98 protein-coding genes and 5 pseudogenes (1 of these 103 running past the window's edge) are annotated in these 98,140 nt (G+C 63.1%); 59 read left to right on the forward strand and 44 right to left on the reverse strand.

What is annotated here, in order from left to right:
- The 5 genes from FDW83_RS07085 to FDW83_RS07105 form a co-directional block, all read right to left on the reverse strand.
- Positions 1 to 389 carry the 5' end (the start) of an LCP family protein gene (locus FDW83_RS07085; protein ID WP_138136922.1) on the reverse strand. Its footprint begins 733 nt before the window's first position, so 389 of the gene's 1,122 nt are visible here — the first part of the coding sequence; it begins with the start codon at positions 387 to 389; its stop codon lies beyond the left edge, outside the window.
- A gap of 136 nt (positions 390 to 525) precedes the next feature.
- Positions 526 to 1,182: a low molecular weight phosphatase family protein gene (locus FDW83_RS07090; protein ID WP_138136923.1), complete on the reverse strand. Its 657-nt coding sequence runs from the start codon at positions 1,180 to 1,182 to the stop codon at positions 526 to 528.
- 188 nt (positions 1,183 to 1,370) lie between these two features.
- The gene (locus tag FDW83_RS07095; RefSeq protein ID WP_138136924.1) at positions 1,371 to 1,994 is read right to left on the reverse strand and encodes a DUF305 domain-containing protein; all 624 of its coding nucleotides are present in this window, start codon (positions 1,992 to 1,994) and stop codon (positions 1,371 to 1,373) included.
- Positions 1,995 to 2,065: 71 nt separating this feature from the next.
- A complete protein-coding gene (locus tag FDW83_RS07100) occupies positions 2,066 to 2,578 on the reverse strand; it encodes a hypothetical protein (protein WP_138136925.1) in 513 nt (170 codons plus the stop codon).
- 52 nt (positions 2,579 to 2,630) lie between these two features.
- On the reverse strand, positions 2,631 to 4,781 hold the full coding sequence (locus FDW83_RS07105) for a heavy metal translocating P-type ATPase (RefSeq protein WP_138136926.1): 2,151 nt from the start codon (positions 4,779 to 4,781) through the stop codon (positions 2,631 to 2,633).
- A gap of 508 nt (positions 4,782 to 5,289) precedes the next feature.
- Here FDW83_RS07105 and FDW83_RS07110 point away from each other — a divergent pair.
- Together FDW83_RS07110 and nhaA are read left to right on the forward strand one after the other, a co-directional pair.
- Complete coding sequence (locus FDW83_RS07110) at positions 5,290 to 5,964, forward strand: PAS and ANTAR domain-containing protein (protein WP_240720883.1); 675 nt, start codon at positions 5,290 to 5,292, stop codon at positions 5,962 to 5,964.
- A 136-nt stretch (positions 5,965 to 6,100) separates the two neighbouring features.
- The gene (nhaA, locus tag FDW83_RS07115) at positions 6,101 to 7,438 is read left to right on the forward strand and encodes a Na+/H+ antiporter NhaA (RefSeq protein ID WP_138136928.1); all 1,338 of its coding nucleotides are present in this window, start codon (positions 6,101 to 6,103) and stop codon (positions 7,436 to 7,438) included.
- A gap of 77 nt (positions 7,439 to 7,515) precedes the next feature.
- Here the strand turns inward: nhaA and FDW83_RS07120 are convergent, their stop codons facing one another.
- From FDW83_RS07120 to FDW83_RS07140, 5 genes are all read right to left on the reverse strand, one after another.
- On the reverse strand, positions 7,516 to 7,779 hold the full coding sequence (locus FDW83_RS07120) for a GlsB/YeaQ/YmgE family stress response membrane protein (RefSeq protein ID WP_138136930.1): 264 nt from the start codon (positions 7,777 to 7,779) through the stop codon (positions 7,516 to 7,518).
- A 73-nt stretch (positions 7,780 to 7,852) separates the two neighbouring features.
- Positions 7,853 to 8,086: a hypothetical protein gene (locus FDW83_RS07125; RefSeq protein ID WP_138136932.1), complete on the reverse strand. Its 234-nt coding sequence runs from the start codon at positions 8,084 to 8,086 to the stop codon at positions 7,853 to 7,855.
- Between the two features lie 94 nt (positions 8,087 to 8,180).
- Complete coding sequence (trxB, locus tag FDW83_RS07130; protein ID WP_138136934.1) at positions 8,181 to 9,158, reverse strand: thioredoxin-disulfide reductase; 978 nt, start codon at positions 9,156 to 9,158, stop codon at positions 8,181 to 8,183.
- 18 nt (positions 9,159 to 9,176) lie between these two features.
- Positions 9,177 to 9,611 (reverse strand): arsenate reductase ArsC, encoded by a 435-nt coding sequence (locus FDW83_RS07135; protein ID WP_138136936.1) that lies wholly within the window; start codon positions 9,609 to 9,611, stop codon positions 9,177 to 9,179.
- 30 nt (positions 9,612 to 9,641) lie between these two features.
- Positions 9,642 to 10,316, reverse strand: a complete 675-nt coding sequence (locus FDW83_RS07140; RefSeq protein ID WP_138136938.1) for a metalloregulator ArsR/SmtB family transcription factor — start codon at positions 10,314 to 10,316, stop codon at positions 9,642 to 9,644.
- Positions 10,317 to 10,362: 46 nt separating this feature from the next.
- On the opposite strand from FDW83_RS07140, the gene FDW83_RS07145 reads away from it, so the two are divergent.
- Entirely contained in the window at positions 10,363 to 11,103 is a 741-nt protein-coding gene (locus tag FDW83_RS07145; RefSeq protein WP_138136940.1) for an MIP/aquaporin family protein, read from the forward strand.
- 72 nt (positions 11,104 to 11,175) lie between these two features.
- Positions 11,176 to 12,450, forward strand: a complete 1,275-nt coding sequence (chrA, locus tag FDW83_RS07150) for a chromate efflux transporter (protein WP_138136942.1) — start codon at positions 11,176 to 11,178, stop codon at positions 12,448 to 12,450.
- Positions 12,451 to 12,528: 78 nt separating this feature from the next.
- On the opposite strand, the gene FDW83_RS07155 is transcribed toward chrA, so the two are convergent.
- Both FDW83_RS07155 and FDW83_RS07160 read right to left on the reverse strand, forming a co-directional pair.
- Positions 12,529 to 13,107 (reverse strand): hypothetical protein, encoded by a 579-nt coding sequence (locus tag FDW83_RS07155; protein ID WP_138136944.1) that lies wholly within the window; start codon positions 13,105 to 13,107, stop codon positions 12,529 to 12,531.
- 27 nt (positions 13,108 to 13,134) lie between these two features.
- Complete coding sequence (locus FDW83_RS07160) at positions 13,135 to 14,274, reverse strand: zinc-dependent alcohol dehydrogenase (RefSeq protein WP_370281172.1); 1,140 nt, start codon at positions 14,272 to 14,274, stop codon at positions 13,135 to 13,137.
- 229 nt (positions 14,275 to 14,503) lie between these two features.
- On the opposite strand from FDW83_RS07160, the gene FDW83_RS07165 reads away from it, so the two are divergent.
- Positions 14,504 to 15,043 (forward strand): DUF2243 domain-containing protein, encoded by a 540-nt coding sequence (locus FDW83_RS07165; RefSeq protein WP_138136948.1) that lies wholly within the window; start codon positions 14,504 to 14,506, stop codon positions 15,041 to 15,043.
- 62 nt (positions 15,044 to 15,105) lie between these two features.
- On the forward strand, positions 15,106 to 15,990 hold the full coding sequence (locus FDW83_RS07170; RefSeq protein WP_138136950.1) for a manganese catalase family protein: 885 nt from the start codon (positions 15,106 to 15,108) through the stop codon (positions 15,988 to 15,990).
- A 155-nt stretch (positions 15,991 to 16,145) separates the two neighbouring features.
- On the opposite strand, the gene ctaD is transcribed toward FDW83_RS07170, so the two are convergent.
- From ctaD to FDW83_RS07200, 6 genes are all read right to left on the reverse strand, one after another.
- Entirely contained in the window at positions 16,146 to 17,897 is a 1,752-nt protein-coding gene (gene ctaD, locus FDW83_RS07175) for a cytochrome c oxidase subunit I (protein WP_138136952.1), read from the reverse strand.
- Positions 17,897 to 18,787 carry a cytochrome c oxidase subunit II gene (locus tag FDW83_RS07180; RefSeq protein ID WP_370281171.1) on the reverse strand — a complete coding sequence of 297 codons (891 nt, stop codon included), beginning with the start codon at positions 18,785 to 18,787 and terminating at the stop codon, positions 17,897 to 17,899. The genes ctaD and FDW83_RS07180 overlap by 1 nt, the downstream gene beginning before the upstream one ends.
- A 230-nt stretch (positions 18,788 to 19,017) precedes the next feature.
- On the reverse strand, positions 19,018 to 19,308 hold the full coding sequence (locus FDW83_RS07185) for a hypothetical protein (protein WP_138136954.1): 291 nt from the start codon (positions 19,306 to 19,308) through the stop codon (positions 19,018 to 19,020).
- A gap of 14 nt (positions 19,309 to 19,322) precedes the next feature.
- Positions 19,323 to 19,544, reverse strand: a complete 222-nt coding sequence (locus tag FDW83_RS07190; RefSeq protein WP_138136956.1) for a hypothetical protein — start codon at positions 19,542 to 19,544, stop codon at positions 19,323 to 19,325.
- Between the two features lie 8 nt (positions 19,545 to 19,552).
- On the reverse strand, positions 19,553 to 19,810 hold the full coding sequence (locus tag FDW83_RS07195; protein ID WP_138136958.1) for a hypothetical protein: 258 nt from the start codon (positions 19,808 to 19,810) through the stop codon (positions 19,553 to 19,555).
- A 296-nt stretch (positions 19,811 to 20,106) separates the two neighbouring features.
- Positions 20,107 to 20,391 (reverse strand): DUF1540 domain-containing protein, encoded by a 285-nt coding sequence (locus FDW83_RS07200; RefSeq protein ID WP_138136960.1) that lies wholly within the window; start codon positions 20,389 to 20,391, stop codon positions 20,107 to 20,109.
- Positions 20,392 to 20,659: 268 nt separating this feature from the next.
- Here FDW83_RS07200 and FDW83_RS07205 point away from each other — a divergent pair, with 268 nt between their 5' ends.
- The 11 genes from FDW83_RS07205 (at position 20,660) to FDW83_RS07255 (ending at position 31,493) form a co-directional block, all read left to right on the forward strand.
- Positions 20,660 to 21,592 carry a metallophosphoesterase gene (locus FDW83_RS07205; RefSeq protein WP_138136962.1) on the forward strand — a complete coding sequence of 311 codons (933 nt, stop codon included), beginning with the start codon at positions 20,660 to 20,662 and terminating at the stop codon, positions 21,590 to 21,592.
- A gap of 31 nt (positions 21,593 to 21,623) precedes the next feature.
- A complete protein-coding gene (locus FDW83_RS07210) occupies positions 21,624 to 23,096 on the forward strand; it encodes a bifunctional cytidylyltransferase/SDR family oxidoreductase (protein ID WP_138136964.1) in 1,473 nt (490 codons plus the stop codon).
- The gene (locus FDW83_RS07215) at positions 23,093 to 24,679 is read left to right on the forward strand and encodes a class I SAM-dependent methyltransferase (protein ID WP_138136966.1); all 1,587 of its coding nucleotides are present in this window, start codon (positions 23,093 to 23,095) and stop codon (positions 24,677 to 24,679) included. Before FDW83_RS07210 ends, FDW83_RS07215 begins: the two co-directional genes overlap by 4 nt.
- The gene (locus FDW83_RS07220; RefSeq protein ID WP_138136968.1) at positions 24,676 to 24,960 is read left to right on the forward strand and encodes a DUF6752 domain-containing protein; all 285 of its coding nucleotides are present in this window, start codon (positions 24,676 to 24,678) and stop codon (positions 24,958 to 24,960) included. The genes FDW83_RS07215 and FDW83_RS07220 overlap by 4 nt, the downstream gene beginning before the upstream one ends.
- Positions 24,957 to 26,303 (forward strand): family 1 glycosylhydrolase, encoded by a 1,347-nt coding sequence (locus tag FDW83_RS07225; protein WP_138136970.1) that lies wholly within the window; start codon positions 24,957 to 24,959, stop codon positions 26,301 to 26,303. The genes FDW83_RS07220 and FDW83_RS07225 overlap by 4 nt, the downstream gene beginning before the upstream one ends.
- Positions 26,293 to 27,420 carry a glycosyltransferase gene (locus tag FDW83_RS07230; RefSeq protein WP_138136972.1) on the forward strand — a complete coding sequence of 376 codons (1,128 nt, stop codon included), beginning with the start codon at positions 26,293 to 26,295 and terminating at the stop codon, positions 27,418 to 27,420. The genes FDW83_RS07225 and FDW83_RS07230 overlap by 11 nt, the downstream gene beginning before the upstream one ends.
- 119 nt (positions 27,421 to 27,539) lie before the next feature.
- Complete coding sequence (locus FDW83_RS07235; protein WP_138136974.1) at positions 27,540 to 27,944, forward strand: hypothetical protein; 405 nt, start codon at positions 27,540 to 27,542, stop codon at positions 27,942 to 27,944.
- Positions 27,945 to 27,994: 50 nt separating this feature from the next.
- Positions 27,995 to 28,402, forward strand: a complete 408-nt coding sequence (locus tag FDW83_RS07240; protein ID WP_138136976.1) for a four-helix bundle copper-binding protein — start codon at positions 27,995 to 27,997, stop codon at positions 28,400 to 28,402.
- 12 nt (positions 28,403 to 28,414) lie between these two features.
- Entirely contained in the window at positions 28,415 to 28,768 is a 354-nt protein-coding gene (locus FDW83_RS07245) for a hypothetical protein (protein WP_138136978.1), read from the forward strand.
- Positions 28,769 to 28,786: 18 nt separating this feature from the next.
- Positions 28,787 to 30,289 carry a M20/M25/M40 family metallo-hydrolase gene (locus tag FDW83_RS07250; protein WP_138136980.1) on the forward strand — a complete coding sequence of 501 codons (1,503 nt, stop codon included), beginning with the start codon at positions 28,787 to 28,789 and terminating at the stop codon, positions 30,287 to 30,289.
- A complete protein-coding gene (locus FDW83_RS07255; protein WP_138136982.1) occupies positions 30,270 to 31,493 on the forward strand; it encodes a glutamate--cysteine ligase in 1,224 nt (407 codons plus the stop codon). Before FDW83_RS07250 ends, FDW83_RS07255 begins: the two co-directional genes overlap by 20 nt.
- A gap of 14 nt (positions 31,494 to 31,507) precedes the next feature.
- Here the strand turns inward: FDW83_RS07255 and FDW83_RS07260 are convergent, their stop codons facing one another.
- The 3 genes from FDW83_RS07260 to FDW83_RS07270 all read right to left on the reverse strand — a co-directional run bounded on the left by FDW83_RS07260 (position 31,508) and on the right by FDW83_RS07270 (position 33,114).
- On the reverse strand, positions 31,508 to 32,254 hold the full coding sequence (locus FDW83_RS07260; RefSeq protein WP_138136984.1) for an ABC transporter permease: 747 nt from the start codon (positions 32,252 to 32,254) through the stop codon (positions 31,508 to 31,510).
- A 29-nt stretch (positions 32,255 to 32,283) separates the two neighbouring features.
- The gene (locus tag FDW83_RS07265; protein ID WP_171027474.1) at positions 32,284 to 32,649 is read right to left on the reverse strand and encodes an STAS/SEC14 domain-containing protein; all 366 of its coding nucleotides are present in this window, start codon (positions 32,647 to 32,649) and stop codon (positions 32,284 to 32,286) included.
- Between the two features lie 264 nt (positions 32,650 to 32,913).
- Complete coding sequence (locus tag FDW83_RS07270) at positions 32,914 to 33,114, reverse strand: DUF2795 domain-containing protein (protein WP_138136987.1); 201 nt, start codon at positions 33,112 to 33,114, stop codon at positions 32,914 to 32,916.
- A 262-nt stretch (positions 33,115 to 33,376) separates the two neighbouring features.
- Between FDW83_RS07270 and FDW83_RS07275 the strand changes: the two are divergent.
- Both FDW83_RS07275 and FDW83_RS07280 read left to right on the forward strand, forming a co-directional pair.
- Positions 33,377 to 34,316, forward strand: a pseudogene (locus FDW83_RS07275) (ATP-binding cassette domain-containing protein).
- Positions 34,316 to 35,935, forward strand: a complete 1,620-nt coding sequence (locus tag FDW83_RS07280; RefSeq protein ID WP_138136989.1) for an ABC transporter permease — start codon at positions 34,316 to 34,318, stop codon at positions 35,933 to 35,935. Before FDW83_RS07275 ends, FDW83_RS07280 begins: the two are co-directional and overlap by 1 nt.
- Before the next feature lie 41 nt (positions 35,936 to 35,976).
- Here the strand turns inward: FDW83_RS07280 and FDW83_RS07285 are convergent, their stop codons facing one another.
- From FDW83_RS07285 to FDW83_RS19090, 4 genes are all read right to left on the reverse strand, one after another.
- A complete protein-coding gene (locus FDW83_RS07285) occupies positions 35,977 to 36,474 on the reverse strand; it encodes a hypothetical protein (protein ID WP_138136991.1) in 498 nt (165 codons plus the stop codon).
- On the reverse strand, positions 36,471 to 37,736 hold the full coding sequence (locus tag FDW83_RS07290; RefSeq protein WP_171027475.1) for a serine/threonine-protein kinase: 1,266 nt from the start codon (positions 37,734 to 37,736) through the stop codon (positions 36,471 to 36,473). Before FDW83_RS07290 ends, FDW83_RS07285 begins: the two co-directional genes overlap by 4 nt.
- A gap of 85 nt (positions 37,737 to 37,821) precedes the next feature.
- Entirely contained in the window at positions 37,822 to 38,526 is a 705-nt protein-coding gene (locus tag FDW83_RS07295; RefSeq protein ID WP_138136994.1) for a haloacid dehalogenase type II, read from the reverse strand.
- On the reverse strand, positions 38,493 to 38,645 hold the full coding sequence (locus FDW83_RS19090) for a hypothetical protein (RefSeq protein WP_171027476.1): 153 nt from the start codon (positions 38,643 to 38,645) through the stop codon (positions 38,493 to 38,495). The genes FDW83_RS07295 and FDW83_RS19090 overlap by 34 nt, the downstream gene beginning before the upstream one ends.
- Positions 38,646 to 38,693: 48 nt before the next feature.
- On the opposite strand from FDW83_RS19090, the gene FDW83_RS07300 reads away from it, so the two are divergent.
- A complete protein-coding gene (locus FDW83_RS07300) occupies positions 38,694 to 39,512 on the forward strand; it encodes an alpha/beta fold hydrolase (RefSeq protein WP_138136996.1) in 819 nt (272 codons plus the stop codon).
- 21 nt (positions 39,513 to 39,533) lie between these two features.
- Here FDW83_RS07300 and FDW83_RS07305 read toward each other — a convergent pair whose 3' ends face one another.
- Positions 39,534 to 39,914: an STAS/SEC14 domain-containing protein gene (locus FDW83_RS07305; RefSeq protein ID WP_138136998.1), complete on the reverse strand. Its 381-nt coding sequence runs from the start codon at positions 39,912 to 39,914 to the stop codon at positions 39,534 to 39,536.
- A 109-nt stretch (positions 39,915 to 40,023) separates the two neighbouring features.
- Entirely contained in the window at positions 40,024 to 41,235 is a 1,212-nt protein-coding gene (locus FDW83_RS07310; RefSeq protein WP_138137000.1) for an alcohol dehydrogenase catalytic domain-containing protein, read from the reverse strand.
- A 370-nt stretch (positions 41,236 to 41,605) separates the two neighbouring features.
- Between FDW83_RS07310 and FDW83_RS07315 the strand changes: the two genes are divergently transcribed.
- The 4 genes and pseudogenes from FDW83_RS07315 to FDW83_RS07330 all read left to right on the forward strand — a co-directional run bounded on the left by FDW83_RS07315 (position 41,606) and on the right by FDW83_RS07330 (position 43,543).
- The gene (locus FDW83_RS07315) at positions 41,606 to 41,983 is read left to right on the forward strand and encodes a helix-turn-helix transcriptional regulator (protein ID WP_138137002.1); all 378 of its coding nucleotides are present in this window, start codon (positions 41,606 to 41,608) and stop codon (positions 41,981 to 41,983) included.
- A 44-nt stretch (positions 41,984 to 42,027) separates the two neighbouring features.
- Positions 42,028 to 42,267, forward strand: a pseudogene (locus FDW83_RS07320) (winged helix-turn-helix domain-containing protein); the annotation flags it as partial.
- A pseudogene (locus tag FDW83_RS07325) lies at positions 42,264 to 43,003 on the forward strand (cation diffusion facilitator family transporter). The pseudogenes FDW83_RS07320 and FDW83_RS07325, both read left to right, overlap by 4 nt.
- Positions 43,004 to 43,045: 42 nt before the next feature.
- Positions 43,046 to 43,543 carry a universal stress protein gene (locus FDW83_RS07330; RefSeq protein ID WP_138137004.1) on the forward strand — a complete coding sequence of 166 codons (498 nt, stop codon included), beginning with the start codon at positions 43,046 to 43,048 and terminating at the stop codon, positions 43,541 to 43,543.
- On the opposite strand, the gene FDW83_RS07335 is transcribed toward FDW83_RS07330, so the two are convergent.
- Together FDW83_RS07335 and FDW83_RS07340 are read right to left on the reverse strand one after the other, a co-directional pair.
- Complete coding sequence (locus FDW83_RS07335; RefSeq protein WP_138137007.1) at positions 43,537 to 44,103, reverse strand: hypothetical protein; 567 nt, start codon at positions 44,101 to 44,103, stop codon at positions 43,537 to 43,539. The two genes, FDW83_RS07330 and FDW83_RS07335, sit on opposite strands and share 7 nt — an antisense overlap.
- Positions 44,104 to 44,217: 114 nt before the next feature.
- Positions 44,218 to 44,724: a DUF4188 domain-containing protein gene (locus tag FDW83_RS07340; RefSeq protein ID WP_138137009.1), complete on the reverse strand. Its 507-nt coding sequence runs from the start codon at positions 44,722 to 44,724 to the stop codon at positions 44,218 to 44,220.
- Between the two features lie 80 nt (positions 44,725 to 44,804).
- On the opposite strand from FDW83_RS07340, the gene FDW83_RS07345 reads away from it, so the two are divergent.
- Together FDW83_RS07345 and FDW83_RS19730 are read left to right on the forward strand one after the other, a co-directional pair.
- Positions 44,805 to 45,383: a TetR-like C-terminal domain-containing protein gene (locus FDW83_RS07345; protein ID WP_240720885.1), complete on the forward strand. Its 579-nt coding sequence runs from the start codon at positions 44,805 to 44,807 to the stop codon at positions 45,381 to 45,383.
- A 196-nt stretch (positions 45,384 to 45,579) separates the two neighbouring features.
- A pseudogene (locus FDW83_RS19730) lies at positions 45,580 to 45,759 on the forward strand (DUF2382 domain-containing protein); the annotation flags it as partial.
- Between the two features lie 60 nt (positions 45,760 to 45,819).
- On the opposite strand, the gene FDW83_RS07355 reads toward FDW83_RS19730, so the two are convergent.
- Positions 45,820 to 46,230: an STAS/SEC14 domain-containing protein gene (locus FDW83_RS07355; RefSeq protein ID WP_240720886.1), complete on the reverse strand. Its 411-nt coding sequence runs from the start codon at positions 46,228 to 46,230 to the stop codon at positions 45,820 to 45,822.
- A gap of 142 nt (positions 46,231 to 46,372) precedes the next feature.
- On the opposite strand from FDW83_RS07355, the gene FDW83_RS07360 reads away from it, so the two are divergent.
- The 3 genes from FDW83_RS07360 to FDW83_RS07370 are packed head-to-tail and all read left to right on the forward strand — an operon-like array spanning position 46,373 to position 51,032.
- Positions 46,373 to 47,395 (forward strand): 3-oxoacyl-ACP synthase III, encoded by a 1,023-nt coding sequence (locus FDW83_RS07360; RefSeq protein WP_138137013.1) that lies wholly within the window; start codon positions 46,373 to 46,375, stop codon positions 47,393 to 47,395.
- Entirely contained in the window at positions 47,389 to 50,055 is a 2,667-nt protein-coding gene (locus tag FDW83_RS07365) for an alpha/beta fold hydrolase (protein ID WP_138137015.1), read from the forward strand. Before FDW83_RS07360 ends, FDW83_RS07365 begins: the two co-directional genes overlap by 7 nt.
- The gene (locus tag FDW83_RS07370) at positions 50,052 to 51,032 is read left to right on the forward strand and encodes an NAD(P)-dependent oxidoreductase (protein ID WP_138137017.1); all 981 of its coding nucleotides are present in this window, start codon (positions 50,052 to 50,054) and stop codon (positions 51,030 to 51,032) included. The genes FDW83_RS07365 and FDW83_RS07370 overlap by 4 nt, the downstream gene beginning before the upstream one ends.
- A 248-nt stretch (positions 51,033 to 51,280) precedes the next feature.
- On the opposite strand, the gene FDW83_RS07375 is transcribed toward FDW83_RS07370, so the two are convergent.
- Positions 51,281 to 52,096, reverse strand: coding sequence for a PrgI family protein (locus tag FDW83_RS07375; protein WP_138137019.1), 816 nt, complete (start codon positions 52,094 to 52,096; stop codon positions 51,281 to 51,283).
- A gap of 208 nt (positions 52,097 to 52,304) precedes the next feature.
- Between FDW83_RS07375 and paaA the strand changes: the two genes are divergently transcribed.
- The 6 genes from paaA to FDW83_RS07405 are packed head-to-tail and all read left to right on the forward strand — an operon-like array spanning position 52,305 to position 57,182.
- Positions 52,305 to 53,315 carry a 1,2-phenylacetyl-CoA epoxidase subunit PaaA gene (gene paaA / locus FDW83_RS07380; RefSeq protein WP_138137021.1) on the forward strand — a complete coding sequence of 337 codons (1,011 nt, stop codon included), beginning with the start codon at positions 52,305 to 52,307 and terminating at the stop codon, positions 53,313 to 53,315.
- Positions 53,312 to 53,752 (forward strand): 1,2-phenylacetyl-CoA epoxidase subunit PaaB, encoded by a 441-nt coding sequence (gene paaB / locus FDW83_RS07385; RefSeq protein WP_138137023.1) that lies wholly within the window; start codon positions 53,312 to 53,314, stop codon positions 53,750 to 53,752. The genes paaA and paaB overlap by 4 nt, the downstream gene beginning before the upstream one ends.
- Complete coding sequence (gene paaC / locus FDW83_RS07390) at positions 53,749 to 54,609, forward strand: 1,2-phenylacetyl-CoA epoxidase subunit PaaC (RefSeq protein ID WP_138137025.1); 861 nt, start codon at positions 53,749 to 53,751, stop codon at positions 54,607 to 54,609. The genes paaB and paaC overlap by 4 nt, the downstream gene beginning before the upstream one ends.
- On the forward strand, positions 54,606 to 55,133 hold the full coding sequence (gene paaD / locus FDW83_RS07395) for a 1,2-phenylacetyl-CoA epoxidase subunit PaaD (protein ID WP_138137027.1): 528 nt from the start codon (positions 54,606 to 54,608) through the stop codon (positions 55,131 to 55,133). The genes paaC and paaD overlap by 4 nt, the downstream gene beginning before the upstream one ends.
- 9 nt (positions 55,134 to 55,142) lie before the next feature.
- Positions 55,143 to 56,384 (forward strand): 1,2-phenylacetyl-CoA epoxidase subunit PaaE, encoded by a 1,242-nt coding sequence (gene paaE, locus FDW83_RS07400; protein WP_138137029.1) that lies wholly within the window; start codon positions 55,143 to 55,145, stop codon positions 56,382 to 56,384.
- 12 nt (positions 56,385 to 56,396) lie between these two features.
- The gene (locus tag FDW83_RS07405) at positions 56,397 to 57,182 is read left to right on the forward strand and encodes an enoyl-CoA hydratase/isomerase family protein (protein WP_138137031.1); all 786 of its coding nucleotides are present in this window, start codon (positions 56,397 to 56,399) and stop codon (positions 57,180 to 57,182) included.
- Between the two features lie 78 nt (positions 57,183 to 57,260).
- Here the strand turns inward: FDW83_RS07405 and FDW83_RS07410 are convergent, their stop codons facing one another.
- On the reverse strand, positions 57,261 to 57,587 hold the full coding sequence (locus FDW83_RS07410; RefSeq protein ID WP_138137033.1) for a hypothetical protein: 327 nt from the start codon (positions 57,585 to 57,587) through the stop codon (positions 57,261 to 57,263).
- A gap of 304 nt (positions 57,588 to 57,891) precedes the next feature.
- Between FDW83_RS07410 and FDW83_RS07415 the strand changes: the two genes are divergently transcribed.
- Both FDW83_RS07415 and galU read left to right on the forward strand, forming a co-directional pair.
- Complete coding sequence (locus FDW83_RS07415) at positions 57,892 to 58,914, forward strand: polysaccharide biosynthesis tyrosine autokinase (RefSeq protein ID WP_240720887.1); 1,023 nt, start codon at positions 57,892 to 57,894, stop codon at positions 58,912 to 58,914.
- Between the two features lie 704 nt (positions 58,915 to 59,618).
- Positions 59,619 to 60,515: a UTP--glucose-1-phosphate uridylyltransferase GalU gene (galU, locus tag FDW83_RS07425; protein ID WP_138137035.1), complete on the forward strand. Its 897-nt coding sequence runs from the start codon at positions 59,619 to 59,621 to the stop codon at positions 60,513 to 60,515.
- 8 nt (positions 60,516 to 60,523) lie between these two features.
- Here the strand turns inward: galU and FDW83_RS07430 are convergent, their stop codons facing one another.
- The 7 genes from FDW83_RS07430 to gmd all read right to left on the reverse strand — a co-directional run bounded on the left by FDW83_RS07430 (position 60,524) and on the right by gmd (position 68,587).
- Positions 60,524 to 60,973 carry a VanZ family protein gene (locus FDW83_RS07430; protein WP_240720888.1) on the reverse strand — a complete coding sequence of 150 codons (450 nt, stop codon included), beginning with the start codon at positions 60,971 to 60,973 and terminating at the stop codon, positions 60,524 to 60,526.
- A 105-nt stretch (positions 60,974 to 61,078) separates the two neighbouring features.
- A complete protein-coding gene (locus FDW83_RS07435) occupies positions 61,079 to 61,705 on the reverse strand; it encodes an LPXTG cell wall anchor domain-containing protein (RefSeq protein ID WP_138137037.1) in 627 nt (208 codons plus the stop codon).
- Between the two features lie 180 nt (positions 61,706 to 61,885).
- A complete protein-coding gene (locus FDW83_RS07440) occupies positions 61,886 to 63,484 on the reverse strand; it encodes a DUF4012 domain-containing protein (RefSeq protein ID WP_240720890.1) in 1,599 nt (532 codons plus the stop codon).
- Positions 63,485 to 63,757: 273 nt separating this feature from the next.
- A complete protein-coding gene (locus tag FDW83_RS07445) occupies positions 63,758 to 65,071 on the reverse strand; it encodes a UDP-glucose/GDP-mannose dehydrogenase family protein (RefSeq protein ID WP_138137041.1) in 1,314 nt (437 codons plus the stop codon).
- Between the two features lie 55 nt (positions 65,072 to 65,126).
- On the reverse strand, positions 65,127 to 66,563 hold the full coding sequence (locus FDW83_RS07450; protein ID WP_138137042.1) for a sugar transferase: 1,437 nt from the start codon (positions 66,561 to 66,563) through the stop codon (positions 65,127 to 65,129).
- Between the two features lie 21 nt (positions 66,564 to 66,584).
- Complete coding sequence (locus FDW83_RS07455) at positions 66,585 to 67,559, reverse strand: GDP-L-fucose synthase (protein ID WP_138137044.1); 975 nt, start codon at positions 67,557 to 67,559, stop codon at positions 66,585 to 66,587.
- A complete protein-coding gene (gmd, locus tag FDW83_RS07460) occupies positions 67,559 to 68,587 on the reverse strand; it encodes a GDP-mannose 4,6-dehydratase (protein WP_138137046.1) in 1,029 nt (342 codons plus the stop codon). The genes FDW83_RS07455 and gmd overlap by 1 nt, the downstream gene beginning before the upstream one ends.
- A gap of 408 nt (positions 68,588 to 68,995) precedes the next feature.
- Here gmd and FDW83_RS07465 point away from each other — a divergent pair, with 408 nt between their 5' ends.
- The 9 genes from FDW83_RS07465 to FDW83_RS07505 all read left to right on the forward strand — a co-directional run bounded on the left by FDW83_RS07465 (position 68,996) and on the right by FDW83_RS07505 (position 79,589).
- The gene (locus FDW83_RS07465; protein WP_171027477.1) at positions 68,996 to 69,757 is read left to right on the forward strand and encodes a WecB/TagA/CpsF family glycosyltransferase; all 762 of its coding nucleotides are present in this window, start codon (positions 68,996 to 68,998) and stop codon (positions 69,755 to 69,757) included.
- On the forward strand, positions 69,754 to 70,890 hold the full coding sequence (locus FDW83_RS07470) for a glycosyltransferase family 4 protein (RefSeq protein WP_171027478.1): 1,137 nt from the start codon (positions 69,754 to 69,756) through the stop codon (positions 70,888 to 70,890). The genes FDW83_RS07465 and FDW83_RS07470 overlap by 4 nt, the downstream gene beginning before the upstream one ends.
- Before the next feature lie 2 nt (positions 70,891 to 70,892).
- Complete coding sequence (locus tag FDW83_RS07475; protein ID WP_138137052.1) at positions 70,893 to 72,023, forward strand: glycosyltransferase family 4 protein; 1,131 nt, start codon at positions 70,893 to 70,895, stop codon at positions 72,021 to 72,023.
- A complete protein-coding gene (locus FDW83_RS07480) occupies positions 72,020 to 72,877 on the forward strand; it encodes a glycosyltransferase family 2 protein (RefSeq protein WP_138137054.1) in 858 nt (285 codons plus the stop codon). Before FDW83_RS07475 ends, FDW83_RS07480 begins: the two co-directional genes overlap by 4 nt.
- Positions 72,874 to 74,202 carry an O-antigen ligase gene (locus tag FDW83_RS07485; RefSeq protein WP_138137056.1) on the forward strand — a complete coding sequence of 443 codons (1,329 nt, stop codon included), beginning with the start codon at positions 72,874 to 72,876 and terminating at the stop codon, positions 74,200 to 74,202. Before FDW83_RS07480 ends, FDW83_RS07485 begins: the two co-directional genes overlap by 4 nt.
- A 44-nt stretch (positions 74,203 to 74,246) precedes the next feature.
- On the forward strand, positions 74,247 to 75,308 hold the full coding sequence (locus FDW83_RS07490) for a glycosyltransferase family 4 protein (RefSeq protein ID WP_171027479.1): 1,062 nt from the start codon (positions 74,247 to 74,249) through the stop codon (positions 75,306 to 75,308).
- A 28-nt stretch (positions 75,309 to 75,336) separates the two neighbouring features.
- Positions 75,337 to 75,837, forward strand: coding sequence for a DapH/DapD/GlmU-related protein (locus tag FDW83_RS19695; protein WP_305014622.1), 501 nt, complete (start codon positions 75,337 to 75,339; stop codon positions 75,835 to 75,837).
- A 91-nt stretch (positions 75,838 to 75,928) separates the two neighbouring features.
- Positions 75,929 to 76,993 carry a hypothetical protein gene (locus FDW83_RS07500; RefSeq protein WP_138137060.1) on the forward strand — a complete coding sequence of 355 codons (1,065 nt, stop codon included), beginning with the start codon at positions 75,929 to 75,931 and terminating at the stop codon, positions 76,991 to 76,993.
- 1,141 nt (positions 76,994 to 78,134) lie between these two features.
- Entirely contained in the window at positions 78,135 to 79,589 is a 1,455-nt protein-coding gene (locus tag FDW83_RS07505) for an oligosaccharide flippase family protein (RefSeq protein WP_138137062.1), read from the forward strand.
- A gap of 424 nt (positions 79,590 to 80,013) precedes the next feature.
- On the opposite strand, the gene FDW83_RS07510 is transcribed toward FDW83_RS07505, so the two are convergent.
- Complete coding sequence (locus tag FDW83_RS07510; RefSeq protein WP_138137064.1) at positions 80,014 to 81,516, reverse strand: polysaccharide biosynthesis tyrosine autokinase; 1,503 nt, start codon at positions 81,514 to 81,516, stop codon at positions 80,014 to 80,016.
- 502 nt (positions 81,517 to 82,018) lie between these two features.
- On the opposite strand from FDW83_RS07510, the gene FDW83_RS07515 reads away from it, so the two are divergent.
- Entirely contained in the window at positions 82,019 to 83,053 is a 1,035-nt protein-coding gene (locus tag FDW83_RS07515; protein WP_138137066.1) for a hypothetical protein, read from the forward strand.
- A gap of 816 nt (positions 83,054 to 83,869) precedes the next feature.
- Here FDW83_RS07515 and FDW83_RS07520 read toward each other — a convergent pair.
- Positions 83,870 to 85,014, reverse strand: a protein-coding gene (locus FDW83_RS07520; protein WP_138137068.1) for an IS3 family transposase whose coding sequence is annotated in 2 segments (ribosomal slippage) — positions 83,870 to 84,738 and positions 84,738 to 85,014 — 1,146 coding nt in all. Because the reading frame shifts where the segments join, the coding sequence is not laid out codon by codon here.
- A 1,066-nt stretch (positions 85,015 to 86,080) separates the two neighbouring features.
- On the opposite strand from FDW83_RS07520, the gene FDW83_RS07525 reads away from it, so the two are divergent.
- The 4 genes and pseudogenes from FDW83_RS07525 to FDW83_RS07535 all read left to right on the forward strand — a co-directional run bounded on the left by FDW83_RS07525 (position 86,081) and on the right by FDW83_RS07535 (position 89,317).
- Entirely contained in the window at positions 86,081 to 86,515 is a 435-nt protein-coding gene (locus tag FDW83_RS07525; protein WP_138137070.1) for a serine O-acetyltransferase, read from the forward strand.
- A 473-nt stretch (positions 86,516 to 86,988) separates the two neighbouring features.
- Positions 86,989 to 87,299 (forward strand): annotated as a pseudogene (locus FDW83_RS07530) (thiamine pyrophosphate-dependent enzyme); the annotation flags it as partial.
- A gap of 325 nt (positions 87,300 to 87,624) precedes the next feature.
- Complete coding sequence (locus FDW83_RS19095; RefSeq protein ID WP_171027481.1) at positions 87,625 to 87,771, forward strand: hypothetical protein; 147 nt, start codon at positions 87,625 to 87,627, stop codon at positions 87,769 to 87,771.
- Positions 87,772 to 88,093: 322 nt separating this feature from the next.
- Positions 88,094 to 89,317, forward strand: coding sequence for a MinD/ParA family protein (locus tag FDW83_RS07535; RefSeq protein ID WP_240720889.1), 1,224 nt, complete (start codon positions 88,094 to 88,096; stop codon positions 89,315 to 89,317).
- 30 nt (positions 89,318 to 89,347) lie between these two features.
- Here FDW83_RS07535 and FDW83_RS07540 read toward each other — a convergent pair whose 3' ends face one another.
- On the reverse strand, positions 89,348 to 89,812 hold the full coding sequence (locus FDW83_RS07540) for an Lrp/AsnC family transcriptional regulator (protein WP_138137074.1): 465 nt from the start codon (positions 89,810 to 89,812) through the stop codon (positions 89,348 to 89,350).
- Positions 89,813 to 89,972: 160 nt separating this feature from the next.
- Between FDW83_RS07540 and FDW83_RS07545 the strand changes: the two genes are divergently transcribed.
- From FDW83_RS07545 to FDW83_RS07555, 3 genes are read left to right on the forward strand one after another with little or no spacing between them, the layout of a single operon-like run.
- The gene (locus FDW83_RS07545) at positions 89,973 to 91,217 is read left to right on the forward strand and encodes a thiamine pyrophosphate-dependent dehydrogenase E1 component subunit alpha (protein ID WP_138137076.1); all 1,245 of its coding nucleotides are present in this window, start codon (positions 89,973 to 89,975) and stop codon (positions 91,215 to 91,217) included.
- Positions 91,214 to 92,326: an alpha-ketoacid dehydrogenase subunit beta gene (locus tag FDW83_RS07550; RefSeq protein ID WP_138137078.1), complete on the forward strand. Its 1,113-nt coding sequence runs from the start codon at positions 91,214 to 91,216 to the stop codon at positions 92,324 to 92,326. Before FDW83_RS07545 ends, FDW83_RS07550 begins: the two co-directional genes overlap by 4 nt.
- A gap of 4 nt (positions 92,327 to 92,330) precedes the next feature.
- Positions 92,331 to 93,803 carry a dihydrolipoamide acetyltransferase family protein gene (locus FDW83_RS07555; RefSeq protein ID WP_138137080.1) on the forward strand — a complete coding sequence of 491 codons (1,473 nt, stop codon included), beginning with the start codon at positions 92,331 to 92,333 and terminating at the stop codon, positions 93,801 to 93,803.
- A 442-nt stretch (positions 93,804 to 94,245) separates the two neighbouring features.
- Here FDW83_RS07555 and FDW83_RS07560 read toward each other — a convergent pair whose 3' ends face one another.
- The gene (locus FDW83_RS07560; RefSeq protein WP_138137082.1) at positions 94,246 to 94,956 is read right to left on the reverse strand and encodes a TetR/AcrR family transcriptional regulator C-terminal domain-containing protein; all 711 of its coding nucleotides are present in this window, start codon (positions 94,954 to 94,956) and stop codon (positions 94,246 to 94,248) included.
- 177 nt (positions 94,957 to 95,133) lie between these two features.
- Between FDW83_RS07560 and FDW83_RS07565 the strand changes: the two genes are divergently transcribed.
- From FDW83_RS07565 to FDW83_RS07580, 5 genes are all read left to right on the forward strand, one after another.
- A complete protein-coding gene (locus FDW83_RS07565) occupies positions 95,134 to 95,406 on the forward strand; it encodes a hypothetical protein (RefSeq protein WP_138137084.1) in 273 nt (90 codons plus the stop codon).
- Between the two features lie 236 nt (positions 95,407 to 95,642).
- Entirely contained in the window at positions 95,643 to 95,894 is a 252-nt protein-coding gene (locus FDW83_RS07570; protein ID WP_138137086.1) for a hypothetical protein, read from the forward strand.
- An 8-nt stretch (positions 95,895 to 95,902) separates the two neighbouring features.
- Positions 95,903 to 96,217 carry a hypothetical protein gene (locus FDW83_RS07575; protein WP_138137088.1) on the forward strand — a complete coding sequence of 105 codons (315 nt, stop codon included), beginning with the start codon at positions 95,903 to 95,905 and terminating at the stop codon, positions 96,215 to 96,217.
- A 121-nt stretch (positions 96,218 to 96,338) separates the two neighbouring features.
- Complete coding sequence (locus FDW83_RS19100) at positions 96,339 to 96,491, forward strand: hypothetical protein (protein ID WP_171027482.1); 153 nt, start codon at positions 96,339 to 96,341, stop codon at positions 96,489 to 96,491.
- Positions 96,492 to 96,512: 21 nt separating this feature from the next.
- On the forward strand, positions 96,513 to 97,412 hold the full coding sequence (locus FDW83_RS07580; protein WP_138137089.1) for a diacylglycerol kinase family protein: 900 nt from the start codon (positions 96,513 to 96,515) through the stop codon (positions 97,410 to 97,412).
- A gap of 52 nt (positions 97,413 to 97,464) precedes the next feature.
- On the opposite strand, the gene FDW83_RS07585 is transcribed toward FDW83_RS07580, so the two are convergent.
- Positions 97,465 to 97,719: a hypothetical protein gene (locus FDW83_RS07585; RefSeq protein WP_138137091.1), complete on the reverse strand. Its 255-nt coding sequence runs from the start codon at positions 97,717 to 97,719 to the stop codon at positions 97,465 to 97,467.
- Between the last annotated feature and the right edge of the window lie 421 nt (positions 97,720 to 98,140).

A 98,140-nucleotide genomic window follows, 5' to 3' on the forward strand; every position in this document is an offset into this window, starting at 1 on the left:
CCCGTCGCCGCGGTGTGGGCAGCCGCGTCCTTCGCGACGCCGCGCATGTCGCTGCCGATCACCAGCACGTTCATGGGGACCGCAGGGTGTTCCGGGATGGGCGGTGGTGGCGGGGGAGGCGCAGGCGTGGTTTCCGTGGGGGTTTCCGACGGCGTCGGCGTGGGTGACGCAGTCTGCGTCGCCGCCGGCTGGGCTTCCGAGCCGGCCCGGTTCAGGTTCACCACAGCCACAATGGCGACGGCGGCCAGCACCACCGCGAGAAGCGCTGCGATCCACCGGCGCCGGCCGTGAGCCACCATGCTTCGGGGCCAGTTCCCCTCTGGCGGCTGGGCGCCGGAGGGGCCGGAACCCGGGACTCCAGTTGGGCCGGAACCGCCTGGCGTGCTCATGGTGCCTCCACCTCATCGTGAGTTGTGGGATTAGTGTCCGCCTGCCGGCCCCTCCATGGCTACAACCGTGTCCAAACTGTCATCTGCGGCCCTAATTTGGCCGAGAACGCTGGAACGGTGCGGGGACGCCGGAGCGCTACAGCGTTTTCGCAGCGTTCCAGCGATCCGGGGAGTTGAGGCGGGCGTGCCGCAGGATAGAGACGATGGCCGGGGCCAGCTCGTCCTCCATCTGCCGGTACACCTCGGGGGAACGCCGGTAAGGGTCCACGATGTCGTTGTCCGCCGGGTCAGCTGGAAGGGACAGGTGGCGCACTCCGGCGGCCCGGGCCGGCAAGGCGCGCCAAAGGGCTGCGTTGGCAGCGAGGGGATCGCCGACGTCGGGCGTCTCCGGTCCGGCAGGCCCGCCTGACGCTGCCCGCTCGTCCAGCACATCAAGCATGCGGGCGAACTCGCGGATGGTGAAGGTCCGCTTGAGCAGCGACGCGTCCTGCTGGAGCACCTCGCCGCGGTGGACCGAGGTCATGGTGAGAACCAGGTCCACTCCGCGGAGGATTTTCGGGGTGAGCTGGCGCGCCACGAAGCCCTCGGGGTCACCGCCGAACGTGCGGACGATGTCCGCGGAAATAGGCTGCATCGGGTCCCCGGCCATCGCCCTGGTGCCCGCGCTCGCAACCTCGAATCCGCCCGGTACCACCTGGTTGAGTCCCGCTTGCAGCAACCGTTCGGCCACGGGGGAGCGGCAGATGTTGCCGGTGCAAACGGTCAGGATGCGTACTGGTGCGGATGTGTCCAAGGAGGTGTCTCTTTTCCCGGCTGGTAACGGGCCGTTCAGCCCGTGCCTCTCAACTTAACACGCCACCCATAAACGTTCGCTCACTTGCTGCCGCTTTTCCGGCGTCCCTCTCCCACCTTCCAGCCGGAAGGTGGGAGAGGGTGTACCGGGAACCTGCGGGAAGTGAGAGAACGTGGGGCGGGCGGCTGCTAGGTGGTGGCCAGCAGTTGCTTCATTTCGGCGATCTCGGCTTCCTGGGCGGTGACGATGTCCCGCGCCAGCTGGACGGCCTCCGGGTGCTTGCCTGCACCGATCTCCTGCTGCGCCATGTCCACGGCGCCCTCATGGTGCCCAATCATGTGCTCCAGGAAAAGCCGGGCGGCTTCGGCGCCCTGGGCGTCCTTGAGCTTTTCGATGCCCTGCGCGTCCACCATTCCGGACATGCCGTGGCCGGAATGGTCGGCGATCGTGGTGGGCGCATTCCAGTCTGCGAGCCACCCGGTCATGGTCTCGATCTCGGGTGCCTGGGCATCCTTGATCCTGGTAGCCAGTGCCGTGACCTCTGCAGGGATGTCCTGCTTGGCCAGGATGATGCCGCTCATCTCCACGGCCTGTTCGTGGTGCGGGATCATCATCTGGGAAAACATGACGTCCGCCTCGTTATGGCCAGCAGCGGGGTCTGGCATCGTGCTGGCCATGGCGCTGGAGCTGCCGTGGTTCATGCCGTGGGTGCCGGCGGCACCTGAGTTTCCGGTGTCCGCGGCGCAGCCAGCGAGGCCGAGTGCGGCCGCCAGGGCAGCAGCAAGGGACAGGGCCGTGAGTTTCGTGTTCATTTTTGGTTTGTCCTTCAGAAAGTAGTCGAACTGGGCTGGTTGGGGCGTGGGCGGCCACCCGAACAGTCCGTTTACGTCCGGCTGATGGACAACTCACACGGCGTCGGGCCCGAAGGGACATAGGAATACCCGGCGGCGCTGCGGGTGCCGGCCGCAGCTTCAAGGGATGCGGAGGCCGTGGCCGGGGGCGGGACAGCGGCGAGCGAGCCGGTCTTGCCCAAGGGAATGCAGGACGCTCCGGTTTCTTCCGCGCCAGGACAGCCGGAGCTGCAAGAATCTGCCGCCGCGAAGGACATGCCGTGAGTCTCGCCGTAGGCGGCAGGGTGCGCAGCAAGCGCCTCGAGGGAATGCCCGACGGCGGGGTACCCGGCATCATGCCCGCTAACACCAAGCCCCGTAACGCCATGTCCGGTAACACCGTGCCCGGCAACAGCCTGCGCGGCTGCAGCCGTATGTCCGCCGTGCGCCGAGTGGTCCGCCGTCATGACGTGCATGCCGAGGATCCCCGCCACTACGGCAAGGACCGCAGCCAGCAGCCCCGCACGAAGGAGGGCGGCAGACCCGGCGCGGACCTGCGCGTTCATCTGCTTCCCTCCTTCCCGATGGCTCTGTAACTGCTTCAAAATACCCCGATGTTCAACGTACCCCGGACGGGTTCAGTTTCAGGCGCCGGAGCAGCTGGGCGTTTAGTGCCACCACAACCGTGGACGCGGACATCAGCACCGCCCCCGCAGCCGGCGAAAGGACAACCCCGGCGAAGGCCAGGACGCCTGCGGCCAGCGGCACGGACAGGACGTTGTAACCGGTGGCCCACACCAGGTTCTGCCACATCTTGCGGTAGCTGGCCCGGGACAGGTCCACCATCGACAGGACCGCCCGCGGATCGTTGCCCGCCAGCACCACACCGGCGGACTCCATGGCTACATCGGTCCCGGCGCCGATCGCGATGCCCACCTCGGCGCGGGCCAGGGCCGGGGAATCATTGACCCCGTCGCCCACCATGGCCACCTTCAGCCCGCGGGCCTGCAGTTCGGCCACCTTCTTGTCCTTGTCCGCGGGCAGGACCTCGGCGAACACCTCGCCAATCCGAAGGTCCGCCGCCACAGCCTGAGCCACCTGGCGTGCGTCTCCGGTGACCATGGCCACCTTGATGCCGCGGTTCTGCAGCGCCGCAACGGCCTGTCGCGACTCCTGCCGCACCGCATCTTCGAGGCTGACCGCGCCCAGGACGCGGCCGCCGTCGAGCACGTGCAGGACTGCCGCACCGCGGTCCATCCAGCCCCGCGTCACCTCCGCCACGGAGGGAGGTTCGACGGCGCCGAGCTCGCGCAGGAGCGCGGGCCCGCCCACGTGCAGCGTGCGTCCGTCCATGCTGGCCCGGACGCCACGCCCGGTCAGTGACGTGAAGGAACCGGCGGCAGGCAGCTTCAGGTTCCGGTCCCGGGCGGCGCGGACAATGGCCCGTGCCACAGGGTGCTCGCTGTCGGACTCGACGGCGGCGGCCAGGGCCAGCAGCCCGTCCGCGTCCACGCCTTCCGCTGCTGCGATGTCCGTCAGCTGCGGTTCACCGGTAGTGAGCGTGCCGGTCTTGTCGAACAGGACAACGTCCACGGTCCGCATCCGTTCCAAGGCCATCCGGTTCTTGATCAGCACTCCGGCACGGGCAGCCTGCTCGGTGGAAATGGCAATGACCAGCGGGATCGCCAGGCCCAGGGCGTGCGGGCAGGCGATCACCAGGACCGTGACCGTGCGGGTGACGGCTTCCGGAACACTGCCCAGCAGGGTCCAGGCGATGAACGTCAGCACGCCGGCAATGGCGGCGAAGTAGAACAGGAATGCGGCGGCCCGGTCTGCAAGGGCCTGGGCGTGTGAGGACGAGGCCTGTGCTTCTGCCACCAGCCGCTGGATGCCGGCCAGGGCGGTGTCGTCGCCCACGGCGGTCACCCGGACACGGACGCTGCTGTCCGTGGCTACGGTTCCTGCCACCACGGCGTCGCCCGGGCCCCGCAGGACCGTTTTGGACTCGCCGGTGATCATGGATTCGTCGAACTCGGCCTGCCCGTCCGTCACTGTCCCGTCGGCGGGCATCCGGGCGCCGGGGCGGACCAGGACAAGGTCGTCGGGCCGGAGTTCGGAAACCGGAACGGTCTCGGTGCCGCCGGCGGTCACGCGTTCGGCCTCATCCGGCAGCAGCGCCGCGAGGGCGTCCAGGGCACCCTGCGCTGATCCCAGGGCCCGCATCTCGATCCAGTGGCCCAGCAGCATGATGGCCACCAGCAGGGCCAGCTCCCACCAGAAGTCCAGGTCGAAGCCGCCGATGCCGAGGCTGGTGATCCACGATGCCCCGAATGCCACGGTGATGGCCATGGCGATCAGCAACATCATGCCCGGCCGGCGGTCCTTCAGTTCCTGCAGCCCGCCTTCGAGGAACGGCTGCCCGCCGTACAGGAAGATGACGGTTCCCAGGACGGGCGGGATCCAGACGGAACCGGGGAACACCGGGGCCATGTAGCCCAGGATGTGGCCCACCATGGGGCTGAAGTACACCACGGGAACGGACAGTGCCAGCGTGAGCCAGAACCGGTTCTTGAACATTGCTGTGCTGTGCCCGGCATGCTGGCCGGAGGTGTGGACGGTGTGGTCGTCACCGGTGTGATGCGCATGCCGGGCGTGGGGCTGCGAAGGTTCCGTCGGGGTCGGGGGAGCAGGGCGGTGGGTGAGGGTCCCGCCCGCCGCACTGCCGTCGTCGTGATGATGTGCGTGGTTGTGGTGCGTATGGTCCTGCATCGTTTCCTCCTTGGAGGACTGGTTGCCGGCGCTTGCAAGGTGAGAGAGCGTCGCCGGGATTGGTGCCAAAAGTGAGAGAGCGTCGCCGAAATTGGTGCCAGAAGTGAGAGAGCATCGCCGGGGAGGCTGTAAGAGGTGGGGGAGCGTCTACCTGGAGTGCCGTGTACGGCAGCAGCCGGAAGGGGTAGCCAGGGGGAGCGCCCTGCAGTGTTCGGAATTCATGTCAGCTCCATTCCTTGACGAAGGATTATTCCTGGTAAGTGGCGCTGGGGTTGAACGGCTGTGAAGGCGGAACGAGTGCCGCCGGGACATACCACTTCACTGACAACACCTCGAGTATACCCCTAGGGGGTATATCGGTAAAGAGCCTGTTCCGGTGGCCCCTTGTGTTGGAAGAGGGGCATCATGCCCTACCCGGGGTGTCGCTCCTCTGGTCATACTTGTAGTAGCAACCGCGGAGTCATCGTGCTTCCGCGGTGCGTTGGATGTGCTACAAGGAGGTGGCCCTGTGACGACTGAGCTGAGCAGCCCGTATACCTACTCGAGCGCCCTGGGCGACAACGAATGCGTTGCCGGAACGTATTACGCGGAGGTGGAAGGATGGAAGCTCCACTGGTCGGACGGCATGTACCAGCTGCATGGATACCGCCGGGGTGATGTGGTTCCCACCCTGGACCTGCTGTATGCCCATAAACATCCCGACGACAGGCCCCGGTGCCAGGCAATCGTGGCGCAGGTGGTGCAGACCGGAGGCCACTTCGCCATGTACCACCGGATCATTGATGCCAAGGGCCGGACGCGGCGGGTCCTGACCTCGGGGGAAGCCATCACGGATGAGTCCGGCAAGGTCATCCGCCTGGAGGGTGTGATGGTGGACCTCACTTCCACCCTGCAGCGTGAAACGGAGCAAACCGCCCGCGACGCCGTAGCCGGCGCCACCTCCACCCGCAGCGTGGTGGACCAGGCGCGCGGCATCCTGATGGGTCAACTCAAGATGGGCGCCGATGATGCCTTCAAGATGCTGGTCAATACCAGCAGCCATCGCAACGTGAAACTGGTGGTGGTGGCCGCGGAACTGGTGCAGCTGGCCAACTCCGCGGAAACCCGGAACTACCTGGACACCGCTGTCAGGGCCATTGCCTCCGAAAGCCGGCCGCCGGCTGCACGGCGCCGGGCGGGTTGAGTGCCTCCCAAAGGCGGCAGCCACATCCCGGACGGCGCTTGCAGTGCCAGGGTCCTCGCGCCTTAGTATGGAACGAGGTGCGCCGGGAAGTCTGGTCGGCATTGTTTTGTCGACTCCGGATTTGAGGACGCACTTTATGAACTCCACGCCGCCATCTTCCCGGCCATCAACCGTTTTCGGGCGGGGCTCCTACGCCGAAGCGCTGCGGATCGGGGAAATCCTCCGCAAGGAAACCGTGGGCGGTGCCCTGCTGGTGTCTGCCGCAATCATCGCCCTGGTCTGGGCCAACTCACCGGCAGCTGACAGCTACTTCGCGCTGCGCGACTTCAAGGTGGGCTACGAACCCTGGCACCTGGAACTGAGCCTGGGCGCTTGGGCGGCGGATGGACTGCTGGCCATCTTCTTTTTCCTGGTGGGCCTGGAACTCAAACGCGAATTTGTGGCCGGAGACCTGCGGGACATCAGGAAGTCCATCGTCCCCGTGGCTGCCGCCGCAGGTGGCGTGGTTGTCCCGGCGGTGATTTACGTGGTCGTCAATCTCACCAGCCCGGAGACGCTGCGCGGCTGGGCGATTCCCACCGCAACAGACATCGCGTTCGCGGTGGCCGTCCTGGCCATCATCGGTTCACACCTGCCCAGCGCCCTGCGCATTTTCCTCCTGACCCTGGCCGTGGTGGATGACCTCATTGCCATCAGCATCATCGCGTTCTTCTACACCAGCGACCTGCACGTCGAGCCGTTGCTGCTTGCCCTGGTTCCGCTGGCTGTCTATGCGTTCCTGGCGCACAAATACCGCCACTTCTTCGGCCTGCACGCGGCCAGCGCCTGGCTGATCCTGCTGCCGCTGGGAGTTGTCACCTGGGCCCTGGTCCATGCATCCGGCATCCACGCCACCGTGGCCGGTGTCCTGCTCGGTTTCGCCATTCCCGTATTCCGCTCCCAGGCCGGCGGCGGTCCGCAGGCCGGCCCGGGCCTGGCGGAAATCTTCGAGCACCGCTTCCGGCCCATTTCCGCCGGCATTGCGGTTCCCATCTTCGCCTTCTTCTCGGCGGGCGTGGCCGTGGGCGGCTGGGAGGGACTGGTTTCAGCCCTGGCGGATCCGGTGGCCCTGGGCATCATCGCGGGCCTGGTGCTCGGCAAGCCGATCGGCATCCTGGGCACCACCTGGGTCCTGACGAAGGCCACGCGGGCAACCCTGGACAGCTCCTTCAAGTGGATCGACATCTTTGGTGTGGCGCTGCTGGCCGGCATCGGCTTCACTGTGTCCTTGCTGGTGGCCGAACTCAGCTTCGGCCATGGCAGCCTGCACGACGACCACGCCAAGGTGGGCATCCTCGCCGCGTCCCTGCTTGCGGCGCTGCTGGCCACGGCGGTGCTCAAGACCAGGAACCGCCAGTACCGGCAGGAGGAGGAACGGGAGAAGGTGGACGCGGACCAGGACGGCATCCCGGACGTCTACCAGGACCGGGCGTAGAAAATCTCCGACGCCGGCACAGTCTCACGCCGCCAGGGGGCGGGTGGGAAGTGCCGGCGTCGGGGATTTTCCTGTGGCTAGCGGTGGACGGACCGGCGTCGGCCGACGACTGCCTCGGCGGTGCCCACCAGGAGCACCGAGGCGATGACGGCCACGATGAAGCCCAGGACATTCAGCTCGAAAATATCGCCCGTGCCCAGCAGCGACGCCACCACTCCGCCGATCACCGAGCCGGCAAGGCCCAGCAGGAGGGTGGCGACCAGGCCCAGGTTCTGCTTACCCGGTTTGATGAGGCGGGCCAGTGCCCCGATGATCAGGCCGGCAACGATGAATCCAATCACGGTGTGCTCCTTACATGTGGGTTACTGCCGCAACAGCAGACTCAGCACGTACCGTACCCCCGCTGCCCCGGGTCTAAGCGGGTTCCAGCCGGCTGGCTGTTTCCGCAGGCTCGTCCACGTGCCGGATTTCCAGGGCTTCGGGATCCAGCAGCTTGCGGGTGCCGGTCCTCGCGTCCAGGATCCAGAACAGTTCCAGGGCCGGAACCACGCCGGTCACCCGGCCCCGGTGGAACAGCCTGCCCCTGTGCCAGGCCTCGATGTTGTCTCCGACGCGGAGTTGGGCCGTGCTTATTCCTTGTGCCTCCATGGGATGCCTCCTGCTGTTGTGTCCCCGTAGGCACAGCTTGCCGTGGCGAGGTTGCCGCAGTGTTTCAGCAGGGTGTTTTTTCTGTATCGGCAGGTCAGCTGTGCGTGGGTTCTTCGACTAACGCCGTGGCGATGCTGTCTGCGTCGGCCAGGGCGGCGAGGTAGCGCTCGGCGTCAAGGGCGGCAGCGCACCCGGTTCCGGCAGCCGTGATGGCCTGGCGGTAGCGGTGGTCCACGGCGTCGCCGCAGGCGAAAACACCGGAGAGGTTGGTAACGGTGGTGGGGGAGTCCACCTTGATGTATCCGTCCTCGTCCAGGTCCACCTGCCCCGCAACGAGTTCCGTCCGCGGCACGTGTCCGATGGCCACGAAAATGCCGGTCGCCGGGTGGTGCCGGCTCTCGCCGGAACGGGTGTCGGTCAGGGTCGCGCCCGTCACCTTGCCGTCGCCGTGGATGGCGGTGACTGCGGAGTTCCAGGCGAAGCTGATCTTGGGGTTATCCTTGGCCCGCTGCGCCATGATCCGCGAGGCGCGCAGTTCCCCGCGGCGTACGACGACGGTCACGGACTTTCCGAAGCGTGTCAGGAAGGTTGCTTCCTCCATGGCGGAATCGCCGCCGCCTACCACGATGATGTCCTGTTCGCGGAAGAAGAAGCCGTCGCAGGTGGCGCACCAGGAGACGCCGTGCCCTGAAAACTTCTTCTCCTCGGGCAGGCCCAGTTCCTTGTAGGCGGAGCCGGTGGCCAGGATGACGGCCGGGGCCTGATGGGTCTCGCCGCCGCCGGTGACCACCTTTTTCAGGTGGCCTTTCAGGTCCACTGACGTGACGTCGTCGAACACCACCTTGGCGCCGAACTTCTCAGCCTGCTCCTGCAGCCCGTCCATCAGCTCCGGTCCCTGGATGCCGCCGGGGAAGCCGGGGAAGTTCTCCACCTCGGTGGTGTTCATCAACGCACCGCCCGCGGTGACCGAGCCGGCGAGCACCAGCGGTTCCAGCCCGGCCCGGGCGGCGTAGATGGCTGCGGTGTAGCCCGCGGGGCCGGATCCGATGATGATGAGCTGCTGGTCCGTCATGGCATCTCTCCTGGGAAGTTACTGGGCGTCCGGGTGCTGTGCGGGCACCAGTTCGGTGATCAGGGACTCGATCCGGGTCCTGATTTCGTCGCGGATGGGGCGGACTGACTCTACGCCCTTTCCGGCCGGATCTTCCAGCACCCAGTCCTCGTAGCGCTTGCCCGGGAAGTACGGGCACTCGTCACCGCAGCCCATGGTGATTACCACGTCGGACTCCTTGACGGCCTCGGTGGTGAGGATCTTGGGGACCTCCGCGGACATGTCGATGCCCACCTCCGCCATCGCCTTGACGGCGGCCGGGTTGACCTTGTCCGCGGGCTGGGACCCTGCGGAACGGACTTCCACAGCGCCTTTGGCCAGGGACGTCAGGAATGCGGCAGCCATCTGGGAGCGTCCGGCGTTGTGGACGCAGACAAAGAGGACGGAGGGCTTCCTGGCTGCTTCGGTGGTCATGCGATTCTCCTGGCTTTTAGGTGTGTTGGTTTAGGCGGCGACCAGCCGCGGCGCGAGGTCGGCCACGCGGTGGGAAAGCAGTTCGTAGGCACTATCGAATGCGGCGGGCGTACCCACCCGGACGGGGTCCGGAATGGACCAGTGGACGGCCTGGAGGCCCGGGACCTCCTCGTGGGCGTTGTCGCAGACCGTCACCACAAAGTCGCCCTCGGCCTGCACCTGGTCCAGCCGTTGCGGTGCGACCTCCGGCAGGGGAAGGCCGCGGCGGGCCGCCACGGCCAGGGCACCGCCGGCGATCCTGCCTGCGGGATGCGTCCCGGCGGATTCAGAAGGGACGGCGCTGGCCTGCCGCCAGAGTGCGGCGGCGAGCTGGGAGCGGGCGCTGTTGCGGGTGCAGACGAACAGGACGCGCCGGGCCCTGTGTTCCATCCCCGGCATCAGGTGGTCGAGGCGACCGCGGACCAGGTGGATGTAGCTGCGCCGCCGGTCCGCCTCGGAGCGCTGGCGGGCCACAAGTCCGGCTTCTTCCAGCGTGCGCAGGTGGTGGGAAAGCAGGTTGGATGGCATCCCCAGCTCCGCCTGCAGTTCCGACGGCGAGAGGTCGCCAAGCGCCAGCAGGTCAACGATGCGCAGGCGCGCGGCATCGGCCAGGGCAGCGTGCATGGCCACCCGCTGCCGGAAAGCGGCGTTTTGTTCAACTTTCATTGCCTCAAGTTTGACTGAGATAACTGATGTGGGTCAAGGTGGTTCCATGACACAGCCCCAACCCGCCCTGTGGCGCCGCGCCCTGGCCGAGCTGCTTGGCACCGGCCTCCTGGTCGCCGTCGTGGTGGGTTCCGGAATCATGGCCCAGCAGCTGTCTCCGGCAGATGTGGGGATGCAACTGCTCCAGAACAGCACCGCCACCGTGCTGGGGCTCGCTGTCCTGATCCTGATGCTGGGCCCCGTCAGCGGCGCGCACTTCAATCCCGTGGTTTCGCTCGCGGACTGGGTGCTTGGACGCCGCAGGGGAGCGGGCCTCACGCTTCCGGAAGTGGTCACCTACGCGGCCGCCCAGGTGGCCGGAGCCATCGGGGGCAGCGTCCTGGCCAACGCGATGTTCGACGTCGGGACCTCCTTCTCCGCCAAGGACCGCCTCAGTGGCGGGCATCTTCTGGGCGAGGTGGTGGCCACCGCGGGACTTGTCCTGCTCATTTTCGCCCTGGCCAACACCTCCCGCGGTGCGCTCGCCGCGCCCGCTGTGGGCGCCTACATCGGTGCCGCCTACTGGTTCACGTCCTCCACGTCCTTTGCCAACCCGGCAGTGACGGTGGGCCGTATCTTCAGCGACACCTTCGCCGGGATCGCGCCCGGATCTGTTCCCGCATTCATCCTGGCGCAGCTGGCAGGGGCCGCCGTCGGGCTTGGCCTGCTGCTGGCCCTTTATCCCGCCGCCGCTAAGGCGGCAGACAACGTGGTGATCCCCCACCGCGCGGAACCGGCCGATGCGTAACCCCCACGCAACCGGTTCCATCCCCGAAAACCGTTATGCCGCCACATCGGCGATTGTTGATGTAGCGGCATAATGGTCTCCCGTGACCCCTCTGATGCCCGCCGGACCACTGGAAGCGGCCCTGTGACGGACGCCGGCGCAGCTCCTGCCCGCGATTCGGCCCGTGGCTCCGTCAGTGAAGTTTTCAGAGTATTCCTAAAGCTGGGATTCACGTCCTTCGGCGGCCCGGTGGCGCACCTGGGCTACTTCCGCGACGAACTGGTGCAGCGGCGCAAGTGGGTTGACGACAAGGAATACGCAGACCTCGTGGCACTGTGCCAGTTCCTTCCCGGCCCCGCCTCCAGCCAGGTGGGGTTCGGCCTCGGCCTGCACCGGGCCGGCCCGTTCGGCGCTCTTGCCGCCTTCCTGGCCTTCACGCTCCCCTCGGCCGCGCTGCTGGTGGCGTTCGCCGCGGGCGCTTCGCTGTTCCAGGGGCCTGTTGGCGAGGGAGTCCTCAACGGGTTGAAGATCGTGGCCGTGGCCATCGTGGCGCAGGCCGTGTGGGGGATGGCGAAAGCCCTCACCCCGGACCGCGAGCGAGCCTCAATAGCGGTGGTTGCGGCGTTGGCCGCGATTCTGCTTGCCGGCTCCCTGGGGCAGATTGCCGCGATCGTGATTGGCGCACTGGCCGGCCTGGTCCTCTGCCGCCCTGGCACCGGCGGTGTGACGGGACTGATGCGGTTCCCGGTCAGCCGGACGGCCGGCGCCGCCTGCCTGGCCTTGTTCGTGGTGTTGCTGCTCGGGTTGCCGGCGCTAACCCTCGCCACCGGATCGGCCGGCGTCGCGCTCTTTGAGGCGTTCTACCGCGCCGGCGCCCTGGTGTTCGGAGGCGGGCATGTGGTCCTGCCGCTGCTCCAGGCGGGTGTGGTGGACCCGGGCTGGGTGACGTCGGAGCAGTTCCTGGCCGGGTACGGGGCCGCCCAGGCTGTCCCCGGGCCGCTGTTCACCTTCGCGGCCTACCTGGGGACTTTGGCCGGCGTGGGCGCGGGCGGAGTGGCCGGGGCGGCCCTTGCCCTGGCAGGGATCTTCCTGCCCGGATTCCTGCTGCTCCTCGGCGTGCTGCCGTTCTGGAACAGGTTCCGGTCCCGGCCGCACGCGCAGGCCCTGATGCAGGGGGCCAATTCCGCGGTGGTGGGGATCCTGGCAGCAGCCCTGTACAACCCGGTGTTCACCACCGCGGTCACCGGCCCCGGAGAGTTCTGCCTTGCGCTGGTCTGCTTCGTGCTGCTGATCGCGTGGAAGGCTCCGCCCTGGGCCGTGGTCCTGGTGGGCGCGGCCGGGGGAGTCCTGCTCGCATTCCTTGCCTAACCCCCCAGGAGTTCTTTGGGCAGATACGACGACTTCCAGGCCGTGGAAGCCCTGGAATCTGCCCAAAAACTCTCGACGTCAGCGGCGGCGGGCCAATGCGCGGACCACTGCCGCGGCACCGAGGCCGGCCAGCACCCACGGCCCGCCAATCATGATCGGGTCCAGCCACTGATGGTTGGTGTCCACCCGCCGCTTACCGGCCCGTGAACGGATGCCTCCCCGGGAGAACTCGCTAAGCACACCTGTCTGGGTAACAGGGTTGTCGGGACGGAAGCTGGCAAAGGACTTCAGGTGGTTCTCCCACGCGTCCACCCGGTCCGCCGCGATCAGCAGCAGCCAGTGCGCGGCCCGCCCCTCGCTGTACTTGTAGGCGTACTTCCGGATGGCTCCCGAGACTCCGGCCGGGGGTGTGGATGTTCCGAAGACCGGCGGCAGCATGGCGTGCTCGATCGACTTTTCCCGCGGCCAGTTCTCCGGCTGGCGTTCCGGAAAGTCCCAGTGCGCCCCGGTCTCGATGCCCGGCTGCTCGCGGGGGAACGAGGGGCGGTCGGCCGGGTCAAGGTCCACGCCCCACCCGGGGATGCGGGCCCGCAAGGCTTCGGCCGACTCCCGCCCGGAGGACTTCCCGGCGGTGTACGGCGTTGCTGTCTCAGACATGGTGCTTTTCTCCTCCAGGTCGCAGACTCAGGACACGCCGGCAACAATGAGTGGCTTGATGCAGTTATCCAGCTTCGCGGAGAACATGTGGTACCCCTCAGCGATGTGCTCCAGGGGAACACGGTGGGTCACGATGTCGCTGGGCTTCAGGTACCCATTCCGGATGTGCTCGAACAACCGCGGCCACTGGCGCTTCACCGGGCACTGGTTCATCCGCAGCGTCAGGCCCTTGTTGACGGCGTCGCCGAACTTCACGGCACTGAAGATTGGCCCGTACGCGCCCACCACGGACACCGTCCCGCCCTTGCGGACGGAGTCGATGGCCCAGTTCAATGCCACCGGGGACCCGCCCTGCAGCTTCAGCTTGGTACCGGTCACGTGCTGCAGGAAGTTGCCGTCCGCTTCGGCCCCCACAGCGTCGATCACGACGTCGGCGCCCAGGTAGTCGGTCGCCTTCTTCAGGTGCACCACAATGTCGTCGTACTCGCCGAAGTTGTATGTCTCGGCGTGCGCGAACGTCCGGGCCTTTTCCAGGCGGTACTCCAGGTGGTCAACCACGATCACCCGTCCCGCGCCCATCAGCCAGGACGACTTGGCGGCGAACAGGCCCACCGGCCCGGCGCCGAACACCACCACCGTGTCGCCTTCCATGATGTCCCCCAGCTGGGCGCCGAAGTAGCCGGTGGGCAGGGCGTCGGTGAGCAGGACGGCGTCCTCTTCGTCCATCCAATCAGGAATCTTCGAAGGCCCCACGTCCGCAAAGGGGACGCGCACGAATTGCGCCTGGCCGCCGTCGTAACCCCCGCAGGTGTGGGAGTAGCCGTAGATGCCGCCCACCGCCGTCGCGTTCGGATTCACGTTGTGGCAGTTGGAGTAGAGGCCGCGGGAGCAGAAGTAGCAGGAGCCGCAGTACACGTTGAACGGAACCATCACGCGGTCCCCGACGGCCAGGTTCTGCACTGACGGGCCCACCTCGTGGACCCTGCCCACGAACTCGTGCCCGAATGTCATGCCGACCCGCGTGTCCGGCATCATGCCGTGGTAGAGGTGCAGGTCGGAGCCGCAGATGGCGCCGGTGCTGACCCGCACAATGGCGTCGTTCGGGTGCTCGATCTTCGGGATGTCCTTTTCCTCGACCCGGACTTTGTACGGGCCGCGGTAAACCATTGCCAGCAAGGGTGCCGCCTCAATCTTGGCCGGGAGTGGGAAGGCGCCGTGCAGGAGCCACCCCTTTGCTCGAGGTCCCACCGCAGTGCTTCACAGGCTTCCACCTCCGGCAGGCGTGGTCAAGGGCACACCTTTAGGGGGCCGCGGCGGTTAGGGCGTACGACGGCGGGTAGGGACTAAGTGGACAGGGCGCCTTCGGGTGCGCCGGACAACAGGGGGGAGCCGCATCATGGCACGCAAAATGTCTGCCACGGCCACGGGTGCCTCCATGCCCCGTGCTGCCGCGCCGGGTTTCCTGTTCGGCATGGGCGTGGGCGGCTTCGTCGACGGGATTGTCCTGCACCAGCTGCTGCAGTGGCACCACATGCTCAGCCACACCGGGGCCGGCGACCCGAAGACCGTGGCGGGCCTGGAACTGAACACGCTGGCGGACGGACTCTTCCACAGTGCCATGTGGGTGTTGGTGGTGGCCGCCGCCGTCCTGGCCATCCGGGCCCACAGGCAGCGGCGGCTGTCCGCGGGCTGGCGGCTCCACGGTGGTTTGGTGCTCGCCGGCTGGGGCGTGTTCAACGTGGTGGAGGGCCTGGTGAACCACCAGCTGCTTGGCATCCACCACGTCCGCGACGACCTCGGCGGCCCGCTGGCGTGGGACCTGGGGTTCCTTGGCCTCAGTGTGCTGCTTGCCGCCGTAGGGCTGTTTCTGTACCGGAAAGGCAATCGACTGGAAAAACCGGAGGAGGTGGCCCAGGACAGTAAGCATGCCGACTAAGTTCGGCATCCTCGGAACTGAACGGTTCCACCAATCGCAGCGAAGCCTGAGAGGACATACTCGTGGTTTTCTTTCACAAGCAGGAACTTCAATACAAGGCCACCCCGGACAAGCCGGACGCGGTCTACGCCCGGAAGCTGCAGGAGGTGCTCGGCGGCCAGTACGGCGAGATCACCGTTGCCATGCAGTACTCGTTCCAGGCCTGGAACGCCCATATCCCCGGGAAGTACCGGGACATGCTCTTCGGTATCGGCGCTGAGGAATTCGGCCACGTCGAAATGCTGGCCACCATGATCGCGCAGCTGCTGGAGAAGGCCCCGCTCGGGATCACCGAGGACGCCGTCCAGTCCGACCCCACCATCGCCGCAGTCGTTGGCGGCACCGACATCCAGTCCGCCATCGTGGCAGGAGCCGGCGTCCGTCCCGTGGACAGCATGGGCAACCCCTGGCAGGGCAGCTACATCACCGCCAGCGGAAACCTGCTTGCGGACTTCTGGGCCAACGCCAACGCCGAGATGCAGGGCCGGCTCCAGGTGGCCCGGCTGTACCACATGACCGATGACCACGGCATCCGGGACATGCTTTCGTTCCTGCTGGCGCGCGACACCATGCACCAGAACCAGTGGGTTGCCGCGGCGAAGGAACTGCAGGAGGAAGGCGCCGAAAACTTCCCGGTGCCCAGCAACTTCCCCCTCAACAAGGAGATGCGGGACGTCGCCTACGAGTACCGGAACTTCTCCGACGGCCAGGCCGCGGCCGAAGGAACCTGGGCCAAGGGTCCCACCCCGGACGGCCTGGGCGAGTTCAGCTACGTTGCGGAGCCACCGGCCGGCGTGCCCATGCCGCCGCCCACCCACCCGGACTCACGCTTCTACGGCACTACCGAACTGCCCAACACCATGGAAAAGATGGCGGGCACCGTCCAGGACAAGCTCCACAAGGAATAACTCCGCGATACGCAAATAATCCTGCGGTATACAAAACCGCCGGCGCTGCCAAGTATCGGCGGCGCCGGCGCTTTTGCGTATCGGGAAATATGTCCTGCGTCGGGAACAGCACAACGGCGGCACCTGGCCGGGCGCCGCCGTCGAACTGCAAGTGGTTACTCGTTGGGGTTCGGGGAGCGGACGTCCTTCTCGCCGATGTCCGCCGCGCCCAGCACGTCGGCCGCGGGGCCGTGGACCGGTGCGTGCAGCCGCACGCTCAGCTCCGGATGGTGCAGGTCCAGTGCCGGCCGCTCGGAGCGGATCCGCGGCAGCGAGGTGAAGTTGTGGCGCGGGGGCGGGCAGGAGGTGGCCCATTCCAGCGAGCCGCCGAAGCCCCAGGGATCGTCCACGGTCACTTTTTTGCCCGTGCGCCAAGTGATGTACACGTTCCAGAAGAACGGAATCACGGAGGCGCCCAGGAGGTAGGAACCAATGGTGGAGAACTGGTTCATTGCCATGAAGTTGTCCTCCGGCATGTAGTCGGCGTACCGCCGGGGCATGCCCAGGACGCCCAGCCAGTGCTGGATCAGGAACGTCGCATGGAAGCCCACAAAAAGCATCCAGAAGTGGATCTTGCCGAGGCGCTCGTTCAGCATGGTGCCGGTGAACTTGGGCCACCAGAAGTAGAACCCGGCGAACATCGCGAACACCACGGTGCCGAACACCACGTAGTGGAAGTGGGCCACCACGAAGTAGCTGTCCGATACGTGGAAGTCCAGCGGCGGCGAGGCCAGGATGATGCCGGTGAGTCCGCCGAAGAGGAAGGTCGCCAGGAACCCGATGCTCCACAGCATGGGGGTTTCAAAGGTGATCGAGCCGCCCCACATGGTTCCGATCCAGTTGAAGAATTTCACGCCCGTGGGCACCGCGATCAGCATTGTCATGAATGCGAAGAACGGCAGGAACACGGCGCCTGTCACGTACATGTGGTGCGCCCACACAGTAACCGAAAGGGCGCCGATGGCGATGGTGGCGTACACGATGCCCTTGTACCCGAACAGCGGCTTCCGGCTGAACACCGGGAAGATCTCGGACACGATGCCGAAGAACGGCAGCGCGATGATGTACACCTCAGGGTGGCCGAAGAACCAGAACAGGTGCTGCCAGAGGATGGCGCCGCCGTTTGCGGGATCGAAGATATGGGCCCCGAACTTCCTGTCGGCCCCCAGCGCGAACAGGGCGGCGGCCAGCGGCGGGAAGGCCATCAGCACCAGGATGCCGGTGATAAGCGTGTTCCAGGTGAAGATCGGCATCCGCCACATGGTCATGCCCGGAGCGCGCATGCAAATGATGGTGGTGATGAAGTTGACCGAGCCCAGGATGGTACCGAAGCCGGACAGCGCCAGCCCGAACACCCACAGGTCACCGCCGACGCCTGGAGTGAAGGTGGTATTGGACAGCGGGGCGTAGGCGAACCAGCCGAAGGACGCCGCGCCCTGCGGGGTGATGAACCCGGCCGTTGCGATGGTGGAGCCGAACAGGAAGAACCAGTAGGCCAACGCGTTCAACCGGGGGAAGGCCACGTCCGGCGCCCCGATCTGCAGCGGCATGATCACGTTCGCGAACCCGGCGAACAGCGGGGTGGCGAACATCAGCAGCATCACCGTGCCGTGCATGGTGAACAGCTGGTTGTACTGCTCCTTGGTCTGCAGGATCTGCATGCCGGGCTGGAAAAGCTCCGCGCGGATCAGCAGCGCCATCAGGCCGGCCAGGACAAAGAACACGAAGGACGTGATGAGGTACAGGTAGCCGATGGTCTTGTGGTCCGTGGAGGTGATCCAGTTGACCACGATGCTGCCTTTGGGGCGCCGGACCGTGGACGGCGCCGCTGTTGCCGACGTGGTGCCCGTGTTCTGGGTGGTGGTCATTACGGTTCAGTCCTTTGCTGTGCTGCCTCCAGGGCCGGCCGGCTGGGGTTCCGGTCGTATTGGTCGCCCAGGATGCCGGTGTTGCCGCGTGCGCGGAGGTCGGCGATGTGGCTGTCGTATTCCTGCTGGGTCACCACGCGGACGTTGAAGAGCATCTCGGAGTGGTATTCACCGCAGAGTTCGGCGCATTTGCCGGTGAAGGTGCCGGTGCGGTTGGGCGTGATGTTGATATACCGGTGGTACTGGTTGTCACCGGGGTACATGTCCCGCTTCTGCAGGAACTCAACCACCCAGAAGGAGTGCTGGACGTCGCGGGAGTTCACCTGAATCTCCACCGACCGCCCCACCGGCAGGTACAGCGTGGGGAGCCGGTCCGGGGTGCCCCAGTCGCCGTTGAGGTGGGCCTGGACGCCCGGGTCCTCGTGGACGTCCTCCTTGACGTAGTTGAAGTCCCAGGACCACTGCTTGCCGCGGACGTCGATTACCACATCAGGGTCGGGATCGCGGGCGTCGATGGCCCGCTGGTCCCGGTCCGTGAACACGAACAAAACGCCGACGATCATGAGCGGCACGGACAGGTAGAACACTTCCATCGGCAGGTTGTAACTCATCTGCGCCGGGAAGCCGACGGTGTTTTTCCTCCGCCGGTAGGCCACGATCACCCAGATCATCAGCCCCCACGTGATGACGCCGATAATGACGGCCGCGATCCACGAGTTGACCCACAGGTCAGTAATGAGGGGGGTGTTGTCCGTGGTGTCCCGCTCGCCGGGCAGGAATCCGCGCTGGACGTCCGCGCTGCAGGACGTACCCGCCCCCAGGATGGCGAGCCCGGACAGGAGGGCCGCGGCGCGCCGCATCGTGTGGTTGGTTCGGGGTTTAGTACGCACGCGTTTCCCTCCGGAAGGCACCAGAGGCCCAACTGCTTGAGCCCACACCTCGGCTCACGCCCGGGGCGGTCGTGTGCCCACCCTAGCGCGGGAAAGGCGCGGTTGGGAAGAGTAATTCGTGCCCCCTCCACGCGCGGAAGTTTTTGGGCAGATATGCAGGCTTCCAGGCGGTTTAGGTCGGCATACCTGGACGAAAACTTAGGGGAAGGGGGCGGCTGCCGGAGGGGATATTACGACGGCAATCCATCATCCGGGCCGGCACCGGAGCAGATTTCGTTCGCGGCCATCGCCAGCAGCTCCCGTTCAGTGGCAGGCAGGGACAGGACGCCTTCCACGTAGGCCTGGACCTCATACTCACCCGCCGCGCCGCTCATGCTGAAGTACTGCAGCCACAGCTCACCGATGGTGATGTCGGCGGCCTCCATGACTTCCTTAAGCCGGATGCGCTGTTCCGGTTCGTCGGTTTCGAAGCCCATAAAGGCCACCCCTGACAGTGTTGGCGGTGCGATGGCTTGTGCCATCCCCGGATACCGGCTCATCCCGGCAGCGGGTTGTCCGGAACCTCCACCTGGAAGCCGCATTCGCAACGGAGCACGCGGGTGGCCAAATAGACGGTCAACGTCTCCGGCATTGGCCGGTCCGTGTACGGGCTTTGGATGGTCCGGAATTCCCCGCCGGCAGTGCCCATGGGCTGTCCGCAGTGGATGTAGTGTCCGCCGGACACCAGCACATCCGGAGTGCCGGTGCGGCTGTGCACGCGGGACATCAGGCTACGGCAGGGTAGCTGGTGAGGATGTAGTCGGCCGCCGCAGGGCCGCACATGTGCAGGTGGCAGTTGTTGACGTCCACTCCGCACCGGTGCATTCCGGCGCGGAACGCCTGGTCCGACTTCACGCGCACGTGGTGGAGTTCGGCCCAGCTCACGTACAGGCCGTAGAGGCAGTCCGGGTCCAGGGTGGACTCGCTGGAGGGGTCAGCCACGGTTGACTGGTTGAGGAATTGTTGGAAATGCGATGTCGCCACGTCAGGAATCTTTCGCGCCTGCTTGACGCTGCCGTTGGACTACAGCAGCTGCTCCTCGATGGCCCTTGCAGAGGAGGCCGGGAGAACGGGCCATGATTCCCGTCACATTTCCGAATGTACCCGGGCTGGTGCCGGTTGTACAGCGGGGTAACTTACGACGGCGGCGCCAGCCAAGGTGCCTCGCGCACCAATGTGCCCGGCCGGAATGCGGGAAGGCGCCGGGAACAGCAAGGCACCCCGGGCGGTCCGCCCGGGGTGCCCGGAGGTGCGCAGAGGGATGCGGTTCCGAAGAAGGGTCAGGCGTGCGAGTAGGTGAGGCAGTCGGCGTTGTCCCGGCCTGGGCCGACATGCACCTCGGGCGCCTTGCACATCAGATGGTCGTTGTGGATGCATTCGCTGCGCTGGCAGGCTCCGACGTCGGCCAGGACCTTGGGCAACCCGCCGTGCACACCCGTTTCAATGAACGTGGCGCAGTGCGCATGGTTTTCTGCGCCGCCCACGGTGATGGCGGCAGCATTGCAGTTGGTGTGGTCGTTAAAGGAACAGTTCGTTACGCTGCAGTCTGCGACGTGCGAGGTCATTGGAAAGTCCTCCTTGGCCGGCCACCCCGGATAGGCAGCTCCGTGAAACCCACCGTAGACCCGCAACGGCCAATCAAAAAGACCCAATTGTGTTGCCTAATTTCCCGGTTTTCGGGCAATTACAATGCATAACCAAAAGGGGTAGCACAGACTCTTCCCCCGGGATCATAAGCGTGCTTATTATGTAGTTCTTTATCGGCGGCAAGCAGTGCCCGTCAGCACATTGGCTGCGGACCGAATTGGACGCGGCACGGCTGAAAGGGGGCACATGCAGCTTGTCCGGGCGGAGTACCCCACCCCCAACCATGTGCTGGTGCACGTTAGTGATCCGCATTTTGTGGCTGAGGGGCTGCTGTACGGGGAGATGGACCCCCAGCTTGGCCTGGTGGAAGTCATGGACGCCATCGAAGCCAGCCGGCTGAAAGCGGATGCCATCATCTTCTCTGGCGACCTGACGGACAAGGGTAACGAAGAGGCCTACCGCCGGCTCAGGACCATCTGCGATGCCTACGCGGCCAGGATGGGGGGCAGGATCATTTGGACCATGGGCAACCATGATGACCGCACCAACTTCCAGCGCCTGATGCTGGACGAGGAGCCGCGGCCCGGCCCCGTGGACCGTCGCTATAACCTGGGCGGGCTGCGGGTGCTGGTATTGGACTCCTCCATCCCGGGTTCCCATCACGGCGAAATCGATGGGGACCAGCTGCGCTGGCTTGCCGGGGAGCTGGAGACACCGGCCGATGACGGCACCCTCCTGGTGGTCCACCATCCGCCGGTACCGCCGGTCCAGGACCTCGCGGTGCTTTCCGAGCTGCGGAACCAGGAGCCCCTGGCCCGGGTCCTGAAAGGCAGCGACGTGATCGGCATCCTGTCCGGCCACACGCACTGTTCCGCCTTCTCGGGCTTCGCCGGCATCCCGGTGTCCGTGGCCGCCTCCACCAGTTACACCCAGGATCTCGCGCTTCCTGCGGGCCAGATGCAGGGCCGCGACGGCGCCCGCTCGTACAACCTGATCCGGATCCATGGCCGCACAGTTGTCACCGCCGTGGTCCCGGTGGGGACCTACCGCAGCTTTGGCACCCCTGTGACAGCCGAAGAGACCCGGCAGCGGCTCGCCGCCGCCGTCGTTATTCCTGGCCACACCGTTCCTGACCAAGCCGCCAACCCATCAGGAGGCACCCTCAGCGGCCGCAGATAGCAGCCGCTTCCCAGTAGTGAAAGGACCAGCCATGGATCTGCAGCCACCCTCTTTCCCGCCCGGAACCGGCGATGCCCGGCACCCGCAGGATACCGCCCGCCGACGAAATGCGGCCGTCATTCTTGCCGGCGGCGTCGGGGCACGGATGGGCCTGGACATCCCCAAGCAGTTTGTGCCCATCGCCGGCCGGACCAGCCTTGAGCATACGGTAGAACTCTTCCAGTCCTGCGAGCTGGTGGACCAGATCATTGTCATGATGGCGCCGGGATACATTCCCAAGGCCGCGGAACTGCTGCTGGAAAAACGCGGGCGCGGCAAGATTACCGCGATCCTCCCGGGCGGCGCGGACCGCAGCGCGACATCCCGGCTGGCCCTGGATGCCATCGCAGATAAGGACGCCAACGTCATCTTCCACGACGCCGTCCGGCCGCTGCTCGACCCCGACATCATCGGTGCCTGCATCCGCGCACTCGACATCTACGGCGCGGTGGACACCGCCATTCCCTCCGCGGACACCATCGTCGAGGTGGACGAGGACAACTTCATCCGGGCAGTGCCGCCGCGGGCCAAGCTCCGCCGCGGCCAGACCCCGCAGGCGTTCCGGATGCCCGTGATCGCGCAGGCCTACGAGCGGGCCGTGCAGGACCCGGACTTCGCCGCCACGGACGACTGCTCGGTAGTGCTCAAGTACTGCCCGGACGTCCCCATCTTCGTGGTGGACGGGGACGACGCCAACATCAAGATCACCCAGCCCATCGACATCCACATCGCGGACAAGCTGTTCCAGCTCAAGCACAAAACCGCGCTTCCCGGCGGCAGTACCGAGGGCCTCCGCAACAAAGTGGTGGTGGTGTTCGGGGCAAGCTCCGGCATCGGCCTGGAGCTGGTGCAGCAGCTGGAAGCGGAAGGCGCGCTCGTCGTCGGGCAAAGCCGAAGCGGCAGCGGCACCTTCGTGGAGGACCGGCATTGCGTGGTGCAGGCGCTTGCCGATGCTGCAGCCGCGTATGGCCGGGTGGACCACGTAATCCTCACCGCCGGGGTCCTCAGCGTTGGACCGCTGGCCCGGCTGACCGACGAGCAGCTGCACCACGACGTGGACGTGAACCTCACCGCGGCGTTCATCGTGGCGCAGGAATCGCAACGGTACCTGGACGCGAGCAAGGGATCGCTCACGCTGTTCGCCTCCAGCTCCTACACCCGCGGCCGCGCGAACTACACCGTCTACTCGGCCACCAAGGCGGCCATCGTCAACCTCACCCAGGCGCTCGCGGACGAATGGAGCGCCGACGGCATCCGGGTGAACTGCATCAGCCCCAGCCGGACGGCCACGCCCATGCGGACGCGGGCCTTCGGCGAGGAGGATGAGGGATCACTGCTGCCGGCCGCCGCTGTAGCGGGAGCGAGCATCCAGGTGCTGGCATCGGCCATGACAGGACAGGTGGTGGACGTCCGGCTTCCCTATACGGACCCCACCACCGATCCGCACCTGGTGCCGTCGCCATGACGCAGGACCTGGAAACAACCGGCGCCACCTACAGCATCTCCGCAGACCGGTTCACCCTGACACTGGCAGGGCCGCCGGTCCCCGCGGACGCAACGCTGTCCGTCCTGCTGAACGGCCGCCGGATCTGGAGCCTGCGTGCCGGCGACCATCTCAGGGCGGGCAGGGGCGGCAGCCGGGTCATCGACTGGCCGCCGGCCCTGGCCGGCAGGCTCACCGGCTGGGCAGAGCTCACAGTGCTGCAGGACGGCAGGGCGATAAGCCCGACGACGGCGGTCGCCTTTGACTCCTCAACCGCCCGGTTCTCGCTCGAGGAGCCAGGCACCGCGATGCCGCAGATCATCAACAAGTGGGGGCGGATAGCCCGGAACTTCGAGGGGCAGCGGGCGCACCTTGTGGACGAGGCGCTGGACGAGGCCTGCGCGCTGGTGGAATGGGCCAAGGGCTACGGCCTGGATCTGTTTGTGACAGGCGGGACGCTGCTGGGCCCGGTCCGTGACGGGCACGTCATGCCCGGCGATGACGACGTGGACCTGGCATACCTGAGCCGGCACCAGAACCCGTCGGACATCGCGCTGGAGGGGTTCGCGCTGGAACGGACCCTGCACGGCCAGGGTTACCGCACAGTCCGGCACTCCGCGGGGCACCTCCAGTTGCTCTTCCCGGGCAAGGACGGCACGGACCGGTTCTACCTGGACATCTTCACGTACTTCAACACCGGCGGCTGGTTCCACGGCACCTTCCATGCCCGCGAGCTCAGCCAAAAGGTGCCCATCCTCCCGCTGCGGACGCTTTCCATCAACGGCCGCGCACTCTCAGCGCCCGCCGAGCCGGAGGCCATGCTGGCAGCCATCTACGGCCCCGGCTGGAGCACCCCGGACCCCGCGTTCCGCTTTGTCACTCCGCCGGCCGCCCGCCGTCGCTATGACAACTGGCTGGGAAACCTGGACGGGGACCGCGAAAACTGGGAAGACCACCACCGGGCGTTGCTGGCCCAAGGACAGCCGGGCCCTCCCTCATCCTGGGCGCAGCAGCTGGCCCGGGAACTTCCCAGCGGTTCCCGGATCCTGGAGCTGGGCTTCGGGCTCGGAACCGACGCCCGGCATCTCGCAGGACAGGGGCACCACGTGGTGGCGGTGGACTACAGCCGCCCCGCCATCGAGTCGCTGCGCACCTTCCGCGCGGATTCCGGCGGCTCCCTGCGCGCAGAGCGGGTCAACCTGAACAATCTGCGCGAGGTGGCTCCGCTGGCCAGACTGGCGAACGACGGCGGCGGGCCCCTCCACGTGTATGCGCGCCTGCTCCTGGACTCGCTCAGCGAACAGGGCCAGGAAAGCACGCTGACGCTGCTGGGGCACCTGCTGCGGAACCAGCGGGCACCGGCAGCCGCTTACCTGGAGTTTGCAGCCGAACCCGCGCCGCCGCCGTTTGCCGGCTGCCGTTTCCACCACGCCGTAAGCCCGATGGCACTGGTGCAGGCGCTCGCGGACCTCGGCCTGGAAGCCAAAAATGTTCCACTCCTGACCCCGCGCCTTGAAGAAAGCGCGGCAAAGACCCGTCGACTGAAAGTGAGGGCCCTGCCATGAATGACCCCCTGATCGAGCCCCTGACCGGAGCCGTCAATGAAACACTGGACCCGCTGGAGGAGCTCAACCTCAGGCTGGCTGTGGCTGCCACGGACATCGCCGAACTCCGTGCCGAGGTGGCGCGGCTGGACCGTGACCTGGACGAGTCGCGGCGGCTGAACCTCCGCGCCGCCGAGCTGCTGGACCTGGTGTATGAGCACCTCTCGGGCACCGCCAGGCCGGGAACCGCTGCACCGGAAGCTCAGGCACGGGATGTCCCGCAGCCCGGAGCCGGCGCGTGAGCGCCGGACGGGCCTTCGAACCGGACCGCCCCATCGAGATCATCGGCGCCTTCGAAAGCACCTACCTGCCGCGGCATGACACGGACATCTTTGAGTCCACCGCCCACGACGTGCACTGGAAACAGGATCTGGGCCTGCTCACGGAGGCAGGTGTACAGCGCCTCCGCTACCCAATCCGCTGGCACCGGGTGGAGGAGGAAGAAGGGGTTTTCGACTGGACTGATACGGACAAGGTCCTGCACCACCTGCGGGACCACGGCTTCCAGCCCATCGTGGACCTGGTGCACCACACGAGTTATCCCCGCTGGCTGGAGGGCGGATTCGCGGATCCGCGCTTCCGGGACGCTTACCTGCGATACACCGAGGAATTCGCCCGGCGCTACCCCTGGGTGCAGGAGTACACGCTGTTCAACGAGCCCTTCTCCACGCTCTTCCTCTCAGGCCACGAGGGCATCTGGCCCCCGTACCAGAAGGGCCTGGACAACTTCGTGGCGCAGATCCTCAACGTGCTGCCGGCCATGGCGGAGGCCAGCCGTGCCTACCTCGACCTGCTGCCCGGTGCCCGGCACGTGTGGGTGGATACCTGTGAACACCACACCGGCTCAGGAACGGCCGGCAGCGCCTACGCCCGGATGGCCAACGAGCGCCGCTTCCTGGTACTGGACGGCTTCCTGGGCAGGGGGTACGACGCCGATGGGCCCATGGCAGGGCCACTCGCCGATGCCGGGGGAGAGGCGCTGCAGGACCTGGAACCGGGCCGGATCGACGTCCTCGGCCTGGACTACTACGCCCACTGCCAGTGGCATTTCGATGACAAGGGCGGCGCGCCCAACACCCCGTTTCCGCTGCCGCTGGCCCAGCAGATCTACCTGTACTGGGACAGGTACCGGCTGCCGTGCATGATCACCGAGACCAACATCCGCGGGCATACGTCGGACCGGGCCAGCTGGTTCAAATACGTCCTGGAGCAGTGCGAACGGGCCCGGCGGATGGGCGTGCCGCTGGAGGGTGTTTGCTGGTTCCCCGTCATCGACTCCACCGACTGGGACTCGCTCCTGTACCGCAGCGACGGCCACATTGACCCCGTGGGCGTGTACTGGCTGGATGCCGAACTGGCGCGGCAACGGTCCGTCATGTCCGAGTCCTACGCGAAAGCCGCGGCCGGCACGCCGTCAAAGGACTTGCCCGCTTATACCCTCGCCGAACCCGTAGCCACCTGGCTGCGCGGCTACCAACCACAGATGCAGCACTGGACCTGGGAACAGGCGCCCGGCATGGACCAGGGCCACAGCCTGCCCAACATTCAGACCCGGATGGAATTGAGGATTGTCAATGCAGACTGAACTGATTGTCTTGTCGCACCTCCGCTGGGACTGGGTCTGGCAGCGGCCCCAGCACCTCGTCTCACGCCTGGGATCCCGCTGTTCCACCTGGTACGTGGAGGAGCCGCTCACGCCCTCACCGGATTTCCAGGGGCCCAACCGCATCAATCACCGGGAGGTGGACGGCCTGAACCGCGCCTGGCTGGAGATCCCCGAACAGGGCCACCACGTGGGCTTTTTCGACGACGTCCTGCCGGACTACATCGACCAGCTCCCCGGGCTGCTGGGTGGCCCGCCGAAGGAACGCGTGGTGTGGCTGTACACGCCGCTCGCGCTTGAACTGGCCCTGGCGCTGAAACCCACCACCCTCGTCTATGACGTCATGGACGACCTCGCCGCCTTCAAGGACGCCCCGCCGGAATTGGTGGTGCGGCAGCGGCAGGCGCTGCGTCGGGCCGACGTCGTCTTTGCCGGCGGACGCTCGCTGCACCGCTCCATGATCCGGCAGGGCCGCAAGGACGCCCAGCTGTTCCCCAGCGGAGTGGAGCCGGAGCACTACCGGTGCCCCACGCCGTCGGGCCGTACCCCAAGCCAACGCCCGGCGGCAGGTTACGTCGGCGTCCTGGACGAGCGGCTGGACCTCGGGCTGTTGGCGGACCTGGCCCGCGCCCTGCCCGAGTGGGACATCAAGATGTACGGGCCCGTGGCCAAGATCGATCCCGCCAGCCTGCCGCAGGCACCCAACATCAGCTACCACGGCTACACGTGCTACGCGGACCTGCCCCAGGCGATGGCGGGCCTGGACGTGGCGCTGATGCCGTTTGCCCTGAACGAGGCCACGCGGTCCATCAGCCCCACCAAGACCCTGGAGTACCTGGCAGCGGGCCTGCCCGTGGTTTCCACCCGGGTGCCGGATGTGGTGGCCGACTTCCCGGGCATCGTGCACCTGCGGGACGACGCCGCCGGTTTCGCCGCGCTGTGCCGCCGGCTGGGCCAGCGGGACCCTTCACGCGGGCCGAAGGCGAACACGCGGGAGCTGCTGAAGAAGTACCACTGGGATGCCATTGCGGGGCGCATGTCGGAGTCGGTATTCACCACCGCCTTCGGCCAGCCTGATCCTTCCGAGGCCACAGCCTAGGCACAGGCAGGGTTGCAGGCGCTTGTACCAACTGCGGGGATCCCGGTAGCGTGAAACAAGTAAGGTTACTTATCAATAGGGCTGGTCAGTGCCCAGCCCTCAACCACGGAGGCAAGGCCATGACCGAAGCCAGCGCAGGCGCAATCCTGGATGGGTGGCCGGACGAATCGCGGGAAGCGGCACAACTTGTGCTGGACAAGTACGGTGAGCCGGACGAGGCTACCCCAAGTTCGCTGGTGTGGTTCAATGCCGGCGAAGTGTCCGCGCGCTGCCACGATGAGGAAGCCAACCGTCTCGCCCTGAACCTCATGCATGACATCGTCACCGGCGAAAAGGATGTGGAGCAGGCCCGTGCCTACTACGCGGAAGAGTTCGCAGGGTACCGGAAGAAGGAGCCCACCCCCTACATGGAGAAACTTCGGTTTTCCCCGCAGAGCGGCACCGGGGACCCTGACCAGCGGGTCCTCTCGGACCAGGACCTGGAGCAGGCGGCCGAGGAAGGGGAACGCAAAGAGCAGCAGTAAATGCTGGCCACCCGATGCAGACCCCACAGCAAAGGCAAAGGAGAAAAAACATGACCCATATACGGTCCATGCTTGAGGCGTATCCCAAAGAGATTGACGACGTTGACCTTGGGTTGCTTGCCGAGTGCATCAGCACCTGCTTTGAATGCGCCCAGACCTGTACCGGCTGCGCTGACGCCTGCCTCGCCGAGGACATGGTGGCGGACCTCGCCAAGTGCATCCGCACAGACCTGGACTGCGCAGATATTTGCATCACCACCGGAAAGGTTCTGTCCCGGCGCACCGGGTTCGACGCAAACGTCACCCGTGCCTTGCTCGAAGCCTGTCGCGCGGCTTGCAGGGCCTGCGCCGAAGAGTGCGAACAGCACGCTGACATGCATGACCATTGCGGCGTTTGCGCAGAAGCCTGCCGGCGCTGTGAGCGGGCATGCGACGCCCTGCTTTCCACAATCAAGTAAGGAGTAAACAATATGTCTGACGCAACCCAACACGATGTTCCGGAGCACAAGGATCTTCCGTTGCCGGACTACGACCACCTGCCCGTCGGGACGCTGCCCTCGCGCATTTCGGGTCTGGAGGAGGCCGACGTGGCGCACCTGGTCAGCTACGAGAAGGCGCACGGAAACCGGCTGCCCATCCTGCAGATCCTGGAGAAGCGGCTCCACGACCTGCAGGGCGGTGCCGTTCCGCGTGGACCGCAGGCCCCCAGCACGCCGGAGGTCAGCACCAGTGCGGCGGACACGCCGCAGTCGGCGCAGGTGCCGGGTCCGCCCATCAACCCGCCGTCCCACGGCACTCCCACCAACCCGGCCCAGCCGCGCTAGGGCCGGAAGGGAGCGGACTTGGACAAGCACGACGCCGGCGCGGACCTGCATGCCTATGTCCGCTCCCAGCGGCACGAGATAGAGCGCCAGCTGGGGGAGTGGGTCCGTGTCCCCGGGGTGCTGGGTGACCCCGCCTACATCCGGGACCTGCTCCGCTCCGCAAACTGGCTCGCCGGGGCCTTGCGTGAACTCGGCTTCCCCGTGGTTGAGGTGCATCCCACGGGGGAGTCCCACGCGGTGTATGCGGAGTGGTGCGCGGTTCCCGGCGCGCCAACCGTGCTGGTCTACAGCCACCACGACGTCCGCGCGGTCAAACCCGACAACTGGGAGCAGACCGCGCCGTTTGAACCCGTGGTCCGGGAGGGCAGGCTCTACGGCAGGGGCAGCTCGGATGCCAAGGGCCAGGTCCTGGCGCACCTCTGGGGACTCCGCACCCACCTTCAGCAACGCTCTCTCACTTTCGGCACCCAAAACCCCGACGCTCTCTCACCTAATGCAGGAAAATCCCAAACGATCCCTCACTCACCGGCCCCTGCCATCAACCTGAAGTTCCTCATCGAGGGCGAGGAGGAGGGCGGCTCCCCGAACCTCGCGAAACTGCTGGAGGAGCAGGCGGAAAGGTTCCAGGCCGACGTCGTGCTGTTCTCCGACACCCTCCTCTGGCGTGAGGACCATCCCGCCCTCTGCGTCAGCCTGCGCGGCATGATGAGCGCCAAGCTGGAGGTGTTCGGGCCGGAGCGGGACGTCCACAGCGGCGCGGTGTCCGGCAACGCGCCCAACCCGGTATTCGAGCTCAGCCGCCTGCTGGCGCAGCTGCACGATGAGGACGGCAGGATCGCCATCCCCGGCTTTTACGACGACGTCGAACCGGTTCGGGAAGACTTCCGGCAGGCGCTCGCCGACCTTCCATACAGCGACGAGGACTGGCTGTTGCGGTCCGAAAGCGGCGCCATCACCGGCGAGGAGGGGTATAGCGTGCTGGAACGGTTGTGGCTGCGGCCCGCCGTCGAGGTCACCTCCATCATTGCCGGCGACCCCATCGGGGTGCCGCGCTCGGCCGTGCCCGCCGTCGCCTCGGCTGACCTTAGTTTCCGGACCGTCCCCGGGCAGCGGATGGAGAAAGTGGCGGAGCTGCTGGGGCAGTGGGTGGATGCGAACATCAGCGGGGCTTTCCAGCACGCGCTGGTCCCGGACATCGAAACAGCGCAGGACGCATACCGCACGCCGGACCATCCCGCTGTTGCCGCGCTGGAACGGGCCATGGCGCGGGGATTCAGCGCCGGCACCGTGGGCAGGATGGGCAACGCGGGCGGCGGTCCGGCGGAGCTGCTGGCCCGGATCCTGGATGCGCCGGTGCTGTTTTTCGGCACGGGGCTGGTGGAGGACCACTGGCATGACAGTGATGAAAGCGTCAGGCTGGACGTCCTGATGAACGGGGCTGTAACGCTCGCCAGTTTTTGGGATGAACTTGCAACGATGCAACGGACAAAGGACGACGATGATGGACACCTCACCACATGACGGCACCGGCAGCGTAGGCCCAGGAAGCCCGGGCACAGGACGCCCCGGCACGGGCAGGTACGACGGCGGCCCGGACGCGAGGCGCCCCGGCGTGCGGACTTTCGGGGTCGAGGAGGAACTGCTCCTGGTGGATCCGGGCAGCGGGGATGCGGTACCCATGGCGGGGGCGCTCCTGGACCTGTACGTCCGGCCGCTGGAGTCATCGAACGGGCCGGTCCTCACGGCGGAATTCCAGCAGGAAATGATCGAGGTGGTCACCCCGCCGCATTCCACCATGGACGGCCTGGAGGCGGACATCATCGCCGGGCGGAACATCGCGCGGCAGGCCGCGGACGATGTGGGGGTGCGGGTGGCCGCCCTTGCCACCTCGCCTTTGCCCAGCGATCCGCACCCGGTGAAACTGCGGCGGTTCGCAGCCATCACCGAAGAGTACGGAATTACCGCCCGGGAGCAGCTCACCTGCGGCTGCCACATCCACGTGTCCATCGAGTCGCAGGAGGAGGGCGTGGCGGTCCTGGACCGGATCCGGAACTGGCTGCCGGTGCTGATCGCCCTCAGCGCCAACTCCCCGTTCTGGCATGGGGAGGACACGGGTTACGCCAGCTACCGGTCGCAGGTGTGGAACCGGTGGCCCACCGCGGGTCCGCTGGACATCCTCCGGACACCCGAGGCGTACCACCAGCTGGTGCACGACATGGTGAGCACCGGCGTCGCGCTGGACGAGGGAATGGTGTACTTCGACGCCCGGCTCTCCCGGCACTATCCCACCGTGGAGCTCCGGCTGGCGGACGTGTGCCTGCGGCCGGAAAACACCGTGCTGCTGGCCGGGATTGCCCGGGGGCTGGTGGAAACCGCCGGGCGGGAGTGGCGCGCCGGCGTCGAACCCGTGCCGGTGCCCACCGGCCTGCTGCGCCTGGCCGGCTGGAAGGCCGGCCGTTGGGGCCTGCGCGGGGAACTGCTCGATCCGGTGACAAGCCGTCCGTTACCGGCGCTCGCTGTCGTCAATGCCCTGCTGGAGCATATCCGGGGCGCGCTGGAAGACAGCGGCGACCTGCAGCGGGTGGAGGAACTGACCGACGAGCTGCTGCGCACCGGGACTGGAGCCGTCCGGCAGCTGGAGGTGCTGCACCGCACGGGGGACCTTGAGGACGTGGTGGACGACGCGGCCAACTGCACGGTGCAGGTCCCTGCCGCGGAAAACTAGCCGGGGAGGGCTACCTACGGGGCGTCCGGACGCACCTTCACAGCGCGCAGGGACCGGAGAAGCGCGACGGCGGTGATGGAGCCCGCTGCCATGATCGATGCAAGCACCACCACCTGGAAGCGGCCGGCTTCGAGGGGAGAAGCGCCGCCGAAGATCGCGCCGACGAACGCTCCAGGCAGCGTGACCAGGCCGGTGGTTTTGGTCTGGTCGGTGGACGGGATCAGGGCAGAGTGCACCGATTGCCGCGCCTGGGTCAGCGTGGCCCGGCCGGCGGTCGCACCCAGCGCCAGCCAGCCCTCCACCTGGTCCCATTGCTCATGCACGGCCTCGTAGAACCGGCGCCCGGCCAGCACGGCAATGGTCATGCAGTTGCCGATCACTATGCCGCCCACGGCCAGGACGTACCGCGGCGTGAACTCGATCGCCCCGGTGCCGAACACCACGGCCAGTGTCACAACAATGCCCGCAGCCATGGTCCCGGCAAGCACAGCAAAACGGTGCCATGACCACCCCAGCCGCCGCGCCGCCGTCGCCACCGCCACGGTGAACATCACCAGCAGCGCCGCCCCCACCCACAGCGGGTCCGTGATGATGCCGCCCAGCACCAGGCTGATTGCCGCAAGCTGGGCGGCGCCCCGGAAGATGGCAAGCCCAGGAGCAACATACGACGGCGTCCGCGCGCCCCACAGGACGCCCACCGTGAGCGCCACCAGGAGAGCGAGGGCTAAGAGGGTGGGCACCAGGGCGGCGGGATCGGGCATCTTGCCAGCCTAGCGGCGCCGTCGCGCTGCTAGTCCCTGCTGCGGAGCCATGCCAGGGCCGGACGGAGTGAGGTGAAGTACTTGATGGGGCAGGGAAGTTGGTAGAACCGGAACAGGAAGAGCGCGATCACCTGGTCCACGGGGGATGACCCCAGCAGTGCAATCCGGGAAACGTGCGCAGCCGGCGGAGACACCTTCCGGGAAGCGTACGTGAAGGTGACGCCCCCAACCTGGATGAGCAGCGGCAGGGGCTTTCCATCACCTAGGGCATCCAGGCCGGCAACCAGACGCTCGGTGTCTTCGAGTTCAACCGTCACGCCCTGGTTCCAGCGCAGACGGTAGATGCCGTCGGACAACTCAAGGGTGCCCTTGTCCGCGATGCTGATGCTGCGCACGTGCCCCCTCCGCCGGTTGCTTCCTTTGAAATGAGGGTAGTACATAGGCTCAACCGCGCATGGGGTGCAGCTTCACGAAGCGGACTTGTTGAGGTTGGGGAAACCTGCGAGCCAGGACGCCTGAACGCGGACAACGTCCAAGGTGATGACCGCAGGACCGTAACTTCCACCTTGGGTCTTCCTGGTTTTCCCGGCGACCGTTAAACGGAACTACCGGCCACTCCCATTCAGGGCGGGTGGCCGGTAGTTCCATTTAGGCGGAGCCTAGGAGTTGCTGTCGGAAATTGCCGAGCTGACGGCCGTGGGGCTGTCGTATTCCTTGTCCGGAATGGCCTCAAGGGCCTGGAGGACGTTGTCGTCCGCATTGGAGTCCTTGGCGCTGGACAGCAAGGCGTCCTTGCTGGCGGGGTAGTCAACGCCGCCGAGGAACTTCTGGATCTGGATCGGGTTTGGAGTGTCGGCCATCGTGCAGTTTCCTTTCTGATGTCGGCTCTGCTGCCCGCGGCCGGTCCACAAAGGGAGGAGGCCGCGGAGTCTTCATCGTAGGCACGGACGATCCAGTGGAGGAAGGGCTTCCACAAAATCCCGTGCCTTCCGCGCCAGGGACCCCGCTTGTAAGATGTGGTGCGGAGAGCCGGGAAGCCTGGTCGGCCCGTATGCGGAGACGCCTGCGGCGCGCCCGTGGCAGCCCGCCCTGGGCGTGGAGACTGTGACCAAGGAACCGCACATGCACAGCCAGCTGTCTCCCGTCATCCATACCTCACGCCTGGCCAAGAACTTTGGGCGGACAGCAGCCCTCACCAGCCTGGACCTTACTGTCATGCCCGGCGAGGTGCACGGATTCCTCGGGCCGAACGGGGCAGGAAAGTCCACCACCCTGCGCATCCTCCTGGGCTTGATCAGGCCGGCTGGCGGGACGGCAAGCGTCTTTGGCATCGACCCTTGGGCTGATCCTGTAGCAGTGCACCGGGAGGTGGCCTACGTTCCCGGTGACGTGACGTTGTGGCCAAACCTGTCCGGCGGCGAGGTCATCGATCTGCTGGCAGGACTTCGCGGCGGCGCTGACGAGCGCCTCCGCGGGCAGCTGATCGAGGAGTTCGAATTCGACCCCCGGAAAAAGGCCCGCACATACTCGAAGGGCAACCGGCAGAAGGCTGCCCTGATCGCCGCTTTTTCCCGCCCCGCCCGGCTCTACCTGCTGGATGAGCCGAGCTCGGGCCTGGACCCCGTGATGGACGCCGTGTTCCGCCGTCATGTCCGCCGCGTGACCGCCGACGGGGCAACGGTACTCCTGTCCAGCCATATCCTTGCCGAGGTGGAACAGCTGTGCGGCAAGGTGACGATCATCCGTGCGGGACGCGCGGTTGAATCCGGAACACTGGCTGAACTGCGGCACCTGACCCGCACCCGCTTCCGGGTTACCGCAGCGACTCAGCTGGAGGGGCTGGCACAGCGGCAGGGTATCCACAACCTGCCGCAGTGACGGAACCATGGTGGAGTTTGATGCGGACACCGCTGCCCTTGGTTTCGTGCTCGAAGCATTGGCGGCAGCCGGCGTCACCGCTTTCACGGCTGCGCCGCCATCCCTGGAAGAGTTGTTCCTTCGGCACTACGGCGAGCAGCCCGCCGGGCAGGCAAAGTCCGGCCAGCAGAGCCAGGTGCAGTGATGGGCGCCGTGCTCCGCCTTGCCCTGGTCCAGGCGCGCAGGGACCGGGGGATATTGGCAGCCTGGATAGCCAGCATTGCAGGTTTGGGGTTCGCGGCGGCGTCCGCGGTCATCACCCAGTTCGGGGCGGACAATGAGCGCGCCGCCCTGGTTGCCGTTGCGGCCGCCAGCCCGGCCTTTCTTTTCCTTCGCGGGTTGCCGGACGGCATAAGCTCCGGGGCGGTCACCTTCTTCCAGGGCTATTCCTTCACCGCGGTGCTGGCCGGACTGATGAGCGTTGTCCTGGTCGTACGGCACACACGTGCCGATGAGGACAACGGACGGTCGGAGCTCGTTCATTCGGCGCCCGTTGCCCGGACCGCTTCGCTGTGGGCAACCCTGCTTGTGGGAGCAGGGACCAACGCAGTGCTCGCCCTGGCCGTTGCCGGCGGTTTCCTGGCAGCAGGTCTTCCCGTGGCCGGGTCCCTGCTTGCAGGGGCGGCTGTTGGAGCGGTCGGCTTGTTTTTCGTGGCTGCGGCCGCGCTGGTCGCCCAGTTCATGCCGTCCGGGCGGAGCGCCAATGGCAGCGCTGCAGTCCTGGTGGGTGCGGCCTACCTGGTCAGGGGCGCCGGGGATGCCCTGGGCACCGCCAACATGCCGACGCTGCAGGTTACGCCCGCCTGGCCGTCCCTGTTCTCGCCTATCGGGTGGGGCCAGCGCGTCCGCCCGTTTACGGAACCTGATGTCCTGCCTCTGCTGGCACTCGCCGCCGGCGCGGCCGTGATGGGGACACTTGCCGTGGTGCTCCGCAGCCGGCGGGACATGGGCGCCAGTTACCTCGCCGTGGATGAGTCAGGTGCGGAACGGGCCGGGAGGAACCTGCCGTCAATGGCGGGACTGGCCTGGCGCCTGCAGCGGGGAAGCCTTGCCGGATGGTGCTTCACCGCCGCAGTACTTGGAAGTGTGGCAGGCGGCCTGGGGCCGGTAGTGCGGGATGCGCTAAGAGGCAACACCTCGCTGATGGAGCTGATGAGCCGCCTCGTTCCGGGCGAGGCTGACATGGTGGACCTGTTCACCACTGCCATGCTGGGCATCGTCGGTGTCCTGGCAGCTGCCGCCGGGGTCCAGTCGGTGCTGCGGCTCAGGGGCGAGGAGGCCGAGGGGCGGGCCGAACTGCTCCTGGCCGTGCCGGCGTCGCGCGTCCGGTGGCTGGGCGGGGCACTGGCCGTGACGGCAATGACGACGGCGGCCGTCGCGGCGGCCGCGGGAGCCTCGGCAGCCGCCGTGCTCACGGTGGCGCAGGCCGGCGGCAGCGGGCCCGGACTGGTTTTTGCCGCCGCCCTGGCCCATGTTCCGGCGGCGCTCGTCTTCCCGGGTTTCACCGCGCTGGCGTTTGCCTTGATACCGCGCTGGAGCAGTGCCGCAGGCTGGGGTACGCTGGCCGCCGCGCTGGTGCTCGGACAGTTCGGGGAACTGTTGGGACTGCCGGTGTGGGTCCGGGACCTCAGCCCGTTCCGGCATTCACCGGCAATGCCTGTTGAGGCTTTCGATGCCGCGGCCGCCGTGGTGATGGCCGCCGTCGCGATAGCTGCAGCGGCGGCAGCCGCCCGTCTTATCCGGGAACGTGACCTTACAGCCTGATTCATCAGAAAGGGCATAAGCGGCTGCGCGGCAGCGGGCGGTCAGCCGCCGTTCCGCTGCTTCTCGGCTTCTTTTTGGGCTTCCTCGCGCTGTTTCTCCGCCTCTTCCCGGGCTTTTTCGGCTTCCTTCCGGGCTTCCTCGCGCGCTTCCTCGGCGTCCTTGCGGGCCTCTTCTTCGCGCTCTTTCTGGTCCTCGGTCAGCGGGGGAGCGGGGGCCGGTGAGGTCTGGGCGGGCCGGGGCGCCGGGGCAGCCGCTGCCTCCAGGTCATTCCGGATGGTGCTGATGGCGGCATCAATCCGCCCTTTCCGCGGCTCGGACACCCGGCCCTGTTCGGCTGCCGCAGTCACCTCCTGGCTTAACTGGTCAAGCTCCGCGAGCGCGGCCGGGTAGTCCTGCCCGGCGGCGTATTGCTTGGCCGTGGCCACGCGCTGCTGCAGTTGGATTGCCACATCGCCGTCCAGGTCCGGGGCAGTGCAGCCGGCCAGCAGGGACACGGCCATGGCGGCGCCCGCCAGTCTTTGCAGGGGAGTGCGGATCATGGGGTGACGCTTTCTTCCAGTTCCTTGAAGTGCTCGCCCAGCTGGCCGGGAATGGCGGGTCCCGGGTCCACCGGTGCCGGTTCGGGCCGCTGCAGGGATGCCAGCAGCACGCCCGCAAGGATAACGACGACGGCGGCCGCCGCGGCCAGCAGCCACGCCTTCCGGGCGCCAAGGCGTGTGAGGTTCCGCCAGGGCCGGCGCTGCGCGGACGACGGTGCCCGGGCCGGCCTTTGCGGGGCCGGCTGCCACGCCGTCGCATTTGTTGCCTGGCTTTCTGACAGTGCCGGGAGGCGTGCTTCATGCGGCACCGCCCCGCTGCCGGAATGCTGAACCGCCGGTGCGGCGTCCATAACCCTGGTGGCAGGGTGGGAGGCAGCCGCAGCGATTTCCTCCCCGCGGGCCTGGTGGCCGCGGAGGGACCAGCCGACGGCGGTCCCCAGGGCTGCTGCAACGCTTGCGGCGCCCGGGCGGTCCTCGGGATTCCGGGCGGTCATGGCCGCAAGCAGCGAACCCCACTGCGGGCCCAGGGCGTCAGGGATTTCGGGGCCCCGGGACAGCCGCGCCACGGCGGCCTCGAGCGGCGGTCCGGGGAACGCCACGGTCCCGGTCAAGGCTTCCAGCAGGACCAGGCCCAGGGAGTAGATGTCTGCCGGCGGGCCTACCGTGTCCCCTCTTGCCTGTTCCGGACTCAGGTACGCGGCTGTTCCGGGGACCATGTTCGTAGCGGTGACCCTGGCGCCGTCGAGCATTCTTGCAATCCCGAAGTCCGCGAGCTTGGGCCGCAGGGGCGCGTCAGCGGCGTACCTGGTGAGGAGGATGTTGGCGGGCTTTACGTCCCGGTGCACCACGCCGCGGTGATGGATGTAGTGCAGCGCCCCGGCCAGTTCGGCGCCAAGCCGGGCCACCTCGGATCCGGCCAGCGGGCCGGCCACAAGGTGGCGGTGCAGGTCGGTGCCCGGGACGTATTCCATCACCAGGAACGGCACCTCGCGCCCGCCACGCTGCAGCGTCCCGGTGTCGTAGAGCGTGACCAGGCCGTGGTGGTTCAGTTTGGCCAGCATCCGCGCCTCGGACTGCTGCCTGGCGAGTTCCTCGGGATTGGTGACGTCTTCGCGGAAGATCTTTAGGGCCACGTCGCGGTCCAGGACAACGTCGGTACCGCGGTAGACGCTGCCCATGCCGCCGTGGCCCAACACCTCGCCCACCAGGTACCGGTCAAGCAGCCTGGTCCCGGCCAGGCCGGTCTCCGTACCGCCCGTCATGGTGCATCCCCTTCCGTCAGCATCCACTCTAGCCATGGCCGCCTGTTTCCGACTGGGAACCTTGCCTGCTGTTCAGGCATCACTCTTAGCCGCCAAGGGCCGGCACAAGCTCAGGCAACCTGGAGACCGTGTGCTCCGGGGCCTGGAAGTAGTCCGGGTAGCGTGCACCGGTCCGGTTGAGCCAGGCTGTAGCCAGGCCGGCCCTGGACGCGCCGTGGATGTCCCAGGGGTGGGCGGCAACCAGCAGCATCTCCTCAGTAGCGGCACCGCAGGCGGAAGCTGCGTACTCGTAGGAAACTTTCCCGGGTTTCCACGCTGACGCGTCCTCAACAGACAGCAGCAACTCGAACTTGTCGCGGATGCCGGCGTCCGTCAACAGTTTCTCCGCCACCTTGGTGGAGCCGTTGCTCAGGGTGGCCAAACGATAGCCGGCTGCCTGCAATCCCCTGATGCCTTCGGCCACGTCGGGATGCAGCCTAAGCCCGGCGAGGCCGTCCATAATGTGCTGCACCGCGGGTTCAATGTCCCGGTTCAGCTCCATGCCTGTGAAGAGGCCGCGCAGGGCTTCCGACCCGATGTCAGCGAAGCTCCCGCTGTCCCCGGAAGCTGTGAGCGCGAAACCGTCACGCAGCACTGCGGCGAACCACAACTTGGCCAGGAATGCCGGGGCGCCTACCTCCACGAAGTTCCCGGCCAGGGGAGACATGTCAGAAAGGGTTTCGTTGACGTCAAAAACGATGACCGACGGTTTCACTGTCAGGCCCCGGCCCTTCGCTTCACCCAGCCCCATACCGCAGTAGCGGCGAACAGCAGCAAACCGATCAGCGCCAGCCACAGCAGGCCTTCGATGATGAAGCCCAGGATGGACAGGACAAGCCAAATAATAAGTAGTGTGATGATTAGTCCCATGCCGGAATACTAGCCGGAAAGGAACCGATCCCCATCGAGGAGCTGCTGATGCCCACGCCTGAACGGAAAACACTGGAAGTCAACGGCACCGCCTTGTCCTGCCTGGAAGCGGGAAACCCTGACGCCCCGCCGCTGCTGCTGCTGCACGGGACGTTTTGGAGCCGGGTCTGGCAGCCGGTCCTGCCCGCCCTTTCCAAGGAGCTTTATTGCCTGGCGCTGGACTTTCCCGGATTCGGGCGCAGTGAAGGAGAGCTGCAAGTCCCGGAGGCGACTGTCCCGGAGCTCGCGCGCACTGTCCTGGATGCCGCTGATGCCCTCGGCCTGGACAGGTTCGCGGTAGCCGCGCACGATATCGGCGGCGGAGTGGCGCAGCACCTCGCTGCCTACAGCGGACGGGTGACCCGGCTGGTGCTGGTCAACGCCGTGATGTTTGATTCGTGGCCCGTACCGGCGGTTGCGAAATTCCGTGACCCCGATCTTCGCGCGGCCACCAGCCCTGAAGAAGTGCTTGCAGCCCGAACCAAGACGATGCAGTTGACTGTGGAACGAACCCTCACCCCCGAGGAGGTGGAGGATTACGTCTCACCCTGGCAAAACCCCGCCCGTGCCCGGTCCTGGATGGCCATGGCAGGAGCCGCGGATTCAAGCTACACCCTTGACTTGCTGCCGGCGCTGAAAGAGGCAGCAGTCCCCACGAGGCTCGTCTGGGGGAAGGACGACGACTTCCAGAAGGTCGAATTCGCCCACCGGTACGCCTCCGAAATCCCGGGCAGCGACCTGGTTGAGGTAGCGGGCAAGCACATCCCCATGGAGGACTCACCCAAGGACGTAGCAGCCGCCATGCTCGAACACCTGTCCGCCCTCTAGCTGTATTGCCCAAGGACGCGGTCAGGGCGATGCAGGCTCCTCCATCAGCCAGGTCATCGCCTCGTCCAGGGACGTGAAGTACCGGGTGGTGTGTGCCGGCTTGTGGCGTCCGATGTAGAAACCGCCCATCGCCTCATCCACGGGGGAGGTACCCACGATCGCTGCCCGGGTGAGCGGCCAGCGGCGCGCGAAGGTTTCCTGGGCCCGCTGGTCGATCCACGTCATGCCCGTCATCTCGACCAGCAGCGGAAGGGCGCGCCCCTCGCTGAGGGCGGCTGCCCGCTTCATAAGCGCCCGCGCGTCCCGTTCGGTGACCACGGCTCCGGGAGCCCACTTCAAATGCAGCACCTGCCCCAACAGCTCGATTGTTCCGGTGACTTTTTCGTGCTCTTGGTCTTTCACGGTGCCTCCTAGAACCAATCCCAGGTTTCCACTGTGCCGGGACGCGCGGGAAGGCGCCAAAACGGGCAACCCGGGCAGGCCCGGCTCACATGCTGATGGTCAGGCGTAGTCAGGACGTGGTCAGCACAGTCTTGAGCCACCCTTCCTCGCGCCGGTCAAAGTTCAGGTATGCCTCAACAACGTCGCTGATCGGCTCGTGCTGCGTGATGAACCTGGTCGGGTCGAAAACACCGGAGGCCACGAGGTCCACCAGCGGCGGCGTGACGGACCGGTGGTCGCAGTTGCCCGCCCGGATGGTCAGGTTCTTGTTCATGGCCTGTCCGATCGGGTAGGACGTCATGGTCGGGCCGTAGACGCCGATGATGCCGATCCGGCCGTACTTCCGCACCGTCTCCACGCTCCACCGTGAGACCTGGGAGGGGGCATCGCCCGGCACCCAGTTTTCACCCTGGACGTTCGTTGCGGGTGCCACCTCGGCAACCTCCTGCGCAAACTGCTCAGCCTGCTCCTCGCCCTTGGCCGCCGCAGGCCCCGAGGAGGGCCGCTGCGCATCCACGCCAACAGCATCAATGACCGCATCCACGCCAACGCCCTGCGTGGCCTCCATCAGCACCTCGGTGGGGTCTTCGCTGTTGAAGTTGATAACGTCGGCGTTCTGGTCGAGGGCCTGGACGAGCCGGGTCTCGATGCCGTCGATCGCGAACACCCGGGAGGCACCCTGCCGGAATGCCGAGGCGATGGCGAGCTGACCCACGATGCCCGCACCGTACACGGCCACGGAGTCACCACGCTGGACTCCGGCCAATTGGGCGCCGAACCAGGACGTCGGGAAAATGTCCGAGAGCAGGATTGCCTGTTCGTCGCTGACGTTCTCCGGGATGGCAGTCAGGGTGTTCGACGCCCAGGGGATGCGTGCGTACTCGGCCTGCAAGCCGTTGACTGGCCCGGTTGTTTCCGGGCCGCCAAAGAAGCAGGTTCCCGCCTGCGGCCCGTTCGGGTTCGCGGTATCGCACTGGGCGGTGTGCCCGGCCCGGCACTGCCAGCAGACGCCGCAGGACATGGTGGAGGACACGATCACCCGGTCGCCGGGTGTGAAGCGGCGCACGGCCTTGCCTACGGCGGTCACTTCCCCCACCGCTTCGTGGCCGAGGATGGTGCCTTCCTTCATTCCGGACATCGTGCCGCGGATGAAGTGCAGGTCCGTCCCGCAGATTGCGCTGCGGGTGATCCGGACGATGGCATCGTTCGGATCGAGGATGCTTGGATCATCGACGGTGTCCAGGCGGATATCGCCTTCGCCGTGCCAAACGAGAGCTTTCATGATGTGACTCCTCTTTGCGGCGCCGGGGGCCGCGGATAGGGTTCTGGTCATCAGGCGCTCCGCGCGCCGGGAGCACCCCGCCGGAAGATAGTAAGCCTACTGCCTATTCATGGAGGCAGCCAGCGGCGCGTGTGCGGAGTGCAGGCCGTCGGCGGGGCTCCGCGGGAAACGCCGGGAATGCCGCGGGCAGTTAAAAGAAAAGGTGCCCGAGCGGCTTTGGGGGATGCCGCCCGGACACTCGATCCACAGTAGTGCATTGAGATGCACATGTGTACACAATCGCGGGCGTGTCTAGGATAGGGCTGCAGAGCTTTTCGGGCTCGTCTGCGCACCTTTGAGGGCGTAGGGGCGCATCAGTGTGGGGGACTGAATGGACAAGAGCACGTCGCAGGCAGTGGCCGGGGAATCAAGGGTGCCTTCGCTTGTCCATGAGGTGGCCGTGAGCCCGCAGCTGTTGGAGGCGGCGGCCGCAACGCTGCGGATGCTTGCCGAGCCCACCCGCCTGCACCTGCTCTGGCAGCTTGCCGATGGCCCCAGGAGCGTCACCGAGCTTACTGCTGCCGCAATCGTTCCGCGGACTGTGGTCAGCCAGCATCTGGCCAAGCTCCGGCTGAGCGGGCTGGTGAGTACCCGGCGGAGCGGCCGGCATGTCATCTACTCGCTCCATGACGGGCATCTGGTCCGGCTGATCCGCGAAACCATCAACCATGCCGACCACCGCCTCAGCGGCGAGCCGCCGCACCGCTGACCCTGCAGCTCCTGACGATGGCCGGCGCCCGCTTTGTACAGTGTTCCGACGCCCCGTCCTATCCTTCGGAACTTGCCGATGCGCTTGGTGTGTCTCGGCAGAGCATGTCCAATCACCTGACGTGCCTGCGCGGCTGCGGTCTTGTGGTGGCGGTTCCCGACGCGCGGCGGACCCGATATGAGCTTGCGGATGCACGGCTGGGCCACGCGATCAAGGACCTGCTCGGCGTTGTCCTTGCGGTTGATCCGGCGTGCTGCGCCCCTGACGGGGAGTGCATCGCATGACCGCGCTGTTGCATGCGCCAAGCCCGGAACGCCGGGCCGTGCTGAACCGCCGCATCCGGTTGTTCGCGGCCGCAACCATCACCTACAACGTCATTGAAGCCGTCGTGGCGCTCTGGGCCGGCAACGTCGCGGATTCTGCCGCATTGATCGGTTTCGGGCTGGACTCGGTCATCGAGGTGGCGTCTGCCCTGGCGCTGTCGTGGCAGTTCTCATCGAAGAATCCCGAACGGCGTGAGCACCTGACGCTGCGGATCATCGCCATTTCATTCTTTGCCCTCGCCGCATTCGTGGCCATGGACGCCGTGCGGTCGCTGATGGGAGGGGAGGAAGCCCGGCACTCGATCCCCGGCATCGTCATCGCGGCGTTGAGCCTGGCGATCATGCCCGTACTGTCGTGGGCACAACATCGGGCAGGCCGGGAACTGGGTTCCCGGACGGCCGTGGCCGATTTCAAGCAGACCCTGCTGTGCACATACCTTCCGCCGTACTGCTCGTCGGCCTGATCCTGAACAGCACCCTGGGCTGGTGGTGGGCCGATGCCGGCGCAGCCCTGGTCATCGCAGGCATCGCAGTCCGTAAAGGAATCAATGCCTGGCGTGGTGATGCCTGCTGCGCCCTTCCCCGCGCCGGCCAATCCGAGGGCCATGGCGGGGAAGATGACTGCTGTGAGCCCGCACCGGACGGCAGCAGCGCGCCCGGGGGGATGTGTTGCCGGGAGCCCGGTTTTCGCGGATGATGTGCAGCGGCGGGGGTACGTGCCGGCAGAGGGAGGCGCGCCGTGGCTTACACCGGACAGCTGATCCTTGGCGTCCCGTGGACGGTTCCGCCTGTGCTGGTACGCGCCGGTGCCGAACTGGCTGACGCACTCGGGGTTCATCTGGTGTGCGCCTACGTGGATCCCGCCAGCGTCCTCACGGAGTGGGAACCGTACCGCATCCGGACGGCGGCATCGCTTGACCCCGTGGTGAATGAGGAGGCCCTCTACCCGGCCAGCGGGGTGCGCGCCGGCCTCACTGAAATTCTTGGCCCGCAGGGAACAGCGTGGTCCTTCCGCGAGCTGCATGGCGATGTGGCCGCTGCGCTCGCACGGCTGGCCGACAGCACCGGCGCCTGCATGCTAATGGTCGGCAACGGACGGGACGGCCCGCTGGCCAGGTTCAGCAGGGCATTGGAGTTGGGGGTGGCGGACAAGCTTGCCCGGTTCCAGGGCAGGCCGGTGGTCGTGGTCCCCGAACACACCAGGGCCAGGCGGACGGGGAACCGGTCCACTCAGTGAAGTAGGCGGTGCCCGGCGGCGGTACGCCCCAGTTCGCCCAGGTAGTCGGCCAGGGCAACAGGTCCGTTTCCGGGGCCGGCGATCACCAGGTCCCCGTGGCGGGTGAGGACCAAATCCTCGCCGCGGGGTTCCTCGGCTGCCCGCACGGCATCGATGAACTGCTCATAACGGTCGGCCAGGCTCGGGCAGCTGACGGGCATCAGCCTGTGTACGCCGCCGATCACTTCAACGGGGTGGTTGCGGACCATCCGGCCCGACCCGTCCAGCACCACCTCGGCAACCGCCAGCCGGGGCACGGAACCGGAGCGGCCGCCGTCGTGCGTCAAACTGCCCAGCACATAGGCGGGCGCCCAGTGCCTGCCGTGGGGGTCGGTGACGGGCACGGGCTGCAGCCCTGCTGCCCGGAGTGAGGCCACGATGGTTCCAACAAGTTCGGCCAGGCGGGGTTCCACGCGGGTCCGCAGCTGTTTTCCCGACGCTGGCAGCAGGTGCACCAGGGGCGGCGGGGGCGGGGCGGAGATGTTGCGGTGGAAAGCACGTGCGAGAAAGCCACTGGCCATTCCGGTCTCCTGTTCCTGGCCCCGCTGCTGAAGCAATGGAACAAGGGTGCGGCATGCCCGGGCGGACTGTCCAGCATCGGGAGCCCCAAGAAATGCACACGCACGGAAGGGGGATTAGGGGGTTTCGCCCGCAGTCCGGCCGGCGAACTTCCCCATCCGCTGCTTCGCCGTATTGGTGCCGGCCCCGATGGGCACCTGCGCCGTGGCTTTGGCCAGCCCAAACAGTGGCATCCCGCTGTAGACGGTCTCGATTCCGCTGGCCGGAACCTGGTACGTCTCGTGCCAGATGCCCACGTCCCCGGACCCCGAAAGTTCCTTCATAAAACGGCGCCACGGCTCCAGGTGCGGAGCGTCCCGGTCCGCCGCGAACCTGCGCAGGTGTTCCGGGCTTTCCCAGTAGCTGACCATCATGGTGGTCCGCCCGAACCACTGCTCAAAGCCCAGCATCCCTGAATCCGGATTGGCCGAGAGATGGCGGAGCATCCGGGGCATCGCCGACGCCACCTGCAAGACCTTGCCCGCACGCCACCACCGGTTCGCCCGCATCCCGATGAGGAACACGGTCACGGAGTCCCGCCCGGGATCTGCAGTGTATCGGCCGGGAAAAATTGTCTGTTCCATGGGGAGGCCTTCCGGAGGATCTTCGAACGACATGATTTCGTAACGGTGTTACAAAACAATGTTATGAAATCATGGAAAGCATGGCAAGACCCGTGGTTCACACCGATTCCCTCCGCTCAGAGCTCCTTGCCGTCGCGGCGGAACTGGTGGACCGGGAGGGTCCGGCGCGGGTCACGCTGCGCGACTTGGCGGCGGCGGCCGGCACCTCAACCAGTGCGGTGTACTCGCTGTTCGGCGGGAAGTCCCAGCTCCTCACCGCCGTGGTGGATGACGGGTTCCGCTCCTTCCGCGACTCCCAGGCGGCAGCGTCCGACGGCGGGCTCCGCGGCCTGGGCGTTGCGTACAGGGAGTGGGCGCTGGGCCACCAAGCCCTTTACCGGCTCATGTTCGGCGGCGCCCTGGCGGCCTACACCGACTGCCAGCCCACCCCGGAGGTGGCGGCCGATGCGATGGGCCCGCTTAAGGAGGCGGTCGCCGCCGCGCAGTCGGCAGGCGCGCTCCTGCCCGCCCCGGTGGAGGTGGTTGCCGTGGCCATCTGGGGCCAGGTCCACGGACTGGTGAGCCTCGAACTGGCGCAGGTGGGACCGCCGGACACTAACTGGGCGGCGGCCTATGACGCAGCCCTGGATGCGCTGGGCCGGGGCTGGGCTGCGCCCTAAACGGGCAATTACCCGCCACCCCGCCTTGCGCCATCAGTAGCAAGTATGCTTACCATCTAGTTAGTAACCCTACTTACTAACTTGAATGGTCGGGTTCACAACCAAAGGAACGGTCACATGAAAAAACTGCTCTTCGCTCTGCTTCCCGCCGTCATCAGCCGGGTACTGCAGGCCAGGAAGGCAAAGCAGGCACGCGCTGGCCAGGTGCGACCGCCGCGGAACCGCTTCTAAGGCTTGTCCACGGCAGCGGGAAACATGGACGCACCGCGCGTCGCAGACCGGCAAGGCGCAGCTGCGCAAGTACGTAGTCACCGAGAACGTCACCACCACCGTTCCGGTTGAGCGCGACGAGGTCCGCATCAAGCGCGGGCCCATCACCGCCGCCAACGGTCCGTCCTTCCTTTTAGGGAGGGCGGGCCGTTTGGGTGCGGAAGGTTCAGCGCGCGCCGGCGGCATCCTGCAGCAGCCAGTCCACGGCTTCGCACTTGTCGGTGAAGAACCGGGTTGGGCAGGGATGGGTGTTCGGGCCGCGGAAGTCCGCGAGCACGCGGTCCACCGGGTTGCTGCCCAGCAGCGCGATCCGGGATGCGGCGCTTGGGTTGGAGAACGCGGCGCGGCCGGCGTGGCTGACGGTCTTCACTCCGGTCATTTCCACCAGCAGGGGCCGGCCCCTGCCGTGGCAGACATCGTTGACCAGCGCCATGGCGGCCTGGATGTCCGCTTCCTCCAGGCCGACCCCGGGCTGCCAGAACAGGTACAGAATCCCGTCGCGGCGGAGATCCAGGGTTCCCTTGCCGCCGTCGATGATCAGGGTCTCCACGGACAGGAACTCTACCAACAGGACCATTGCGGGGCGTCTTTAGGTGACGGTGCCGCGCGCCACGAGGTGCAGGAACTGCGTCCGTGAAAGCATAGTTAAGCTTTCGGGCCGCCATTTATGGGTACGGGCACCGCATTGCAGTAGGACGGATACGGACAGGGGCTTGAATTTGGCAGGGAATGCGACCTTCCGGCACATCAACGCCGGGCTGCTTTCGGTAAGCAGCGTCGAAGCTCCACGGATCGTCAGTTCCACCGAGTTCGACCGCAGGCTGGCTCCCACCCTGCGGCGGCTGAAGTTCCCGCCGCGGCTCCTGGAGCGCGTTGCGGGCATTACGCACCGCCGCTGGTGGGCGCCCGGAACATCCTTCGACGACGCCGCCATCGAGGCAGGTGCCAAGGCCCTGGCCGAGGCGGGCATCGAAGCATCCGAGGTCGGCCTGCTGATCAACACCTCGGTGACCCGGCGCAACCTGGAGCCGTCCGTCGCGGTGAGGATCCATCACGGACTCGGCCTGCCGACGTCGGCGATGAACTTTGACCTGGCCAACGCGTGCCTGGGGTTCGTGAACGGCCTGACCCTGGCGTCCAGCATGATCGATTCCGGCCAGGTCAGGTATGCCATGATCGTCAACGGCGAGGATGCAGAGGCAACGCAGGAGGCCACGCTCGCCCGGCTGCAGCGGCCGGAGACCACGCGCGAGGACTTCAACCGCGAGTTCGCCACGCTCACCCTGGGCTCCGGAGCCGCCGCCGCCGTCCTGGGCCCGGCGGACCAGCACCCCGGCTCGCACCGGATTGTGGGCGGCGTGATGCGCGCCGGAACCGAACACCACGAGTTGTGCGTGGGCGGCATCGACGGCATGAACACGGACACCAAGGGACTGCTCGACGGCGGCCTGCAGCTCGTTCTCGACGCCTGGCATGAAGCGCAGCCGGAGTGGGACTGGGCGGCCATGGACCGCTATGTCACGCACCAGGTGAGCAACGCCTACACCCAGGCGATCATCGACGCCATCAACCTGGATCCGGACAAGGTGCCCATCACGTTCCCGCACTGGGGCAACGTGGGTCCGGCGTCACTGCCCATGACGCTTGCCGCCGAAGCGCAGTCGCTGGAGGCCGGGGACCGCGTGCTGTGCATGGGCGTGGGCTCCGGGCTGAACACTGCCATGATGGAAATCGTTTGGTAGCCGCTGGCTGGCCCGGAGTGGACCCGGAGTGGTCCCGCACGGTGGATGTGCTGTCCACGTCCGGCACAGACCAGCCGGGAACCGTCCGCCGCTGGCATCTGCTGGACAACGGCGACCAGCTGTCCCGCCTCGACCTTACCCCGGCCAGCACCCTCCTCTGCGTCCACGGCAACCCCACCTGGTCCTACCTGTGGCGGACCCTGCTGGCGGCGGGATCAGATCCGGCCCATCCGTGGCGCGTGATTGCGGCGGACCAGCTGGATATGGGCTACTCCGAGCGGACCGGGACGTTCCGGCGGCTGGCGGACCGGATCAGCGACCTCGGCGACCTTACGGAAGCACTGGGCCTGGAGGGGCCCGTTGTGACGGTGGGCCATGACTGGGGCGGGGTCATCAGCCTTGGCTGGGCGCTGGCGCACCCGCAGCAGCTCGCCGGCGTCGTGCTGACCAACACGGCCGTTCACCAGCCCTCCGGCTCCGTGATTCCGCCCGCTTTGCAGCTTGCCCTGCACCCCGCCGTGCACAAGTGGGGCACCACGACGTCGGACGCCTTCCTCCGCGTGACGCACGCACTGGCGCACCCGCCGCTGCCCTCGGACGTCCGCAAGGCGTACATGGCCCCGTACCGGGGTGCGCACCGCAGAGGCGGGGTGGGGAACTTTGTTGCCGACATCCCCGTGGACGCGTCGCACCCCAGCTTTGCCGCGCTCACCGGCGTGGCCGAAGGGCTGCGCGGGCTGACGGTCCCGGCGCTGATGCTCTGGGGACCCCGCGATCCGATTTTTTCCGACCGGTACCTCAAGGACCTTCTCAGCCGGCTGCCGCACGCGGACGTGCACCGGTTCGAGGGCGCCGGGCACCTCGTGGCGGAGGATCGGGACATCGCGGCGCCGGTTTTCCAGTGGCTTGCCGAACTCTTGACCGAGAGCACACCTGCTTCGGACGGCCAGCGTTCGGAGGGAGTCAGCGAACCAACCAACTTCCGCCCGCTGTGGGACCTGTTGGAACAACAGGCCGCAGGCCCCGGCGGAGCAGAAACCGCCGTCGCGGAGATGGCGCCGGACGGCACCGTTGCCCGCTCGCTCAGCTGGCAGCAGCTGGACAGGAACATCCGGGACCTCGCCGCCGGACTCGGCGAAACCGGAGTAAAAAAAGGCAGCCGCGTGAGCCTGATGGTTCCGCCCGGCGTGGACCTGACAGTGGCGCTCTATGCCTGCCTGCGGCTGGGTGCCGTGGTGGTGGTGGCCGACGCCGGGCTGGGAACCAAGGGCCTGAGCCGCGCCGTGAAGGGGGCCACCCCTGACTTCCTTATCGGCATTGACAAAGCCCTCGCCGCCGCTTCGGTGCTCGGCTGGCCCGGACGGCGGATCAGCGTGCGGGACCTCGCGGCCGCCCGCCGCCGCGCATTGGGCGTGGAAACCTCCCTCGCAGCCCTCGCCCGGCAGGGTCAAGGCGCAAGCCAGGAACCGCCGTCGTACGCTCCTGGTCCGGACGCCCCGGCCGCCGTGCTGTTCACCTCCGGGTCCACCGGCCCGGCAAAGGGCGTGCTCTACACGCACCGGCAGCTGGCCGCCATGCGGGACACCGTGGCCGAGACGTTCGGGATCCGTCCCGGAGCCAGGCTCGTGGCGGGTTTCGCCCCGTTCGCCCTGCTGGGACCGGCGCTTGGAGCGGTGTCGGTGACGCCGGACATGGATGTCACCGCGCCCCGCACACTCACGGCCCGGGCGCTTGCGGACGCCGCCGCGGCCATCGACGCCACCGTTGTCTTCGCGTCGCCGGCGGCCCTCCGGAATGTCCTGGCCACCCGGGACAGCCTCAGCCGGGCAGGGCAGCAGGCGCTGGGGAAAGTGGAACTGCTCCTGTCGGCCGGCGCGCCCGTCCCGGAACCGCTGCTGGCGGAGGTGCAGCGGTTGCTGCCGCAGGCGTCGCTGCACACGCCGTACGGGATGACGGAGGCCCTGCCGGTCACGGACATCAGCCTCGAACAGATCCAGGCCGCCGACGCCGATGCTGCCGCCGGCACCGTGCCGGGCGCCGGCAACGGGGTGTGTGTGGGAAGGCCCGTGCACGGGGCGCGGGTGGCCGCGGTCCCGCTGGCGGCGGACGGCACCGCGCCGGGTTCGCAGCCCGTGACGGACGCCGGCGTGACCGGGGAAATCCTGGTCAGCGCGCCGCACGTGAAGGAGGCCTACGACAGGCTCTGGCTGACGCAGGCAGAGAGCGCGGGCATCCCCGGTTGGCACCGCACCGGAGACGTGGGCCATTTCGATGCCGCCGGCCGGCTCTGGGTGGAGGGCCGCCTTGCCCACGTGGTGACGGCGCCCGCTGCCGCGGTGACGCCTGTGGCCGCGGAGCAGGCGATCGAACGCCTGGACTCCGTCCGGCTGGCCGCGATCACCGGGGTGGGGCCGGCGGGCACCCAGGCGGTGGTCGCCGTCGTCGAGACTGTGCCTCCCGTTCGTAAGGCGGGACCGGCCGAACCACAACTCGCCGGACAGGTCCGTCGCGCCGCCCGGGACGCCGGCGTGGACGTGTCCGCCGTGCTGGCAGTCCCCGCGCAGCCCACCGACATCCGGCACAACGCCAAGATCGACAGGACCCGCCTCTCCCGCTGGGCCACGCGGGTGCTGGCAGGCGGCCGGCCGGGCACGCCATGAGGGTCCTGGTCACCGGCGCGAGCGGCATGCTCGGGCGGGAAGTGGCGCGGCTGCTGGTGCGCCAGGGCCATGACGTGACAACGTTCCAGCGCCGGCCCGCAGGGGTCGACGGCGCCGCGGACGTTTGCGGGTCCGTCACGGATGACCGGGCGGTACAGGAAGCCGTCCGTGGCGCCGAGGGCGTCATCCATTTGGCCGCGAAGGTCTCGTTCACGGGCCGGGCCGCGGAGTTCGACGAGGTGAACGTCCAGGGTACCCGCCGGCTGCTCCAGGCCGCCCGCGCGGCCGGGGTCCGGGACCTGGTGTTCGTGTCCTCGCCGTCCGTGGCCAATTCCGGTGCCGCCATCGCGGGGCTGGGCGCGGAGCCGGCGGACCCGGAACATGCCCACGGGGACTACTCCCGCACCAAGGCGGAGGCTGAACTGCTGGCGCTGGCAGCCGATGCCCCGGAGTTCCGGGTGGCGGCGGTGCGCCCGCACATCGTCTGGGGTCCGGGCGATACGCAGCTGGTGGAACGGGTCCTGGACCGCGCCCGCCGCGGCCGCCTGCCGCTGCTCGACGCCGGCGCGGCCCTGATCGACACCACCTACATCGACAACGCCGCGTCGGCGATCGCCAGGGCGCTGTTCCGGATGGACCACATCCATGGCCGGGCCCTGGTGGTGACCAACGGCGAGCCCCGGCCGGTGGGGGAGCTGCTCGCTGGCATCTGCGCCGCGGGCGGTGTCCCTGCGCCGCGGTGGGCTGTGCCGGGTGTGATGGCGCGGGCGGCCGGGGCGGTGGTGGAAAAGGCCTGGACCTGGGCCGGACGCACCGAAGAGCCGCCAATGACCAGGTTCCTCGCCGAGCAGCTGTCCACCGCGCACTGGTTCGACCAGCGCCAGACCCGCGAGCTCCTGGACTGGACGCCCGCCGTCTCGTTGGACGAGGGCCTGGCGCGGCTGGCGGAGCACTACGGGGGCGAGCCGCCGGCCTGAGTTTTCGCTGCGCAGATTCCCTGGCGCTCCCCGGATACGGGCGCGTCAGAGAACGTGCGCGTCACCGGCGAATTTGCGCCTCGGGAACGGCAGAAAACGTACGACGGCGGCTCGCGCCGGTGCGCCGCTAGCTCACTGCCGGCCAACTTCCTGCGGCGAAACCGTATCGCGGAACTCTTCGGCGACAAGCTCTCACCGGGTCCGGGTCGGCATCAAAGCTCACCACGATGCGACTGTTACCGAAGTGCTCAGTCTCCTGGCTGTTCGACCGCTCCCGAATCCGAGAGGACCTCCGGCTCCGAATTTTTTCCGGTTTCGGGGGCTGGCTCCTGGCTTTGGTCGCTTTCGGATGTGATGTCCGACGGGGTGTCGCTGGTTTCGTTCGCCGCTGGTTGTTCAGTTACAAGCGGGCTGCTGTCGCCGCCATTGGGGGTGCTGTTCGACGCCGTGTCATCGTCTGCGGTAATGCCTCCCTCAACCTGCGTTGGCACCTGCCCCTCGTTGTCAGACGAGTTGTCTGCCTCGCCGGAGTTGGTCGGAGTGCCGGTCAGTGCTTTACCCAGCGTTGTCGTGTGCTTGGCGGCCCCGTCGTCGATGCTGGACGTTGCCGAGACAAGGCTGGAGATGGGCTGATTGGTTCCGAATTCCACAGCAGTGAGCCCGACCATCGCGAGCACGAACGCCGCGGCGCTGACGGCCCCGAGCTTGATCCAGGTCCTGGTCGTGAAACGTTGACCCGCAGGCTCCCGTTGGAAGTTATAGCTCGCAGGCGCAGCGTCGGCGGCCGTAAAGTCGCCGTCGTCGGGCAGCGTGCGGTTCCTGTTTCGCTGAGGCATCTTGGTGAGTGCCATGGTGGCGGCAGAACTGAGTGTTCGGGCGTAGAGAGCGGCACCCACGGTCGCGATTATGGAGCCGAGTGCTGCACCAATAAGTGTTCCCGCAACACCCAGGAAGGATCCCACAAAGGCGGAGGTCACTGCGGCTAAAGCCGAGCCAATAGTTTGGGTGCCGCTTAGTCCAAGGAACTGTTTCGGCTTGTCATCGGTAACGGAGTCGGCAGGCATAAACACACACACTTCAGTCGGAAAAGGTTACGAACAGATAACGATACTAGCAGTGGTGGGTTCCTAACCCTTGGCTGGTCCGCAGTTAGCAAGGCCAGCTCGTCGCGGGGGGAGGGCGCTTGACGGTGCTGCGGGCTTTTGCATATCCTGAACGAACGGTCGGTAAATAATTCCGCACGTCCCAGAAGGTCATTGCATAGGAGCAACCATGGCAGCGCAGAACCTGCAGTCAGTGCCCGCTGAGCCCACGGCCGAGCAGCGCCAGGAGCAGGCGGACCGGGAGGGTCAGGCCTACTTCGACCGCATCATGGCCGAGGACTCCCGCATCGAGCCCAAGGACTGGATGCCGGCGGCCTACCGCAAGACCCTGCTCCGCCAGATCAGCCAGCATGCGCACTCCGAGATCATCGGCATGCAGCCCGAAGCCAACTGGATCACCAGGGCCCCCAGCCTCAAGCGCAAGGCGATCCTCATGGCGAAGGTCCAGGACGAGGCCGGCCACGGGCTCTACCTCTACTCCGCCGCGGAAACGCTCGGCCACACGAGGGACGAGATGATGGACGCCCTCATCGCCGGCAAGGCCCGCTACTCCAGCATCTTCAACTACCCGGCACTCACCTGGGCGGACATGGGCGCCATCGGCTGGCTGGTGGATGGGGCGGCCATCTGCAACCAGGTCCCGCTGTGCCGCGCCTCGTACGGTCCCTACGGCCGCGCCATGGTCCGCATCTGCAAGGAAGAGTCCTTCCACCAGCGCCAGGGCTTCGAGATTCTCCTGGAGCTCTCCAACGGCACGCCCGAGCAGAAGCAGATGGCCCAGGACGCCGTGAACCGCTGGTACGCCCCGTCCCTGATGATGTTCGGCCCGCCGGACGACGATTCCCCCAACTCCAAGCAGTCCATGGCCTGGAACATCAAGCGCTTCAGCAACGACGAACTGCGCAGCCGCTTCGTCGGCATGATGGTGGAACAGGTCAAGGTCCTGGGCCTCACCCTCCCTGACAGCCAGATCCGCTATAACGAGGACACCAAAAAGTGGGAGCACGGCCCCCTCGACTGGAACGAGTTCCAGGAAGTCCTCGCCGGCCGCGGCCCCTGCAACGCCCAGCGCCTTGAGCGGCGCAGGGAAGCGCACGACGACGGCGCCTGGGTCCGCGAGGCAGCGGCGGCTTACGCAGCAAAACAGTCAGCAAGGATGCAGAAGGAAAACGCAGCATGAGTCCCCACGGCAACCCGGAAGAGCCGGCCAGTTCGGCAGCAGAGATCAAGCGTGAAGCGCCGAAGGTTTCCACAGGCTCAACCAACGATTCGGTGATTGAGCCTGTCGAAATCAAGAGCTCAACCACCGAGGTTTCGACAAGCTCAACCACCGGTAGAAGCGGTTGGGGGCTGTGGGAGGTTTTTGTCCGGTCGAGCCGCGGGTTGAGCCACGTCCACGCCGGATCTCTGCATGCACCGGATGCCGCCATGGCCCTCCGTAATGCCCGTGACCTCTACACCCGCCGGAACGAGGGCGTCTCCATTTGGGTCGTCCCCGCAGAGGCCATCGCCGCCAGCGACCCCGACGCCAAGGGCTCCTTCTTCGAGTCGCCCCAGGGCAAGGACTACCGGCACGCCACGTACTACACCAAGAGCGAAGGGGTAAAGCACCTGTGAGCGAAGCCAACGCCAGCGCCACCCGCATCACCCCCGGCAACGCGCTCCGCCCGGAGGATATCGCGCTCGAGGTCCGCACCGGCCTGGCCAAACCGTCGGAGGACATCGCCGAGTACGCCCTGCGCCTGGGCGACGACGCCCTGATCCTCGCCCAGCGCCTGGGCCACTGGATTTCCCGCGCGCCGGAGCTGGAGGAGGACATCGCCCTGGGCAACATCGCCCTGGACCAGCTGGGCCACGCCCGCAGCTTCCTCACCTACGCCGGCGGCGCTATGTCCAATGAAGACGGCACGGCCAAGACCGAGGACGACCTGGCCTACTTCCGCCGCGAGCACGAGTTCCGCAGCGTCCAGCTGTTCGAGCAGCCCAACGGCGACTTCGCGGTGACCATCGCCCGGCAGTTCATCGTGAGCTACTACCAGTTCGAGCTTTACCGCCGCCTCACCGAATCCACGGACCCCACCCTGGCCGCCATCGCCGCCAAGGCCGTGAAGGAAGTGGACTACCACCGGGACCACAGCGCCCAGTGGGTCCTGCGCCTGGCCGGTGGCACCGAAGAGTCAAGAACAAGAATGATTCACGCCCTGCGGCTGATGTGGCCGTATGTCGAGGAGCTCTTCCGCGACGATGACCTGGTGATGCGCCTCGCGGAGGCGGGTGCCGCCGTCGTACCTTCCTCGCTGCGGGGAGACTTCGACAGGCTGACCGGCGAAGTCCTCAGAGAAGCCGAACTCGAGGTGCCGGACGTCCCGCCCGCACCCGGCGGCGGCCGGCAGGGCAGGCACTCGGAACACCTGGGCTACATCCTCGCCGAAATGCAGGTGCTGGCCCGCGAACATCCCGGAGCAACCTGGTGACACCCACGTACATCTCGGACTTTGAAACCCGGACCCGGACGCCAAAGCAAAAGGCGTGGGACATCGCCGCCACCGTGTGCGATCCCGAGATTCCGGTGCTCACCATCGCAGACCTGGGCATCCTGCGGGACGTCCAGGTGGGACCGGACCAAGGAATCACGGTCACCATCACCCCCACGTACTCGGGCTGCCCGGCCATGGACGCCATCCGGGACGACCTCAAGGCAGCCTTCGCCAAGGAGGGGTACACGGACGTGCAGGTGGACCTGGTCCTCGCCCCGGCCTGGACCACGGACTGGATGACGGCCGAGGGCAAAGCCAAGCTGGAGGAGTACGGGATCGCATCGCCGACCGGCTTGGCCACAGCAAACAGGGGCCCCGTCAAGCTGAAGATGGCCGTCAAGTGCCCGCAGTGCTCCAGCCTGAACACCAAAGAGCTCACCCGCTTCGGTTCCACCTCCTGCAAGGCCCTGTATGTGTGCCAGGACTGCAGGGAACCGTTCGACTACTTCAAGGTCCTGTAAGGAAGCCCCATGCCTGTTGTCCGCCAGACCGCCGCCGAAGAGGCGCAGGCCACCGGCCGCAGTCGTCCGTCCTTCCATACGCTCGCCGTGAAGGAGGTGCGCCGGCTGACCGAGGACGCCATCGAGGTCACCTTCCACGTGCCGGCCGAACTCGCCGGCCAGTTCGACTACCTGCCCGGCCAGTACGTGGCCCTGCGCACCAAGCTGCCGGACGAGACCGGCGAACTGCGTGAGGTGCGCCGCAGTTATTCCATCTGTGCCGAGCCGCGCAGTTTCGAGGACGGCAGCAGCGAGATCCGGGTGGCCGTGAAGAAGGACCTGGGCGGGCTGTTCTCCACATGGGCCAACGCCGAGCTGAAGGCGGGGGACACCCTGGACGTGATGAGCCCCATGGGCGCGTTCGTGTCCAGGCACGGCCGGGGCGGCAAGGCCGTGGAGCATAACCGGATGAACTCCATGAACAACCCGGACCAGCTGGCCGGGGAGGTGGCCAGCCAGGGGGAGGCGAGCTTTGTGGCTATCGCGGCGGGCAGCGGCATCACCCCGGTGATCGCGATCGCCCGCACGCTGCTGGCAAAGAACCCCGACTGCCGGTTCGACCTGATCTACGCCAACAAGGCCGCCATGGACGTGATGTTCCTGGAGGAGCTGGCGGACCTGAAGGACAAGTACCCGCAGCGGCTGGCCATCCACCACGTGCTGAGCCGCGAGCAGCGGATCGCGCCGCTGCTGAGCGGACGGATTGATGCCGAGAAGCTGCAGCAGCTGCTGGGCACCGCCATCCACGCGGACGACGTGGACGAATGGTTCCTGTGCGGGCCGTTCGAGCTGGTGCAGCTGTGCCGGGACACCCTGGCCGAGCGCGGCGTGAAGCCGGAGAACATCCGGTTCGAGCTGTTCACGTCCGGCAAGCCGGACCGGCCGGAGGGGCACGCCGGCCGTCCCGTGGTGGTGGACGAGAGCCAGGAGACGTACAAGATCACGTTCAAGCTGGACGGGCTGCAGGGCGACGTGGCCAGCCCCACGCACGCGCGCGAGTCCATCCTCAACGCCGCGCTGCGGGTCCGCCCGGACGTGCCGTTCGCGTGCGCCGGGGGAGTGTGCGGCACGTGCCGGGCCAAGGTGGTGGCCGGCAGCGTGGCCATGGACGAAAACTACGCGCTGGAGCAGGATGAGCTGGACAAGGGGTACGTGCTGACCTGCCAGAGCCACCCCACCAGCAAAGAGGTCACCGTCGACTTCGACGTCTAACAAAGGAGCCCCATGATTTCCCTCTCCATCAGCAACGGCGTCGCCGAGGTCGTCCTGGATGCCCCGCAGAAGCTGAACTCACTGGACGAGCATGCGCTGAACGAGCTGAGGCAGGCTTACGACGACGCTGCTGCCGCCGCCGAGAGCGGGAAGGTGCGGGCGCTGCTCCTGCGCGGAGAGGGCCGCGCCTTCTGCGCGGGCCGGGACATCGCCGGGGTCACCCCGGAGAGCGACGACGCCGCCGCGTACCTGGGCGGGCTGGTGGAGCCGCTGCTGAAGAAGATGGCATCGTTCCCGGCGCCGACGTTCGCGGCGGCACAGGGCGCCTGCCTGGGGGTCGGGCTGGGGCTGCTGCTGGCCACGGACGTGGTTTACGTGGCGGAGAACGCGAAGTTCGGCTCGCCGTTCGCGAAGCTTGGGGCGACGCTGGATTCGGGCGGGCACTGGTACTTCACGGAGCGGCTGGGCATGCACCGGACCCTGGACCTGATCTACACGGCAGACCTGATCTCCGGCGCCGAGGCGGTGGCGCAGGGAATGTTCAGCCGGGCCATGCCGGCGGACACGCTGCTGGACAGCACCCGGGAGATCGTGGCCAAGGTGGCTTCCGGTGCAACGGGGGCGTTTGTTTCGTCCAAGGAACTGGTGGCGCACATCCGCGACCAGCGACTGGGCCTGTGGGAAGCCATGCAGGAGGAGAACGCTGAGCAGGCGCGGCTCTGCAAGACCGAGGACTACGCCGAGGGTTTCCGGGCGTTCCAGGAGAAGCGCGAGCCGACGTTCACCGGTTTAGCGTAGCTGCTGGACGGTCCTGGCTCACCATGGGCGAAACTATCAACGCGCCCAGCCTAGCCTTGCACCGATGGCAGGCGAGGATCAGGACGGCACTGAGTCCGGGTGCGGCTCGAGATCTCCAGCGCGGTCCTCCGGCGACGTTGAAAGATCCGGCACTGTGGAGGGCTGAAACAACTCACGCAATTGGTTCCCGACCGCGTGAGCTTCCATCAAATGCAGGCTCATGTCGCCGAACCCCAGGACGCCGGCTGCGTAGTCCCTCAGATCATTTTGCAACTCAAGAATCTCCGCGTGCAGGTTCGTGTTAGTGCGCAGCCAGCTGCAATCCTGGGACGCTGCCCTCGTCAGCCCGCTCAAAACTTGAGCTGCCCGATTAATTTTGAGTGCCATCTCAGGTGTCAGTTCCATTAGCAATGCCCCCCGGCGTTCGATGCAGGCAACAATGAGGCCTAGGCCACAGTGAAGAGTAAATGAATCATAACCATTTCCGACTGGCGCCGCCTCAAGTACAAGTCGTCCCCGCCGAGGCGGCCCCGTTGCCGACGCCACGGATCCATCCACCGCGCAGCGCGTGGCCGACGCCTGGGTCATGGCCTTGTCGCCCAGGTGAAAGCTATAGAGACGGCACCTGTTGGCGGCACAAGCGAAGCTGCTGGCTCGGCAGCAACGGAGGCAGGTGCGCTGGCAGAAGTGACGGCGCCTGGCGGTCAGTATGCTTCCGCTGGGCAAGGCGGTCCTCCCCACCAGCCCCACCTCGCCCAACATCAAGCTCAACCTGGCGCTGGGTGCGCTTGTTGGCCTGGCCCTCGGCCTGGCCTACGCGGTTCTCCGCCGGTACCTGGACCGGCGCATCAGCAAGGCTTCAGAAATTGAACGGCTTTTCGGTGTCCCCGTCATCGGTACCCTTCCGGTGGACCACCGGCTCGATGACAAAAGCACAGTCCTGGACGCCGGAACTTCAGCCGCCCAGGTCCAGGAGGCCGGGGGAGCGATGGCAGAAGCGCTCCGGGAGCTGCGCACCAACTTCGGCTTCCTGGATGTGGACCAGCCGCCGCGGATCATCGTGGTGACCAGTTCGGTGCAGTCGGAAGGCAAATCCACTGTCACGGCCAACCTGGCGGTCACCATGGGGGCTGCCGGCGAGGACGTTGTGGTGGTCGACGGCGACCTCCGCCGCCCAACGCTGGTGGACGTTTTCAACCTGGTTCCGGGAGTGGGCGTCACCGATGTCCTGGCCGGCAAGGCTGAACTGGTGGACGTCCTCCAGCCATGGGGTGCGCTCCCGAACCTCTCCGTCCTCGGCTCGGGCCGCATTCCGCCGAACCCCCGTGAACTGCTTGGGTCACGGGCGATGAAGAATATGCTCTATGCGCTGGCGGAGGACCCAGTGGTGTTGATTGATGCGCCGCCGCTGCTTCCCGTCACAGACGCCGCAGTGCTTTCGCATGCCGCCGACGGAGCCGTCGTGGTGGTGCGAACCGGCAGGACTACGCAGGAGCAGCTGGACCAATCCCTGGGGAACCTAGAGAAGGTCAAGGGCAGGATCCTGGGTGCCGTGCTGAACTACGTGCCGACGAAGGGAACGGATTCCTACTCCTACTACGGAACGTACTCCTCTGTATCTGCGCTGGCGGCCGTTATCGAACCAGAGCCGCAGGACTCCGAGATTCCGGTTAGGGAAGCCGCTAAAGGCACTGTAAAAGCCGTCCTCAGCGGGCGCAGGGCGAAGTTGTAGGCGTGGGATGACGCAGCGCACCAACGCTACCCACCTCAGCGTCTCCGAGGCCGTGCTCCTGGGCCATGCGATGGTCTCTCGTCTGGCAGAGAGCCTCGGTGTGCGCGCCTTCTTCATCAAAATACCCGCCAGCGTGCTCCTCGGGCTCAGAAGCCCCAGAACGTCAACTGACGTGGACGTTCGTCCACTTCCGCTTTCCCGGCTTGGAGAATCCAGCCGACGAGTGCTTCGAGCTGATGTGGGGACTTACGGCTGACCTTGAGCTTGCGGGACAGTCGGTCCGTGTGCCGTCCAGGCCGCTCCAGCGACTGGTTCCCGGGCGGCGGTACGCCGCTTTCTGGAGGATCTCCTTCAGGAAGGCAATGCTGCCCCTGACTGGCCGCAGCCGTCCAAGGAATGGCGCAACCGAACCCTTGCAAAGGAGCCAGGAAGTGTCCGGCTCCTTGCTATTCTCCAAGCCCGCTGGCATGACAAGCCGAAAATTCTGTGGCGAGCTCTGTTCGACTCACCGAGACCTCTTGAGTGAGTGGGAACATCTACGCAGATGTACCGCTGCAGGGACATCTCCTGCTGCACAAAGCCAGATGTGCCCGATTCCTCAGCACCCTCCCTCGAATAGCCAAGGACCTGCGAACCGGTAGTTGAGCCCGTCGAAACCCCTTCTCAATTGCCTTTGGGCGCGCCTAATTTGTAAGGTTCAACCTATGACTACGGGGAGAGCTATTACCAAAGCCGTCATTCCTGCTGCCGGATTGGGAACTCGCTTCCTACCCGCCACCAAGGCAATGCCGAAGGAAATGTTGCCGGTGGTTGACCGCCCGGCAATCCAGTATGTGGTGGAGGAGGCGGTTAAGTCCGGCCTCAACGACGTCCTGATGATCACGGGCCGCAGCAAGCGCGCGCTGGAAGATCACTTCGACCGTGCGCCTGGCCTGGAGCGGGTGCTCGAGGAGAAGGGCGATAAGGATCGGCTGGAGTCGATTCAGTACGCCTCGGAACTGGGTCCTATCCACTACGTCCGGCAGGGCGAGGCCAAGGGCCTGGGCCACGCGGTCCTCTGCGCCAAGCAGCACGTGGGCAACGAGCCCTTCGCCGTCCTGCTGGGTGATGACCTGATCGATGAGGCCGAGTCCCTCCTGACCACCATGATGGAGGTGCAGCAGAAAACCGGCGGTTCAGTGATTGCACTCATTGAGGTTGATCCGTCGCAGATCAGTGCCTACGGCTGCGCAGACATAACGGCAGTTGAAGGCGAGGATTACGTCCGCGTCAATAGTCTCGTGGAAAAGCCTGCTGTCGGCGATGCACCCTCCAACCTTGCTGTTATCGGCCGGTACGTGCTGCACCCGTCGGTGTTCGGCGTCCTTGAAGAGACCGCGCCGGGCCGAGGCAACGAGATCCAACTGACTGACGCCCTGCAGACCCTGGCGGCAGGTGAAGGCGAAGGGTCTGGCGTCTACGGTGTTGTCTTCAAAGGCCGCCGCTTCGACACCGGCGACAAGCTGAGCTACCTCAAGGCCGTTATCACGCTGGCCTCCGAGCGCGTGGAGTTTGGCGAGGACCTGAAGACTTGGCTGAAGGGCTTTGTCAACGAGTCGTAGATATAGGTTCATTCAGGGGCCCGTTGCTGAAAGGCGGCGGGCCTCTGTGATTTAAGGACGTAAGTGGCTATCAAAGCCCCGATGACGGCTCCTGTCGTGTTTGTCACGAGGTCCAGCGGGCTTGCAAAGCGGTTGTGAAGAAAAAGGAGCTGACCCAGCTCCATGCAGCCTGAGATGAGCAGACCTAATGCAGCTATCTGACTCCAGCGCTTTTCCGGAAAAGCAAGGGCGCTTACTACTCCGATCGGGATAAAAAGGGCGACATTTGCAGACGCCTCCACAAACTTGTAGTCGAACCAACGCGGAATCCCGTGCCTGTGCACGAAGTCCGACATGGCTGCGAGCTGTCCTTGTACAGGTTGATCTATGGGACTCGGCCAATAGGCTACAAAAGCAATCGCAACCAGCATCGCGAATAGGATCACCTGCCAGAAGCGGTTGTTTTGTAGGAGCTTCAAGGATGGAACCTGCCGAAATAAGGTTGTCCAATAACAAACAGAGAAGGTGGGCTGCCTCCCTTCAGGGACGCAGCCCACCTTCTATGGTGTAGCTAAAAGTGAGTGCTATGCAGCGGCTTCAGCCTTGGCACGGCGGCGAACAACAACAACCGAAGTTGCACCAGCAGCCAGAGCGCCAGCGCCCACCAGAGTCCAGAGGACGAGTCCTGAGTCGGCACCGGTGTTTGCGAGACTGGATCCCGTATTTGCCAGGGGTGAGTTTCCGTTTGCATTCGCCGCCGCGTTCGGGTTGGCGTTGAGAACAGCGGGGGTAACCTGCACGGTTACGGGTCCAACCGTGACGCCAGAAGTATCACCCGTTGCTGTGATGGAGTAAGTACCGGGCTCGTTAATGGTGATGGGCAGTGAAACAACACCCTGAGCGTCAGCTGTAGCCTTAAGGGTCTGTGCTTCTGAAACGACGCTAATCCGTGCTGCTACGGAACGGCCGCCGGCTATGTTCGCGCCATTGGACGCTGGAGCCTGACCGGGAGTAACACGGATCGTCAGAGACTCACCGGCCAAAAAGCCCTGACCGCGAAACACGAAGGTTTCGCCAGGGCCAACGGTGCCATCGGAAACCGCCGCCTGCGGTGGAAGAGCAGGGTAGGTAATTGTGGTTGCCATCGAAGGAGCTGCACCGACAAGGGCGATCGAGCCAGCAAGCGCGAGTGCTGCGAGTGTTTTCTTCATGTGTCCCCCCGGAGACGTTTGAGTTTTGATGTACCCGAATTTGGGGAGTGCTCCCCTCCGCACGAGACCCAGTGCAGAACGACGGATATGTATCCCAGTAACGACCGTACCATCAGCACTTTGGTGTGAGCAATCTTAATCGAATTGGTTTACATAGTGTTAACCGGCAGACCATAAGTACTATCCGCATGCAGCATTTTTCGTGGTGAGAGTCACGTCTTTTACAGGCTGAACAGTTGGTGTGACAAGTACAGTGGGTTCCACTTGCTGAACAATCTTGCTGAAGGTGAACTCAACAGTTCTGCTTTCGCCCGGCGCTAGCTGGACTGCCAAGACACCAACGGGTCTGTTGCTGTGTCTGTGTGCAGCGAACCCCTCGCGTTCACCGTCAACCCTTGCCATTTCGACTAGTGACTGGACTGGTCCGTAGACGGTGATGTTGGTTCGAACTGATCCGGATGGTACGCCGAAACTTCCGTTACCAGTTACATACGGCGGTAATACAGTTGCTGCGTCCGCAGGGGCTGTGTTCGTGCTAGTGACAAGAACAGTGGTTTGCTCGTAACCGTCTTTTGGACATCCCTTCAACAGTTGAACTGTTCGCTTCACGTAGTAGTCCATCTTCGCGCCAGTTCCATCATTGAAGTAAACGCCGAACTGGGCAGGGGAAATACTGGGCCCACTGATAGACCCGCTCAATGCATATTCAGAAATGACCGACTGTTCGGCCTGCACTGCAGACCAAACGAGCACTCGACTCTCGGCAGCACCACGCGTCAGCCCTGCGATGATCTCTGTCGCGTGGCCCTGTCCAGCAGACAAGGCTGCGAAAATGTCTTGTGCCACGCCAGCGAAGTATGCATCTTGAATATTGGGCTGCTCGATTTTGGAGTACACGTCTGAGAGCAACGTCTTGACGACGTTGTCGCTGGTCAATTCCTTGGGCAATCCTGCGTCGACGAATGCCACTAGCTCTGGATGCGTGATCTTGACCGGGCCGGTGGCCTTTAATACGTAACTTAATGCGACGGGATCAACAGAGATAACACCATCGACTCGCACCCCGGTCTTTTTCTCCCACATGGCCCTAGCTGTACTGGCTGCCGTTGGGAAGTCGGGAGTCAGATTTACGTCTTGCATGAACTTGCCAATGCGCCCGGAGTATATCTGCTGTTGCTCTGCGTCGAATGGCACAATGGGCGACATTACGCCTACGGCTCCAGCACTGCTTTGCGCTTCAAGGGTGAGTCTGCCCTGGTCCAAGTTTAGGACAGCAAGAGCTCCGGGAATGCCGCCCGAGGCTCGGGCCTCTGCATTGTTCTGGACCATAAGTAAGTACTTCCGAGGGGCCTGTGCACCGAGCATACCGGGGGCAATATTCGACGTGTTGGCCGCGGCGTCGAGCGCGCCGGTTACATCGTTTAACTGATTCCGCGCTTGAACCAATGGACCCGCAACCTGAGGGAACAGCGCGTCGGCGTCGATCTGATTCAGTCTATCGGCGGAGAGCCTGACGGCGTGCGCAGCTGCGGAAATTCGCGGAGTCGCTGTCTCAAGTGCGGCTAGATCAGTGCCAGAACTGCTGGGAAGGAGTGCTTCCCAATCGAGGGTACCGTAAACGCTGACCAAAGGTTCGAGGCCGAGACTTACCACATCGTCAGCGGATCGGGCTACCTCCGCTATGGCAGCGAAATTGGAGCCAACGCCGGGAAGGCTTGAGGCCAAGGTCCAAAGAGGATCATTCGCGGCTTCCTTAGCTGCAGCAGTATGTGCGCGCATCTCTTCCAAGGCCTTAGCAGCTTCAGCGGGTGCGTCGTTCGTGACATTTACTCTCAGTGGCTCGACCAAGAGGACTGCTGCGTCGAGCTCGGATTTTATTACACTCCCCCTGCTTCCTAGCCAAGCCAAGCCCGCCAGGACGAGGAGTACCAGGCCTCCTAAATAGACCAATGCAAGCAGAAGGCGGGCTCTGCGACCACCCTTGCCGGAAATTGAACTTCCTTTATCCTTCGACTCGGGCTTGGCTTTCAAAAGCGCTCGATTCACTGGCATTCAGGGTCGACCCATGCCTCGATACGTCCAGCCAGCGCCACGCCACTTGGCTGCATCCAGTACGTTCCGCCCATCGAGGATTCGAGGTGAAGAAACTGATTCCCCCAAACCGTATGGGTCGAGATCCCGGTATTCTTGCCACTCTGTCAATAACAAGAGAGCATCTGCCTTAAGTACGGCAGCGGAGGTATCCACCTCGTAGTGTAGTTCTGGGAATCTACGCGCTGCGTTATCTAGCGCCTTAGGGTCAGTAACTGTGACAACCGCTCCCTGTAATTGCAATTGGGCTGCGATGCTTAGAGCGGGAGAATCGCGAACATCATCACTTTCAGGCTTGAAAGCAGCACCTAACACGGTGATTCGTTTGCCAAGCAAGGAGCCGTCGCATAACTCGCGGGCAAGCTCAACGACCCGGAACCGGCGACGCATGTTGATTGCGTCGACCTCGCGAAGAAAGGTGAGAGCCTGATCTGCTCCAAGCTCACCTGCCCGGGCCATAAAAGCTCGGATGTCCTTCGGTAGGCATCCTCCGCCGAAGCCGATCCCGGCGTTCAGGAATTTGCGCCCGATACGATCATCGAGGCCAATGGCATCGGCGAGTTGGGTGACGTCTGCTCCAGCTGCTTCACATAGTTCGGACATGGCATTTATAAAGGAAATCTTTGTTGCCAAGAACGAGTTAGCGGCAGTCTTAACTAGCTCCGCCGTCGGATGGTCTGTGATTAGGCGCGGTGTGCCTAAGGCTAGAGGTGCCGAATAAAGTTCATCGAGAATGGCTACAGCGGTATGGTCTTCAGAACCATCGCTTACTCCGTATACGAATCGGTCGGGGTTGAGCGTGTCAGCAACTGCATGCCCCTCCCGAAGGAACTCAGGGTTCCAAACTAAATGAGCAGAGGGCTGTTTGGCTTGCATCATTTCTGCAAGACGTGCGGCCGTCCCAACGGGCACGGTGGATTTTCCAACGACAACATCTCCCGGAGCAAGGTAAGGCAGAAGGCCTGTTAGGGCAGCATCTACATAGGTCAAATCTGCCCCATTTTCTCCTTTCTTCTGAGGCGTGCCGACGCAAATGAAATGCACATAACTTCCACGAGCGGCTGAAAGGTCGGTCGTGAAGGTAAGTCGCCCTGTTTGTTGGACGTCCTTTAGCAGGTCTTCTAGTCCCGGCTCGTAAAATGGAGCTCGCGAAGCTGCTAGTTCGTCAATCTTCTGCGCGTCTACATCTATGCCAACAACGTCATGACCTAGCTTCGCCATACATGCGGCATGGACAGCTCCCAGATAGCCGCAGCCAATTACAGTAATGCGCATATTGATGATTCCTTCCCCAAGGGGTCAGTTGTCCGCGTAGGAACAAGTAGCGTTCTCAGTAGGCACCAGTACTTCGAAAAACAGCACGTACGGTTCGGAGAATGATTACGAGGTCGCCAGCCAGCGACCAATTTTCCACGTAGTACAAGTCGAGCCGAACTGAGTCTTGCCAAGATAGATTTGAGCGTCCGCTAACTTGCCACAGTCCAGTAAGCCCAGGTTTAACCAGCAGCCGGCGTCTGACGTCATTCTCATATGACTCAACTTCCTCCGGCAAGGGCGGGCGTGGGCCGACCAAACTCATTGATCCGCTAAGCACATTGAGCAATTGCGGCAGCTCGTCTACGCTGAAACGTCGAAGGATTCTGCCGAGCCGCGTAACACGGGGGTCATTCTTCATTTTGAACAATGGACCGCTGCCTTCATTCTGCTGCTCCAGATCAGTTCGGCGACGCTCCGCCTCAACCACCATCGAGCGGAACTTGAGCATAAAAAAGTGCTTCCCCTCAATCCCAACTCGCTCTTGGCGAAACAGGACAGGACCTGGACTGTCCAGCCTGATAAGTACTGCGACAAGAATCATGACTGGCAGTGCCGCTATCAAAAGAAGTCCTGCTGCGGCGACGTCAAACAATCGTTTAGCGACTCGTTGTCCGCCCTCTAGCGTGGGTGTTGTTACGTGTATCAGGGGCAAACCGGCAACCGGCTGAGTGTGTATGCGAGGCCCGGCGATGTCAGTAAGCGCGGGTGCCATTATTAGGCCGATGTTTCGGGCCGCCAGCTCCCAACCCAAATGTCGGAGCGTCTGCGGATGCAGTTGAACTCCAGCCGATACGGCCACTGCATCCGCACCGCATGCTTCCAATGCATCGACTATGGAGCGGGGATCGGGTGTATGACCCACGATCGTCAATCCCGAGTGGGGCTCAACCCCACTGCCCGCTTCATGACCCGGAATGTATGCGGCAATTGGTAAGTAGCCCGCGTGCCTAGCCCCATGCAGGGACGCTGCAAGATGGGCGACAGCGCCGGGACCTCCAAGCAATAGCAGCTTTGACAAACTCCGGCCCTGACCGCGCCTAATACTTAGGTGCTGCCTGATCAGCCATCTTCCAAGCAATAGGCCAAGTAGCCCGACTGGCAGAGCTAACCCAACATAGCCACGTGCAGTCTCGATCCTGAAGACATAGGAAACAATGGCAACGATTCCAAATAACCAGAGGGAAGCGGCTGCGACCCGCTTGTACTCATCTGGACCGGATCCAAGAATGCGACTTTGTCTACTGTTCCACGCTTCTAGCATGACCCACCAAGCCGCAGCTAGTACCACGGATAGCCAAACATATGGCACATCCTGGCCCGAAGTACTTGACCCGGTATCGGTACCGAAACGGATAATGAATGCTCCGACGACCGCCCAAATTATAACGAAGGCATCAACAATGCGTAACCGACGTGCTGAGCGCCGCCGCCAGTCAGCGTTCTCACTCACCCAGCCACCCCAAAAAACGACCTAGGTACGAATAGATAGAGAATGTTGTCTGTACCATTCGACCGTATCCATAATTCCTTCTTCGAGTCCTATTGAGGCGGACCAGCCAGCATTATTCAGTTTCGAAACATCGAGCAGTTTTCTGGGGGTACCGTCGGGCTTGCTGCTGTCCCATTCGATTTCACCTTCATATCCGACCGCTGATGCGACAATGGAGGCAAGCTCGCGAATGGTTATGTCCTTGCCAGTCCCCACATTCACTTGCGAGGTGCCGTCATAGTGCTCCAACAGATAAAGGCAGGCGGAAGCCATATCGTCCACATGAAGAAATTCCCGCCGAGGTGATCCAGTCCCCCAGTTGGTGACGACATTTGCACCCACTTTTGCTGCCTCGTCATAGCGTCTTATAAGAGCAGGCAGGACGTGAGAGCCGGTCGCGGAGAAATTGTCACCAGGACCGTAAAGATTTGTTGGCATGGCCGAAATCCAAGGTACGCCGTACTGTCTACGAATGGCCTGAATCTGCATGATTCCTGCAATTTTGGCAATGGCGTATGCATCATTTGTCGGCTCTAGGTGCCCAGTCAGCAGTGAGTCTTCACGAATAGGCTGCTCAGCATATTTGGGATAGATGCAGGACGATCCTAAGAACAGGAGTCTTTCGACACCATGCTTTAATGCTGCATCCAAAACGTTCACCTGGATCCTCAGATTGTCGCTCAGGAAGTCCACAGGATACGTGTTGTTCGCGAGGATGCCTCCAACCTTCGCGGCGGCGAGGATGACATAACGGGGCTTCGTCTCGGCAAAAAAAGCGAAAACCGCATCGCGGTCTTTGAGATCGAGTTCGGATGAAGCGCGTCCGACCAATGACTCGAAACCTTCAGCTTCCAATTTCCGCCAGATAGCAGATCCGACAAGGCCTCGATGACCTGCTACGTAGAAGGTTGAGGCGCGATCAAGCGGACCCGGTTTGAACGTGCCGTCCTCAGGCACTACCGGTTCCAGCTTTCGAGTTCGACTTTGTCGATCCAATGATTCCCTGCGTTCTTTAGGGCCTCTATATCGGCGTCTACCATGATGCGGGCCAACTCGGGGGTGTGAACAGAAGCTTTCCACCCCAATTTTTCCTGAGCCTTGGAAGCGTCTCCTACAAGAGCGTCGACTTCGGTTGGACGCAGGTATCGCTCGTCAAACCGAACGTGGTCCTGCCAGTTGAGGCCAGCGTGCTCAAATGAGATCTGAAGAAAATCACGAACCGTGTAATTTCCTCCGGTTGCAAGCACAAAATCATCGGGCTCGTCAGCCTGGAGCATTCGCCACATACCCTCGACGTATTCAGCGGCGTAGCCCCAGTCACGCACCGCGTCTAGGTTTCCCATATACAGAAAATCTTGTTTCCCTGCTTTGATGGCAGCGACTGCTCGAGTGATCTTGCGTGTGACAAAAGTTTCACCCCTTCGGGGAGACTCGTGATTAAAAAGTATCCCGTTGACGGCGAACATACCGTAGGCCTCTCGGTAGTTCTTCGTTATCCAGTAGCTGTAAACCTTAGCGGCCCCATAGGGTGATCTCGGGTAGAACGGAGTTTCCTCATTTTGAGGAGGAGGCGTCGCGCCAAACATTTCAGAAGACGATGCTTGGTAGAACCGGGTTTCGATCCCGGACATGCGAACTGCTTCAAGAAGGCGAATGGTCCCTACACCAGTTGTGTCGCCGGTGTGTTCAGGCTCATCAAATGAGACTCGAACGTGTGACTGGGCAGCGAGGTTATATACCTCGTCTGGCTTAATCTCCATCAGGAGTGTCACGAGTCGTGCTCCGTCACTGAGATCTCCATAGTGGAGGAAAAGCTTGGCCGTCGGGTCGTGCGGATCAACATACAGATGGTCAACCCTTGATGTGTTGAACGTCGAGGCTCTGCGGATTAGACCGTGAACCTCATAGCCCTTCTTTAGTAGCAGTTCCGCCAGGTAGGAACCGTCCTGGCCTGTGATTCCAGTGATCAGTGCGCGCTTTGTCATAATGCCCCCAACGGTACAAGTGAGATAAGAAAACAAACGGACCCTGCGTGGTTAACACGCTATTCCGCACAGAATACGAGGTCATCATAGTGCCCTCACGAGTGCTCGATCGAACGGGTGCCGTCGGGTTACCTCCTCTTCAGGAGTGTCTTCCGCAAGGAACCTCGTCCCACTGCACTAAGCCATTGAGGGGTCGGCATGAAGCAGTGGTGAATCCTGTATCATCGCAGAGGTCAGTCCATCGTCGGGTTGTACCTGCCGTATAGCAACTTGATCGGCCAGTAGTCGGGGTTCAATATGCATTCGGCACAGAATGAACTAAACGATGGGGGCCGACTGATGACTCAGAATTCCACTGCAGAAAATTCAGCGAGCCACCATAAGGTACCCACGGAGGCTACCCAAGGAGTGGGACCCATCGAGTTCACTGTCAGCAATCGATACGATGCTGCAGTCATGATGGTAAGGCTTGCCCAGGAACGGGTTGGGCGGCACGTTCACCTTGCTAATGCGTATACAGTTGCTCTGGCCGACAAGTCGGCGAAGTACCGCGAGGTGCTTCGCGCGCCGGCTGTCAATTTCCCAGATGGCAAGCCTATAGCTTGGGTCTCGGCCATGAGTCGCCAATCACCGCGTTTAACGCAGGTCCGCGGTCCGCAACTTTTCCTGGACACCTTCGATGCTGGTCGTACTGCCGGATTGAAGCATTTCCTTTTGGGATCAACACCAGAGGTCCTCACGGCTCTTGAAAGTAATCTCAAAGCCAAGTTTCCCAACATCCTAATCGTAGGAACAGAGAGCCCGCCTTTTCGTCCACTCGTCGCCAAAGAAATTGATGAACAGGACAAACGTATCCAGGAAACTGGCGCGCATATAGTTTGGGTTGGTCTGGGCACACCTAAGCAAGATTTTGAAGCGGAACGGTTGGCGCGAAAACTACCGGTTCTGGCCGTGGCGATTGGTGCTGCTTTCGACTTCGCTGCAGGAACGGTTCGTGAGGCTCCTGCTTGGATGACCCGGTGCGGTCTCGAATGGGTTTTCCGTTTGTGCTGCGAGCCGCGCAGGCTGTGGAAGCGATACCTCTTTGGCAACGCAAGGTTTCTTGCGTCTACCCTTCGCTGGTCAAGAGCTCGAAGGATGCGCGAACCACAAGGCGGTCAACGACAGTGAAAGTAGCTTTGGTGCACAGCTACTACTCAAGCCGCCAACCAAGCGGTGAAAATGTCGTTGTGGATGCTCAGGCAGCTGCCCTCCGCGCCCATGGAGTGGACGTCCGCGTTGTAGCAGCCAGAACTGATGATTTGGAAAAACGTACCGGATACAAACTAGCCTCCGCCGTCAACGTGTCGTTGGGACGTGGGTTGTCGCCAATCGAAGAGTTGCAAAGATTTGGACCCGACGTCGTTCACGTCCATAATCTTTTCCCAAACTGGGGGACTAGTTGGCTAACAGATTGGCGTGGACCGATGGTAACTACAGTCCACAATTTTCGTCCTGTCTGCGCCGCTGGAACTTTATTTCTGGACGGCAAAGTCTGTACTCGTTGCCCTGACAGCTCTTCATTGAAAGCTGTGACCAATGCCTGCTATCGCGAATCTAAGATTGCCAGCGTGCCCCTTGCGATCCGAAACCGGAAGGGCGTGGCCGGTGATCGGCTACTTTCTCGCGCGGACCGTGTCATCCTCTTATCCCCTCGCGCGCAACACATGTATCACAGCTTTGGGCTGCCACCCGATAAAACCGAGATAATCCCTAATTTTGTCTCAGATTCCGGCTTTCAACCGTGGATGCAACCCGGTGTCGATTGGGTTTATGTTGGCCGGCTAACTGCCGAAAAGGGAATCACGAAACTGCTGCGGCATTGGCCTGATAATGTGAATCTCCGAGTTTATGGCGATGGACCGTTGCGACAAGAGGTCGAGGCACTCAGTCGGTCTAACGTCCGATACTTGGGGCAGATTTCTCACAATGAGGTCCCAAGAGTTCTTGCGGAATCTCGTGGGCTGGTCTTTCCAAGCGAATGGGCTGAAGGTTTGCCGATGATTTACGCCGAAGCGTTAGCTAGTGGCCGACTGGTCGTGGCGAAGAGTGGAAATAGCGCAGCTGATGACATTTCACTTCATAACGTCGGGCAGGTGTTCCACTCCTGGAATGACATTGGTGCCGCTCTTGAACACGTGTGCAATCGCGAAGCTGAAATCGGCCTCAGGGCTCGAGCGCACTTCGAAAGCTCGTATAGCCGTCATATCTGGCTTGCAAAAACAATGGACCTTTACCGATCCGTTTCAAGTATGAGGATTTGATTATGGCGAAAGTGGTGATTCTCCAAGAATATGTACCCCAGTACCGCGTACCTTTTTTTGAGAGTCTTCACCGTGAGGCGAAAACTCACGGTATCGATGTAAGGGTTGCTTACGGATCAGCAGGAGCGAACCAGGCTACCCGTAAAGATGCTGGCGAAATTTCCTGCGGCACCCCGATTGCTCAGAAAGAATGGAACTTTGCCGGTCGCCGGCTAGTAGTTCGAGACACCTCTGCGGCCACAGCCGGTGCTGACTTGATTATATTGGAGCAGGCAAGGCGGAATTTGGATGCGTACAAGCTCTTGACTGTGAAGTCATCCGGTCGGCCTATCGTTGCCCTGTGGGGACACGGCAGGGACTATACGCAGCGTACCTCTGGCATTGATCGAGCCCTTTCGCGGTGGTTGACGTCCCGAGCTGACTGGTTCTTTGCGTACACCAACGGAGGATTAGCGTCAGTTGTAGCGGATAAATTTCCTAGCAATAAAGTCACCGTTGTTCAGAACTCTATCGACACGTCGTCGCTGCGAGCCAGTGTTAAAAGCGTAAGCAAAAAGTCCCTTTCAGACTTTTCCGAGCGTCTTGGCCTCAAGGGCAAGACTGCGCTTTTCATCGGTGGTCTGGACTCCTCGAAGAGACTCGAATTCCTGATTGCAGCGGCACAGGTTGCCCAAGTTTTGGACGCTGACTTTCGATTGCTTATTGCAGGCTCAGGGCCAGCACGTCTTCAGGTTGAGGAATGGAGTCAGCGCTTTCCCTGGATAACGTATTTAGGAGGGGTGTCTGGCTATGAGAAAGCCCAGGCGATGGCTGCGTCTCAAATATTGGCGATGCCAGGGAGAGTAGGCTTGGTTGCGGTGGATAGTTTCGCCGCTGAACTTCCTATTGTCACGACAGACTGGCCCCTACACGCACCCGAATTCGAGTATCTCACCAACGGCAAAAATGCCATTGTCACTTCAGACGATGAGTCAACTTACGCAGCCACGATGATCGAAGCCATGAGCAACTCGCAGATGTTGACAGCCTTAAAGGCAGGTGCTTCTCGTGATGCGGAGACTTACACACTTCAGTCGATGGTTTCACGATTCTTCGCAGGAATAGTAAGTGCTTTGGCGGTGAGGAATTCGTGAAGTTGCATATGATAATGGCTTGCCACAATCGCCGTGAGATGACAGTGGAATGCATCCGAAAGGCGCACAACGCCATCTCACTTTCTGGTGCTGATGCTTCCTTCACCGTCTATGACGACGGATCAACCGATGGTACATATGAGGCATTGGTGGCCCTGGGCCTACCCATTCAAATTCTTCGTGGCGACGGGTCAGCCTTTTGGGCTCGGGGCATGGCCATAGCCGAGGATACAGTCTTAAAACAGTCGGCTGGCGAGCCCGATGAATTCATAGTTTGGTTGAACGATGACGTCGTTCTTGACGAAAACGCCTTCAGTTCCTTGTCCAAGACATTGGAATCTTTTCCAGGTTCCGTTGTGGTTGGCGCGATGCGTGACCCGATCGACGGAAGCATTACGTATTCAGGGATGCGTAGAGCAGGGCTTCACCCTTTGAGGTTTGACTTGGTCATTCCAACTCAAGAAGCACAGTGTGTCGAAGTTTTCAATGGAAATCTCGTAGTTGTCCCTGTTGCGGTGGCGAAAGCCCTTGGTGGCATCGACGGTGGCTTTTCACATGCGTTAGCGGACATTGATTATGGCCTTCGTTGTAGCCGAAGCAACATACCGGTTATCCTAGGTCCTTCGTCTTATGGCGCCTGTAGCCGCAATAAGCCTTCTCTTTCGCGCGGTCTCAGCAAGGATTGGGCTGACTTTTTGGGCCCAAAAGGTGGTGGTAATTATGCGTCCTTGCGCCGTATTTTGCAAAAGAGTCACCACATCACTTGGCCATTCATAATCGTAGTGACCTATGGGGTGTGGTGGGTTCGACAACTGTCGGGATTCCGACGACGACGAAAGATCATGATTGGATGACCAGCATCTGGATGGTCTTCCTTGCAACGGCGGCGATTACAGCCTTCGTTCTGTTTACAGCCGTATTGAAACGCTGGCCCTCGGTTGGCGCCTTTTCGGTTACTCTCAACCTTGTCGTCGCTTGGGAGATCCCTAATCCGCCTGCTTTAGCCAACATCGGCGGCACCAGCGTTTACTACCTGGATGTCTTGTCCGTAGCGGCACTTGCGATAGCGCTGCTGCAGTCCTCTTCATTAGCTCAAAACTTAAGATCTGCCTTTTGGCCGTGGATTGGACTTGGCTTCTTACTGCTAGTTTCCCTGACTACAGGACTTTTGGAGAACGACTTCGGCAAGACTGTCAATGAATTCAGGTCATTCTTTCATCCCTATGCAACAACGACTTGGGCGATGTCACTCGCTTGGAATCGTGCAGCGGCGGAGAGTCTCATCAGGAAGCTGACTATGACACTCGGCTGGTTCCTCACAGTCGTAGCTGGTTATCACTTAGCCCGCTACGGTCTAGGATCAGCTTCGGGATTCGTTGATGCTGCAAGTGGTATCGAACAAACCACGCGACCACTTGTTTCTAGCCAGGCCTTGATAGTGCTGCTTTGCTCGGTTCTGTGCTTTTGGTATTGGAGGCAAAGCCGGCGCAGAATCTGGTTTATAAGTGCGCTAATCTTTCTGCTGGTAGTCGTGGTGAGCCAGCAACGAACAGTGTGGGCCGTTGGGCTTGCCTCCGTGGCTGTAATCTTTCTCTTCGCTCGAGCAGGCACTAAGGGAATTATCGCTCTGTTCGTGTTCCTCTCGGCCTGGGCCGTCGGGATTTTGTTGACAGGGCAGTTTATCCCGCAAGTCCTTGCAGAACTTAGCAATTCGGCCACTGATTCTGGAACTTATGATGCCAGGGTTAGAAGCTGGACAAACCTCATCAATCAATCTATCAGTAGCGGGCTGTCAAATATCCTGTTCGGCCAGGCGATGGGTGTCGGGTTCGGTAGATTCGAGGGCGCAGGGCGATGGGTTGAGTTTGCACCGCACAACTGGTATGTGACTTTATACCTTCGTATAGGGATCATAGGTCTATCAATGATGGCCGTGTTCCTTCTCGTCGTTCTAGCGAGGCTTTTGCGATACAGGGAGAATATGGCCGCTCTAGCAGTTGTATCGGCCGTGATCGTGTATGGATGGAGCTATTCGTGGCCCTGGTACATCAGTCTATTTTTCGCTTGGGCGGTCTCGGCAATTCGAACTCCTCAGCTTGACGAGGTACCTATGATCATGCCTAAAAGGCATCTAGAATTTGGTATGTCCTTCACAAAAGAGAAGAGGCCTAATCATTGAGCATACACGTTTTGCATATCATGGGTCCGCTAAGACCAAGCGGAATGGAAAAGATGCTCGTCACCGCCGCCGGCTATTTCTTACGCGAAGGTGTCACTTCCACAATACTTGGACAGGGCGACAACCACCCATTTGCATCGGATCTTCGCAACGCTGGCTACGATGTTAGGACCTTTCCCTTTCGAGTAGGTTCAAAGGCGGGAGTACGTGAACTAAGAAGTTTAGTCAGGGAACTTGGTGTGGATGTGATCCACGTTCACACTGAAGGCGACTACCTCCGTACCGCCTTTGCCTGTTGGAGAGCCATGGGCCGAAGTAGGGCGCTGATCCGTACAATTCACAACGTTTTCCAAGCTACTGGAAGATGGCGAATTACGCGACTTATCCAGGCGCAGATCGCTGACCGTATGATGCATGTTCTTGTGGCGCCCTCACCCGAAGTTTCTGCTAATGAGAAAAAGCTTTTTCGCCGCGTTGAGACGATATACAACTGGGTCGATGATGCCTTTTTTCAGATTCGCGATCGCCGGTCGGAACTAATGAATGGACGCAAGGTAGATGCAGTTGCGGTTATTGTGGGAAATTGCTCAGAGATAAAGCAGCATGAATTAGCGTTACATGCATTGGCTGGGACGCAGCACAAACTGATTCACTTGGGAAATGAGAGTAACGCCAGCGAAGAAGAGCTGAGACTTCTGCAAGTTTTTGATCACGAGGACCGTTTGACTTGCAGGGGGGTCGAGTCGCCAACCGATGCTCTCCTCTTGGGCTCATACTTCATGATGCCAAGCCGACATGAAGGGATGGGCGTGGCGTTGGCTGAAGCGCTGGTTGTGGGTCTACCTTGCCTTGTGAATGACGTGCCCGGCCTTCGTTGGGCACGATCGATTGAAGGTGTTGAAATGGTTGCGGACGACCAGGATGCATGGTTCACCGCCGTTCGCGCAGTGCCTCGCGATTACCAGAGACGAACCAATCTGAACATTGACTTTTCCGCATCCAGGGGCAGTCACGAGTACGCCGTAATTTATAGAGAGGTGGCGGCTCAACGACGTTCGCGCCTTGGAGACAGGTCAAAGGAGAAGTTCGGTGCTGCGATGGATTAGGTACAGGCGCAGATTACGTGCCACGTCGATGGACAACGTTGAAGTTGGTGCAGGCTTTAGAGCCGGCCCGAACACAATCATGTGGGCACCAAGGAACCTCACTGTTGGTAGAGATGTTCACCTCGGATCTAACGTGCGGATAGAAGTTGATGGGACAATTGGCGACTCGGTCCTGGTTGCCAACTCCGCTGGAATAGTTGGTCGAAATGACCATGCAACGTCCGAAGTAGGCGTGCCAATCACCGAAACTGCCTGGGTGGGCCGAGCCCCTGACCGTTTGAGTCATCCCGTCGTCATTGGTTCTGATGTATGGATCGGCTATGGGGCCATCGTGCTTTCAGGCGTGTCGATTGGAGATAGTACAGTTATCGGTGCGGGCGCAGTAGTAACGCGCGATATTCCCGCCAATTCGATCGCAGTCGGCAGTCCCGCCCGTGTTATCGGCCACCGCTTCGACGCAGATTCTTTTGAAACCCACTGGGCTCTGCTTACAAAGTTGGGATATCGGCGGAGTTTTGAACGTTCCTAATATCTCCGTCTTTCGCTCCTGCAAGTTTGTCTGACTATTGATGTTTCAGTGAGAGGTCTTTCTGGGGATGGTTAGCATCAGAATCCTATATGTGCCCAACGAGGCTGGCGATTTTCGACAGCTTGGTTTCCGCCGTCCGTTGGCTAACTTAGTCAAGGCAGGACTTATTGCGGAGGCGGATGTTTTCAGCCTGCAATGGCGTATCCGGAACGGAGGAGACGCCGAGGAACATCGGCAGGATCTCATTAGCCGAATCCGGAGCTTCCGACCAAATGTCGTTCTGATGCAACATCTAGGGACCACCGGTCTCAGGCACAAGCACTTTCACGCGATGCGGAAAGCTGCAGAATTTGAGTTTATCTATCACGAGGCCGACCCCTATAGCCGTTTCAAACATCCCTTGCCCGTATCGGCGCAAGCAGCCGGAAGGGCTGCTAATGTAACTTTCACGGTCGGCTCAGGCGTATTCGCCGATAACTTCCGCCGAGCAGGTTGCGCCGATGTTAGGTGGGCCCCGCACGTCTTTGAACCCGACCGTTATGAATATATGCCAGTGTCAAATGATCTCGTACGCGAGCACGATATTGTGGTTGTGGCGAATCGCAACTCTCCGCGTTTCAGAGGACACCCTAACTGGCGTGATCGCATAAAGTTTGTCGACCTGCTGCAGGATCGCTTCGGTGATCGGCTAGCAATTTATGGTCGTGGTTGGACCGGCGTAGGCGCCATGGGACCAGTGGAATTCTCAAAACAGCACGAGGTTATCCGTTCCGCCTGGGTAAGTGCTAACTGGGACCACTATGCGAAGGAGCCCAACTACTTCTCGAATCGCCTGCCTATTTCGCTTGCCTCGGGATCGATTCACGCAACTACATGGCACCCCGGTTATGATCGTTTGTTCCCCGGATCGACAAAGGCATTTCTAATCCATAATCGGTCGGGCCGCGGCTTGGTTGATGACATTCATCAGTATCTTTCCAAAACTTCCCCATATCAGCGCATTGAAGCAGGAATAAGCGCCCAGAAGTTCGCGTACCATGACTTTCGCCAGGATGACCAACTTGTGAAATTTCTTAATTACCGGTCTATACGCGTAGATCCTCGCGCAGCTTCTGAAGCTTGGGATCTCGAGGACGGTTCACTGACTGCCGTTTGAGGGTTGGGTCGTGTACGCCATAGCGGGTATGTAACAGACTGAGTATTTATTGCACCCGTGAGCCAGATATCTTGACTAAGTAATTTTATAGGAAATCTATTGCAAATAAGACCTTTTAGCACCGTGCCACTCCGAGCATCACTGCATTATGCACGCTACCGTAATGCTCGCGACCAGCGGAATCTTGCCGTGCTGGAGAGGAAGTTTGGACCTTGGGCAACAACCTCGGCCGACTTGTCTCTTGGAACAGCAGCCGCGAGAATTCACCCTTATCCTGGCTTAGGACATCAATTGGCTGGGTGGATATCGGGTTACTTATGGGCACGGGATTTGGGCCTTCAATATACGGGTGGATTGCTAACACGCGACCCAGATGGATTGTTTGAGTTTGTGACGGGTTCCACAGTCACTGGGGGGACACACGTACGACTCACTTCTGTACTCGACGAGCGCGACCCGCGGAGCGCTACGGTCCTTCGTGGCCAAGTACATAAAGCGCTGATTGAGGCTAAGGGCAAGCCCGTCAATTTTGAGTTCGCACTGGATCAGCCACGCTGGGACCAGACTCCAGCATCTACTGCCATTAGGGAGGCAGTCCTGAGTGGCTCTCATGGGACGATGCTCAAGGAGATTTCTATGACAAAATCGCCCTATATTGCTATGCATATTCGGCGTGGGGACGTGGACCCAGCCATGATGGGTGGTGCAACTGGACAATCTCGATGGATTGATGAGGAGTGGTACATCTCCCTACTCCGACGAATACGACGGAACGCTCAGTATGCCGGACTGCCGGTAAGAGTCTACGCGCTCGGAACACCGAGCGACTTTCCTCTTCTCTCGCGTGAAGGCGTTACTCTTTGCCTAAATCGAAATCGGGATATCGATTTCATTGAGCTTTGTGGCGCGAAAATACTTGTCGTAGCTCCTTCGTCTTTCAGCTTTACCGCAGGACTCGCATCTCGGGGCGCTGTAATCGCCAAACATCCCTGGTGGCACCACGTACCTGACACGGGGGCATGGGTAAGAGCTGATTCAGAGGGACTGTTTAGCATGTCTGCCCTAGAGCGCGCTGTCGCTCAAACAAGCTGAACGCTATGTGGGCAACTTACAAGCGCTGAAGACATCAGGACGATCAGACATGACCACAGCTCGTCGGCTACTAGCGGGAGCCTCTTGGGTATACGGGGCGCAGCTACTGACGGTTCTTGCCCAGTTTGCCTATGCTGCCATAACGTCGAGGGCGGTGGGACCCGATGGATTCGGTGCCTATGCCGTTGCTCTTGCAGTCACTGGACTGGTTTCTCTTCTTGCTACGGGGGGGCTAGGCCAGACAATTTCCCGAATGAATGTTATGGACCAAGCCCGCATCCGGCCCTTGTTGACCTATGCACTGATACTGGGTGTTGTCTGTGGTCTCTTTTTGTTGCTGACTGCACCTTTTTGGGGATGGCTGTGGGGAGTTGAGTCATCGTCTAATCCGATTCGTTGGCTGGCTATAAGTTGCTCACTAAGCCCGTTTTTGGGACTAGCTACTGGGCTTCTGGCGCGCACCGGCAAATTTCGAAATCTGGCAATGATTACGTTGGGCAGCAACATACTGGGGATGGTCGTGGGCGGCCTTGCCGTCCTTCACTGGCAGACAGCGAGTTCGCTCGTTGTGTCCACATCAGTCGCGCAGATCATGACGCTGGTGGGGGCACTACTCGCAAGCGAACGGGGCCTCCTAGGTCTTTCCACCCTTCGGAAGGGACAGACAGACATTAGCTACAGTGGGAAGCTAACGTCTACCAACATGCTCTCGTATGTCACTGGCAATATCGTGAAGTTCAGTATGGTCAGAGGTATCGACGCGGCGAGCTTAGGACACTGGAATCGGGCAGAAGTACTTACATCTATTCCTATGCAACAGATACAGGCCGCCCTTATCCGCGCCGTTTATCCGGAATTTCGTCACGACATTCAAGAGTCGGATCGGGCAAAAACCGTTTGGACTGACATGCTCATCCTGGTGGCTGGCGCCTCTCTAATGCTGAGTGCCGCGGCATTAGTGCTTGTACCACCTGTTGTTCCATTGCTGTTTGGTCCTGGTTGGGAGACGGCGGCGTTATTGGCGGGTCCTTTAGCAATCGCCGGCGGTCTTCAAATAGTGTCTACACTGCTGGCTAGTGCAGTAGAAGCCTTGGGACGCTTCCGGTGGATCGTTTCGACGGAGGCTATACTAATCGGTCTCCAAGTTATTGCGGCCATTTTTGTACTTGTGACTCGGAACTTATGGGTTGCCGTCCTTGCCCTGGTCTTGACCAATGTGGTTCGCCACGGCTGGCATGTTTTTCTCTTGGGGAGACAAGGCTATCTAGACGTTCGAAGGCTTCTTGCCAATTATCTCTTTTTAGTGGGTATTTCCTTCATAGTTGCGCTCGCTCTTTGGTGTTCGCTCGAGCTTGTAAAGATGAGTAGCAGCTCGTTCGTCTATCTCATCTTAGCTTTGTTCGCGGCGTTTATCCCTATTTCTGCCGGTCTTGTTTTACGCGACAGACTTCCCATGGTCGTAATCGCACGCAAATACGGAATTCTCCCTCCATCACGCACATAGCGCCACTATGCGCTGTGTGCGATAGGCGCCGCAGCGCATACGCAAGGCATTTCAATGTGCACTATCGATGATTACAATTCCCGACAGGTTTCGCAGTTGCAGGTCATAGACGCAGGCGGACTACCTGAACGGATTGAGTGCTTGGCGTTGTGCCTGCGTGAAGCGATGTTTTACGTTGTGACGCCTAAGGGCGCCGTGCCTAGATTCACCTGGAATGAACTTGGCCTTCCGGATGCTGCTTTTGGACCAAAGCAGGGCGTGCGAAACTGGTTGAAACTCACGGATAGCTGCATCGGGCAGTCACGTGTACTGCTCCAAGGGCGCCAGCAACATGCATTGTTTGTGTGCGACCCGCATGAAAAACATATCGACGGATGCCTCGGGACGCGCTTCAATATCCATCAGTCGTCAGCAGACGGACCGCTTACTGTCGCTGCGGTCGCGGATGAGTTACAGCCCGTCGACTGCTCTCATCCCTTAGGATCCTGTCGAAATCGCACCCTACATCGTTGGTCTCGTGCATGTCACTCCGCCTGAATGTTGCAGCTTCATCTTGCAAGTCTTCAATTTCAGAAGGCGATCCATAACTGTAATAGCCGTAGGCGTATGCATCTGGGCCTTTAACTGGGATCTGATTTAGTACAATTCCGAGCACAGGCGCGTCCACCATGTCTAGCATCGTCATGGCCTTTTGCAGGTCTTGAACCCTCAATTTTTGCGATCCCGCCACCACGACAATTCCGCCTACATACTGTGAGAGCACTGCGGCATCCGTAACAGGAAGCAGAGGCGGGGCATCAATAATAAGCATGTCGAAGGACTGTTCCAGGCTGGCGATAAGCTGCCTCATTGCCCCCGACCCGAGCAACTCGCTCGGGTTGGGGGGGATGCGACCTGATGCAAGAACGAAGAGGTTGTCATTTCCCCAGGGCTGTAGGACCTCGTTCACGTCCGCGCTGCCTACAAGCGTAGTAGTAAGCCCTGCGGTTCGGTCGAGACCCAGGTATTCGCTGACCATTGGGCGACGAAGGTCGGCATCTATCAAGCAAACTGACTGCCCCGCTTGCGCTACTGCTATGGCTAAGTTCGTGGCGGTTGTGCTCTTGCCCTCGCCCGGCAACGAAGAAGTGACGAGTACCGTTTTAGCTTGGCGAGCAACGTTTGCGAACTGGAGGTTCGTCCGGAGCTGACGGAATGATTCAGCGCGAGGACTTTGAGGGGCGGCTTGTGTGAGAAGGGGTTTCCTTGAGGCGTCTTGATCGAAGGCGATGCCGCCGAGAAGGGGGGCGTCGGTTACACGACGCAAATCTGCTTCGCCACGTATGCGATTATCCAGCTTGGATCTAAGAATGGCCCCCCCAATGCCCAGCGCTGTGCCCGCGAGAAGTCCGAGCAAAAGGTTTAGGCGTGTGTTTGGCGCAGACGGACTCGTTGGAGCGGTGGCAGGCTTGATGATTGACAGGCTGACGGGCGAAGTGCCTGCAGCGTTGGGCTGCTCCAACTTGTCAACGGCTTTGATGAGACTGGCAGCTACCGCTTGCGCCAGGGCTGCTGACTGTACCGGGGAGCTGTCCGACACGGAAATGCTTATCAGGACAGTGTTCGGGTCAGTCTGTGCCGTTACCCTTCCGGACAACTCTTGGGAACTAATTGCTAAACCCAAAGAATCTATTGCCGGTTGGAGGACGATTGGGGAGTCAACGGTCTTTACGTAAGACTGTACGCGCGCTTGGCCAAACGTATTACCCTGCTGCAGTTCCTGAATTGATCCTGACCCCTGAATAGCAACAAACAGCTGCGTTTCCGCGGTGTACGAAGGTTTAGCCAAAATTGAAGCGCCACCTCCGATGAGAACGCCCGCAAGAACGAATGAAACAATCAAAATCCAGTTGCGGCGTAGGATTCGGAAGTAGTCGCGTAAGTCCAAGCCGGGGTCCCCCTGTGTCGATTCCTGTCGCCGCCGCTTGGTGGCGCCAGAACGCAATAAACGTGCGGTCCTGCCCATTGTACTCGGCGTGGCCAAGCGAGAAGGCTAGGGGTCTTGCTTGCGGCGCTCTAGGAAGTGCTCGTTGCGCTTAGGGTATCTTCTGCCAGCCCGCCCTATTTATACCTACGGTTACGTGGTACTAGTTGAACGCGGAAATGCCTTCGCTAGTACACTTCTCTAGACCGATGTCCACCTCTCGGTGCCGCCTTGACGGCGGGACATGCTTGCTTTGTGGACCGGGCCGGCCCGTCTTCCCGTGACGGTCAAGGGTTCCGAAGCTTCTCATTGAGACGTGCGTTCACTTGGCGGTGTTGCTTACCATGCTGTCGCTTTCGGAAGCCGGATATAGACCTTTACGACATCTCAAAAGCCTCTTAATGCTGTTCCAAGTGGAAGCGCTGATGTGTCTTCAAGTGCCCCCCGCAGCCATTAGGCTATGCCCATGACGAACTGGGTTTCTACATGGTTTTACACGCAATCGAAAACAGAGGGCGGTGAGTATGCCCAAGTTCGTGGCGATTCTTCCACTGAGTCATTTAGAGACGTCTATCGTCGCTGCGTAGGGGTGTTCTTCCTATCGGCGCGAAAAGCAAATCCGGACGCCGAATTAGTGCTTTACCTCAATGCGCCGTGGGACAAAGGTAGCAGCAAGGTGGCACATGAGGTGTGGCACTTGTTGCAACGACTCCAGGTGACCATAGAGGTGATTCCGTATAAACATCAGCCGCCCGAATCCTTCGCTAAATCTTGGAGAAACCAATTCTTCGTGATCGACGTTCTCGCCGACCTCGCGCGAAAAGTAGGGGAATGTGACGCGTGGGTTGTTTTAGACAGTGATATTGTGTGGTCTACCCAATCCACCGACAAATTGTGGCAAGCCTTACAAGAGCAAGGTATCTCCACCTATACGGTCGGATACGCTAGGTCGCAGCACATTAATGGGATGTCGATGGAGTTCCTAAAAAGTCTTGCTGGTAGTCTTAATTTGGATACCAAAGATCGTCTTGACTATTCGGGCGGCGAGTTTATTGGTGGGAATGGGTCATCCCTTAGCGATCTCATTGCCACCTCTGATGCAGTTTGGTCAGCGCTCATGGACCAGCATGCGTTGGACCAGAGCCTTCAGTTTGAAGAGGCCCATCTCCTGAGTCTTGTCTATGGGTTGTTGGATGTCGTCCCGGGACGAATGAATTTTTTCGTGCGCAGGCTGTGGACGCAGCCGTTCAAGTACCAGAATGTGTCCACAGATGACGAAAAATTGGCATTATGGCATGTCCCGGCGGAGAAGAAGTACGGCATCCGGCGGATATACCGGACAACTATAAGGGATGACAGCCGAGCTCTTGCGATGGACCCTGTTCAATGGATAAATTATTGTCGCAGGCAATTGGGTATCCCGAGGAACTCGTTGTTGAAGGTTGGGCGTGATACGGCCCGTGCAATTCGCTCGAAAAGTATCAAGCGTTTTGCGCGGTGATGCCTGCAATGCATGTTGATCGGCCCCCAGGTTGCATGAACGATAGCCAGGAGCCATTGCGGCCGGACGACGACGATTGATGGATTGTGATGCGATTCTGGCAGACTTCGAAAGCTTGACCTGGGAGCCTAGCTTTCAGGGGGGGTCGATTCGAACATGCCCCGAATGGATATGCATCAGTATGAGAGCAGTGAGGGGCTTGAAAAGTAAGCACACTACAATGTCTGCCGTTGGATATCCGGCAGTCGATGGTAACTCTAGGTCAGGTGCAATGAGCTCGTTGTCAGGCATAGCGATCGAGAAGGCGCGCCGTGCTTGAAGGCCAAATTTGACTCTCGGTTTCTGCAGCATGAACAGCCGTGATAAGCGCTGCCGCTGCCGGTGCCAAGCACCTCGCCAAACACGCGGGTTGCAATCTTGCCAAGCTGACTATCCACGGTTTGACCGCGGCAGTACCCTATGCGGAGTTAAGCGACGTGCACATCCATTTGGGACAGCCTCGCTTCGAATTAGATTTTCCAAGGGTTATTTGAATTGCAGCAACTTTGGGCTGCAGTGCCGGTTTTGCGGGTTGGCCCTTCCTTGGGATCCCCCGCCTGTTTTTTGCTCACGGCATTGTCTCAAATGCCACAATATTGCGAGGCCAAGGTCCGAATTAGGTCAAATCGCGGGTTTAGCGATACCAGCATTTAGTGGTCTCTCAGCACCGGCCACGACGCCTCCCGCTGGTCGCCGAAACCGGATTCATCTGACCGTTACACTTATCCGCATGGGGAGCTCATTTGGGACTGCCCCGGCTTTTGTTGACTCGGGGTATTAGGCCGCTGTGAGCGCGGTCCGGTTGATTGTTTCATATTCGACGGGCGTGAGTTTGCCCAGCCGTCTTTGCCGTCGCCGGCGGTGATAGGTCCGCTCGATCCAGGTCGTGATGGCCAGTCGGAGGTCCTGTCTGGTGAGCCACCGCTGACGGTCCAGGACGTTCTTCTGCAGCAGCGAGAAGAACGACTCCATCGCGGCGTTGTCCGCGCACGCGCCGACCCTGCCCATCGATCCGGTGAGCCCGTGGTGCCGGAGTGATTCGACGAAGCGGCGAGACCGGAACTGGGACCCCCGGTCCGAGTGCACCACTGTCCCTGCCGGACGGCGTGCCCGCACCGCGTTCTCTAGGGCGGCGACGGCAAGCGAGGACTTCATCCGTGTGTCCATCGAGTACCCGACGATCCTTCCGGAATAGACGTCCTTCACCGCGCAGAGGTAGAGCTTCCCCTCGGCAGTTGGGTGCTCGGTGATGTCTGTCAGCCACAGCTCGTTCGGCGCCGCGGCGGTGAAGTCCCGCTCCACCAGGTCGTCGTGGACCGGTGGCCCCGGCTTCCGGTTCAGGCCACGCTTCCTTGAGAAAACCGACCAGATGCCGTGGTCCCTACACAAGCGCTGGACCCTGTTCTCACCCGCTACGATGCCCATCTCCGGGAGCTCGTCGGCGATAAACCGGTACCCGAACGCCGGGTCCTCGGCATGGATGTCCCGGGCGGCGTTAACCAAGTGCGCGTCGGCCCACTCCCGTTCCGTCACCGGACTGGCCCTCCACCGGTAATAGCCTTGCTTGCTAAACTTCAACACCCTGCAAGTCACCGCCACGGGAACGCCGTCGGCGGCAAGATCCGTGACCAGCGGGTAGATCATTTTGGGTTGATATCCCTGGCAAGATAGGCAGCAGCCCGGCGCAGAATCTCATTCTCCTGCTCCAACAACCGGTTCCGCTTCTTCAACTCCCGCATCTCGACCGACTCCGCAGCTGCTGGGCCAGCCCCGGATTCTTTACGTTCGGCGATCGCAATCCAGCGCTTCAACGTCGTAACCGAAAGCCCGAAATCCTTCGCAATCTGCGCCAGCGGCGCCTCACCCTTGCGGGCCACATCAATAACGTCCTGGCGGAACTCCGCCCCATAAGGCGTGGGCATGGTCAACATCCTTCCACGAGCACAAGCTCGGTAGGTCAAGGAGTCAACAAAACCCGGGGCAGTCCCTTTCGGCGCTTCTGGCTCAAAGTCAAGCCTGAAGCGTGTCCGCGGTGAGCGGCGCGAGTCGGTCCTGTCCAAGGTTCCCGTCAATGTCCAACAAACGGGCCTAGTTTGTATGCCGCCCCCGACCTCTGGGCCACCTACCGTGCCTCACTAGCTGCCTATCCTGAAACGTCATGTTGCCGTTGTCTGGGCGCTGCTAGGCGCAGCGTTCGCTGGCATGGCTGTCACTGCCCCCGGCCTGCCGCTGCTGGCCTGGCAGCGGTTCGGACCCCCTGACAGCTCACTCCTACCGTCTGAGCATGGGATCAAGGACGCCGCATGATACGGACGAAAGTTGGCCCGGACAACGCCAGCCTCATGCTTCCGGCGCGCCCGAACGGGCAGTTAGCCATATGGTTCCATCGTCACGCCGGCGATGCCGAGGACATAGTGTCTAGCGGACGAATTGACCGTTTGCATGACGCGCTATTCGAACGCATTCCCTAGCCGGTTCGGATGCCGCTGGCGCTGCCTGGGGCAACCCTGCATCGGTGACAGCCTATGCCGAACTGGACCGATGGGCTTCGGCACAGACAACCGTGACGGATCGCGTCCTTATTGGGCTGTCCATGGGCGGGCTCCCGTCCCTTCAGATGATTGATGACCTGCGTGCCCGGGCACGGATCGGAATCTATCTTGCGTGCAACCTCGAGTCAGTGGCGCACCGCTTCCAGACAGTAGCGACCGCTTGGGGCTTGGACGACTGGGAGCCGACCCAGGTTACAGGCGTGAGTCCAGTCGACCTAGCCAGCACTGCCGGCGTTGACATGAGCTTCTTCCATTCACCGTGCGACACTGTTGTTCCCCAAGGACATCAACACCGACCTGTGTGTTGATGCTGCCAAGGCGGCCGGAGACAAGGTGAAAGTAGTGAGCACTTCTGGAGAGCAATGCAATCAATCCGGTTATCAGCCTGCGAAGGTGCTTGAGTTCCTCGCGGCGGATAGGCCCTAGGATTGTGGCCATGGGCCTCATCACAAAGTTGCTGCCGTATCGAAACACACCTGGTCTTCGCCGCGTCATCCGCGAAGTCCTTTACTTGTACGGTTGTGACATACCCCCGGAAGTAAAGTTCGGGAAGAACACGGAGATTGTTCACCGCGGCATTGGCCTTGTAATTTACCCGAAGGTGACTATCGGTGACAACGTCACGATCTACCACGGCGTTACCATTGGCCGCGCCATCCGATCGGGCGATATTGGGGAGACGGTGATCGGAGACGGAGCCGTGTTGTCAGCGGGTGCTGTGATCACGATCGGCCCCGAGGGTCGGAAGATTGGCGCCGGGGCGATCGTCGGCGCAAATGCCGTGGTAACTAAGGATGTCCCAACTGGCGAGGTTTGGGGCGGCGTTCCAGCCCGAAAGCTGGAGAAGCACCGCCCTATCCCCGTACAGTGAATACCACCTCTAAAGGCGATCATCCAACTTGTGCCGTCGCTGAATACTCGGCTCACCACAGGAAGGCCCGATGTTTGTTGTAGGCAGCGCCAGCATGTCTTGTTAGCCGGCATGAACACGTTCACGTTCAGAACGCCGTGTGTCCACAGCTAGCTAACGCGTATCCAGTACTCAAACTCTAGGCACGGCGGTGTATCCAGCATCTCCAGGCTGGGACTGCAACTGGTCAAGGATCAGCCGGCGCACGTCGTGTTGTCCACGGCGCAAACCAGCAGGATCACCTCGAAGTCGCCCGTGCACAAGTGCGTTTTTGTGCACCTCGGGGATGGCCGGGAGGAGACCCCGAGAGGTGTACGACAGGCGTCCTAATTCAGTGCCACGGAGGCGGATGACTTCAGCCCGGCCTTAATTAAATCCACCACTGCCGTCAATTGGGGGAGGATGCCACCAGAAGTGCGCCCAGAACTCCGCCACTCGTCCGGCAGGGCCGCATGGCCGTTACCCCTCTAGCCACGGCCAGGAAGCCTGCCAGGTGGCCGCCGCCCTGTGCCTGTCCGACGGTGACTGGATGTTCCCCACCTACCGCGACGCCGTCGCCGTGATGACCCGCGGCGTGGACCCCGTGCAGGTGATGACCATCTTCCGCGGGGACTGGCACGGCGGATACGACCCCCTCAGGCACAAGGTGGGTATCCAGAGCACCCCGCTGACCACCCAGCTGCTGCACGCCGTCGGCGCCGCCTATGCCGCCAAGCTGCGCGGCCGGGACACTGTGGTGCTGTCTTCCACCTGCCCGTCTCTGAGTCGCGTAACAAAGCAATTGACTTGATCAAACCTTGAGGTTGTGTTTTGTAGCATCACGGCATGGGGAGATACGGGGCCACGTACGTCGCGCGGTACTCACGACGGGAGCTAAAGCAGCGGAAAATAAGGGTACTTTCCTATTACATGCTGAGTGCCCTGGCAGTCGTGACGGTCGTTGTTGTGGTGATGGCCCTGCGAGGCTAAAAGCCGCAGGCATTGCTCCTGCTGTTAACGTGACTTGTCATTGCTTCGGTCACGTGGTTAGGTCATGGCGATGGGGATCACTGTGACCGATGGAGGCTCTTGTGGCTGTATCCGACTTTGCCCTGGCGCTTTGCGCACTCATGGGCACCCTGCTGGTTCCCTTCTTCGTGCTGTACCAGATGCTGCGGCTTAAGCGCCGAGCCATCCGAATCGACGCGCCAATAGCGCCGGAAGGTGACCGCCGCTAGCCATGCCGTACGTCGACATCAACCCCCACAAAGGCCGGCCCAAGTGGCAAGGCTACGCCGTGCTGGCCATACTTCTGGTACTCACAGCAGCCGTTGTGACAGCTGCGTTGACCCGCGTCTGAGCAGGCGTGTTCCCTAAACCCCATAGACTTACTGTTTGAACAGTGCCGCAGAACCTTTTGCCGAACGTCCTGGGGGGACATACATGCCCGATCCGGCGGATCAGAACGCACGCGCCCAAGCAGAGGACGCAGGTCATCTTCGCCGACGTCGTGACCTTCGTCGCGCCGACGGTGAGCTGACGGATGTCCGGACAGGAACCATGCCAGTCGTAACACCCTCCGAGAAGTCCGAGCAGTCCAACGCTGAACAACCGGTCACCAGAAGAACTTCCTGGGCTGAGGCCGCGGCGGCAGCGGATGCAGCAAAACCTGTTACTCACGTCCCTGCCCCCACACGACCGCCAGCCTCCTCGCAGCCGGAGGCCGCAGGAAACACAGCCTCCACACCGGACAGCGTCGCAGAAGAAGCCTCCCCGCCGTCAGGTGAATCTGGCGAAGCTCCCGCATTCCGCCGCAGCAAACCCACTGTTGCCGACACCATCGCAGACAGCCCCATGCCGGACTTCATCAGCTCTCCCGGACTGTTTGTTAAGGAACAGAAGCCGCGGCCCGTCGGCGGGTTCCGTGGTGCGCTGTACAAGCTGACCGGCGGAGCCTGGAACCTGGGCCCCGGTCCAAAGCAGCGCCAGGAAGACGAGCTGGCACGCCGCATTTCCCGGCAGCTGCAGGGCAGCTACAACACGGCCATCCTCAGCCTTAAGGGCGGCATCGGTAAGACCTCCACGACCGTGGGTGTGGGCCTCACCCTGGCTGAGTACCGCGGGGACGCCCCCTGCGCCATCGATGCCAACCCGGACTCCGGTGACCTGGTGGAGCGCGCACTGGGTGAAGGCATCTACCAGCAGTCCAGCCCGCGCAGCATCACCGACCTGCTGAAAAACATCGACTCCATCGACTCCCTCACTGCGCTGGCCCGCTATATGCACCACGCCGGCCGGCTGCACCTGATCGCGGGGGAACAGGACCCCGAGGTCTCCGACTCGTTGACGGCCGAGGAGTACCTGCGGATCCGCAAGCTGATCGGCGCCTACTATTCAGTGGCGTTGACCGACTGCGGCACCGGCGTCACGCACAACGCCATGAGCGGGATCCTGCAGTCCGCGGACAACCTCGTCATCGCGGCCGGCTACGCCGTAAGCGGTGCCAAGCGTGCCCGCAGCACCCTGCATTGGCTGGCCAGCCACGGCTACGAGGAACTGGCACGGAACGCCATCGTCGTCATCACCGACAAGGACGAGGTCTCTTCGCGCGTGGACAAGGATGCCATCGAGGAGCACCTATCCGGCATCTGCCGCGAACTCATCGCCGTCCCGCATGACCGCGGCGTCGCCGACGGTGACCTGGTCACCCTCGACGTACTGAAGCCCGAGACCAGGCGTGCCTACAAGGAAATCGCAGCAGCCATAGTGGACGGGTACCGGTAGGGCGTTACCCTTGCAGGCGGGGCAAACAAGTCACCGCGTATCCACATCCTCAAACACCAGGAACGTCTGCGTGTCCAGCACCCCCGGCATGGATTGCAGCTGGTCGAAGATGACCCTGCGCAGGTCGATGTTGTCCACGGCTCGGACCAGCAGGATCACATCGAAGTCGCCGCCCACCAGGGCAATGTGGTGCACCTCAGGGATGGCCGCGAGGAGGTCCCTCAGCTCCCGCCAGGCATCCTGCTTCAGCTTCAGCGTCACGTAGGCGGAGGACTTCAGCCCCGCCTTGATCGGATCCACCACCGCCGTGAACCGGGACAGCACCCCGTCAGAGGTGAGCCGTGCGATCCGGGTATAGGCGTGTGCCCGGGAGATGTGGACGTTCTCCGCCACCTGCGTCACGGACATCCGGCCGTCCCGGGTGAGCTCGGCAATGATGCTCCGGTCGATCTCGTCCAGCGGCGCCGGCTCCGTTCGGGCATCCTTTGCTGCCATTTTGTCCACAACCCCTGCCCGTAACCCAGCTCACAATTACAAATCGTCTTTCAGTCTAGGCAGCTGACAACAACTTCTCCACGATTCCCGCAGGTGCTGGATACGAAACCTGCCGCGGGTCAATACTGGGAAGGAATAGTGGCTAGAGAAGGACGGACCAATGACGATCTCCGCGAACCACGCCGCGCCCGGCACCGCAACGCCGGACCAGGCACACCAGGAACCACCTGAAAACGCCCTCACCGAGGCAGTGAAGAAGTTCGGCATCACGGTTGAGGACTACATGCTCCCGGCCCGGCACCTGATCCAGATGGTGGCCCCGGACGGCACCCTGAACCCCAAAGACCAGCAGGGCACCGAACCCGGCCACGAATACCCCCTGCCCGGCGATGAGGAACTCCTGGCAGCGTACGAACAGCTCGTCGTCGGCCGCCGCGTCAACGACCAGAACTCCGCACTCGTCCGGCAGGGCCGCATGGCCGTCTACCCCTCCAGCCACGGCCAGGAGGCCTGCCAGGTGGCCGCCGCCCTGTGCCTGTCCGACGGGGACTGGATGTTCCCCACCTACCGCGACGCCGTCGCCGTCATGGCCCGCGGCGTGGACCCCGTGCAGGCGATGACCATCTTCCGGGGCGACTGGCACGGCGGGTATGACCCCCTCGAGCACAAGGTGGGCATCCAGTGCACCCCGCTGACTACCCAGCTGCTGCACGCCGTCGGCGTCGCCCACGCCGCAAAGCTCCGCGGCGAGGACACCGTGGTGCTGGCCATGTGCGGCGACGGCGCCACCAGCGAAGGCGACTTCCACGAAGCCCTCAACTTCGCCGCCGTCTTCCACCTGCCCGTCATCTTCTTCGTCCAGAACAACAAGTACGCCATCTCGGTGCCGCTGGCACACCAGTCCGTGGCGCCGTCGCTCGCGCACAAGGCCGTGGGCTACGGCATGGCGGGCGAACGCGTGGACGGGAACGACGTCGTCGCCCTCCTCGCCGTCCTGGACCGCGGCGTGAAGCTGGCCCGGGAAGGCTCCGGCCCCCTGCTGGTGGAGGCGCACACCTACCGCATGCAGGCCCACACGAACGCCGACGACGACACGCGTTACCGGGAAAGCGCCGAGGTTGCGGAGTGGCGGGCCAAGGACCCGGTCACCCGGATGCGCACGTACCTCACCGGCCGCGGGCTGCTGGATTCTGCGGGTGAGGAGCGGATCGCTGCCCACGCTGAAGCTGTGGCGCGCACGCTGCGGGAGGGCCTGGGCGAGGACGTGCCCGTGGACCCGCAGGACCTCTTCCGCCACGTCTTTGAGAAGCAGACCCCGCAGCTGAAGGAACAGTCCGCCATGCTCGCCGACGAACTCGCCCGCGACGCAGCAGCCACCGCATCATCCGAGGAGGCCGGCAAGTGAGCCCCACCATCACCACCTCGTCCGAGGCCAACGGCAACGTTTCCGCCGCCACCGCCCGGGCCGCCGCCTCTGCCGCGGCATCCGCTGACGCGTCCGGCCCGCAGCCGGTCACCCTGGCCAAGGCGCTGAACACCGCCCTGGTAGACGCGATGTCCGCCGATTCCTCCGTCCTGGTGTTCGGCGAGGACGTGGGCACCCTGGGCGGCGTCTTCCGCATTACCGACGGGCTTACCGCCACTTTCGGGGAGCAACGTTGCTTCGACACGCCCCTGGCCGAGTCCGGGATCGTGGGCATGGCCGTGGGCATGGCGATCAATGGGATGCGCCCCGTGATCGAGATGCAGTTCGACGCGTTCGCCTACCCGGCGTTCGAGCAGATCATCAGCCACGTGGCCAAGATGCACAACCGCACCCGCGGCATGGTCAAGCTGCCGCTGGTGATCCGGGTGCCGTACGGCGGCGGCATCGGGGGAGTGGAGCACCACTGCGACTCCTCCGAGTCCTACTACGCCCACACCGCCGGCCTGAAGGTCTACACCCCCGCCACAGTGGCCGACGGGTACCGGATGCTCCGCGAGGCCATCGACTCCGACGACCCCGTCGTCTTCATGGAGCCCAAGAAGCTGTACTGGTCCAGGGACGTTGTGGACCTTGCGTCCCTGCGCGCCTCCTATGAGGAAGGCACGACGGCGGGACTTGGCACCGAGGGGCGCGCCGCCGTCGCGCGTCCCGGCACTGACGGGACGTTGATTGCGTACGGCCCGTCCGTTCCTACGGCGCTTGCCGCCGCCGAGGCGGCTTCCTTGGAGGGGCGTTCCCTGGAGGTCATTGATGTGCGGACGCTTGTTCCCTTTGATGATGCGACTGTGTGTGAGTCTGTCCGGAAGACCGGGCGGGCCGTGGTGATCGCCGAGGCCCATGGGTTCGCGTCCGTGTCCTCCGAGATCGTGGCCCGGGTGCAGGAGCGCTGCTTCCACTACCTGGCCGCGCCCATCCGCCGCGTGACCGGGTTCGACGTGCCGTACCCGGCACCCAAGCTTGAAAAGTACTACCTGCCCGGCGTGGACCGCATCCTGGACGCCGTGGATGACCTTCAGTGGGAGGACTGATTGTATGAGCGAGACGCGCGTATTTTTGCTGCCGGACCTGGGGGAGGGGCTGACCGAGGCTGAGCTGGTGACGTGGCATGTTTCGGTTGGTGACACTATCTCCGTGGACCAGCCGATCGCCGAGGTGGAGACGGCCAAGTCGGCTGTGGAGGTTCCTTCTCCTTATGCGGGGGTTGTGGCGGAGCTGCACGGGAAGCCGGGGGAGACTATTGATGTCGGGAAGCCGCTGATCTCGGTGACGCCAGTTGGTGCCGTGGTTTCTGAGGCGCCTGAGCCTGCTGACCCTGTGGTTGAGCCTGCCGAGACGGAGTTGGGTGAGCCTGTCGATGAGCCAGCGGAGACCCACGGAGCCCAGTCCTACCGGGAAGAAGAGAAAGCCGGCTCCGGCAACGTCCTGATCGGGTACGGAACCCCGGGCAGCCATGGTGTTGCGCGGCGAACCCGCGCCCGGAAGTCCTCCGTAGCGGTGGTTGACTCTGTCGAAACCAAAGAAACCGCCAAGGAGGAGGAGCTCGCCCTCCTCCGCACCCGCGTCCCCGGCAAGCTGGGTGCGGTGATCTCCCCGCTGGTCCGGCGGATGGCGAAGGAACACGGCGTGGACCTCGGCGAGCTGCACGGCTCCGGCGAGAGCGGCCTGATCATGCGCCGCGACGTTGAGGCAGCGATCCATCCGGTGGTTGAGCCTGTCGAAACCAGGCCTGCCGAAACCCCGGTGGTTGAGCCTGCGGAAACCAAGCCTGCCGAAACCCCAGGGCGCGACCCCCGCACGGGCCTTGCCATTTCCTCTCGCACCCCTGTCCGAGGGGTGCGCAAAGCCGTGGCCGCAAACATGTCCCGCAGCCGTTCGGAAATCCCCGAGGCAACGGTGTGGGTTGACGTCGACGCCACGGCACTGGTGGAACTCCGCGAGGGCATGAAAGCCAACGGGGCCGATGTTCCCGGCCTGCTCGCGTTCATCGCCCGTTTTGTCACAGCCGGGCTAAAAAAGTACCCGGAGCTGAACACGAGGATCGAGACCGCGGAGGACGGGTCCCAAGAGATCGTCGGATTCGACGGCATCAACCTCGGCATCGCCGCCCAGACAGACCGCGGCCTTGTGGTGCCCTCCGTCCGTGACGCGCAGAAGCTCAGCGCTCGCGAACTGGACGTGGAGATCCGCCGGCTGACCGACGTCGTACGCCAAGGCAAGGCGACCCCCGCGGAACTGGGCAGCGGCACGTTCACGCTCAACAACTATGGGGTGTTCGGCGTGGACGGCTCGGCGGCGATCATCAACCACCCGGAGGTGGCCATCCTGGGCGTCGGCCGGATCATCGACAGGCCGTGGGTGGTCAACGGCGAACTGGCGGTCCGCAAGGTTACGGAGCTGACCCTGACCTTCGACCACCGGGTCTGCGACGGCGGTACCGCGGCCGGCTTCCTCCGCTTCGTAGCGGACGCCATCGAAAACCCCACCACCCTCCTCGCCGACCTCTAGCTGGCCACCTGGAGCTTTGCCCAGATATGCAGACTCAAACCGCACGAGACCTGCATATTCGGAAAAAGCTCCTAAAGGCGGCTTAGGGACCGGCGGCTGATGCTTGGCTGCTAGCGCCGCGGTAACTGATCAGTCGTTGGACCTCATGTTTGCGATCCCGAGCAGGCGCGCCGCTGGCTGGTCCTTGGCGAAATCACCCCCGTCATTGGATGCTTCGTTGATAGTCAAGAGCGTCCCCTTAATAGCAGAGCTTGTGGGGACACTCCAGGAAGCCGTTGGGTTGGACGGAAGCGAAATCGGGCTGCGGCAGAGCGTTTCCGATGGTGGGTCTGAAGGCTAGGCAGGCCGTGACGCTGGGGTCTCCTTCCGCGCAAAACCCGCAGCGTCCCACAACCCTTGCTTTTCGAGACCTCTTACGTTCCCGTTGCTGTAGCGGGCGTTGTCAGGCTACGGGTTTTGGGTGTGGTCCCGAGAGTTGGGCGGCCAGGCCGGACAGCAATATACCGAGACCTTGGTCGAGCTCAGTTTCACCGTTGTAGTCGGCCAGGACCGGCCCGAGTGCGCGCAGGCGCGGGAACTCCTTTGCGGGCAGGCGGTGCAGGCCAAGGCGCAGGATGGCTTCGTTCTCGTCTGGGTCCACGATGAATTCCTGGAGTTCGTTCAGGATGTGCCCGTAAAGGAATCCGTAATACGCGCGATAGACATGGAGGGCGTCGGCGGGGGCGAAGCCTGCCTCGATGAGCAGGTCAAGTATTTGTTCGAGAGGCCGGAGCGCTGCCAGTGGACGAAGGCCCAGCGGAGTGGACAGGGGTCTGGTGACCAGCAGAGGCACGACGTTGGGATGGCGCAGGGCAACGAGACGCAGGTCATGGGCCATCCGGCGCAGCTGGGTTTGCCAGTCCACGTCATCGGCAAAGACCGTGAGCTCGTCCAGGACCGTTTCGGTGACGCCGTCCAGCAACGCAGCCCGGCTTGCTGCATAGCGGTACAGGCTCATAGGGTCACGCCCCAATTCCTGACCCAACCGGCGCATAGTCAGCGCATCCACACCTTCAGCGTCGACCAGTTCCAGCGCGGCGGCGAGCACAACTTCCCTGCTCAGCCGGGCCTTGCGGGGCGGTGGAGCTTTGGGCGCTTTTCTTGTTAAAGCCATGGTGAGCCGTTTCCGTTGATTGCTATAGGCCCACTCACAGTCGGAATGCGCGCGCTTGCTACTTCAGTAGTCTACGCGTAAAGTCTACAGCGTAGAGAAGGTGCCGACATGGTTTCAGTAAAGGGATCACAGTTTGCATAGCCGTTCAGGCTGCTCACATCACCCAAGGAGAGCCAAATGACGACTCAAACCCAGCCCGAGCACTCGAGTTCTGTCCGCAACGCCAACGACATTAAGATCTCAACCCGGACCCTTGAGTTCGCTGTCTACGTCGCGGCGGTCATCGCCACGATCATCACCGCGGCAGTTGTTGGAGACAATGCAAGCGAAAACGGTGTGGATGTTTTCAACGCCAACGACGCCATGCAGTACATCACCTGGCTCACTGTCGGCCTGATGATCGCCCGCGGCCTGGCCAAGGCTGGCAACCGCACGCACAACCACGCCTAAACAGCCGTTACCGGCACCGTCCGGGTAATGGTCGATTCTGGCGCAGCATCAGGACCTGTTGCTGCGCCAGAGCCGTCTGCTTCACCTGAATCACCTGCTTCACCTACGTTTAGCCCGCCGAAGCATCGCCATCGCCTTGCTTCGGCCAATACTCCCGATGTCCCGTGCAAGGCATCCGGGGTACCATCCGCTGTAGCCCACGGCGGAAGTTCTGCACCGTAGTGAAAAGAGCCACCGTGGCACATTCACAGTTCGACCAGTTTCTCAGCGAAGCCACCTGTCCCAACCAGGAATCCGATTCGACTCTGGAGGGCGATTCCTTCTATGGCCTGTACACCAGCTGGTGCTGCCTCTCCGGCGAGGTCCCCCGGTCAGAGCAGGCCTTCTGGACCGCCATGACCCAACGGATCACTCCCGGCCAGTGCCTGAAGATGAAGGGACCGGCCGCTGCCGACTACATCCTTTACAGCTACCAGGCAGTGGTCTGACCCGCGCAATGACCACAATCCCGGGCACGTACATTCCCCGTGATGCGCACCAACCACGGGGAAAGCAGCCCTGGTGCGCCGGATGCGACACCGATGCCTTCCTGTCGGTTGAAACCCCCGCCGTAACCGACCGTCAAACCGGCATCCTGGTGATCGCCCTTCACTGCTCCAACTGCCGCCTGTCCAAGGTATTCGACACCACGGCAGAATACATCGGCATACTCGCTCCCCGTCCGCCAAAGAACGAGGATACGGATCAACGCAGAAAAAGCCATTCCCGCTGGCGCGGCCTGGGCAGCCCTGCACGAGGACGTAGTCAGTGACGTCATCCGAAACCTAACTGGCCACGGCGGTCACGCGCCCCGGGTAATTCGAGCGAGCACCGTGGCCTATTTACTACCGCCCAGGCAAGACGCCTGCGGCAGACTCAATGAAGGATCAATCATGACGAACAGCCCTTACAACCAAGCAGACATCACCATGGACGCTGGAATTCCCGCCGGTATCGACACCTTCGACCTCACACCGCAGGGACTCGCCGACGCCCCGGCCCACGAAGAGGACTTCGACAGCATTGTTCACACCGGAAACAGCTAGTCCAGAATTACGGAGCGCGTCGTGAGCACTGTCCGGACCTTCGACTCGATTGTCGTGATCTTCAACCCCAACAGCACCGGGGATGCCCCCAGACTCGCTGAGGAACTTCAAGCCGCCCTTGCGGATCTGGTTCCCTACACGGTCGATATCTCCCTTCGACCTACCGCCCATGCAGGCCACGCGGTCGAACTGGCGCGGGAGGCAGCCAACGGCGGCAACAACGTGCTCATTGTCTCCGTCAGCGGGGACGGCGGCTATAACGAGGTTGTGAACGGCGTCATGCAAGCCGGCAACCCCAACGCCGTCTGCGCTGTGAAGGCGGCAGGAAACGCCAACGACCACCGCAGGACTACCCGCACCCAACCGCTTGAGGCAGCAATCGCCGGCGGCAAGGTCCGGCGTATTGACCTGCTGAAGATGACAACCGGCGGAAGCGAAAACGCTGCAACAGAGTACGCCCACTCCTACATCGGGTTCGGTCTCACTCCGGTCATGGCCATCGATCTGGAAAAAGGCAGTAAAGGCGCCTACAAAGAGATGTTCTCCGTGATGCGCACGTTCTCAAAATTCAAACCCTTCGAGATACGGCTAGAGAACGGCAAACGACGCAAGTTCGACAGCCTCGTCCTGGCGAACATCGCCCAGATGGCCAAGTACGCCACCCTCAGCGAAGCCGACGCCGCCGCCGCGGACGGCAAGTTCGAAGTCGTGATCTTTCCCCACCGCTCCAAGCTCCGCGTGCTGCTGACTGCCCTGCGGGCCACCATCCAGGGGCTGGGCGACCAGCCCAGCGTGAGCAGCTACCGGTTCACAACCCTCAAACCCATCCCGTACCAAATCGACGGAGAAGTGAAATCCGTCGACGCACATACCCCGGTCACAGTTACCTGTGCACCGGCTGCCCTAGCAACCCTGGGGTAACCGCTACGTCAGAGTGGCGCACGTCGAAACGACCCGCCAGCATGGTTTTTCATCACCCCAAGCACCTTCTTGTTGCGTCAGGCCAGGCAGTAATGCCTTCCATTAGCCACTTCATGATCAACTCATCAAGAGCAACGTCGAGGGGTTCGAAGTCGAAACAAGAGGCGGGCAACGCCTCATAGATAACGGCGTCGAATTCGAAGGGGTCGTAGCGGCCGCCGTTGTTCCAGTACAGGATCCAAAGGCCGATCAGGGCTACGGCTTTCGCCCGAAGCAGCTCTCTGGCTACATGGCGTAAGTCCCTCATAGCCAAAACTTGCTTCTGCTACCCGCGCCCAACAAGTCCCGGGAGGAGACTGGACCCGGGACTTGCCTTCAGGTCTCATGCCTGTGTATCCAGGGGCTGGTATGGCTGCTTTTCCGTCGCTGCCTTTCCGGTCAACGTCTATAAGCCAGCTCATCGGCTTTGCTGCTGGATCCAGGAGACATAGGAAGTGTACTTACTAAAAAAATAGTAACCATGCTTATTATTGCATTAGTGCTGGTCCAGCCCCAGCAGTTGACCGCAAATGAAAGAGAGCATGATGACGGAAAATCAGTGGACCAACGTCGCCGGGTCCTCATCGCCGGATACGGAATTCGACACGACCGGAACATCCCCGGCCGCCCCGCATGCAGCAGGTGACGGCCAGGTTTCCAAGAAGGAGGCGGCCAAGGAGGAAGCGTCG

It is taken from the genome of Pseudarthrobacter sp. NamE2 (assembly GCF_005796205.1).
Taxonomy (GTDB): Bacteria; Actinomycetota; Actinomycetes; order Actinomycetales; family Micrococcaceae; genus Arthrobacter.

Excerpts from the sequence above, each read along its gene's own strand:
- FDW83_RS07290 (WP_171027475.1), bottom strand. The coding sequence starts at position 37,736 with ATGACGGGCGGTACGGAGACCGGCCTGGCCGGGACCAGGCTGCTTGAC.
- FDW83_RS19090 (WP_171027476.1), bottom strand. The coding sequence starts at position 38,645 with ATGGGACTAATCATCACACTACTTATTATTTGGCTTGTCCTGTCCATC.
- FDW83_RS07490 (WP_171027479.1), top strand. The coding sequence starts at position 74,247 with ATGGAAAAGATGCTCGTCACCGCCGCCGGCTATTTCTTACGCGAAGGT.
- FDW83_RS07185 (WP_138136954.1), bottom strand. The coding sequence starts at position 19,308 with ATGGCACAAGCCATCGCACCGCCAACACTGTCAGGGGTGGCCTTTATG.
- FDW83_RS07565 (WP_138137084.1), top strand. The coding sequence starts at position 95,134 with ATGACGACTCAAACCCAGCCCGAGCACTCGAGTTCTGTCCGCAACGCC.
- FDW83_RS07105 (WP_138136926.1), bottom strand. The coding sequence starts at position 4,781 with ATGCAGGACCATACGCACCACAACCACGCACATCATCACGACGACGGC.
- FDW83_RS07230 (WP_138136972.1), top strand. The coding sequence starts at position 26,293 with ATGCAGACTGAACTGATTGTCTTGTCGCACCTCCGCTGGGACTGGGTC.
- FDW83_RS07375 (WP_138137019.1), bottom strand. The coding sequence starts at position 52,096 with ATGCCTGCCGACTCCGTTACCGATGACAAGCCGAAACAGTTCCTTGGA.
- FDW83_RS07300 (WP_138136996.1), top strand. The coding sequence starts at position 38,694 with ATGCCCACGCCTGAACGGAAAACACTGGAAGTCAACGGCACCGCCTTG.
- FDW83_RS07585 (WP_138137091.1), bottom strand. The coding sequence starts at position 97,719 with ATGAGGGACTTACGCCATGTAGCCAGAGAGCTGCTTCGGGCGAAAGCC.
- FDW83_RS07215 (WP_138136966.1), top strand. The coding sequence starts at position 23,093 with ATGACGCAGGACCTGGAAACAACCGGCGCCACCTACAGCATCTCCGCA.
- FDW83_RS07410 (WP_138137033.1), bottom strand. The coding sequence starts at position 57,587 with ATGGAACTGACACCTGAGATGGCACTCAAAATTAATCGGGCAGCTCAA.
- FDW83_RS07270 (WP_138136987.1), bottom strand. The coding sequence starts at position 33,114 with ATGGCCGACACTCCAAACCCGATCCAGATCCAGAAGTTCCTCGGCGGC.
- FDW83_RS07135 (WP_138136936.1), bottom strand. The coding sequence starts at position 9,611 with ATGACCACCGAAGCAGCCAGGAAGCCCTCCGTCCTCTTTGTCTGCGTC.
- FDW83_RS07255 (WP_138136982.1), top strand. The coding sequence starts at position 30,270 with ATGGACACCTCACCACATGACGGCACCGGCAGCGTAGGCCCAGGAAGC.
- FDW83_RS07200 (WP_138136960.1), bottom strand. The coding sequence starts at position 20,391 with ATGACCTCGCACGTCGCAGACTGCAGCGTAACGAACTGTTCCTTTAAC.
- gmd (WP_138137046.1), bottom strand. The coding sequence starts at position 68,587 with ATGACAAAGCGCGCACTGATCACTGGAATCACAGGCCAGGACGGTTCC.
- FDW83_RS07525 (WP_138137070.1), top strand. The coding sequence starts at position 86,081 with ATGGGCCTCATCACAAAGTTGCTGCCGTATCGAAACACACCTGGTCTT.
- FDW83_RS07535 (WP_240720889.1), top strand. The coding sequence starts at position 88,094 with ATGCCAGTCGTAACACCCTCCGAGAAGTCCGAGCAGTCCAACGCTGAA.
- FDW83_RS07220 (WP_138136968.1), top strand. The coding sequence starts at position 24,676 with ATGAATGACCCCCTGATCGAGCCCCTGACCGGAGCCGTCAATGAAACA.
- FDW83_RS07545 (WP_138137076.1), top strand. The coding sequence starts at position 89,973 with ATGACGATCTCCGCGAACCACGCCGCGCCCGGCACCGCAACGCCGGAC.
- FDW83_RS07485 (WP_138137056.1), top strand. The coding sequence starts at position 72,874 with ATGACCAGCATCTGGATGGTCTTCCTTGCAACGGCGGCGATTACAGCC.
- paaB (WP_138137023.1), top strand. The coding sequence starts at position 53,312 with ATGAGTCCCCACGGCAACCCGGAAGAGCCGGCCAGTTCGGCAGCAGAG.
- paaE (WP_138137029.1), top strand. The coding sequence starts at position 55,143 with ATGCCTGTTGTCCGCCAGACCGCCGCCGAAGAGGCGCAGGCCACCGGC.
- FDW83_RS07575 (WP_138137088.1), top strand. The coding sequence starts at position 95,903 with ATGACCACAATCCCGGGCACGTACATTCCCCGTGATGCGCACCAACCA.
- FDW83_RS07260 (WP_138136984.1), bottom strand. The coding sequence starts at position 32,254 with ATGCCCGATCCCGCCGCCCTGGTGCCCACCCTCTTAGCCCTCGCTCTC.
- FDW83_RS19695 (WP_305014622.1), top strand. The coding sequence starts at position 75,337 with ATGGACAACGTTGAAGTTGGTGCAGGCTTTAGAGCCGGCCCGAACACA.
- FDW83_RS07210 (WP_138136964.1), top strand. The coding sequence starts at position 21,624 with ATGGATCTGCAGCCACCCTCTTTCCCGCCCGGAACCGGCGATGCCCGG.
- FDW83_RS07295 (WP_138136994.1), bottom strand. The coding sequence starts at position 38,526 with ATGGGGCTGGGTGAAGCGAAGGGCCGGGGCCTGACAGTGAAACCGTCG.
- nhaA (WP_138136928.1), top strand. The coding sequence starts at position 6,101 with ATGAACTCCACGCCGCCATCTTCCCGGCCATCAACCGTTTTCGGGCGG.
- paaA (WP_138137021.1), top strand. The coding sequence starts at position 52,305 with ATGGCAGCGCAGAACCTGCAGTCAGTGCCCGCTGAGCCCACGGCCGAG.
- FDW83_RS07435 (WP_138137037.1), bottom strand. The coding sequence starts at position 61,705 with ATGAAGAAAACACTCGCAGCACTCGCGCTTGCTGGCTCGATCGCCCTT.
- FDW83_RS07540 (WP_138137074.1), bottom strand. The coding sequence starts at position 89,812 with ATGGCAGCAAAGGATGCCCGAACGGAGCCGGCGCCGCTGGACGAGATC.
- FDW83_RS07405 (WP_138137031.1), top strand. The coding sequence starts at position 56,397 with ATGATTTCCCTCTCCATCAGCAACGGCGTCGCCGAGGTCGTCCTGGAT.
- FDW83_RS07370 (WP_138137017.1), top strand. The coding sequence starts at position 50,052 with ATGAGGGTCCTGGTCACCGGCGCGAGCGGCATGCTCGGGCGGGAAGTG.
- FDW83_RS07280 (WP_138136989.1), top strand. The coding sequence starts at position 34,316 with ATGGGCGCCGTGCTCCGCCTTGCCCTGGTCCAGGCGCGCAGGGACCGG.
- FDW83_RS07555 (WP_138137080.1), top strand. The coding sequence starts at position 92,331 with ATGAGCGAGACGCGCGTATTTTTGCTGCCGGACCTGGGGGAGGGGCTG.
- FDW83_RS07345 (WP_240720885.1), top strand. The coding sequence starts at position 44,805 with ATGGCAAGACCCGTGGTTCACACCGATTCCCTCCGCTCAGAGCTCCTT.
- FDW83_RS07335 (WP_138137007.1), bottom strand. The coding sequence starts at position 44,103 with ATGGCCAGTGGCTTTCTCGCACGTGCTTTCCACCGCAACATCTCCGCC.
- FDW83_RS07100 (WP_138136925.1), bottom strand. The coding sequence starts at position 2,578 with ATGAACGCGCAGGTCCGCGCCGGGTCTGCCGCCCTCCTTCGTGCGGGG.
- FDW83_RS07440 (WP_240720890.1), bottom strand. The coding sequence starts at position 63,484 with ATGCGCGCACATACTGCTGCAGCTAAGGAAGCCGCGAATGATCCTCTT.
- FDW83_RS07310 (WP_138137000.1), bottom strand. The coding sequence starts at position 41,235 with ATGAAAGCTCTCGTTTGGCACGGCGAAGGCGATATCCGCCTGGACACC.
- FDW83_RS07240 (WP_138136976.1), top strand. The coding sequence starts at position 27,995 with ATGACCCATATACGGTCCATGCTTGAGGCGTATCCCAAAGAGATTGAC.
- FDW83_RS07475 (WP_138137052.1), top strand. The coding sequence starts at position 70,893 with ATGGCGAAAGTGGTGATTCTCCAAGAATATGTACCCCAGTACCGCGTA.
- FDW83_RS07140 (WP_138136938.1), bottom strand. The coding sequence starts at position 10,316 with ATGAAAGTTGAACAAAACGCCGCTTTCCGGCAGCGGGTGGCCATGCAC.
- galU (WP_138137035.1), top strand. The coding sequence starts at position 59,619 with ATGACTACGGGGAGAGCTATTACCAAAGCCGTCATTCCTGCTGCCGGA.
- FDW83_RS07315 (WP_138137002.1), top strand. The coding sequence starts at position 41,606 with ATGGACAAGAGCACGTCGCAGGCAGTGGCCGGGGAATCAAGGGTGCCT.
- FDW83_RS07125 (WP_138136932.1), bottom strand. The coding sequence starts at position 8,086 with ATGGAGGCACAAGGAATAAGCACGGCCCAACTCCGCGTCGGAGACAAC.
- FDW83_RS07515 (WP_138137066.1), top strand. The coding sequence starts at position 82,019 with ATGACGAACTGGGTTTCTACATGGTTTTACACGCAATCGAAAACAGAG.
- FDW83_RS07245 (WP_138136978.1), top strand. The coding sequence starts at position 28,415 with ATGTCTGACGCAACCCAACACGATGTTCCGGAGCACAAGGATCTTCCG.
- FDW83_RS07205 (WP_138136962.1), top strand. The coding sequence starts at position 20,660 with ATGCAGCTTGTCCGGGCGGAGTACCCCACCCCCAACCATGTGCTGGTG.
- FDW83_RS07095 (WP_138136924.1), bottom strand. The coding sequence starts at position 1,994 with ATGAACACGAAACTCACGGCCCTGTCCCTTGCTGCTGCCCTGGCGGCC.
- ctaD (WP_138136952.1), bottom strand. The coding sequence starts at position 17,897 with ATGACCACCACCCAGAACACGGGCACCACGTCGGCAACAGCGGCGCCG.
- FDW83_RS07155 (WP_138136944.1), bottom strand. The coding sequence starts at position 13,107 with ATGTCTGAGACAGCAACGCCGTACACCGCCGGGAAGTCCTCCGGGCGG.
- FDW83_RS07145 (WP_138136940.1), top strand. The coding sequence starts at position 10,363 with ATGACACAGCCCCAACCCGCCCTGTGGCGCCGCGCCCTGGCCGAGCTG.
- chrA (WP_138136942.1), top strand. The coding sequence starts at position 11,176 with ATGGTCTCCCGTGACCCCTCTGATGCCCGCCGGACCACTGGAAGCGGC.
- FDW83_RS07340 (WP_138137009.1), bottom strand. The coding sequence starts at position 44,724 with ATGGAACAGACAATTTTTCCCGGCCGATACACTGCAGATCCCGGGCGG.
- FDW83_RS07235 (WP_138136974.1), top strand. The coding sequence starts at position 27,540 with ATGACCGAAGCCAGCGCAGGCGCAATCCTGGATGGGTGGCCGGACGAA.
- FDW83_RS07160 (WP_370281172.1), bottom strand. The coding sequence starts at position 14,274 with ATGGTTTACCGCGGCCCGTACAAAGTCCGGGTCGAGGAAAAGGACATC.
- trxB (WP_138136934.1), bottom strand. The coding sequence starts at position 9,158 with ATGACGGACCAGCAGCTCATCATCATCGGATCCGGCCCCGCGGGCTAC.
- FDW83_RS07165 (WP_138136948.1), top strand. The coding sequence starts at position 14,504 with ATGGCACGCAAAATGTCTGCCACGGCCACGGGTGCCTCCATGCCCCGT.
- FDW83_RS07505 (WP_138137062.1), top strand. The coding sequence starts at position 78,135 with ATGACCACAGCTCGTCGGCTACTAGCGGGAGCCTCTTGGGTATACGGG.
- FDW83_RS07560 (WP_138137082.1), bottom strand. The coding sequence starts at position 94,956 with ATGGCTTTAACAAGAAAAGCGCCCAAAGCTCCACCGCCCCGCAAGGCC.
- FDW83_RS07445 (WP_138137041.1), bottom strand. The coding sequence starts at position 65,071 with ATGCGCATTACTGTAATTGGCTGCGGCTATCTGGGAGCTGTCCATGCC.
- FDW83_RS07355 (WP_240720886.1), bottom strand. The coding sequence starts at position 46,230 with ATGGTCCTGTTGGTAGAGTTCCTGTCCGTGGAGACCCTGATCATCGAC.
- FDW83_RS07285 (WP_138136991.1), bottom strand. The coding sequence starts at position 36,474 with ATGATCCGCACTCCCCTGCAAAGACTGGCGGGCGCCGCCATGGCCGTG.
- FDW83_RS07415 (WP_240720887.1), top strand. The coding sequence starts at position 57,892 with ATGCTTCCGCTGGGCAAGGCGGTCCTCCCCACCAGCCCCACCTCGCCC.
- FDW83_RS19100 (WP_171027482.1), top strand. The coding sequence starts at position 96,339 with ATGACGAACAGCCCTTACAACCAAGCAGACATCACCATGGACGCTGGA.